The organism is Streptococcus sp. LPB0220 (assembly GCF_008727815.1).
Taxonomy (GTDB): Bacteria; Bacillota; Bacilli; order Lactobacillales; family Streptococcaceae; genus Streptococcus.
Genome location: NZ_CP044230.1, coordinates 1,724,627 through 1,839,969, shown reverse-complemented (window position 1 = coordinate 1,839,969; position 115,343 = coordinate 1,724,627). Strand labels below are relative to the sequence as shown.

General features: G+C 43.4%; 93 protein-coding genes, 3 pseudogenes and 1 riboswitch (2 of these 97 running past the window's edge). Of the genes and pseudogenes, 60 read left to right on the top strand and 36 right to left on the bottom strand.

The window, feature by feature from the left end; translation table 11 throughout:
• Nucleotides 1-569, top strand: the 3' portion of a protein-coding gene (locus LPB220_RS09390; RefSeq protein ID WP_150906564.1) for a PrsW family glutamic-type intramembrane protease. Its footprint begins 259 nt before the window's first position; the window shows 569 of its 828 coding nt (coding positions 260-828); its start codon lies off the left edge, out of view; it ends in the stop codon at nucleotides 567-569.
• Nucleotides 570-1,053: 484 nt separating this feature from the next.
• On the opposite strand, the gene LPB220_RS09385 is transcribed toward LPB220_RS09390, so the two are convergent.
• From LPB220_RS09385 to pflB, 6 genes are all read right to left on the bottom strand, one after another.
• Nucleotides 1,054-2,316: a hydroxymethylglutaryl-CoA reductase, degradative gene (locus tag LPB220_RS09385; RefSeq protein WP_150906562.1), complete on the bottom strand. Its 1,263-nt coding sequence runs from the start codon at nucleotides 2,314-2,316 to the stop codon at nucleotides 1,054-1,056.
• Nucleotides 2,316-3,488 (bottom strand): hydroxymethylglutaryl-CoA synthase, encoded by a 1,173-nt coding sequence (locus LPB220_RS09380; protein ID WP_150906560.1) that lies wholly within the window; start codon nucleotides 3,486-3,488, stop codon nucleotides 2,316-2,318. Before LPB220_RS09380 ends, LPB220_RS09385 begins: the two co-directional genes overlap by 1 nt.
• Nucleotides 3,489-3,675: 187 nt before the next feature.
• Nucleotides 3,676-3,906 carry a hypothetical protein gene (locus tag LPB220_RS09375; RefSeq protein WP_118227821.1) on the bottom strand — a complete coding sequence of 77 codons (231 nt, stop codon included), beginning with the start codon at nucleotides 3,904-3,906 and terminating at the stop codon, nucleotides 3,676-3,678.
• 106 nt (nucleotides 3,907-4,012) lie between these two features.
• On the bottom strand, nucleotides 4,013-4,480 hold the full coding sequence (locus LPB220_RS09370; protein ID WP_003008808.1) for a threonine/serine exporter family protein: 468 nt from the start codon (nucleotides 4,478-4,480) through the stop codon (nucleotides 4,013-4,015).
• A 4-nt stretch (nucleotides 4,481-4,484) separates the two neighbouring features.
• Nucleotides 4,485-5,243 (bottom strand): threonine/serine exporter family protein, encoded by a 759-nt coding sequence (locus LPB220_RS09365; protein WP_150906558.1) that lies wholly within the window; start codon nucleotides 5,241-5,243, stop codon nucleotides 4,485-4,487.
• A 418-nt stretch (nucleotides 5,244-5,661) separates the two neighbouring features.
• Entirely contained in the window at nucleotides 5,662-7,977 is a 2,316-nt protein-coding gene (pflB, locus tag LPB220_RS09360) for a formate C-acetyltransferase (protein ID WP_003005386.1), read from the bottom strand.
• 260 nt (nucleotides 7,978-8,237) lie between these two features.
• Between pflB and dinB the strand changes: the two genes are divergently transcribed.
• Nucleotides 8,238-9,344 carry a DNA polymerase IV gene (gene dinB, locus LPB220_RS09355; protein WP_150906556.1) on the top strand — a complete coding sequence of 369 codons (1,107 nt, stop codon included), beginning with the start codon at nucleotides 8,238-8,240 and terminating at the stop codon, nucleotides 9,342-9,344.
• Nucleotides 9,345-9,352: 8 nt separating this feature from the next.
• Here the strand turns inward: dinB and LPB220_RS09350 are convergent, their stop codons facing one another.
• The 3 genes from LPB220_RS09350 to rnhC form a co-directional block, all read right to left on the bottom strand.
• Nucleotides 9,353-11,785 carry an ATP-dependent RecD-like DNA helicase gene (locus tag LPB220_RS09350; RefSeq protein WP_150906849.1) on the bottom strand — a complete coding sequence of 811 codons (2,433 nt, stop codon included), beginning with the start codon at nucleotides 11,783-11,785 and terminating at the stop codon, nucleotides 9,353-9,355.
• 67 nt (nucleotides 11,786-11,852) lie between these two features.
• Nucleotides 11,853-12,503, bottom strand: a complete 651-nt coding sequence (gene lepB, locus LPB220_RS09345) for a signal peptidase I (protein ID WP_003008799.1) — start codon at nucleotides 12,501-12,503, stop codon at nucleotides 11,853-11,855.
• A gap of 3 nt (nucleotides 12,504-12,506) precedes the next feature.
• Nucleotides 12,507-13,406 (bottom strand): ribonuclease HIII, encoded by a 900-nt coding sequence (rnhC, locus tag LPB220_RS09340; protein WP_118227825.1) that lies wholly within the window; start codon nucleotides 13,404-13,406, stop codon nucleotides 12,507-12,509.
• 136 nt (nucleotides 13,407-13,542) lie between these two features.
• Here rnhC and LPB220_RS09335 point away from each other — a divergent pair, with 136 nt between their 5' ends.
• The 5 genes from LPB220_RS09335 (at nucleotide 13,543) to LPB220_RS09315 (ending at nucleotide 19,221) form a co-directional block, all read left to right on the top strand.
• Nucleotides 13,543-13,833 (top strand): hypothetical protein, encoded by a 291-nt coding sequence (locus LPB220_RS09335; protein WP_003005477.1) that lies wholly within the window; start codon nucleotides 13,543-13,545, stop codon nucleotides 13,831-13,833.
• 10 nt (nucleotides 13,834-13,843) lie between these two features.
• On the top strand, nucleotides 13,844-14,398 hold the full coding sequence (locus LPB220_RS09330; protein ID WP_021153876.1) for a CvpA family protein: 555 nt from the start codon (nucleotides 13,844-13,846) through the stop codon (nucleotides 14,396-14,398).
• Nucleotides 14,399-14,471: 73 nt separating this feature from the next.
• Complete coding sequence (locus LPB220_RS09325) at nucleotides 14,472-16,811, top strand: endonuclease MutS2 (RefSeq protein ID WP_118396449.1); 2,340 nt, start codon at nucleotides 14,472-14,474, stop codon at nucleotides 16,809-16,811.
• A 441-nt stretch (nucleotides 16,812-17,252) separates the two neighbouring features.
• Nucleotides 17,253-18,671: a C69 family dipeptidase gene (locus LPB220_RS09320; RefSeq protein WP_118396451.1), complete on the top strand. Its 1,419-nt coding sequence runs from the start codon at nucleotides 17,253-17,255 to the stop codon at nucleotides 18,669-18,671.
• Between the two features lie 129 nt (nucleotides 18,672-18,800).
• Nucleotides 18,801-18,895: riboswitch (glycine riboswitch) on the top strand.
• A 113-nt stretch (nucleotides 18,896-19,008) separates the two neighbouring features.
• Nucleotides 19,009-19,221, top strand: a complete 213-nt coding sequence (locus tag LPB220_RS09315) for an alanine:cation symporter family protein (protein WP_263641347.1) — start codon at nucleotides 19,009-19,011, stop codon at nucleotides 19,219-19,221.
• Nucleotides 19,222-19,274: 53 nt separating this feature from the next.
• Here LPB220_RS09315 and sstT read toward each other — a convergent pair whose 3' ends face one another.
• Entirely contained in the window at nucleotides 19,275-20,492 is a 1,218-nt protein-coding gene (gene sstT, locus LPB220_RS09310; protein WP_024056292.1) for a serine/threonine transporter SstT, read from the bottom strand.
• A 137-nt stretch (nucleotides 20,493-20,629) separates the two neighbouring features.
• Between sstT and LPB220_RS09305 the strand changes: the two genes are divergently transcribed.
• Entirely contained in the window at nucleotides 20,630-21,478 is an 849-nt protein-coding gene (locus tag LPB220_RS09305) for a mechanosensitive ion channel family protein (protein ID WP_049471895.1), read from the top strand.
• 41 nt (nucleotides 21,479-21,519) lie between these two features.
• Here the strand turns inward: LPB220_RS09305 and LPB220_RS09300 are convergent, their stop codons facing one another.
• Nucleotides 21,520-21,840, bottom strand: a complete 321-nt coding sequence (locus tag LPB220_RS09300) for a hypothetical protein (protein WP_118396457.1) — start codon at nucleotides 21,838-21,840, stop codon at nucleotides 21,520-21,522.
• Nucleotides 21,841-22,121: 281 nt separating this feature from the next.
• Nucleotides 22,122-23,468 (bottom strand): NADP-specific glutamate dehydrogenase, encoded by a 1,347-nt coding sequence (gene gdhA / locus LPB220_RS09295; RefSeq protein WP_118396459.1) that lies wholly within the window; start codon nucleotides 23,466-23,468, stop codon nucleotides 22,122-22,124.
• A gap of 299 nt (nucleotides 23,469-23,767) precedes the next feature.
• Here gdhA and LPB220_RS09290 point away from each other — a divergent pair, with 299 nt between their 5' ends.
• From LPB220_RS09290 to LPB220_RS09180, 22 genes and pseudogenes are all read left to right on the top strand, one after another.
• On the top strand, nucleotides 23,768-24,703 hold the full coding sequence (locus LPB220_RS09290) for a dihydroorotate oxidase (protein ID WP_118396460.1): 936 nt from the start codon (nucleotides 23,768-23,770) through the stop codon (nucleotides 24,701-24,703).
• Between the two features lie 304 nt (nucleotides 24,704-25,007).
• Entirely contained in the window at nucleotides 25,008-25,337 is a 330-nt protein-coding gene (locus LPB220_RS09280) for a helicase BlpT (RefSeq protein ID WP_118396462.1), read from the top strand.
• A gap of 273 nt (nucleotides 25,338-25,610) precedes the next feature.
• On the top strand, nucleotides 25,611-26,546 hold the full coding sequence (gene msrB / locus LPB220_RS09275; RefSeq protein ID WP_118396464.1) for a peptide-methionine (R)-S-oxide reductase MsrB: 936 nt from the start codon (nucleotides 25,611-25,613) through the stop codon (nucleotides 26,544-26,546).
• A 34-nt stretch (nucleotides 26,547-26,580) separates the two neighbouring features.
• Entirely contained in the window at nucleotides 26,581-26,784 is a 204-nt protein-coding gene (locus LPB220_RS09270; RefSeq protein WP_118396466.1) for a hypothetical protein, read from the top strand.
• A gap of 193 nt (nucleotides 26,785-26,977) precedes the next feature.
• Entirely contained in the window at nucleotides 26,978-28,321 is a 1,344-nt protein-coding gene (locus LPB220_RS09265; RefSeq protein WP_150906554.1) for a CapA family protein, read from the top strand.
• Nucleotides 28,322-28,324: 3 nt separating this feature from the next.
• Nucleotides 28,325-29,989, top strand: coding sequence for a MutS-related protein (locus LPB220_RS09260; RefSeq protein WP_150906552.1), 1,665 nt, complete (start codon nucleotides 28,325-28,327; stop codon nucleotides 29,987-29,989).
• A gap of 23 nt (nucleotides 29,990-30,012) precedes the next feature.
• Nucleotides 30,013-30,728, top strand: a pseudogene (locus tag LPB220_RS09255) (DUF554 domain-containing protein).
• Nucleotides 30,729-31,106: 378 nt separating this feature from the next.
• Entirely contained in the window at nucleotides 31,107-31,883 is a 777-nt protein-coding gene (locus LPB220_RS09250) for a class I SAM-dependent methyltransferase (RefSeq protein WP_150906550.1), read from the top strand.
• A 5-nt stretch (nucleotides 31,884-31,888) separates the two neighbouring features.
• Nucleotides 31,889-32,614: a class I SAM-dependent methyltransferase gene (locus LPB220_RS09245; protein ID WP_150906548.1), complete on the top strand. Its 726-nt coding sequence runs from the start codon at nucleotides 31,889-31,891 to the stop codon at nucleotides 32,612-32,614.
• 13 nt (nucleotides 32,615-32,627) lie between these two features.
• Nucleotides 32,628-33,563 carry an ABC transporter permease gene (locus tag LPB220_RS09240; RefSeq protein ID WP_061604287.1) on the top strand — a complete coding sequence of 312 codons (936 nt, stop codon included), beginning with the start codon at nucleotides 32,628-32,630 and terminating at the stop codon, nucleotides 33,561-33,563.
• Nucleotides 33,560-34,348: an ABC transporter permease gene (locus tag LPB220_RS09235; RefSeq protein ID WP_021153854.1), complete on the top strand. Its 789-nt coding sequence runs from the start codon at nucleotides 33,560-33,562 to the stop codon at nucleotides 34,346-34,348. The genes LPB220_RS09240 and LPB220_RS09235 overlap by 4 nt, the downstream gene beginning before the upstream one ends.
• Nucleotides 34,345-35,859 carry an ABC transporter substrate-binding protein gene (locus LPB220_RS09230; protein ID WP_049498616.1) on the top strand — a complete coding sequence of 505 codons (1,515 nt, stop codon included), beginning with the start codon at nucleotides 34,345-34,347 and terminating at the stop codon, nucleotides 35,857-35,859. Before LPB220_RS09235 ends, LPB220_RS09230 begins: the two co-directional genes overlap by 4 nt.
• Nucleotides 35,859-37,268 (top strand): ABC transporter ATP-binding protein, encoded by a 1,410-nt coding sequence (locus LPB220_RS09225; RefSeq protein ID WP_150906546.1) that lies wholly within the window; start codon nucleotides 35,859-35,861, stop codon nucleotides 37,266-37,268. Before LPB220_RS09230 ends, LPB220_RS09225 begins: the two co-directional genes overlap by 1 nt.
• 259 nt (nucleotides 37,269-37,527) lie before the next feature.
• Nucleotides 37,528-38,106, top strand: coding sequence for an HD domain-containing protein (locus tag LPB220_RS09220; protein ID WP_150906847.1), 579 nt, complete (start codon nucleotides 37,528-37,530; stop codon nucleotides 38,104-38,106).
• Between the two features lie 136 nt (nucleotides 38,107-38,242).
• Nucleotides 38,243-39,091 (top strand): HAD family hydrolase, encoded by an 849-nt coding sequence (locus tag LPB220_RS09215; protein WP_150906544.1) that lies wholly within the window; start codon nucleotides 38,243-38,245, stop codon nucleotides 39,089-39,091.
• Entirely contained in the window at nucleotides 39,092-39,724 is a 633-nt protein-coding gene (locus LPB220_RS09210) for an SGNH/GDSL hydrolase family protein (RefSeq protein WP_150906542.1), read from the top strand.
• A 419-nt stretch (nucleotides 39,725-40,143) separates the two neighbouring features.
• Nucleotides 40,144-40,539 (top strand): CopY/TcrY family copper transport repressor, encoded by a 396-nt coding sequence (locus LPB220_RS09205; protein ID WP_049506522.1) that lies wholly within the window; start codon nucleotides 40,144-40,146, stop codon nucleotides 40,537-40,539.
• 18 nt (nucleotides 40,540-40,557) lie between these two features.
• Entirely contained in the window at nucleotides 40,558-40,929 is a 372-nt protein-coding gene (locus LPB220_RS09200; protein ID WP_118227837.1) for a cupredoxin domain-containing protein, read from the top strand.
• A gap of 10 nt (nucleotides 40,930-40,939) precedes the next feature.
• Nucleotides 40,940-43,162: a heavy metal translocating P-type ATPase gene (locus LPB220_RS09195; protein WP_150906540.1), complete on the top strand. Its 2,223-nt coding sequence runs from the start codon at nucleotides 40,940-40,942 to the stop codon at nucleotides 43,160-43,162.
• A gap of 632 nt (nucleotides 43,163-43,794) precedes the next feature.
• Nucleotides 43,795-45,570, top strand: a complete 1,776-nt coding sequence (gene spxB / locus LPB220_RS09190) for a pyruvate oxidase (RefSeq protein WP_150906538.1) — start codon at nucleotides 43,795-43,797, stop codon at nucleotides 45,568-45,570.
• A 109-nt stretch (nucleotides 45,571-45,679) separates the two neighbouring features.
• Nucleotides 45,680-46,027 (top strand): VOC family protein, encoded by a 348-nt coding sequence (locus tag LPB220_RS09185; protein ID WP_150906536.1) that lies wholly within the window; start codon nucleotides 45,680-45,682, stop codon nucleotides 46,025-46,027.
• 208 nt (nucleotides 46,028-46,235) lie between these two features.
• Nucleotides 46,236-47,675, top strand: coding sequence for a 6-phospho-beta-glucosidase (locus LPB220_RS09180; RefSeq protein WP_150906534.1), 1,440 nt, complete (start codon nucleotides 46,236-46,238; stop codon nucleotides 47,673-47,675).
• A gap of 114 nt (nucleotides 47,676-47,789) precedes the next feature.
• Here LPB220_RS09180 and LPB220_RS09175 read toward each other — a convergent pair whose 3' ends face one another.
• The gene (locus tag LPB220_RS09175; protein ID WP_150906533.1) at nucleotides 47,790-48,323 is read right to left on the bottom strand and encodes a hypothetical protein; all 534 of its coding nucleotides are present in this window, start codon (nucleotides 48,321-48,323) and stop codon (nucleotides 47,790-47,792) included.
• 203 nt (nucleotides 48,324-48,526) lie between these two features.
• On the opposite strand from LPB220_RS09175, the gene LPB220_RS09170 reads away from it, so the two are divergent.
• Together LPB220_RS09170 and LPB220_RS09165 are read left to right on the top strand one after the other, a co-directional pair.
• Complete coding sequence (locus LPB220_RS09170; protein ID WP_191904606.1) at nucleotides 48,527-49,216, top strand: response regulator transcription factor; 690 nt, start codon at nucleotides 48,527-48,529, stop codon at nucleotides 49,214-49,216.
• A complete protein-coding gene (locus LPB220_RS09165) occupies nucleotides 49,216-50,103 on the top strand; it encodes a sensor histidine kinase (RefSeq protein ID WP_150906529.1) in 888 nt (295 codons plus the stop codon). The genes LPB220_RS09170 and LPB220_RS09165 overlap by 1 nt, the downstream gene beginning before the upstream one ends.
• Before the next feature lie 20 nt (nucleotides 50,104-50,123).
• On the opposite strand, the gene LPB220_RS09160 is transcribed toward LPB220_RS09165, so the two are convergent.
• From LPB220_RS09160 to pabB, 4 genes are all read right to left on the bottom strand, one after another.
• Complete coding sequence (locus LPB220_RS09160; protein ID WP_006595651.1) at nucleotides 50,124-50,876, bottom strand: ABC transporter permease; 753 nt, start codon at nucleotides 50,874-50,876, stop codon at nucleotides 50,124-50,126.
• Nucleotides 50,877-50,933: 57 nt separating this feature from the next.
• Nucleotides 50,934-51,842, bottom strand: coding sequence for an ABC transporter ATP-binding protein (locus tag LPB220_RS09155; RefSeq protein WP_070505273.1), 909 nt, complete (start codon nucleotides 51,840-51,842; stop codon nucleotides 50,934-50,936).
• A gap of 285 nt (nucleotides 51,843-52,127) precedes the next feature.
• Nucleotides 52,128-52,742 carry an alpha/beta fold hydrolase gene (locus LPB220_RS09145; protein WP_150906527.1) on the bottom strand — a complete coding sequence of 205 codons (615 nt, stop codon included), beginning with the start codon at nucleotides 52,740-52,742 and terminating at the stop codon, nucleotides 52,128-52,130.
• Nucleotides 52,742-54,469 carry an aminodeoxychorismate synthase component I gene (gene pabB / locus LPB220_RS09140; RefSeq protein WP_150906526.1) on the bottom strand — a complete coding sequence of 576 codons (1,728 nt, stop codon included), beginning with the start codon at nucleotides 54,467-54,469 and terminating at the stop codon, nucleotides 52,742-52,744. The genes LPB220_RS09145 and pabB overlap by 1 nt, the downstream gene beginning before the upstream one ends.
• Nucleotides 54,470-54,587: 118 nt before the next feature.
• Here pabB and LPB220_RS09135 point away from each other — a divergent pair, with 118 nt between their 5' ends.
• The 8 genes and pseudogenes from LPB220_RS09135 to LPB220_RS09100 all read left to right on the top strand — a co-directional run bounded on the left by LPB220_RS09135 (nucleotide 54,588) and on the right by LPB220_RS09100 (nucleotide 66,272).
• A complete protein-coding gene (locus LPB220_RS09135; RefSeq protein WP_023919081.1) occupies nucleotides 54,588-55,643 on the top strand; it encodes an acyltransferase family protein in 1,056 nt (351 codons plus the stop codon).
• Between the two features lie 302 nt (nucleotides 55,644-55,945).
• Nucleotides 55,946-61,345, top strand: a complete 5,400-nt coding sequence (locus LPB220_RS09130) for a Cna B-type domain-containing protein (protein WP_150906524.1) — start codon at nucleotides 55,946-55,948, stop codon at nucleotides 61,343-61,345.
• A gap of 333 nt (nucleotides 61,346-61,678) precedes the next feature.
• On the top strand, nucleotides 61,679-62,281 hold the full coding sequence (locus LPB220_RS09125) for a hypothetical protein (RefSeq protein ID WP_021153833.1): 603 nt from the start codon (nucleotides 61,679-61,681) through the stop codon (nucleotides 62,279-62,281).
• Nucleotides 62,281-63,072, top strand: a complete 792-nt coding sequence (locus LPB220_RS09120; RefSeq protein ID WP_171963570.1) for an energy-coupling factor transporter transmembrane component T — start codon at nucleotides 62,281-62,283, stop codon at nucleotides 63,070-63,072. The genes LPB220_RS09125 and LPB220_RS09120 overlap by 1 nt, the downstream gene beginning before the upstream one ends.
• Nucleotides 63,048-63,884: an ABC transporter ATP-binding protein gene (locus tag LPB220_RS09115; protein WP_150906523.1), complete on the top strand. Its 837-nt coding sequence runs from the start codon at nucleotides 63,048-63,050 to the stop codon at nucleotides 63,882-63,884. Before LPB220_RS09120 ends, LPB220_RS09115 begins: the two co-directional genes overlap by 25 nt.
• The gene (locus LPB220_RS09110) at nucleotides 63,871-64,671 is read left to right on the top strand and encodes an energy-coupling factor ABC transporter ATP-binding protein (RefSeq protein ID WP_002891034.1); all 801 of its coding nucleotides are present in this window, start codon (nucleotides 63,871-63,873) and stop codon (nucleotides 64,669-64,671) included. Before LPB220_RS09115 ends, LPB220_RS09110 begins: the two co-directional genes overlap by 14 nt.
• A 167-nt stretch (nucleotides 64,672-64,838) precedes the next feature.
• Nucleotides 64,839-65,204: pseudogene (gene pnuC, locus LPB220_RS09105) on the top strand (nicotinamide riboside transporter PnuC); the annotation flags it as partial.
• A 129-nt stretch (nucleotides 65,205-65,333) separates the two neighbouring features.
• Nucleotides 65,334-66,272: an AEC family transporter gene (locus LPB220_RS09100; RefSeq protein WP_150906521.1), complete on the top strand. Its 939-nt coding sequence runs from the start codon at nucleotides 65,334-65,336 to the stop codon at nucleotides 66,270-66,272.
• Nucleotides 66,273-66,321: 49 nt separating this feature from the next.
• On the opposite strand, the gene LPB220_RS09095 is transcribed toward LPB220_RS09100, so the two are convergent.
• Genes LPB220_RS09095 through LPB220_RS09085 form a run of 3 tightly spaced genes read right to left on the bottom strand, consistent with a single transcriptional unit; the run spans nucleotide 66,322 to nucleotide 67,714 of the window.
• The gene (locus LPB220_RS09095) at nucleotides 66,322-66,654 is read right to left on the bottom strand and encodes a glucuronide permease (protein WP_150906519.1); all 333 of its coding nucleotides are present in this window, start codon (nucleotides 66,652-66,654) and stop codon (nucleotides 66,322-66,324) included.
• 34 nt (nucleotides 66,655-66,688) lie between these two features.
• Complete coding sequence (locus LPB220_RS09090) at nucleotides 66,689-67,159, bottom strand: HXXEE domain-containing protein (RefSeq protein WP_150906517.1); 471 nt, start codon at nucleotides 67,157-67,159, stop codon at nucleotides 66,689-66,691.
• A 15-nt stretch (nucleotides 67,160-67,174) separates the two neighbouring features.
• Nucleotides 67,175-67,714 carry a TetR/AcrR family transcriptional regulator gene (locus LPB220_RS09085; RefSeq protein ID WP_225305911.1) on the bottom strand — a complete coding sequence of 180 codons (540 nt, stop codon included), beginning with the start codon at nucleotides 67,712-67,714 and terminating at the stop codon, nucleotides 67,175-67,177.
• Nucleotides 67,715-67,846: 132 nt separating this feature from the next.
• On the opposite strand from LPB220_RS09085, the gene LPB220_RS09080 reads away from it, so the two are divergent.
• Nucleotides 67,847-68,749 (top strand): cation diffusion facilitator family transporter, encoded by a 903-nt coding sequence (locus LPB220_RS09080; RefSeq protein ID WP_150906514.1) that lies wholly within the window; start codon nucleotides 67,847-67,849, stop codon nucleotides 68,747-68,749.
• 78 nt (nucleotides 68,750-68,827) lie between these two features.
• Nucleotides 68,828-69,865 carry a zinc-binding dehydrogenase gene (locus LPB220_RS09075; RefSeq protein WP_150906512.1) on the top strand — a complete coding sequence of 346 codons (1,038 nt, stop codon included), beginning with the start codon at nucleotides 68,828-68,830 and terminating at the stop codon, nucleotides 69,863-69,865.
• Between the two features lie 55 nt (nucleotides 69,866-69,920).
• On the opposite strand, the gene LPB220_RS09070 is transcribed toward LPB220_RS09075, so the two are convergent.
• The 4 genes from LPB220_RS09070 to LPB220_RS09055 all read right to left on the bottom strand — a co-directional run bounded on the left by LPB220_RS09070 (nucleotide 69,921) and on the right by LPB220_RS09055 (nucleotide 76,052).
• Entirely contained in the window at nucleotides 69,921-72,635 is a 2,715-nt protein-coding gene (locus tag LPB220_RS09070; protein ID WP_150906510.1) for a DEAD/DEAH box helicase family protein, read from the bottom strand.
• A 150-nt stretch (nucleotides 72,636-72,785) separates the two neighbouring features.
• Nucleotides 72,786-74,216 carry a VWA domain-containing protein gene (locus LPB220_RS09065; RefSeq protein WP_150906508.1) on the bottom strand — a complete coding sequence of 477 codons (1,431 nt, stop codon included), beginning with the start codon at nucleotides 74,214-74,216 and terminating at the stop codon, nucleotides 72,786-72,788.
• A gap of 270 nt (nucleotides 74,217-74,486) precedes the next feature.
• On the bottom strand, nucleotides 74,487-75,296 hold the full coding sequence (locus LPB220_RS09060) for a Cof-type HAD-IIB family hydrolase (protein WP_150906506.1): 810 nt from the start codon (nucleotides 75,294-75,296) through the stop codon (nucleotides 74,487-74,489).
• A 12-nt stretch (nucleotides 75,297-75,308) separates the two neighbouring features.
• Complete coding sequence (locus tag LPB220_RS09055) at nucleotides 75,309-76,052, bottom strand: DeoR/GlpR family DNA-binding transcription regulator (RefSeq protein WP_150906504.1); 744 nt, start codon at nucleotides 76,050-76,052, stop codon at nucleotides 75,309-75,311.
• A gap of 176 nt (nucleotides 76,053-76,228) precedes the next feature.
• Here LPB220_RS09055 and LPB220_RS09050 point away from each other — a divergent pair, with 176 nt between their 5' ends.
• The 10 genes and pseudogenes from LPB220_RS09050 to LPB220_RS09005 all read left to right on the top strand — a co-directional run bounded on the left by LPB220_RS09050 (nucleotide 76,229) and on the right by LPB220_RS09005 (nucleotide 90,773).
• Nucleotides 76,229-76,798: a sugar O-acetyltransferase gene (locus tag LPB220_RS09050; protein ID WP_150906502.1), complete on the top strand. Its 570-nt coding sequence runs from the start codon at nucleotides 76,229-76,231 to the stop codon at nucleotides 76,796-76,798.
• Nucleotides 76,795-77,559: a nucleoside phosphorylase gene (locus LPB220_RS09045; protein WP_150906500.1), complete on the top strand. Its 765-nt coding sequence runs from the start codon at nucleotides 76,795-76,797 to the stop codon at nucleotides 77,557-77,559. The genes LPB220_RS09050 and LPB220_RS09045 overlap by 4 nt, the downstream gene beginning before the upstream one ends.
• Before the next feature lie 31 nt (nucleotides 77,560-77,590).
• Nucleotides 77,591-78,973: a TrkH family potassium uptake protein gene (locus tag LPB220_RS09040; RefSeq protein ID WP_150906498.1), complete on the top strand. Its 1,383-nt coding sequence runs from the start codon at nucleotides 77,591-77,593 to the stop codon at nucleotides 78,971-78,973.
• 9 nt (nucleotides 78,974-78,982) lie between these two features.
• On the top strand, nucleotides 78,983-79,648 hold the full coding sequence (locus LPB220_RS09035; RefSeq protein WP_150906496.1) for a potassium channel family protein: 666 nt from the start codon (nucleotides 78,983-78,985) through the stop codon (nucleotides 79,646-79,648).
• Between the two features lie 353 nt (nucleotides 79,649-80,001).
• Nucleotides 80,002-80,094 (top strand): annotated as a pseudogene (locus LPB220_RS10865) (CPBP family intramembrane glutamate endopeptidase); the annotation flags it as partial.
• Nucleotides 80,095-80,241: 147 nt separating this feature from the next.
• Nucleotides 80,242-82,473 carry a glycoside hydrolase family 31 protein gene (locus LPB220_RS09025; RefSeq protein WP_150906494.1) on the top strand — a complete coding sequence of 744 codons (2,232 nt, stop codon included), beginning with the start codon at nucleotides 80,242-80,244 and terminating at the stop codon, nucleotides 82,471-82,473.
• A 69-nt stretch (nucleotides 82,474-82,542) separates the two neighbouring features.
• Nucleotides 82,543-84,150, top strand: coding sequence for an alpha-glucosidase (locus LPB220_RS09020; RefSeq protein ID WP_150906492.1), 1,608 nt, complete (start codon nucleotides 82,543-82,545; stop codon nucleotides 84,148-84,150).
• A 315-nt stretch (nucleotides 84,151-84,465) separates the two neighbouring features.
• A complete protein-coding gene (metE, locus tag LPB220_RS09015) occupies nucleotides 84,466-86,715 on the top strand; it encodes a 5-methyltetrahydropteroyltriglutamate--homocysteine S-methyltransferase (RefSeq protein WP_191904605.1) in 2,250 nt (749 codons plus the stop codon).
• Nucleotides 86,716-86,828: 113 nt separating this feature from the next.
• Entirely contained in the window at nucleotides 86,829-87,704 is an 876-nt protein-coding gene (metF, locus tag LPB220_RS09010; protein ID WP_003008657.1) for a methylenetetrahydrofolate reductase [NAD(P)H], read from the top strand.
• A 132-nt stretch (nucleotides 87,705-87,836) separates the two neighbouring features.
• Complete coding sequence (locus tag LPB220_RS09005) at nucleotides 87,837-90,773, top strand: AAA family ATPase (RefSeq protein ID WP_150906488.1); 2,937 nt, start codon at nucleotides 87,837-87,839, stop codon at nucleotides 90,771-90,773.
• 143 nt (nucleotides 90,774-90,916) lie between these two features.
• Here the strand turns inward: LPB220_RS09005 and hutG are convergent, their stop codons facing one another.
• The 8 genes from hutG to LPB220_RS08965 form a co-directional block, all read right to left on the bottom strand.
• A complete protein-coding gene (hutG, locus tag LPB220_RS09000) occupies nucleotides 90,917-91,909 on the bottom strand; it encodes a formimidoylglutamase (RefSeq protein ID WP_024054987.1) in 993 nt (330 codons plus the stop codon).
• Nucleotides 91,910-91,991: 82 nt separating this feature from the next.
• Entirely contained in the window at nucleotides 91,992-93,533 is a 1,542-nt protein-coding gene (gene hutH, locus LPB220_RS08995) for a histidine ammonia-lyase (protein ID WP_031576511.1), read from the bottom strand.
• 216 nt (nucleotides 93,534-93,749) lie between these two features.
• The gene (locus tag LPB220_RS08990; protein WP_049471849.1) at nucleotides 93,750-95,093 is read right to left on the bottom strand and encodes an APC family permease; all 1,344 of its coding nucleotides are present in this window, start codon (nucleotides 95,091-95,093) and stop codon (nucleotides 93,750-93,752) included.
• 21 nt (nucleotides 95,094-95,114) lie between these two features.
• Complete coding sequence (locus tag LPB220_RS08985; RefSeq protein WP_003008647.1) at nucleotides 95,115-95,693, bottom strand: HutD family protein; 579 nt, start codon at nucleotides 95,691-95,693, stop codon at nucleotides 95,115-95,117.
• 15 nt (nucleotides 95,694-95,708) lie between these two features.
• Entirely contained in the window at nucleotides 95,709-97,382 is a 1,674-nt protein-coding gene (locus LPB220_RS08980) for a formate--tetrahydrofolate ligase (protein ID WP_031576517.1), read from the bottom strand.
• A 35-nt stretch (nucleotides 97,383-97,417) separates the two neighbouring features.
• The gene (locus LPB220_RS08975; RefSeq protein WP_150906486.1) at nucleotides 97,418-98,047 is read right to left on the bottom strand and encodes a cyclodeaminase/cyclohydrolase family protein; all 630 of its coding nucleotides are present in this window, start codon (nucleotides 98,045-98,047) and stop codon (nucleotides 97,418-97,420) included.
• 12 nt (nucleotides 98,048-98,059) lie between these two features.
• On the bottom strand, nucleotides 98,060-98,959 hold the full coding sequence (gene ftcD, locus LPB220_RS08970) for a glutamate formimidoyltransferase (RefSeq protein WP_003008641.1): 900 nt from the start codon (nucleotides 98,957-98,959) through the stop codon (nucleotides 98,060-98,062).
• Nucleotides 98,960-99,042: 83 nt separating this feature from the next.
• Complete coding sequence (locus tag LPB220_RS08965; protein WP_031576521.1) at nucleotides 99,043-101,073, bottom strand: urocanate hydratase; 2,031 nt, start codon at nucleotides 101,071-101,073, stop codon at nucleotides 99,043-99,045.
• Between the two features lie 198 nt (nucleotides 101,074-101,271).
• On the opposite strand from LPB220_RS08965, the gene hutI reads away from it, so the two are divergent.
• From hutI to LPB220_RS08950, 3 genes are all read left to right on the top strand, one after another.
• On the top strand, nucleotides 101,272-102,519 hold the full coding sequence (hutI, locus tag LPB220_RS08960) for an imidazolonepropionase (RefSeq protein WP_024054845.1): 1,248 nt from the start codon (nucleotides 101,272-101,274) through the stop codon (nucleotides 102,517-102,519).
• 291 nt (nucleotides 102,520-102,810) lie between these two features.
• Nucleotides 102,811-105,195 (top strand): phosphoketolase, encoded by a 2,385-nt coding sequence (locus LPB220_RS08955; RefSeq protein ID WP_031576523.1) that lies wholly within the window; start codon nucleotides 102,811-102,813, stop codon nucleotides 105,193-105,195.
• A 389-nt stretch (nucleotides 105,196-105,584) separates the two neighbouring features.
• Nucleotides 105,585-107,681, top strand: coding sequence for a surface-anchored 5'-nucleotidase (locus LPB220_RS08950; RefSeq protein ID WP_031576923.1), 2,097 nt, complete (start codon nucleotides 105,585-105,587; stop codon nucleotides 107,679-107,681).
• Between the two features lie 66 nt (nucleotides 107,682-107,747).
• Here LPB220_RS08950 and LPB220_RS08945 read toward each other — a convergent pair whose 3' ends face one another.
• The 3 genes from LPB220_RS08945 to LPB220_RS08935 are packed head-to-tail and all read right to left on the bottom strand — an operon-like array spanning nucleotide 107,748 to nucleotide 110,077.
• Nucleotides 107,748-108,155, bottom strand: a complete 408-nt coding sequence (locus LPB220_RS08945; RefSeq protein ID WP_037585728.1) for a hypothetical protein — start codon at nucleotides 108,153-108,155, stop codon at nucleotides 107,748-107,750.
• On the bottom strand, nucleotides 108,136-109,038 hold the full coding sequence (locus LPB220_RS08940) for a phosphodiester glycosidase family protein (RefSeq protein WP_031576920.1): 903 nt from the start codon (nucleotides 109,036-109,038) through the stop codon (nucleotides 108,136-108,138). The genes LPB220_RS08945 and LPB220_RS08940 overlap by 20 nt, the downstream gene beginning before the upstream one ends.
• Nucleotides 109,025-110,077, bottom strand: a complete 1,053-nt coding sequence (locus LPB220_RS08935) for a bifunctional glycosyltransferase family 2/GtrA family protein (protein WP_031576918.1) — start codon at nucleotides 110,075-110,077, stop codon at nucleotides 109,025-109,027. Before LPB220_RS08935 ends, LPB220_RS08940 begins: the two co-directional genes overlap by 14 nt.
• Nucleotides 110,078-110,381: 304 nt before the next feature.
• On the opposite strand from LPB220_RS08935, the gene rpsF reads away from it, so the two are divergent.
• The 5 genes from rpsF (at nucleotide 110,382) to LPB220_RS08910 (ending at nucleotide 114,441) form a co-directional block, all read left to right on the top strand.
• Nucleotides 110,382-110,672: a 30S ribosomal protein S6 gene (gene rpsF / locus LPB220_RS08930; RefSeq protein WP_003005040.1), complete on the top strand. Its 291-nt coding sequence runs from the start codon at nucleotides 110,382-110,384 to the stop codon at nucleotides 110,670-110,672.
• A gap of 20 nt (nucleotides 110,673-110,692) precedes the next feature.
• Nucleotides 110,693-111,190, top strand: coding sequence for a single-stranded DNA-binding protein (locus LPB220_RS08925; protein WP_003008622.1), 498 nt, complete (start codon nucleotides 110,693-110,695; stop codon nucleotides 111,188-111,190).
• A 41-nt stretch (nucleotides 111,191-111,231) separates the two neighbouring features.
• Nucleotides 111,232-111,471, top strand: coding sequence for a 30S ribosomal protein S18 (gene rpsR, locus LPB220_RS08920; RefSeq protein ID WP_000068664.1), 240 nt, complete (start codon nucleotides 111,232-111,234; stop codon nucleotides 111,469-111,471).
• A 108-nt stretch (nucleotides 111,472-111,579) separates the two neighbouring features.
• Nucleotides 111,580-112,101 carry a GNAT family N-acetyltransferase gene (locus LPB220_RS08915; protein WP_031576887.1) on the top strand — a complete coding sequence of 174 codons (522 nt, stop codon included), beginning with the start codon at nucleotides 111,580-111,582 and terminating at the stop codon, nucleotides 112,099-112,101.
• A 264-nt stretch (nucleotides 112,102-112,365) separates the two neighbouring features.
• A complete protein-coding gene (locus LPB220_RS08910) occupies nucleotides 112,366-114,441 on the top strand; it encodes an ATP-binding cassette domain-containing protein (protein WP_031576886.1) in 2,076 nt (691 codons plus the stop codon).
• Nucleotides 114,442-114,931: 490 nt separating this feature from the next.
• Here the strand turns inward: LPB220_RS08910 and LPB220_RS08905 are convergent, their stop codons facing one another.
• On the bottom strand, nucleotides 114,932-115,343 hold the 3' portion of the coding sequence (locus tag LPB220_RS08905; protein ID WP_031576885.1) for a DUF1129 domain-containing protein. 266 nt of this gene lie beyond the right edge of the window; 412 of the gene's 678 nt are visible here — the last part of the coding sequence; its start codon lies off the right edge, out of view; the stop codon is at nucleotides 114,932-114,934.

Below are 115,343 nucleotides of genomic sequence, written 5' to 3'. Positions count from 1 at the left end.
GCTTTTCAGGCAATAGCTTGATTGATATTATGAATAGCCATGTGATCAAGGATGCCACTGTCTTTAACAAGTGGACCGATGCCTTGACGGCCCCATTTTCAGAGGAATTCTTTAAGGCCCTAGTTGCCTTTTGGGTTGTCTTGATGGTTGGCAAGAAAGATCTAAAAGCGATTCTAATTGCAGGCTTGGGCTCTGGCTTTGGTTTTCAAATCATTGAGGATTTAGGGTACGTTGCCCGCCAAACCAAAACCAGTCAATTAGCTGCGGTTACTGAGGCCATCAACCGGATCTCTGGTGGATTAGCTTCACATGCCCTCTATACAGCTGTTGTATCCGTTGGTATCTTCCTCTTGTTGTCTCAAGTAACCCAGCAAAAGGAAAAACTCTTTGGGCTTTGGTGTGTTCTCTCGACAGTAGCCAATCACTTCTTATGGAACTCTCCGTTTTATGAAACAGACCATCGGATTAATCTTCTCGTCGGACTACTCTTTGCCGTCCAAGTAGGGACCTTTATCGAGGTGGTGCTCTATACCAAGAAACATCCCGAGTTGCCATTTTTAAAACAATAAGAAAAATTTTTCAAACACAAAAGAGAGTGGGACAGAAATCGGTAATTCGTTAGAATTCGATTTCGTCGTCCCACCTCCGCACAGTTGAGTAGGGCTGTAAAAGCTGATGAAATCAGCGTAGTAGAGCCCACTCAACCACTGCGTCTTGCTCGACAATCCAAAAATAATTGAGAGGCTAGGACTTTTGTCCCAGCCTCTTTTAGAATGTAAACAAACTGTTTTTTACATAAAACAAGCTAAGTGATGCAGAATAATTAAAACTGATACATACCAATAGGCTCATTCAAACATACACTGAAACTTTCCGCCGTGAGAAAAGTGCTAGAAATAGGATTGTTTCTAGCACTCGGGAGTTTTGAAACTTTAGGTTCAAAACTAAGTCATGGAACTTCTTCGAAGTTCTCTGACGTCCGTACTCACCTAAGGAAAGTTTCAAAAATGACTTTGTCTTCAATCTGAAAACGAAAACCTTATCTTAGTTCTTTTATTTTCTCAATTCTTGTAAGAGTGTTTGTGCCTTCTCTAAGTTAAAGGGTTTGTTTTCAAGGAGTTGGCTGACCAATCGGGGAACTTCCTCTTCCTTAGCACCTGCTAGAAGGGCTAGGGAGCGTGCTTGGAGTTTCATATGTCCTGCTTGGATTCCTGTGGTGACAAGGGCTTTGAGGGCTGCGAAATTCTGCGCCAAACCGAGCGAAGCGATGATACCTGCTAATTCAATAGCAGAAGGTTCTCCTAGCAAACGGTGGCTGACTTGAACCGTTGGGTTGAGGCCGATAGAGCCCCCTTTTGTCGCAACTGGCATTGGCAGGGTGATCTCCCCATAGAGTTTTTTCTCTTCTGGCTGACTTGTCCAGTGGCTCAAGCCCTTGTATGAACCACTTTGTGCAGCATAGGCATGGGCTCCTGCTTCGATGGCCCGCCAGTCATTACCTGTCGCAAGGACCAGGGCATCGATCCCGTTAAAAATTCCCTTGTTATGTGTGGCTGCACGGTAAGGATCCGCTTGAGCCAGTTGGCTAGCTAGCTCCATCCGGTGGGCAATCTCAATGGCTTCCTCAGGATTTCGACTCAGTGCTTTAAAATCGATCGCACACCGTGCACTCACCAAAGAGCGAGTGGCCAAGTTGGATAAAATTGCCATCAAGGCCTGACCACCAGAGAGTTCCTGGATGCGATCGGTCAGAGCTTCTAACATGGTATTGAGCATATTGGCCCCCATGGCTTCTTTGGGATCGACAGCCAAGTAGACAATAAGAAAGTCCCCCTTGTTTTCGACCCAAAGATCTCTCGCTCCACCTCTACGCTTAACGATAGAAGGATAGGCTTCATTAGCCAGCTGAAGAAGGGTTTCCCTGTCATCTAGGATGCGTTTGCTCGCAATTTCCCAATCCTTAACATCCGTCAGAGCAATCTCACCGATCATTTGGCGCTGGTGCACCTGGGTGGTGAAACCGCCCGAACGTTGGATGAGCTTGGCTGCAAAGCTGGCAGCCGCGACCACGGATGGTTCTTCTGTGACCATGGGAAGGACATAGTCACGACCATTGATCAGGAAATAAGGAGCGAGGCTAAAAGGCAAGTCAAAAGTCGACAAGACATTTTCCGTCAGTTGATCTGCAATAGAAAGGGGGAATCCCTTTTGTTCTTTTAAGATCTGTGCTTCATCCCAAGTTAAGAGGCCTTCCTTCAGTAAGGCCTCTATGCGTTCTGTGGGAGAAAGTTTTGCAAAACCTGGTAATCGTGCCATTATTTTTCTACTTTCTGGTAAGTGCGTTGGTGTTCCTTGATCTCTGTCAAAGCAAAAGTTTGATGAGTAGCAGGCTCAAACACTTGATTGCCACTAGGATCTAGATCTACTTCCTCATAAAAGAGTCGTTCGTAGTCAGCAACACTAAGAACCGTACGTTGGTCCAGTTTTTCCATGCGTTTGTGATCTAAGAGTTGCTCAAAACCAGGAACGAGATTGGCACTAAAGATCTCAGAAACCGCTCCACTTCCATAGCTAAAGAGGGCGATTCGGTCTCCAGCTTTGAGTTGGGGGTCATTTTCCAGTAGTGACAGCAAGCCTAGGAAAAGAGATCCAGTGTAGATATTTCCCACGCGTTGGCTGTATAGAATCGATTGATCAAAGTTGTATTGTAATTGATCTTTTTTCTCTTCTGACACTGACTTATACAGGATTTTTTTCAAGCCCTTGAGAGCTAATTTCGGATAAGGCAAGTGGAAGCAGACGGCCGCAAAGTCTGTCAAGGCAAGGCCAGTCCGTTTCTGGTATTCCGCCCAGGTTGTTTTCAGAGAATCTAGATATTGTTGCGTTGAATAAATCCCATTCACGAAGGGAGTTGTCGCGTAATTTGGACGCCAAAAATCCATGACATCGCGTGTTTGGGCAACATTATCATCGTTAAAAGATAGAATACGAGGATTTTGGCTGATTAGCATGGCAACCGCTCCAGCCCCCTGTGTTGGTTCACCAGGAGTCCCAATTCCGTATTTAGCAATGTCACTGGCAATGACCAAAACCTTACTCTGTGGGAATTTTTCAACATGGAGTTTAGCATAATCCAAAGCAGCAGTTGCAGCATAGCAAGCTTCTTTCATCTCAAAAGAGCGAGCGAAAGGCTGGATGTCTAGTAAGCCATGGACAAACACAGCAGCGGCCTTACTCTGGTCGATTCCAGATTCTGTCGCAAGAATCACCATGTCGATCGCTTCTTTATCTTCGTCTGTTAAAATATCATCTGCTGCAGTAGCAGCCAATGTGACGATGTCTTCTGTGATCGGTGCAACACTTTGTTCTTTTAAGAGAAGACCCTTGCTCAGTTTTTCGGGATCAGTATTACGAGCAGCAGCCAAATCTTCTAAACGCAAGACATAAGGGCTCGTCGCAAAACCAATCTTATCAATCCCAATTGTCATTCTTAACCTCTTTTTTATTTGATATCTACTAGTATATTTCGTTACTATTTTACCATATTTAAGGGTAAAACTCCCTTGAAAAAGCTAGATCAGCAAGGAAATCATTCTCGGGACCGATTTTGCAATGTTTCAAATAAAAAATAGAAAATCTATAAGAAAAAGCCATCCTCAGATGGCTTTTCAACTCTTATCCTTGCTTATCTTTTTTAGGATTGCTCATGATTCGTATGAAGAGTTCTTTGCATTTGTCTCTTAGAACATTTTCGTAGAAGACGATTAAAGCGATGTACACAATCAGAAAGTTCAAGGTCAGATAGAACAAGTCAAATGAATTACGGGCATAGATAGTTGCTGATTGATAGGAGGGGAGGGCTCCTAGGATCATCCAAGGAAGATACTTGATATACTTGTTTAGCATCATACATCACCTCGCATACTTTAAAGGATTTGTTTTTTCACTTTTATTGTATTCTTTTATGTGGAAAATGCAAGCGATGACACTCATAAAAATTGAACAACCAATGCTAGTTGGCATTGGTCGTTTTTCTTTTTTGATGGCGTTGGTAGGAATGGTAGAGTTTCAAGACGACAGATCCACTAGCCATCCCGATGGAGATGACCAAGGCCAGAATCACAACTAGGGTCACGCTGGTCACTGCTTGGCGATATTGGCCACTGACAAAGAAGGAAGTGGTGCGATAGGAAATATATCCAGGAACCAAGGGTGCGAGAATGGACAACATAAAGACCACGACAGGCGTCTTGAGAATGATACTTAAAATCTGACTGATACAGGAGCCGACAATGGCTGCGATAAAGGTTGCAACGATGACATTGGTAGGCCCTTTCAGGATATAGTAAAGTAGCCAGATGCCCATACCGAGGATTCCTCCAGGAATCAACATGGAGCGCTGCACATTTAGGACAATTAAAAAGGTGATGATGGCAATCAAACTGGCCACCGCTTGGATTAAAAATTCAGTTAGGTTCATGATTTTATTTCATAAGGACGAGGGCAACGGTTGTACCGGCACCAAGTGCAAGAGTAATGAGGAGAGTCTCAAAGAGTTTGCTCATCCCAGAGTTGAGGTGGTAATTCATCAGATCGCGGACGGCATTGGTCATAGCGATTCCAGGAACGAAGGGCATGACACAGCCTGCGATAATGAGATCGGTATTGGAAGGAAAACCACTATAGCGCGTCCAGATATGGGCCAAAAAACCAAAGACAAAGGCGGCCGCAAAGGCAGTGACAAAAGGAATGCGAACGTATTTCTCAACGACAAGAGAAAAAGCAAAGGCAAAGACAGTCGCAATACCCGCTCCAATCGCATCATAGAAATTTCCTCCAAACATGATGGAGAAGAAAGGCGCACTAAGAGTTGCCGCAATGGTCAACTGGAGATTGGTATAAGGAACGCGCTTCATTTTCAACTCGCTCAGGGCTTTGTAGGCTTGCTCGAGATCTATCTCTCCAGAGACGAGTTGACGGGAGATCTGATTGACGTCACAGACCTTTTCGATATTGTAATTGGTCCGCAAGATCCGTTTCATGCGCGTGACATTGGCATTCTCGATTGAAAAGAAAATAGCGACTGGCATCGCTAAAACATTGCAATCGACGATTCCTTGTGAATGGGCGATCCGGATCATGGTATCTTCGACCCGGTGAATCTCAGAACCGCTCTCGATCAGGAGGGTTCCAGCTAACATCAGGACGTCGATCACTTGGTTGATCTGTTTTGACTCTTCCATAATTTCCTTCTTACTAAATAATCTGTTTCTATTATAGCAAAAAAGGACGAGAGACAGAACTAAAATCTGACAATTCTAGTTTGTTTCTTATCCTTTCTGAATTCGTTTAGAATAGCTATTGTTTAGGCTTATCATTCGTTAACTCGGGTGGTGGTGCTGCACGGTGCTATCCTGGACGAGAAGGGTTGCTAAAAAGATCAGTGCAATCAGGATAAAGAGCCAAATAATAGCGAAAATAAATGTTAAAAACATAGGATCACCCCTTCTATATTATTTACAGCTCTACTATAACACTTGGAGAAAGCGCTGTCAAACTCTATATAGTAGGCTCTTAAACTCTTTCAAAATTCAGAATACTCTTGCGATGGGGATGAAAAAACCAGCCGTTTCCGACTGGTTTTTAAGACCTATTTGAATCTTAGTTCAAGGCATCATCCATTGAAAGAACTTCGTGGAAGACACGTTGTGTCAATTCAGTTTTTTGTTCTGGAGTGAGGTATTTAGTGTTTACACAGTATCCAGAGATACGAACGATAACGTCTTCACCTGACATGATCTTTTCGTAAACATCGTTCAAGTCCATAACGTTCAAGTTACAGTGTTGTCCACCGTTTTCGAAGTATCCATCAAGGATGGTTACCAAGTTATCAACTTGTTCGTCACGAGTTTTACCAAGAGCACGTGGTGATACTTGAGTAGTGAGTGAGATACCATCAGCTGCGTAACCAAAGTCAAGGCTAGCAAGTGAGTTCAAGTTTTGCAACCATCCACCTTTAGCTTTGTTAGATGGGTTAGCACCTGGTGAGAAGAATTCCAATTTAGACAAGTTCACAGAACCATCTTCGTTGAGGTATACCCCTTTGTGGACTGGTGAGTTACCAGTTTGTTTAGAGTAAGCAACGTTAGAAGTGATGGTAAGAAGTGAAACAGTTGCTTCAGCGTTCTTGTAAAGTTTGTGGCTGCGAAGACGAGTAGTGTAAGCTTCGATCAACCATTCTGCCAATTCGTTAGAACGTGGGTCATCTTCACCCCAACGTGGGTATTCACCGATTGTTTCGTAATCGTAGATGTAGCCATCTTCGTCACGGATTGGTTTAACAGTAGCGTATTTGATTGCTGACAACGTATCAACAGTGTTGGCAAATCCACAGATACCGAATCCCATGTTAGCGCGTTGGTGAGTTGGCAAGAAGGCCATTTGAACAGCTTCGTAGTTGTACTTATCAGTCATGTAGTGGATGATGTTCAAAGCATCTACGTAAGTGTCTGTCAACCAGTCAAGAGATTTTTCGAAGTTTGCTTTAACAGATTCGAATTCAAGAACTTCGTCACGGATTGGATCGATGTCAAATACTTTATAGTCTTTATGAACATCGTCGTAACCACCGTTCAAACCAGTAAGAAGAGCTTTAAGAACGTTAACACGAGCACCGAAGTATTGGATGTTGTGGCGTTGTTCTTCGTTTTCTGGGTCAAGTGGAGATACACAACATGAGATACAGCTCATTTCACCGTATCCGTCTTTCGCCATTGTTGTTACACCTTCGTATTGGATAGAAGAGTGTTTATGGCTCATATGCATACAGTAGCGACGGAAGTTGTATGGCAATTTGTCAGTCCAAAGAACTGTCAAGTTTGGTTCTGGAGAGTTACCGATGTTGTCCAAAGTGTTCAAGAAACGGTAGTCCATCTTAGTAACACGGTGACGTCCGTCGTTACCCATACCAGCCATAGAAGTTGTGATGAAGGTTGGGTCACCTGAGTACAATTCGTCGTAAGCTTTTGTACGAGCAAATTTAACAGTACGCAATTTCATAACGAAATCATCAACGAATTCTTGGATTTCTGATTCAGTGTAAGTACCACGAGCCAAGTCACGTTCAGCGTAGATATCCAAAACGATTGGCACACGTCCAAGAGAAGTAGCAGCACCGTTGATCACACGGCAGACAGCCATGAAGGCGATGTTTGTCCATTGGATCGCTTCTTTTGTATCGAAGGCAGGACGACGTACGTCTACACCATAAAGGTCACCCAATTTAACAACTTCTTGAAGTGCTTGGTATTGAAGGTTTACTTCTTCACGAAGACGGATTGATTCTTCATCGATTTCAGTAATAGAGTTCCAGTCGTTTGCTTTTTCAGCCATCAAGTAGTCAGCACCGTAAAGAGCCAAACGAGCATAAACCCCGATGATACGTCCACGAGAGTAAGCGTCTGGAAGACCAGTTACAGTGTGAGCGTGACGAGCACGACGGATGTTAGAAGTGTAAGCGCGGAAGATACCGTCGTTTACAGTTGTAACGTATTTTGTGAAGATTTCATGAACTGCAGGATCTGGTTCGTATCCATTTTCTTTCAAAGTAGTTTCCGCCATACGGATACCACCACGAGGCATGAAGTTCAATTTGAACAATTCATCATTTTGGATACCGAAGATGACTTCGTTTTCTTTGTCGATATATCCAGCTGCGATATCAGCGATAGATGTTGGACGGTTATCGTATGGGAAACGAGTTTCTTCGTAATGAGCTTTTGTTTCTTCAACAATCTTCTTGATGTGAAGAGAACGTTCAGTTGGACCAGCTAGGAAGCTTTCATCTCCATCATAAGGTGTGTAGTTAGCTTGAACGAAGCGAGAAACGCTTGCTTTTTCTTTCCAATCTTCACCTTTGAAGCCTTCCCAGGCTTTGTCAAAAATATCTTGTGCTTCAACGACTGTTTTAACAACCATTTTTATTTTCCTCTATTGTCTTTCTAGCAACTATATCTGTTGCACTTACAATAGTAGTATACCATACAGAAACCGGTTACACAAAGACAAATTGCGAAAAACAGCAGATTCTTTTGTAATACAGTTTCAAATCCTCTGCGATACTGTACTATATTTTTGAAAACAAACACAGTTTTTCAACAATTTTCATGTTTTCTGGAGAGCCGATTTTTGCAATTCTGAAATTTTCTTCCTATAATAGAAAGAAAGGAGGGTGAAAAATGCTGATATTTCCATTAGTGAATGATACCAGTCGCAAGATTATTCATATTGATATGGATGCATTTTTTGCTGCCGTCGAAGAAAGAGACAACCCTAGTTTAAAGGGTAAGCCTGTCGTGATTGGCCAGGACCCTCGTCAGTCAGGAGGGAGAGGTGTTGTCTCGACTTGTAACTATGAAGCAAGGAAATATGGCATTCATTCAGCTATGAGCTCTAAAGAAGCGCTGGACCTTTGTCCTCAAGCCATTTTTATCTCTGGAAATTATGAGAAATACCGAGAAGTAGGTGAGCAGGTCCGTGAGATTTTCAAGCGTTATACAGATCTCATCGAGCCCATGAGTATTGATGAAGCCTATCTAGATGTGACGGAAAATAAAATCCAGAGCAAATCAGCTGTCAAAATCGCCCGCTTGATTCAGCATGCTATCTGGGAAGAGTTGCATCTCACAGCTTCAGCGGGTGTTTCTTATAATAAGTTTTTGGCCAAGATGGCGAGTGACTACCAAAAGCCTCGTGGCCTAACGGTGGTCTTACCGGAGGACGCTGAGGATTTCCTGAGCCAAATGGACATTGCCAAATTTCATGGAGTAGGAAAGAAGACAGTAGAGAGACTACATGAGATGGGTGTCTATACTGGCGCGGATCTTTTAGTCATCCCGGAGATGACTTTGATTGATCGGTTTGGGCGATTTGGCTATGATCTCTTTCGCAAGGCACGAGGGATTCATAATAGCCCTGTCAAAAGTCACCGCATCCGCAAGTCGATCGGAAAAGAGCGGACCTACCGCAAGCTCCTTTATGCTGAGGATGATATTTTAGAAGAAATTGCCAATCTGTCCAGTAAGGTGGCCCAATCGCTGGAAAAACATGGCAAGCAAGGAAAGACCTTGGTCTTAAAAGTGCGCTATGGAGACTTTACCACCTTGACTAAGCGTATCACCTTGACGGAGCCAACGCGAGATGCTGAGCGCATCAATCGTTCAGCGCGTCACATTTTTCAAGAAATCGAATCGATAAATACAGGAATCCGCCTCTTGGGTGTCACCATGACCAATTTCGTCGATCATACTGAACTGCCTCTGGTAGAGGAAGAAAAAGACAACTAGTCTGTTCACTAGTCGTCTTTTTTGATATCAAAGAAGGCTGCAATCTCTTCTTCTGTTAGTCCAATCATAGGCGAGATGGTGTGGAGATTGTCTTCTGTTAGTCGATAGACAGTAGGTTTAGACGTCTCTGCTTTCGTTTCAACAGTTTCTTCCTTGCTTCGTGCAGATTCGACTGTAGCAGAAGCCGTTGCAAGGGATGAAGAATAGTCTGTGGTTGCTTCGCCTCCGTCCAGTTCCTTGAAGCGTTCAACCAAATAGGTCTTGCGCGCTGTACCTGTATTTTTAGTAGCGAAATCAAAGGCGCTGTATTCTCCTAAGAGAATCAGCTTGCTCTTTGAGCGCGTGATGGCGGTATAGATCAAATTACGCTGCAACATCCGGTGGCTTTGATTGGTAATGGGTAAAATCACCACAGGAAATTCGCTTCCTTGCGATTTGTGAATACTCATCGCATAGGCTAAGCGAATCTTGTACCATTCATTGCGCGGGTAGACGATTTCATTGCCATCAAATTGGATAGTCAATTCATCTTGCTTGGATTCTGTATATTTTCCTGGGAGAAGATCGGTAATGTAGCCGATATCTCCGTTAAAGACATTGCTTTCTGCATCATTGACCAGATGGATGACCTTGTCTCCATCGCGGTATTGGCAGTCTGGCGTGTCAAAGACGACCTGATCTTTGACAGCTGGATTGAGAAGGTCTTGCATGAGCGTATTGATATTGTCAATGCCGGCCTGGCCCTTGTACATGGGTGCCAAGACTTGGATATCTCGAGCAGGGATTTGACTACGAAGGGCAGCAGAAGTGATTTGTTCGATCATCTTAGGGATGTGTTCGCTTCCGGCTTCGAAATAAGAGCGGTCGGCTTTTCGTTCTGTGAAATCTTGAGGAAGCTTGCCCTGGCGAATATCTCCTGCTAGTGAGACAATGGTCGAGTCCTCACTCTGTCGGAAAATATGTTCCAGTTTGGTCTGAGGGATGCTCGGAATCTGCAAGAGATCAGCCAAGACCTGACCAGGGCTGACGGAAGGTAATTGGTCGGCATCTCCCACAATCAAGAGTTTCGTATCCGTTGCAATGTTGCTAAGTAATTGATTAGCCAGCCAGGTATCAACCATGGAAAATTCGTCCACAATGATAAAGTCTGCATCCAGATAGTCCTCTAAGTGGCTGGTGTCATCATCTCCTGTCATCCCCAAATGGCGGTGGATGGTGGCGCTCGGAAGTCCTGTCAGCTCATTCATGCGCCTAGCTGCCCGTCCCGTTGGAGCAGCCAAGAGGATCGGCAGGTCTTGTTTCTTGCGAAGATCCAGTTGGTGGAGTTGGGCATAGACACTGATCATCCCATTAATAACGGTAGTCTTTCCTGTCCCAGGACCCCCAGTGAGGATAAAGACCTTGTTTTGGATAGCCTGGTGAATGGCCTCTTTTTGAATGGCATCGTAGCGAATCCCCAGATCTTTTTCAACCGCCTCGATAGCCCGGTTGATTTTCTCGGCTTCAAATGAAGCTTGCTTTCCTTTTTCCAACAATCGACCAATATGGCTGCGAATGCCTTCCTCCGCAAAGAAGAGGCTGTTGTCAAAGATCTTGGTGTCCACATTTTGAACCTTGTCTTCCTCAATGAGGCGTCCTAATTCTTGGGCGACAGTGGAAGGATCCAATTCTATTGGCCGAGCTGATTCTAACAGGTCAATGGTATAGCGCAGGAGATCCTTGGCTTCGATATAGGTATTTCCAGTCTCGATAGAGTAGCTAAAGAGGCTGTGGATCAGACCCGCGCGGAAACGCTCAGGAGCGTCACTAGCAATGCCCAATTCTTCTGCCAATTGGTCCGCGATTTTAAAGCCCATGCCTTGGATATCTTCCACCAATTGGTAGGGCTGTTGCTCCACGATCTGGAGGGTTTCTTCTTTATAAAAGTCTTGGATCTGAAAGGCCAATTTATTGGGAATGCCATAGTTGGCTAGTTGGGCGAGAATGCGCTCTGTCCCGTAATTCTGACGGAGTTTTTCTACAAAAGCCAGGCGGTTTTTCTTGGAGAGGCCTGTGATTTCTTCTAATTTTTCAGGGGCCTCCAAAATTTTGTCAATGGTATCGTCCCCATAGAGGTCCACGATTTTTTGGGCTGTTTTGAGACCAATTCCTTTAAAGTGATCACTAGAAAAATATTTCACTAAGCCCTTGCTAGAGGGTTTGGCACGTTCATAGCGACTGATTTTGAGCTGCTCTCCGTATTTAGGATGATGGACCAGCTCCCCCCAGAAGGTGTAGTCTTCGCCTTCCATGATATCTGCCATGGTGCCCGTCACAATAATCTCAAAATCATTAAAGTTTTCGGCATCGGTATCGCTGATATCGAGCAAGAGGATTCGAAAAAAACTGCTAGGATTTTCAAAAATAATGCGCTCAATAGTACCAGAAAAATAATATTCCATCATTTCTTTCCTTTTTATAAAGCAAGGCTGGGACATACTTGTCTCAGCCTCAGTCTGTTAATCTATACTAATAAGTTTTGAAAGGGTAGATCGGCCATAGTCTAAAGACGGCTTGCCCTTTGATTTGTTCTTTCTTGAAAGCTCCGACCTGACGGCTATCTTTTGAAACGATCCGGTCATCTCCAAGTAGGAGGTATTCATCGTCGAGCAACTTCAAGGTAAATTTAGGATTGCCATCCTTGTCTACTGTAAAAGCTTGGGCTGTATTGGCCAATTGGCGGAAGAGTTCTCCGTTTTCTTCGAACCCTTTTCCAGTGTAGGTCGATTGCAATTTATCTTTTTTGAAACGAGCAATGTAGTCTTTCAAATAGGGCTCATTGGTCTTTTTCCCATTGATGTAGAGGGTATCGTTATCGTATTGGATGGTATCTCCAGGAAGACCGATGACCCGCTTGACAATGTCCTTGGTTTTGCCGTCGTCGTCTTTTTCATTGGCAACGACAATGTCGAAACGATCAATTGAGAGGTGGTTGACCACAAGGAGATACTCGCTATCTGCTAGGGTTGGATCCATCGAATGGCCGTCCACCTTGACCGGAGCCCAGAGGTAGATGCGAGAGGCGATAATGAGACCAACAATAATACTGAAGAGGCCCCATTCTTTAAGGAATCTCACCACTGGTGAGCTAGATGACTGTTTTGAACTTCTTTTTGACATAACTTATCTTTCTAGTAATTTCTTTGCTTTTTCTGTGTTTTTAAAATGGAGTTTGGCACAATAACCCAGAGCCTTCATCCCGTAGGTCTGAAGCAATTTAGCAGCGACTTGGTCTGACTTCGCCCCTGCTCCACTAGGGAGATTAAAGCCCAGTTCCTTGCCCAGATCTTCTAGATTTTGAAGGAAGAGATTGCGGGCGATGATGGAACTAACTGCAACCGCTAAATATTTGCTTTCTGCTTTTTCTTCCAACTCAATGGCTTGGGTGACCTGATTTTTTTCAGCTTTCACGTATTTTTGGTAGTTTTTAGCCGTCGTAAAGGCATCGATCACAATTCGTTCTGCTTGGATTCCTTTATTCAATAGAAGATAGATAGCCTGATTGTGCAGGGCCACTTTGACCGAAACAGCATTGTAGCCAGAAGCAATGACTTCATTGTACTTCTTTGGAGACAATAAGAGTGCTTGGTGCTGGATGTTTTCCTCAAGGAGAGGAGCCAATTGCTGAATTTTTCGATCATCCAAGGTCTTTGAATCCCCAACACCGAGCTTTTTTAGCCAGTCGTGCTGGTCAGGTGTGACAAAGGATGCAACGACGGTGAGTCCACCAAAATAAGAGCCGTTTCCAACCTCGTCGGTTCCGATCATGGCTAAATCTTGTCCTGCAGATGAAGTAGTAGAACCTTTAGGGTTCTCAGCATCTTGCCCGAAAAAGGCCAGGTAAGGAGTCAGGTCATTGCCCTGAAGCAAGACTTTTCCAGACTTGTAGATCGAAACGGTCGCTCCCTCTAGTCGAAAGAAATAATCCATATGAGGATTCTTGCTTTGAGAGAGAGAACGGCGATAGGTATGGACAAAATCAAGGATTTGCTCCTGTGTTGGAGTGAGTGTCATACTTTCCATAACCACTATTGTACCACAAATTCAGGGAGAGAGGGAGCAAAAAGAAAGAAAGAATCCACTGGAAAATCCCTGTGAAGAGGGGCTTTGCTACTGACAAAGCTAGCCATTTTTGATATAATACCGTGAGGTGATTTTTATGGCGAGCTTAAATAGATATAAATTTACATTTGGAAACAAAGCGCTCACTTTAACAACCAACCATGATAATTTGTTTATGGAAGAAGTCGAACGTGTTGCGAAAGAAAAATACCAAGCAATTAAGGAACAAATGCCAGAGGCAGATGATGAAACCATCGCGATCCTATTGGCAGTAAATAGTTTGTCCATGCAACTAAATCGCGAGATCGAGTTTGACGACAAAGAAAAAGAATTAGATGATTTTCGTCGCAAGGCTTTAGACGACTTAAAGGATAAATCATCCAAATAAGAGGAGATACATGTTAACTTTCTTAATCTTATTGATTTTGGCATGGAGCTTTTATATTGGCTATGCAAGAGGGATTATCCTCCAGTCCTATTATTTTCTAGTGACCTTAGTGGCCCTCTTGATTGCAGGTGGCAGCTACAAGGGACTGGCCAAGGTGTTGTCTCTATGGGTTCCTTTTTCGAGTCCCACCCAGCAATCGGTGAATTATTTTTATGCCAACCGCTACCTATTTCAATTAGATGACATCTTTTATGCAGGTTTAGCTTATGTGTTGATTTTTGCGATGATCTACCTGATTGGTCGTGTGATCGGGATCTTTATGCACTTGGTACCCCAGCCAGAAAAACTGGAGGATCGCAAGTATCAAATTGGAGCGGGGGTGATCGCCGTCGTGATAACTCTTTTGGTCATTCAAATGGGCTTGACTGTCCTCTCAACGGTTCCCATGGCTTCCATCCAAAATAGACTCAATGCAAGTGGATTGATCCGCTTTATCATCCTTCATACCCCGATCAGTTCCAGTCTGTTCCACAACTTGTGGGTGACTGCGATTATCGGAGCTTAAGGAGCAAAAATGAAGAAAGGAGTGAGACAAGTCCGATTTAAAGAAGGACGCTCACTTTTTTTGTAGGAGAAATATGAACAAAAAAATCTTAGATATTCTGGAGTTTGACAAGGTCAAGCAACTCTTTGAACCCTATCTACAGACAGAACAAGGGGAGATGGAGCTAGCAGCCCTTACTCCAACTGATAAAAAAGAAAGCATCGAAACGGCCTTTATGGAGCTAGAAGATATGGAACAGATCCTCTTGGAAGAGCCTCGCTTTGCCGTGTCGACCATTCAAGATGTCCGTCCAGTGGCCAAGCGTTTGGAGATGGAGGCATCCCTCAATATCGATGAATTACTAGCGCTAAAAGCTGTTCTTCGGGTGACACATGAGCTTAAGGATTTCTACGACAACTTGGAAAATGTCCGTCTGGAAAGGCTCAATCGCCTCTTTGACAACTTGGTGGATTTACCACGCCTACAAGGTGGGCTTCAAGCTATCAACGAAGGAGGTTTTGTCGAGTCTTTTGCCAGCGAAAAATTGGCCAAAATTCGTCGTCGAATCCAGGAAAATGAACACCAGGTCAGAGAGATTCTACAAGATCTGCTGAAAAGCAAGGCCGATATGTTGGCGGATGCTGTGATTGCTAGTCGGAATGGCCGCAATGTTCTACCCGTAAAAAATACCTATCGCAACCGGATTGCAGGGGTGGTCCACGATATCTCAGCCAGCGGGAATACTGTTTATATCGAGCCTCGAGCAGTCGTCAATCTTAATGAAGAAATTGCCAACCATCGAGCAGATGAACGGTATGAAATCATTCAGATTCTGGAGGAATTGTCTGACACCCTGCGCCCTCACGCAGCAGAGATTGCTAACAACGCTTGGATTATCGGTCATTTGGACTTGATCAAGGCCAAGTATCGCTTTATGCGCGATTATAAGGCAGTGGTACCAGAGGTTAGCAGCAATCGCTCTATTCAGCTCTTGCAACTACGTCATCCCTTGATTGAAAATGCCGTCGCGAATGACCTGCATTTTACTGAGGACTTGACAGAAATTGTGATTACCGGTCCCAATACAGGTGGTAAAACCATCATGCTAAAAACGCTGGGACTAGCGCAAATTATGGCCCAGTCTGGTCTTCCCATCCTAGCGGATCAAGGTAGTCGTGTGGGCATCTTCTCACAGGTCTTTGCAGATATTGGAGATGAACAATCGATCGAGCAGAGCTTGTCGACCTTCTCCAGTCATATGACCAATATCGTATCTATCTTGAATCAAGTGGATACCGCCTCCTTGATCCTTCTGGATGAGTTGGGGGCTGGAACCGATCCTCAAGAGGGGGCGGGCCTTGCGATTGCTATCCTAGAAGACCTGCGTTTACGCGGGATTAAGACCATGGCGACAACCCACTATCCAGAGCTCAAGGCCTACGGAATTGAGACTGCAGGAGTGCAAAATGCCAGTATGGAATTTGACACAGCGAGTCTGCGTCCAACCTATCGCTTCATGCAAGGAGTTCCTGGTCGCTCCAATGCCTTTGAAATTGCCCGCCGTTTGGGCTTGTCTGAGACCATTATCCAGGATGCCATGAAGATGACCAATACGGATAATGATGTCAATCAGATTATTGAAAAATTAGAGGCGCAGACCTTAGAAAGTCGCAAGCGCTTGGATACCATTCAAGAGGTCGAACAAGAAAATCTCAAATTCAATCGCGCTCTTCGAAAACTCTATAACGAACTGACCCGAGAGAGAGAAACAGAGCTCAATAAGGCGAGAGAAGAGGCCAAGGAAATTGTGGACATGGCCCTCTCAGAGAGTGACCGTATCCTTCAAGGGCTTCACGCTAAATCCCAGTTAAAACCACATGAGATCATTGAGGCCAAGGCTCAGTTGAAAAAACTAGCGCCTGAAACCGTCGACCTTTCTAAAAACAAGGTCTTGAAAAAAGCCAAAAAGGCGCGTGCTCCTAAGGTAGGAGATGAAATCTTGGTTATCAGCTATGGCCAACGCGGAACCCTGGTCAAGCAACTCAAAGATGGTCGCTGGGAGGCGCAAGTCGGCTTGATCAAGATGACCTTGGAAGAAAAAGAATTCAACCTCATCAAGGCTGAAAAAGAAGCGGCTCAACCTAAGAAACGCCAGGTGAATGTCGTCAAACGTTCGAACACGAGTGGGCCGAGAGCGCGTCTGGACCTCCGTGGAAAACGCTATGAAGAGGCCATGCAAGAGCTAGATGGCTTTATCGATCAGGCTCTGCTCAACAACATGGCCCAAGTCGATATCATCCACGGGATCGGGACGGGAGTCATCCGTGAAGGGGTGACAAAATACCTCCGCCGCAACAAGCATGTCAAGAGTTTTGAATATGCCCCACAAAATGCAGGTGGAAGCGGCGCAACCATTGTCACGTTTAAAGGCTAAGTTAAGCCCTAGTTGTTCATCAGCTAGATCCAGATTGAAGAAAAAGTTATCTTAGAAACTTTCCTTAGGTGAGTACGGACGTCAGCGAACTTCGAAGAAGTTCCATGACTTAGTTTTGAACCTAAGGTTTCAAAACTCCCGAGTGCATGAAACAATTATGTTTCAGGCACTTTTCTCACGGCGGAAAGTTTCAGTATTTGTCTGAATGAGCCTATTAGTATGTATCAATTTTAATTATTCTATATCAGTTAAGTTGTTTTAAGTAAAAATTTTATCTACATTCTAAATCCTAGCTGTTTATCAGCTAGGGTTTTTAAAACTTTATAAAATGAAAATGATTGAAAAATATTGAAAGCGATCCGTTTTCAAATCTGATTTTCAGTAGGTTCTCCCTTTTAAAAGTGCTATAATAGAGGCAATGAATGATTTGGGAGGATACGCATGCGTAAACGTGAAAGTGCAGATTCGTGTACAACGATTCTAGTCGGAAAAAATGCTAGCTATGATGGTTCGACCATTGTAGCACGAACAGAGGATTCTCAAAATGGCGTTTTTACGCCTAAGAAATTAATCGTGGTCAAACCAGAAGATCAACCGCGTCATTACAAGTCTATTTTATCATCTTTTGAAATCGACTTGCCAGATAATCCAGTTCGCTATACGGCGGTTCCAGATGCCATTCCTAAAGACGGGATCTGGGGAGAAGCTGGGATCAATATCTATAATGTCGCCATGAGTGAGACAGAGACCATTACGACCAATAGCCGTGTGCTAGGGGCCGATCCTCTTGTAGAGAGTGGCATCGGTGAGGAAGACATGCTGACCTTGGTCTTGCCTTATGTCAAGACTGCCCGCGAAGGGGTTTTGCGTCTCGGAAAGATTTTAGAAGAGTACGGAACCTATGAATCTAACGGGATTGCGATTTCAGATGTGAATGAAATCTGGTGGTTGGAAACCATCGGAGGTCACCACTGGATGGCGCGCCGTGTTCCAGATGATGCCTATGTGACCAACCCGAACCAACTGGGAAGTGATTATTTTGAATTTGGAAATCCAGGCGAGTTTCTCTGTGACCCAGATCTTGAAAATTTTGTCACAGAGCACCATTTGATTCTGGATCAAGAAGGAAAAGGTTTTAATCCACGCTATGCCTTTGGTAGCCAAAAAGACAAGGACCGTCACTACAATACACCGCGGGCTTGGGCCATCCAGCGTTTCCTTAATCCTGAAATTGAGCAGGATCCACGGAGCTTTGAGATTCCTTGGTGTCAAAAACCCTATCGCAAGGTGACGATTGAGGATGTGAAATATGTCTTGAGCAATCACTACCAAGATACCATCTACGATCCTTATGGACCGGAAGGAGATCACGTGAGTCAGAGGACTTTCCGAACAATTGGGATCAACCGGACCAGCCAGACAGCGATTCTGCAATTGCGTCCCAATAAACCACAAGAAACGACAGGCATCCAATGGATTTCTTATGGTTCGATGCCTTACAATACAGCCGTTCCTTTCTTTACCCAAGTGGATACAACGCCAGATTACTTTGCCAATACTACGGCTAAGGTGACAACGGATTCCTTCTACTGGGCTAACCGGATTATTGCAGGACTAGCAGATCCTCACTATGCCCACCATGTTGGGGATCTAGATGATTACCAAGAATCGACAATGGCCTGGGGACATGCACGTATCAATAAAGTTGATCGTGCCCTTGCAGCAGGTGAAACCGTCGATTTTGAGGCTGAAAACCAAGCCATGAGTGATCAGATTCAAGAAGCGACGGATCAACTCTTGGACAAGATTTTGCTCGATGCTAGCAACCTCATGACCAATCACTTCTCTTTGAGTGATTAAAAACCGTACATTTGCAGAAACCTTGCAAGATATTTTCATGAATCGTTGACAAAGCATTGAAAATCGATTAAAATAGAGAAAATTACATACGACCGAATGAAGTTTGCAGGAGCGTGAGTGACTGTGAATGGACGGAACTCTGGAGAGACCAGAAATGGCACCGAAGGGGCAAGGTAGAGGATGCATCTACTCAAACTCTCAGGTAAAAGGACAGAGCGAAAAATAGGGGAAGTCCCCTATTTTAAGCAGGACCAGAGTACATGTTTGACATGTACTCTTTCTTTTTCTCATTTCTGTCGAGCGGTCGATAAAAAGGAGACAGAAAATGGATCATGTATTGCAGTTTTTTCAGCAACTCGATAATTTAGTATGGAATGCCCCGCTTTTGCTGCTCTTGGTTATGGTTGGACTAGGTGGTTTCCTTAAGCTGTATCTGGTCTGGGTCATTGCGGATATCGTCAATGGGCTCATGGCTCTACCCAACCTGATTGCGCTCTTGGCCCTCTCCCCAGTCATTATCAAAGAAAGTAAACGCTACTTTAAGAAATAAGAAAACCCAGATCGTGAGGTCTGGGTTTTCTTGTCTATTTGAGATAGGATCCTTTAATAGCGTTTTTCTTTTGGCCAGCTGCTCATTTCAGCGATGGCAGTGAAGAGCACATCTGTCGAAGAGTTGAGGGCTGTTTCGCAAGAGTCTTGAATGACCCCGATGATAAAGCCGACACTGACGACTTGCATGGCCAAATCATTGGTGATGCCAAAGAGGCTACAAGCAACAGGGATGAGAAGGAGAGATCCTCCCGCAACTCCAGATGCCCCGCAGGCTGAGATGGCTGCCACAACACTGAGGATAAGCGCTGTTCCAAAGTCAACCTGAATCCCTAAAGTATTGGCTGCTGCAAGGGTTAAGGTATTGATAGTTACCGCTGCACCTGCCATGTTAATGGTCGATCCAAGAGGGATAGAAACAGAGTAGGTATCTGGATTCAGCCCCAATTCTTCACAGAGACGCATGTTGACAGGGATGTTGGCTGCAGAACTTCTGGTGAAGAAGGCGGTCACCCCACTGACGCGAAGGCATTTAAAAACAAGGGGATAGGGATTTTTGCGGATCATGAAAAAGACGATCAATGGATTGATGACCAGAGCGACAAAAGCCATCGTTCCCACCAATACTACCAAGAGAATCCCGTAGTTACTAAGGGCACTGAGTCCTTGGCCAGCGATGGTCGTGAAGACCAAACCTAAGATCCCAAATGGAGCTAGGTTGATAATCCACTCGACAATTTTTGAAGTGATGTCTGCTAGGGTTTGTAGGAGGTCTTTACTATGTTCACTCGCCTCTCTCATGGCAATTCCAAACACAGTGGCCCAAGAAAGGATCCCAATGTAGTTGGCTTGCTGCAAGGCGTTGACCGGGTTGTCGACGATCTTGAGCAAGAGGTTACTAATCACTTCGCCAATCCCGTTTGGAGAGGATCCTTCAGCGGCCTTTCCAGTCAGGGTAATGGTGATGGGGAAGATGTAATTGACCAAAACAGCGACGAAGGCGGCTGCAAAGGTTCCTAGGAGATAGAGGACGATGACCTTTTTCATATTGGTCTCTGTCCCTTTTTGGTGTTGGGAGAGAGCATTTGCGACGAGCGCAAAGACCAGAAGGGGTGCGATGGCACGGAGCCCTCCAACGAAGAACTCTCCCAGGAGTCCAATCCCAGTTGCTTTCGGAAATACAAGTGCTAGAACGACACCAAGTACAATCCCGATTGCGATCCTTTTCATAAGGTTGGTTTTATTCCAAGTGGTAATCAGTCGATGAATCATGTAAGGCCTCCTTAAAAAATAATTAAGGAATATTATACGATAGTTAGGGGGGGAAAGCAATGAAATTTTTTAAAAATAGCCTTATTTCCGAATATTTGATATAATCATACTATTCTTTGTTAGAAAGGCCCGAATAAATGAGTCAAGCTTTCCAACGTTATTTCAGTAAAATAGACTGGACAAAGATTTTTGATGACCTAATTTCAAAATGCATCTCCCTGATTTTTGTCTTTCTCTTATTTTTTATCGCTAAAAAGGTCATCCATAGCCTGGTCAAGCGGATATTAACCCCTTCTTTTAAGTATACGGTGCAGGATGAAGCCCGTAAAAAAACCATTCTCCGTTTAGTAGAGAGTCTCTTGAACTACTGCTTGTATTTTATCTTGATCTACTGGATCTTGTCGATCCTGGGTCTTCCAGTCTCTAGTCTATTGGCTGGTGCTGGGATTGCTGGGGTGGCGATCGGTATGGGAGCCCAGGGCTTCCTTTCCGATTTGGTCAATGGTTTCTTTATCCTTTTAGAACGCCAGCTGGATGTGGGGGACAATGTCCGACTTACCAATGGTTCTATTAATATTGCCGGCATCGTTAGCAGTGTGGGAATTCGGACAACTCAAGTACGTGATTTTGACGGGACTCTCCACTTTGTCCCAAACCGCAATATCACTGTCGTCAGCAACCTCTCGCGTGGAGATATGCGCGTGCTGGTGGATATTCCACTAGATGCGAATACTGATCTTGACAAGATCTACCAGGTCATCGCTCAGGTCAACCAGTCTCAACAAGACAAACACCCAGAAGTGTTGACAGGTCCTACCATTTTAGGCCCACAGATTGAAAAAAATGGTCGCTACTCCTTCCGTATTGCGATGACCGCTCAAAATGGAACCCAGGTTACTGTTTACCATACTTACTATAAACTCTATCATGATGCCTTGATGGAAGCAGGAATCAACCTTCCAACAGGAAATAACGGAATCATGTAAAAAAAGCTCAGAAATATTTTTCTGAGCTTTTTTAATCGATGTTACGATCTTAAGTGGCAGTATTTGTCATCCAAATATTTAATCTGATCCCAAATCTTTCGAGCCTCAGGTGGCAAGATCAATAATTGCTTGCGCAATAGGGCGGTGATTTCGAGATCCAATGATTCGATCGGGAGGGCTATGGCTACGGAACTTTTTGCCCTTTGGATCTTGTTAATGCAGTGTTGGATGTGCTGGCAAGCAGTACAAGTCTGTGCTTGACGGCTTGCTGCAATCTCCTGACGCATATCAGAAAGCAGTTGCATCAATTCAGACTTAAGGAATTCAATGGTAGTTGACTTGTCTTGAGCAAAATAAAACATAAGCGCACCTCCTTTTGCTATAGTTTAATACTAATTTATTAAAAATGCAAGGGGGTAAAGTAAAAAAAATAAAATTTTTTTAGAAAAAGATACAGAAATAGAGATGGCTCAAATTTCTCACCACTAATGACGGTTAAGATTCCCTTCTTTAAAAATGATTTTCCTCCCTTGGAACCAATTGTCCTTAAAGAGATCAGTAGCTACAAAAAACTCCTGAAACACATTGGTTTCAGGAGTTGAGAGGCTTTGACCCGAAGGTCTCAAAGAAAAATATCGATTGATTATACAAGACCTTGTGCAATCATCGCGTTTGCGACATTTTCAAAGGCAGCGATGTTGGCACCTGCAAGGTAATCTTTACCAAGTCCGTAAATTTCTGCAGTTGTTTTAGCAGTGTTGAAGATGTTGGTCATGATGTCTTTCAAACGTCCGTCCACTTCTTCGCGTGTCCATGAAAGACGTTGGCTGTTTTGGCTCATTTCAAGAGCAGATACAGCAACTCCACCAGCATTGGCAGCTTTAGCAGGTCCGTAAAGGATACCATTTTCTTTGTATACGTTGATGGCATCGATGTTACTTGGCATGTTTGCTCCTTCAGAGACAACTTTCACACCTTGAGCGACCAAACGTTTAGCAGCATCGCCATCGATTTCATTTTGAGTTGCACATGGAAGAGCGATGTCATAGTTACCAGCGTAAGTCCATACAGAACCTTCGTAGTATGTAGCAGTTGGTTTTTCAGCAGCGTATTCAGTCAAACGTGCACGACGTTTTTCTTTCACGTCTGTAAGAAGGTCGAAGTCAATACCGTTCTCGTCGATCACGTAACCGTTTGAGTCAGATACAGAGATAACAGTTGCACCAAGTTCAGTTGCTTTTTGAAGAGCGTATTGGGCAACGTTACCAGAACCTGAGATCACGACTTTCTTACCAGCAAAGCTGTCACCGTTGGCTTTGAGCATTTCTTCAGTATAGTAAACCAAACCATAACCAGTTGCTTCTGGACGGATCAAGCTACCACCAAAACCAAGAGGTTTACCAGTCAAGACACCAGCATCGAATTGGCGAAGGCGTTTGTATTGACCGTAAAGGTATCCGATTTCACGTCCACCAACCCCGATATCACCAGCTGGGACATCAAGAGAAGGACCGATGTGCTTTTGCAATTCAGTCATGAAGCTTTGGCAGAATCGCATCACTTCAGCGTCTGTTTTTCCTTTAGGATCAAAGTCAGATCCACCTTTACCACCGCCGATAGGAAGGCCAGTCAAAACGTTTTTGAAGATTTGTTCAAATCCGAGGAATTTCAAGATCCCTTGGTTAACAGTTGGATGGAAACGAAGACCACCTTTGTAAGGACCTACAGCAGAGTTGAATTGAACACGGTATCCACGGTTTACTTGGATGTTTCCTTCACGGTCAACCCAAGGAACACGGAAGGAAATCACGCGTTCAGGTTCTGTAATACGAGCTAAAATGTTTTCTTCGATGTATTCAGGGTGTTTTTCAAAAACAGGTTCCAAAGTGCTGAGGAACTCTTCAACAGCTTGAAGGAATTCAGCTTCATGGCCGTTACGAGCTTTTACAGTTTCGAAAGTGCTTTGGATATATTCTTTTGCAGTTGTCATGTTAATTCTCCTTTGTGAATGTAACGAAAACCAGCAAACCCGCTAGGGGAGTGGTTTTGAGACAGTTGACAAACAATGTCACGTTTTATTACATGGATCATTATAGCAGACTTTTTTTGGCTTGTAAAGAAAAAAGTTGAATTTTCTGAAAATTTTATCGCGACTAGGAAAGTCCGAATGTTTGCAAGAATTTTTAGCTTTGTTTGTCCGGAAGCTTCCAAGTGATGGTATAATGAAAGAAGAAAATAGAGAGCATCCCGAACGATTCTGTTGATGGGTGTTTCAAAAAGGAGTACAAGATGGTATCGACAAAAACGCAAATTGCTGGTTTTGAATTTGACAATTGCCTGATGAATGCGGCAGGAGTGGCCTGTATGACCAAGGAAGAGTTGGAAGAAGTGAAGAATTCGGCTGCTGGGACTTTTGTGACCAAGACAGCGACCTTAGAATTCCGTGCTGGAAATCCCGAACCACGCTATCATGATGTGCCACTTGGCTCGATCAATTCGATGGGCCTTCCCAACCAAGGCTTGGATTATTATTTGGATTACCTATTAGAGTTGCAAAAAACAGATCCTGACCGGACCTTCTTCTTATCTCTTGTCGGCATGTCTCCTGAAGAGACCCATACCATCTTGAAAAAGGTGCAAGACAGCGACTTTAAAGGCTTGACAGAACTGAACCTTTCTTGCCCTAATGTCCCTGGAAAACCTCAGATTGCTTATGACTTTGATACGACCGATCGGATCTTGTCCGAGGTCTTTGCCTATTTCACAAAACCGCTTGGTATTAAATTGCCACCTTACTTTGATATTGTTCACTTCGATCAAGCAGCAGCAATCTTTAACAAATACCCGCTTAAGTTTGTCAATTGTGTCAATTCCGTAGGGAATGGTCTCTACATTGAAGATGAATCCGTAGTAATTCGTCCGAAGAACGGCTTTGGTGGGATTGGTGGAGAGTATGTCAAACCAACTGCCCTTGCTAATGTCCATGCCTTTTATCAACGCCTGAATCCAGAAATTCAGATTGTGGGGACAGGTGGTGTCTTGACCGGTCGTGATGCCTTTGAACATATTCTATGTGGGGCTAGTATGGTGCAAATCGGAACCACGCTTCATAAAGAAGGAGTAGGAGCTTTTGAACGCATCACTGCGGAGCTCAAAGCCATCATGGAAGAAAAAGGCTACCAAAGCCTGGAAGACTTCCGTGGGAAATTACACTACATTGACTAATTTTTCGAAAAGAACTTCCTCAAGTGGAAACTTGGGGGAGTTTTTTATGAGAGTGGGACAGAAATCGGTAATTCGTTAGAATTCGATTTCGTCGTCCCACCTCCGCACAGTTGAGTAGGGCTGTAAAAGCTGATGAAATCAGCGTAGTAGACCCACTCAACCACTGCGTCTTGCTCGACAATTTAGAAACAATTGAGAGGCTAGGACTTTTGTCCCAGCCTCATTCTGTTCCTAGTTTTAGGAATTTTCCATTTTTATAGAGAGAAAAAGGTGTACAATGGAGGTGAAAAGGAAGGTTATTTAAATGGAAGAAAGGGATGTGATTCAAGAGGCAAGGACGACGATCACCCTTCTTCAAACAGCCTTTTTGAAAGGATGCACCCCCAGTCCAGATGCCCTTCGATTTCGAGAAAATCTAGATCAGATGTTGAAAGGTTTACGAAAGGCTAGGCGGGTAGACAATCGTCTGTTGATTGAGTTAGAAAAGTTTTATCAGACCGCCAGTCTATTGATTGGTCTGGGTGGGCTAGCTTTGAACGAAGAGGCCTTTCAAGCTTGGCGAGCTTATGATCACTGGCATTATGAGGTAGTGAAGTCTCAGTTACAGATCTACGGACCGACGGTGGTTTTGTAGTTGATGTGCCTGGTGCTTGTCCACAGATATTCAGAGGAGGTGTTGGTCATGGTAGTCCTTCATGATTTTCTACATCAGTTAACCCTATCGTTTTGGAATTTCTACTACTCACTCTTTTTCTTATTTGAAAAATAAGAAGGACTGAATCCCTTTTACATATAGTAGAAGGGATTTTTGATGCAGAATCCTTGACAATCTGAGGCTCTTGGATTATGATGGAGCTAATAGATAAGAAGTGTTCCTTTTAGGGAATGCGGAAAGCGAGGAAGAAAGATGGCAGAGATTTATCTAGCAGGTGGCTGTTTTTGGGGTTTAGAGGAATATTTTTCACGGATCCCCGGTGTAGAACAGACGACGGTGGGCTATGCCAATGGCCAGGTAGAAACGACCAATTACCAACTGATCAAGGAAACGGATCATGCAGAGACTGTACAAGTTATCTACGATCCAGATAAAATCACCCTACGAGCAATTCTGCTCTACTATTTCCGGGTGATCGATCCCTTGTCCGTTAACAAACAGGGAAATGATCGAGGCCGCCAATATCGGACGGGTGTCTATTATACAGACGAGGCAGATCGTGAAGTGATCGCCCAAGTGTTTGCGGAAGAAGAGAAGCAACTGGGACGCAAAATAGCGGTTGAGTTGGAACCCTTGCGCCACTACATCCCAGCTGAGGACTACCACCAAGACTACCTTAAGAAGAATCCTGGAGGCTATTGCCATATCGATGTGACAGATGCTGAGCAGCCCTTGATTGATCCGGCAGCTTATCAGAAGCCAGACCAAGAAATCCTAAAGGCGAAACTGACAGCAGAGCAGTACCAAGTCACTCAAGAAAGCGCGACGGAACGTCCTTTCCACAATGCCTATGATCAGACCTTTGAAGAGGGGATTTATGTGGATATTACGACGGGGGAACCTCTCTTTTTTGCTAAGGATAAGTTTGCGTCTGGCTGTGGATGGCCAAGTTTCTCCCGTCCCATTGCCAAAGATGTTGTCCACTATTACCAGGATCATAGCCACGGAATGGAGCGGATTGAAGTTCGTTCCCGCTCAGGCAATGCTCATCTAGGCCATGTCTTCACCGATGGTCCAAAAGACCAGGGTGGTCTTCGATACTGTATCAATTCGGCCTCTCTGCGCTTTATTCCAAAAGAAGAGATGGAGCAAGAAGGCTATGGTTATTTGTTAAAAGCTTTGAAATAAGTGGGTCTTTCTCGCAGATCAAAAAACGGAGTTTATGATGAAAAATAGAAATTTATGGCGAACGATTTTTGCGCTTTCGGCTTTGGTGACTCTGATTGGATTAGGATTTACTGCCTATAATCATTTTGTATTTCATCAACCTTTTATGAATCGGACGACAAAAGGGTTGCTTTCGGCCTTTTTCCTAAGTCTTGTCATGATTGCGATCAGCTTGTCCAAATCAAACGATAAGAAGTGATTTGCGACCATTTATATGAATCAATCAACTGTGCAAGAGCAGGACGATGAAGCGTTTCTAAACAATGGCGTTTCTGTCCTGCTCTCTTTTTTCTCTTCTTAAAAATTGTGATACAATGAAGAGAAAGTATTTCAATGACAGCTCAATCTGTTGGCGGATCATTGGAGAAACTGGATATGAAGAAGAGGTAGAAATGATAGAGAAATGGGAGAATGTGAAAAGAACTATCAAAACGATTGGAAAAGAACTATCGGCGGCCTTTGATTGGACTTTTGATCGTCTTTTTTCAAGGATTGAGCTGACGAATGAACAGTTTGTCTATGTGCTCTTGTCAGTCGTTTTTATCGTGGCCAATGCTATCTTGTGGGTGCAAAAGTTCCAAGGCTTTCCGATCACCGCAACCGAACGGGCAGAGGTTGTGTACAAGGCCAAGACACCGGCTGATCAGATTCCTCATACAGCTCGGATCATGGCCAATGGAGATCAGCTCTATCACGATCTGGTCTATATGAGTGCGCAAAAAGAAGATGGGACTTATGATTTTCATGAAAATTATGAGTATGTCAAACCCTGGCTACAAAAAGCAGATCTAGCCTTGGGTGATTTTGAGGGAACCATCAACCCAAATTACTATTTGTCAGGTTATCCTCTCTTTAATGCGCCGAGTGAAGTCGTACCAGCCATCAAGGATGCTGGTTATGATGTCATGGATTTGGGACACAACCATATCCTGGATTCAGGTCTAGAAGGGGTCTATTCGACAGCTAAGGCCTTTGAAGATGCAGGCATCACACCTGTCGGTGTCTACACGCATGAAAAGAGAGGGCAGGCCCCCTTGGTGATCAAGGAAGTGAATGGCATCAAGATTGCTATTCTAGCCTATGCTTACGGCTTTAATGGGATGGAAACGACCCTTACTCCAGAGGAGCAAGCAGATGTCTTGTCTGATCTGGATGAAGAGCGGATGAAGGCGGAGATCCAAAAGGCGGAGCAAGAGGCCGATATTACCATTGTCATGCCCCAAATGGGAATTGAGTACCAATTGGAGCCGACAGAAGAGCAAAAAGAGCTCTATCATAAGATGGTTTCTTGGGGAGCTGATATTGTCTTTGGCGGACATCCCCATGTTGTAGAGCCTGCTGAAGTGGTCAATAAAGATGGTCAAAACAAGCTCATCATCTACTCGATGGGGAATTTCCTTTCTAATCAGCGTCTGGAAACCATGGGGGACGTGGAGACTGCCCAGTGGACAGAGCGAGGAGTCTTGATGGATGTAACCATCGAAAAGGTCGGCCGCAAGACAAAGATTAAGACAGCTACTGCTCATCCAACCTGGGTTAGTCGAACTCCGAAGGGGACCTATTCTCCTGAAGGCTATGAGTTGTACAAGTACCAGACCTATATTTTGGAAGATTTTATCCAGGGTGGCAAATACCGCGATAAGCTGGATGAGGAGACCAAGGAGAGAGTGGACACGGCTTACCGAGAAATGAAGGAACATGTTCACTTGGACTGGCCTCAGAGTGGAAAGGAATAGAGCATGGAAGGAAATGTGAACTGGATCCCGCTTGGGATCCTAGGATTGATGGTGGTGATTTGGGCAACCAAATTTCTGACGGCCATCCGCCTCGCGCAAAAGCTGAAAAAAGCTTGGGATGGAGCGCCTTTCTTTCGTAAAAAAGACACGGAAGAAAGTTTGATTGACAGTCTGGCTTATCCAGCTAAGGGAAGGACGATCGATAGCCAAGTGGATGATCAGACTTGGCATGATTTGGCTTTGGATGCGGTCTTTGATCAGCTCAATTACACCCAATCGAGCCTTGGGGCAGAAGCTCTCTATCAAAAAATGCGCCTGCTGGAATTCCAGCCTCAGGACCAACTTCATGACTTAGAAGCCTTCTTTGAAGAGCATCCGGATTTGCGGCTCAAGGTCCAGGTCATTTTCAACCAACTGGGCAAGAAGAACCACAACATGGCGCGTAGCATTGTCGCAAAGCCTGGCAAGCATTATGCAGGTTTGCCCCTCTACATAGCCTTGGCCTGTCTTCCAATCCTCTGTCTCTTTGTCATCCCCTTTGAGCCAGTTGGGGCGATTACCCTCTTGGTGATCAGTGTGGTCTTTAATATCGTCTTTTCAAGTTTGCGCAATTGGTCTAATAAAATCCGTCTGGACAATGTTAGCTACTTGGTCCGCATCTTTGCTTCGGCAGAACGCTTGAGCCATCTAGCCCTACCACAACGAGAAGAACTCAAGCAAGCGGTCAAACCCTTTAAGAAAGCTCGGATCCTTGCCAGTGTCTTGCAGAGTCCAACGGGGACTTCTGAGATGGAAATTATTTTGCTCTACCTTAACGTCCTCTTTTTACTCCCGCAGATCGCTCAGGTTTATATTTACAATCAGGTGAAAGCTCATCAAAAAGAAGCCCAGAAGCTTCTGGATCTGCTAGGGGAGATGGAAGTCGCTATTAGTCTCTTGCGCCATAAGCGGGATCTAGAAGTGGTCTGTCAGCCGGTCTTTACAGAGACGGGTGGGATTGAAGGCGAGACGCTCTATCATCCCTTGCTGTCCAATCCGATTGCAAATGATGTGCATTTTCAAAAAAATATGGTCATCAGTGGGGACAATGCGTCTGGGAAATCAACCTATTTGAAGACCGTCGCTATCAATGCTATTCTGGCTCAAGGGCTGGGCTTTGCCTATGGAGAAACCTTGGCCCTGCCTTACGGTCATGTCCTAACGGCTATGGATGTAAGCGATGATATTGAAGTTGGAGATAGCTACTTTATCACCGAAAGTAAAGCTATTTTGCGTATGATTCAGCACCTCAAAGAGCCAGGTTTTCACTATTTCTTTATTGACGAGCTCTTTAAGGGGACTAATACCATCGAGCGGATCGGATCAGGCCTTGGAATTGTCCGCTGGTTGGCTGCCCAAAACTGCCTCTACATGATTTCCAGTCATGATATTGAGCTGGTCGCGGCCTCTGGTGAAGTGAATGACAATTACCATTTTGATAGCCGCTATGTGGATGGCAAGATCGTCTTTGACTACCAGATCAAGCCAGGGTCAGCTGTGACTAAAAATGCGGTAAATACCCTAGAAAGCCTGCATTATCCAGAGGAGATTACGCAAACAGCCAAGGACTTGATTGACCAGTATGAAGAGACGGGGTACTGGTCTTTGAAAGAAATTGAAAAAGAATGAAAAATGAACGAAGGAGTTTGTAAATGATCGGTTTAGGGACCTTTTATAATGCCTTAGGAGTTGTATTTGGTGGGCTTTTAGGACTGCTCATCGGTCAACGTTTATCAGAAGATTTTCATGAGACCCTTCTGAAAGTGACAGGAGTTGCTGTTTTTGTCTTGGGCATTGCAGGGACCTTGGAAAAGATGCTGGTGGTGCATGGAAGTCATGTGGAAAGTCACGGCAGTATGATGTTGATTCTGAGTCTAGTAATCGGGACCATTATCGGGGAACTCTTGAAGATTGAGGGGGTTTTGAGCGCCTGGGAAGCTGGCTGAAGGAAAAGACGGGCAACCAAGGTGATACCAGCTTTGTCGATGCCTTTATGACGACGGCCTTGACCATTTGTATCGGGGCTATGGCGGTAGTCGGAGCTGTCCAGGATGGCTTGACAGGCGACACTTCGACCTTGTTGGCCAAGGCTATTCTGGATATGGTCATCGTTCTGGTCTTGACCGTTTCAAAAGGAAAGGGTGCCATCTTTGCGGTGGTTCCACTTGTGATCTTTCAGGGGGCGATTACGCTTTTGGCCCATTTGATCGCACCAATCATGACCCCACAAGCCCTTTCGAATCTGTCACTAGTTGGCTCCAGCCTCATTCTCTGTGTAGGGATCAACCTCATCTGGGGCAAACGAATCAAGGTCGCTAATCTCCTGCCTGCAGTGCTGATTGCCATTATTTGGGCTTTTGTTGGTTAAAAAATAGAAGCTAAGCGGTAAGGATCGGTTAGCTTTTTTAATTGCCCTTGTAGTCTTGTTAGAAAAATGGAAGTATTCCAAAAAGGAGGGGATTTCCCTTAAATAGGATAAAATAAAAGAAAGGATGAAAGATTGGATTCATTTCTAAGGTGAAGGGTGAAAGGTTATAATCCAACTAATTGCAACAGATTCTTAAATTGCATCAAGCTATGAATTTTGGGGGAAGAATTTCGGATGTCATCTGGAATTCTTTTTGTTAACATATGTTTCCTTAAAAAAATCATTTTCGATGTGATGATTTGTTAACATTAATTCAAGCATTCTTTGGTAAACTTGTAACAGAAATTAAATAAGCGAGTTGAAAAGGGAGTAACAAATGTGAACCTGTTAGAAGAAATACAAAACTATTGGAATCATCGGTACACAGGCTATTCTAAAGTGAATGAAAAAGAATTAGAAGGAACTCAAAGAGAAAGTTGGAAACAACAATTGCAACGATTGTTACCAGCTAACCAAAATATTAAAGTGTTAGATATAGGAACAGGCCCTGGGTTTTTCACAATTATTTTAGAAGAATTAGGTTATACAACTATAACTGGTATTGATGTTTCCAATAACATGCTAGAAGTTGCCAAAGAGAATATTCAAAAATATGGCAAAGGCCATTCAAGCATCCAACTCATGAAAATGGATGCCCAAAATTTAGATTTTAAACCAGAAAGTTTTGATATCATTGTTAGTCGAAATTTAACTTGGAATCTAGAAAAACCACAACAAGCTTATTCAGAGTGGTTAAAAGTCTTGAAACCAAATGGAACCTTATTGATTTTTGACGCAAACTGGTATGCGTTTCTTCAAAATGAATCATTAGAAAAAGAATTTGAAAAAAAACGCCAAAAAGCTGTTGAAGAGAAGTTAGAAGATTATTGGCAAGGTGAAGGGATTGATGAGGAAAAAATGGATTGGATTGTTCAGCAATTACCTTTGACCTATCAACAAAGACCGCAATGGGATATAGACTATTTTTCTTCACTGGAAGGGATTTCAGTAGAAACGGAAGAAAATTTTGGGGATTTAGTGTGGGATTATGAAGAACAATTAAATTACGGAGCAACACCAATGTTTTGTATCAAAATCGTAAAGGGGGATAAGTGAAGGCTATGGAACAAACCATGCATGAACGAGTTGAACATTATTGGACAAATCGAAGTTCTTCTTTTTTAGAACAACGAACAAGAGAGTTTCATAGTCCCTTAAAAGATAGATGGATTACAGAATTTGAAAAATATTTACCACAAAAGAAACTGTTAAAAATTTTAGATATTGGTTGTGGAACAGGATTCTTTACAGGAATTTTAAGTCAGATGGGACATGAAGTAATCGGAATTGATTTAACAAAGGAAATGATCCATTTAGCTACTGTTTTTGCTAAACAGGAAAAGTTCGATGCACAGTTTTTAACTATGGATGCTCAAAATCTAGCATTTGCGGATGCAAGCTTTGATATAGTGATTGCAAGAAATGTTACTTGGACATTACCAGATGTTCCGAAAGCTTATCGTGAATGGCTTCGAGTATTAAAAAAAGGTGGGTTACTTATTAATATTGATGGAAATTATGGTGCTTCTAGTATGACGGATACGAGTCATTTACCACAGCATCATGCTCATCATCATTTAAGTCAAGATACTTTAACAGAGTGCGAACGGATTCAAAGAAGTTTATCCATTTCTAGTGAAGTACGACCTCAATGGGATGTACAATATTTATTAAATCAAGAAGTTGACTCTCTGCAAATTGATCGATCTATTAGCCAAAGGATTTATCTAGAAAAAGATGAGTTTTATAATCCAACACCTTTATTCTTACTATGTGCTAAAAAGTAAGGAGTGGAAGTAATTGTTTAAAGTAATGAAAAGAATTTTAACCATATTTATACTTTTTGTTGCCATTTCATTTTTTGTATTTTTACTCATTCATATAGCTCCTAGTGATCCTGCTTCTGTCAAAATGTCAGTTGGAACGGGTCGTGTCTCTACAGAAGCTCTTGCACTCATGCGTGAGGAAATGGGGCTGAATCAACCCTTACTTGTACAATATGGAAATTGGCTCCTTAAATTTCTTCAAGGAGATTTTGGAAAGAGCTTAATATCAGATATCCCGACTAAGAATTTAATGATTCCAGCCGTTATGAATACGGTTCAATTGGCAGTGATAACATTAATGGTTTCACTAGGAATTTCCATCCCCTTGTCTATATTTTTTGTACGATGTCACAATCGGATTGTAAAGTCACTCTTTCAATTGATTCTATTTTTCAACATGTCATTACCGTCTTTCGTGATTGGTTATTTCTTAATGTATGTATTTAGCGTTCAATTAAGATGGGTTCCTTTACTAGCTAAACAAGGGGGGAGTGGTTTAATATTACCGGTTATGACGCTTGTTATTCCAATGAGTGCAAAATTTATTCAACAATTTTCGGTCTTGTTAGAACAAGAATTACAACAGGAATATGTTAAAGTGCTTTATTACCGTGGAATAGAAGAGTCAAAAATCTTTCAACGACATTTATTGAAAAATATATTGCCTACGATGGTGACCATTATCTTATTATCGTTTGGTTCTTTAATGGCGGGTGTCGTTGTAGTAGAAACCATTTTTTATTGGCCAGGAATTGGGAAGTTATTAATGGATAGTATTCGTTCGAGAGACTATCCACTCGTACAAATGATTGTAGTTTCTATTAGCTTTTTATATTTAGTGCTCACTCAAATTTCTGACGGAATACAAAATAGGACAGATACCCGTATTAAAGGCGGTGACTTGTCATGACAAATAAGAGAAAATGGAAAATTGGCATGATTGTTTTAGTATTTGTATTACTATTATGGAGTACATTATTTTTAAACTATGAGACGATGAATGCCAATGCTGTGTTAAGTCCACCAAATGCTAGTCATTGGTTTGGTACGGATGATTTTGGTCGAGATATTTTTATTCGAGTGATTGTAGGAGCTAGATATTCGATTGGAGCTTCTCTCTTCATTGTTGGTTTATCTTATTTAGGAGGAATTCTTTTAGGAGGATTAGCAGGGATATTTGGTGAGCGGATTGATAGAATCATAACGAGTATCATTGATATTTTGTTAGCCATTCCTAGTTTACTCATAGCTATTACGGTAGCTGGAGTATTAGGTGGAGGGTTAAGAAATGGGATCATTGCTCTTGTCATTAGTTATTTACCTTATTATGCCAAATTAACAAGAGGAGAAATTCGTAAAATTAAAGTTCGAGAATATGTCACAGTGATGTATATGCAAGGAGCTCCATTGTGGTATCGGCTGATGACGATTTTAAAAAATATTCAACGACCATTAGTGACGTATATGATCGTCAATATTTCAAGTACGATCTTAAGTTTAGCAACCTTATCTTTTTTAGGAATAGGAGTGAAAGTCCCTCAACCAGAATGGGGAGCTATGTTAAATGAGGGAAGATTATCGTTTGAACAAGCGCCATGGTTAATGATTGCTCCAGGACTTGCGATTACGCTAACGATTATTATGTTTAACGGAATTCATCATTGGATTCAACAGACGAAAGAGAGGAAAATATGAAATTAAAAAATTTGTTATGCATCATTGCAGCAGCAGTATTAGTTGGATGCGCACCTGTACATCCAACATCTCAACAACAAAAAGGTAGCCAAAATTCAATTTTGAAAATTGGGGATCCTCAATTTACAGCAGGGATTGATCCAGCAAAAGATTGGGAAGGCTGGTTTACCATTCGTTTTGGGATTGGCGAAACCTTATTTCGTTTAACAAATGACTTTCATGTAGAACCTTGGTTAGCATCCTCTTATAAGAAGATTGATGATCAAACATGGGAAATTCATTTAAAAGAAAATGTAAAATTTTCAAATGGAAATCCTGTTAATAGTGATGCAGTCATTGCTAGCCTGAAAAGAGTAGGAGAAAATCATAAGGAAGGTGAAATTTTTAAAACAGCTACTTATACAGCGAATAATTCACAAACTTTTACAGTTCATACTGAAAAACCAAGTCCTCAATTTATTCATGAATTAGTGGATTCAAAAACGGCCATTGTAGATGTAACAAGCAAGGATAAAATTGTAGGAACAGGCCCTTATGAGGTGAAAGAATTTAAACCAAATGATTCCATTTCATTAACGGCTTCGACTCATTATTGGGGTGGCAATGCTTCCATTAAGGAAGTTCATTATCAATTAATTCCGGATCAAAAAACATTGGAATTAGCGATTAAATCAAAAGAAGTAGATGGTGGAGTAGATTTAAATGATGATGTAGCGGATTCATTAAAGAAAGATTCTTCCGTACAAGTGTATAATCAATCAAGTACAAGAACCTATCATTTAGAATTGAATAAAGCAAGATTGCAAGATAAAAAAGTTCGTCAAGCTATTTTATATGCGATTGATAAAAAAGAATTGACACAAGATTTCTTAAAAGGTCATGTAACTCCTGCAGATGGTGCCTTTTTAGATTCAAGTATTTATTCAAGTGGTACTTTTGCTAATAAACAATACCAACCAGAAATGACGAAAAAATTATTAGAAGAAGCCGGCTATAAAACGAAAAATGCAGATGGTATTCTAGTTAATGCACAAAATGAACCATTACAAATTGTTCTAAAAACATATAAGAGATTAGCCAATGAAAAAATTGCTACAGCTTTGCAACAACAATTGAAAAAAGTAGGGATTGATTTGAAAATTGATATTCAAGAAACTGTCGATGGATTTAATCAATTAGATTATGACATTGCATTAGCTTCCTCATTAACATTGGCAACGGGAGATCCTTATTACTTCCTAAATGCAGCTTTATCGAGTGATGGGGCATTGAATTATGTGAAAAATTCAGATCAATGGTTAGATGAAAAAATTTCTGCCTTAGCTCATGAAGAAGATGCGGATAAACTACCTAGTGAAGTAGCAAAAATTCAAGACTATGCGAAAGACGAAGCAGTTGTTTATTACATTGGATTTGTCAACTTACATGCAGCAATGAACAATTCTATTCATCATTTTGAACTATCTCCGTCTGATATCTATCAAGTTACGAATAAATTGGTAAAAGACTAATGGAAAAGACTATTTTTGAAGTCAAACAATTAAACGCCTCATACGGACAGGAAGTAATTCTCAAAAATTTAGACTTTTCTATTAAAGAAGGAGAAGTCATCGGGATAATTGGCGAGTCCGGTATTGGAAAATCGACTTTTTTAGAATGTTTACTTGGGAATATTCATCAAAAGGTCATGATGAATGCGAGTGAAATGAAGTTTTTAGAAGAAAACTGGTTGACCTTATCTAGTAAAAAGAGAAGAGAATATTTACGACAAGATATTGGCATCATTTTTCAAAATGGACAACATAGCATAGATCCCTTATTTACAATTGGACAACAGTTGGAAGAAATAATGCTAGAAGCCAATCCTCAAAAAATAATTGAAGCACTGAAAATGGTTCAATTAGAAGAAAAAGTATTACAATTATATCCTCATGAATTATCTGGAGGAATGTTGCAAAGAGTAATGATTGCAATGGCGTTTATCAATCATCCGAAATTAATCATTGCGGATGAACCCTTTAGTGCTTTAGACGTTCCATTGCAAATGGAAATGATGCAATTAATTGTTCATCTTGCAAAGCAATATCGTACAGCAACGATTATGGTGACTCATCAACGAGAGTTAGCGTATAATTTTTGTACAAAAGTGTTGACTTTAGAAGAGGGGGAATTAGTCGCACAGAAGGAAGATTCTCATAAGAAATTCAATTTTAATCGATTATCGAATGAGAAAAAAGAAACATTTTTCCAATTGAAACATGTAACAAGCCATTATAAAGATGAGAATGTGATTCTTAAAAATCTTACAGTTGATATTCCAAAATATGAAGTAACAGGAATCATCGGACATTCAGGAGCTGGGAAAACAACTCTTGCAAGGATTTTATCTGGCTTTATTCCATATGAAGGCCATATTCTGATTGAAGGAAAAGAATTAAGAGAAGTATTGGCTCAAGAAAAACAAAGCTATTATCGAAGAGTTCAATATTTATTCCAAAATAGTTTATTATCTTTTAATCCGAATCAAACGATATTGAAAAGCTTAGAAGAACCATTAAGATTTATTCGAAAAATAAAGGATCGTTCAGAACGGATTCGAATGATACAGGAATTATTTACAAATCTCGAGTTAGAATTGGATTGGTTAGAAAAATATCCTCATCAATTATCCGGAGGGCAATGTCAAAGGTGTGCCATTGCAAGGGCAATATTCGCACAACCAGAGTGCTTGATTTGTGATGAAATAACGAGTTCGCTAGATGATGCGAATCAGGAAAAAGTGATACAAGTTTTGCAAAAAGTTCAAGAGGAAACAAATATGACGATAGTCTTTATTAGTCATAATCAGTCGTTAATTGAAGCGATTTGTTCAACCGTCGTTGCTTTAAAAGAGGGTCAATTGATAGAGACTTTAATTTGAAGAACGAGCAGTGAATAATCCTAAACTGGTTTGTGTTGCCAAAAACGATTCCTATTTTAGTAAGCTCCACTGTCAAAATGGAGCTTCCTTCTGAGCTAACCGGTCAGGATCGGTTAGCTTTTTTCTTGCTCTTGTTAGAAAAAAGGAAGAACTTGGAAAAGGAGGGACATTTTCTTTTTGCAAATACGGGAATTCATTTATGGAAAACCTGATTTTTGGTATGATAGTCGTAATTTCGAATAGGGAGGTTGGAGTCGCCATGAGTGATTTGAATCAGACAGTTGATTTTATTAAAGAAATCGAGAAATTAAAGTCAGTAACAAGGTTTAATAGAACCCTTGATGGACGGTTTGAAAATAGTGCCGAGCATTCTTGGCAGGGTGCGATCGCTGCGATGGTTCTGCAAGATTATTATCCTGAAAAATTGAATATGGAAAAGGTCATGTTTCTGTTACTGATTCATGATTTAGGTGAGATTTATGCCGGAGATACTTGGGTGTTTGATGATGAAAAAAAGCTTCATGCTCATGATAGAGAGTTAGCATCTATAGAAAAAACAATGAGCCTCCTTCCAGAAGCAACATATGTGAATATGAAAAATTCGTGGTTGGAGTTTGAAAAAGGCCAGAGTCCTGAGGCAAGATATGCAAGAGTGATTGACGCATTGGTACCACTGATCAATCACTTGGAAGTATCAGAAGTCAATTATAATCCTGATCATATCCGTTCAGAGATGGTATTAGAAAAGAAAAAATTTATAAAAAGTGAATCGGAAGAATTATGGAAACTGACGGAAGAGTTGGTTCAGGAAAGTGTAGAAAAGGGCTTATATTCATAAGTTCCCTTGGCCATCAGTAGCAACCTTCAGCCTAAGAGGAAGGCACCTGTTTTCATGGGTGGTTTTGACTGGCTTGATCTGTGGTATAATGGAACCAGATAATTTACACCCTTTGAAAGGGAAAAGGTTAGATTGTATGATTAAGTTGATAGCAACAGATATGGATGGGACCTTATTAGATGAGCGAGGAGAGGTGGATCTCCCGCGTCTGGAAAGGCTGTTGAACCACTTGGATCAAAAAGGGATACGCTTTGTCATTGCGACGGGAAATGAAATCCATCGCATGCGCCAGCTCTTGGGTCCTTTGGTCAAGCGGGTGACCCTGGTCGTGGCCAACGGAGCTCGGATTTTTGAGGATGACCAGATGATTCTAGGAAAATTCTGGGATCGAGAACTAGTAGAGGCGGTTCTTGCTTATTTTAAGGGGCGGGAAATTTCAGACCAGCTGGTTGTGTCAGCTGTCAATGGTGGCTTTGTCAAGGAAGGAACGGTCTTTACAGAAGTTGAGAAATTCATGCAGCCGGAAGTGATTGAAGCCTTGTACAAGCGGATGAAGTTTGTTCCGGAATTGACAGCAGATCTATTTGATCAGGTGCTTAAAATGAGCTTGGTGGTTGGCTTGGATCGTCTCGATCAAGTGCGCCAAGAAGTCCAGCAGGCTTTTGGAGATCAGCTCATGGCGGTTTCGAGCGGTTTTGGAAGCATGGATCTCTTACAAGCAGGCATTCACAAGGCCTGGGGACTGGCTCAATTAATGGAGAAATGGCAGCTTGATGCCAGCCAGGTCATGGCTTTTGGGGATAGTGGAAACGACATCGAAATGCTTGAGATGGCTGGTCACTCCTATGCTGTGGCCAATGCAGAAAGAGCTGTCAAGGCTGTTGCCAAACACCTAGCGCCGAGTCATCAAGAAGACGGTGTCTACCAGGTGATCGAAGAGTATCTAGGATTGACCTCCTGGGAACAAGTGAAAGGAAAGAAATAGATGGCAGTACAGCTGTTAGAAGACTGGCTCTTAAAGGAGCAGGAGAAAATCGTAACAACCTATCGGGAGCTCAATCAAGCCCCTCTGAAGGAGCCTGGTTTGATCTTTATTGGAGACTCTATCGTGGAGTATTTCCCCATTCATGAACTATTACAAAGTCCCAAACACATGGTCAATCGAGGAGTACGAGGCTATAAGACGGATCTCCTTCGTGAGTATCTAGACGCCCATGTCTTTGGAACGGTGGTGGATCAGATCTTTCTCTTGATCGGGACCAATGATATCGGAAAAGAAATTCCTCAAAAGGAAACCTTGGACAATGTAGAAGCGGTCATACAAGCAATTATGAGAGATTTTCCGCTGACCCACATCAACCTGATCTCGGTTCTACCGGTGAGTCAAGAAGAGCGATACAAACAAAAGGTCTATGTGCGGACCAATGAAAAAATTCAAGCCCTCAATCAAGCCTATCAAGAATTGGCCCAGGCCTACCACCAGGTCAGCTATATTGATGTGTATTCGTCTTTATTGGATGAAAAGAGGCAGTTAGCAGAAGCCTATACGACAGATGGTCTCCATTTAAGTGTGGCTGGTTACCGAGTTCTAGCCCAAGCTCTGCAGGAGACATTATAGAGACAAAATAGGGAGCGAAAAAGCCCAACTAGACAAATCTTCAAAGAAAAATTTCAGATTGAAGATAAAGTCTTCTTAAAAACTTTCCTTAGGTGAGTACGGACGTCAGAGAACTTCTTTGAAGTTCCATGACTTAGTTTTGGACCTAAGGTTCCAAAACTCCCGAGTGCTAGAAACAATAGTGTTTCTAGCACTTTTCTCACGGCGGAAAGTTTCAGGAAATATTTGAATGGTTCTTATAATTGAAATCAATTCTATTTCTTTTTAGATTTCTTTAGATGATTTTTTGTAAAAACAGATTGTCTACCTTCCTCTATTTCCAAGAGGAAATTTTTTTGTCTTTTTGGTTGACAAATGTAAATCTTAGGAGTAGAATGGCATCATAAGATTTACAAATGTAGATTTAGAAAGGAGAAGCCATGCAAATTTCCAATGCGGAATGGCGCATCATGAAAATTATCTGGATGGAAGGCAAGCAGACCAGCAGGGATTTGATCGCCGTCTTGTCCGAGCGCTTTGACTGGTCGAAGTCGACCATCAAGACCCTCTTGACGCGCTTGGTTGAAAAGGGCTGTCTGACCAGAGAAAAATCTGGCAAAGCCTTTGTCTACTCGGCTTTGTTGAAGCAGGACCAGAGTTTAGACTTGGTGGTTGAGGAGGTGAAAGACAAGGTTTGCTCAAAAAGAATTGTCCAGGTGCTTGAAAACTTGATTCAGGAGAGTGACTTTACGCTTGCAGATCTTAATCAGCTGCAGCAGGTCCTGGAAGAAAAGAAAGCAGAGGCTGTCGAAACAGTCCCTTGCAATTGTATGTAATAGAAAGAAGGAATTTCAATGTTTGGATTGTTAATTAGTATTGTTTGTTTACTTGGGGTTGCTTTTATTGCTTGGTGGTTCTTTGCAGAGCATGAAAAGGTAAGCGACCACGCTCGTCAGAAATCAGGTTATCAAGAAATTGAAGTCGAAGTCATGGGGGGCTATTCGCCTGAAACCATCGTTCTGAAAAAGAATGTTCCAGCCCGGATCATCTTTAATCGCAAGGATCCATCTTCATGTCTGGCTCAAGTGATCTTTCCGGATTTTGGCGTTCATGAAGATTTGCCTTTGGGTGAAAAACATGTCATTGAAATTACGCCAGAAAAAGCGGGCGAATATGGGTATTCATGTGGAATGAACATGATGCATGGTCACATGATTGTGGAATAAAGGAGTAGGTATGGTAGAAAAACAAAAAGCAGTTGTGGAAAACGGAGTGCAAAAGATCCGTATTACAGCAGAAAAGGGCTATAGTCCCAAAGAATTTCAACTTCAAAAAGGGATCCCTGCTGAAATCACCTTCCATCGGGTCAATCCTTCCGGCTGTTACAAGGAAATTTTGTTTGAAGATCAGGGGATTTTAGAGCCTTTGGAAGTCGGTGTGGATAAAGTGATATCCTTTACCCCGACAGAAACAGGGGACTTCGAGTTTTCATGTGGAATGAAGATGCAAAAGGGTTCCTACACGGTTGTGGAAAAACGCCGTCGTGTCTTAAGTTTACGGGATCGCTTTTGGATTACTAGTATCTTTACCCTTCCTTTATTGATCTTGATGATCGGGATGTGGGCAGGACTTGTCTCCCATCCAGTCAGTCGCTGGGGGACTTTTCTAGCGACAACGCCGATCATGTTGGTAGCAGGAGTACCTTTTATCAAGAGTGCCTGGGCCTCATTTAAGAAGCACCATTCCAATATGGATACCTTGGTAGCTCTTGGAACCCTGGTAGCCTATGTCTATAGTGTATTTGCTCTTTTTACTGGTCAGCCAGTATACTTTGAGGCTGCGGGTTTTATCATCTTCTTTATCCTCTTAGGGCAAATCTTTGAAGAACGGATGCGTAACAATGCCTCCGAGGCTGTGGAAAAGTTGTTGGATTTGCAGGCAAAAACGGCTCAAGTTCTCCGTGATGGGAACTATGTCGAGGTGGCGGCGGAAGATATCCACATTGGTGATTTGATTCGGGTCCGTCCTGGGGAAAAGATCGCGGTTGATGGGACGATTGTAGAAGGAAGTACGACCATTGATGAGTCGATGGTGACAGGTGAAAGTTTGCCTGTGGAAAAATCAGTTGGTGATGCAGTCATTGGCTCCACTATCAACAGCAATGGGACCATTCTCTTTAAGGCTGAAAAAGTCGGTAGTGAGACCCTCTTATCTCAAATTGTGGACTTTGTCAAAATGGCCCAATCCAGTCGTGCTCCTATTCAAGATTTGACGGATAAGATTTCAGGTATCTTTGTTCCAGTGGTGACGATTTTGGCCATTGCGACTTTCTGGGTTTGGTCCGTGCTTCTGGGCGCGTCGCTCCAAGAGGCCATGCTCTATGCAGTCTCTGTCCTCATTATTGCCTGTCCTTGTGCCCTTGGTTTGGCGACGCCAACAGCCCTTATGGTCGGAACTGGTCGTAGTGCCAAGATGGGGGTTCTGATTAAAAATGGAACAGTTCTTCAAGAAGTGCAAAAGATTCAAACCGTTGTGTTTGATAAGACAGGGACCATCACCATTGGCCAACCGCTCGTAACCGATGTGGTAGGAGATGAAGCGCGTGTCTTGACACTGGCTGCTAGTCTTGAAACTTTTTCAGAACATCCACTAGCCCAAGCGGTGTTATCCCAAGCAGAAGAAAAAGGTTTGGTGCTATCCCCTGTGGAAAACTTCCAAGCGATTGAAGGAAAAGGGGTCCAAGGTCAGATCGACCAGCAGTTGGTGACCTTGGGAAATGGCAAACTTCATGACGGGACAGCGATGGATCCGGAGCTTGAAAAACGGATGGTAGACTTGCAAGAGCAGGCCAAAACAGTGATCAGTTTGTCTGTGGATGGGCAAGTGATTGGCTTGATTGCCATTCAAGATGCTCCGAAGGCCAGCTCAAAAGAAGCGATCAAAAAGCTCAAAGAACGGGGCTTGAAAACGGTCATGTTAACAGGGGATAATGAACGGGTGGCCCAAGCTATTGCTAAGCAAGTGGGAATTGACACCGTCATTGCTGATGTCCTTCCTCAAGAAAAAGCTAGCGCCATCCAAAAACTGCAAGAAAGTAGTAAGGTAGCCTTTGTTGGAGATGGGATCAATGATGCTCCAGCTCTCTCGATTGCAGATGTTGGAATTGCCATGGGATCTGGAACGGATATTGCGATCGAGTCCGGTGGCATCGTGCTCACGCAAAATGATTTGCTTGGCGTTGTGCGCGCCTTTGACATGAGTCAAAAGACCTTCCGTCGCATCTTACTCAATCTCTTCTGGGCCTCTATCTACAATATCCTTGGGATTCCAATTGCTGCTGGAGTCTTTGTAGGACTGGGATTGACCCTCAATCCAGAACTAGCAGGTCTTGCCATGGCCCTTAGTTCTTTGTCTGTTTTGACCAGCTCGCTGCTCCTCAATGTCGCAAAGATTGATTAATGAAAATAAGAAGTGATACAGTATGCAGTAGCGATTAGAACGTAGTCAAACTTTTTTAAGTAATATAAGTTAAGTGATTCAACGAATAAAGTAAAATAAGTTCCAATTTTTAGATTGAATCAAGAAAATACAGAAAACTTTCCGCCGTGAGAAAAGTGCTTGAAACATTATCATTTCAAGCACTCGGTAGTTTTGAGACCTTAGGCTCAAAACTAAGTCATGGAACTTCGAAGAAGTTCGCTGACGTCCGTACTCACCTAAGGAAAGTTTTTTTAAAAATACTTTGCCATCAATTTGAGTACTACAGCATGCTGTAGTACTTTTTTATCATTCCTTACAGCTCTAAGGGAAAATAGAGGGTAAGAAAATATAGTATAATACCCTATTGTAGGATAGTTTGTGAAAATTTCTCAAAAAGAGCATCTGTTATGGAATAGGGATTGAGCATCTCTGAGCAGATCCTTATACATGTGAATCTCTTTGTGATAAATTAATACTGTAATCGTTTTGTAAATCGTTTTCATGAGAAAAGTCAGAAAAAACTCATTTTCAAGGCGAGATGATCGCAAAGATGAAGTAGAAGCGCTATGCTGCATTTTAAGGGATCAAAATAGAATTAAAGGAGAGTTAGAATGACTCAAGGGAAAATTACTGCATCTGCAGCAATGCTTAATGTATTGAAAACATGGGGCGTAGATACGATCTACGGTATCCCATCTGGAACACTTAGCTCACTTATGGACGCTTTGGCTGAAGACAAAGATATCCGTTTCTTGCAAGTTCGTCACGAAGAAACTGGTGCTCTTGCAGCGGTTATGCAAGCTAAATTTGGTGGCTCTATCGGGGTTGCAGTTGGTTCAGGTGGACCTGGTGCGACTCACTTGATCAACGGTGTTTACGATGCAGCTATGGATAACACTCCATTCCTTGCCATTCTTGGATCACGTCCAAACAACGAGCTGAACATGGATGCCTTCCAAGAATTGAACCAAAACCCAATGTACAACGGTATCGCTGTTTACAACAAACGTGTAGCTTACGCAGAACAATTGCCAAAAGTAATCGATGAAGCTTGCCGTGCTGCCGTTTCTAAAAAAGGTCCAGCCGTTGTTGAAATCCCCGTAAACTTTGGATTCCAAGAAATCGACGAAAACTCTTACTATGGATCAGGTTCTTATGAACGTCGCTTTATCGCTCCTGCCTTGAACGAAGTGGAAATCGATAAAGCTGTTGAAATCTTGAACAATGCGGAACGTCCAGTGATCTACGCTGGTTTCGGTGGTGTTGGTGCTGGTGATGTGATCACTGAATTGTCTCGTAAGATCAAAGCACCAATTATTACAACTGGTAAAAACTTTGAAGCCTTCGAATGGGACTACGAAGGGTTGACAGGTTCTGCTTACCGTGTTGGTTGGAAGCCAGCCAACGAAGTTGTCTTTGAAGCAGACACAGTTCTTTTCCTTGGTTCAAACTTCCCATTTGCTGAAGTTTACGAAGCATTCAAGAACACTGAAAAATTCATCCAAGTGGATATTGACCCTTACAAACTTGGTAAACGCCATGCTCTTGACGCTTCCATCCTTGGTGATGCAGGTCAAGCAGCGAAAGCAATCCTTGATAAAGTGAATCCAGTTGAGTCTACTCCATGGTGGCGTGCAAACGTGAAGAACAACCAAAACTGGCGTGATTACATGAACAAACTCGAAGGTAAAACTGAGGGTGAATTGCAATTGTATCAAGTTTACAATGCAATCAACAAACATGCTGATCAAGACGCTATCTACTCAATCGACGTCGGTGACACTACTCAAACATCTACTCGTCACCTTCACATGACACCTAAGAACATGTGGCGTACATCTCCACTCTTTGCGACAATGGGTATTGCCCTTCCTGGTGGTATCGCTGCTAAGAAAGACAATCCAGATCGCCAAGTATGGAACATCATGGGTGACGGTGCATTCAACATGTGCTACCCAGACGTTATCACAAACGTTCAATACGACCTTCCAGTTATCAATGTTGTCTTCTCAAATGGTAAATATGCCTTCATCAAGGACAAATACGAAGACACAAACAAACACTTGTTTGGTTGTGACTTCCCTAATGCTGACTATGCGAAAATCGCTGAAGCGCAAGGTGCTGTAGGATTCACTGTAAACCGTATCGAAGCCATCGACGCAGTCGTTGCTGAAGCTGTTAAATTGAACAAAGAAGGTAAAACTGTTGTTATCGATGCTCGCATCACTCAAGACCGTCCACTTCCAGTAGAAGTACTTGAGTTGGATCCAAAACAACACTCAGAAGAAGCCATCAAAGCCTTCAAGGAAAAATACGAAGCAGAAGAACTCGTACCATTCCGCCTCTTCTTGGAAGAAGAAGGATTGCAATCACGCGCAATCAAATAATTCCTCTCGTGGAAAATCAAATGTAAACATTGTAGATTTTATGCTTTGATTTTCATAGAGAGAAACTTAAAAGACCGGGGGAATCCGGTCTTTTTGTGGAGGATAGTAAATGAATTTAAATCAATTAGATATCATCGTTTCAAATATTCCCCAGGTCTGTGCTGACTTGGAGCATATTTTGGATAAAAAAGCCGATTATGTTGACGACAGTTTTGCTCAGTTCACGATTGGCAGTCACTGTCTCATGTTGTCTCAAAATCATTTGGTTCCTTTGGAAAACTTTCAGTCAGGAATCATTCTTCATATCGAGGTTGAGGATGTAGACCAGAACTACAAACGGTTGAAAGAGCTTGGTATCCAAGTTTTAAACGGTTCAGTTGTAACCGATTGGGGAACCGAAAGCCTGCTAGTTGAAGGCCCAGCTGGTTTAGTGATTGATTTTTATCGTATGAAATAGGAGGCGTGGTCATTTAACGTCAACCTTAGCTATTCTTAAAACAGAATGTGAGAAAATGAACTATTGAAAGATCGGAGCAATCCAGTCTTTTTTATGTTCCAAAGTGTATGAGTTACCTTAGAATAGGTTTAGTTTTCCATAAGATCTTGTAGGATTTTTTGGAAAGAGAAGGGTATAATAGAACTATCAAATCAAGTGAGGTAGAGAGATGACCGATAAACTTCAATTTCCAGATGGTTTCCTTTGGGGTGGGGCGACGGCTGCTAACCAGTGTGAGGGAGCGTATAATGAAGACGGCCGTGGCTTGGCCAATGTGGATGTGGTACCGATTGGTCCTGATCGTCATGCCATTATTACGGGTCAGAAAAAGATGTTCGACTTTGAAGAGGGCTATTTTTATCCGGCTAAAGATGGCATTGATATGTACCATCGCTACAAGGAAGACATTGCGCTCTTTGGGGAAATGGGCTTTAAAACCTATCGCTTGTCCATTGCCTGGTCTCGGATCTTCCCTAAAGGAGATGAACTAGAGCCAAATGAAGCAGGTCTACAGTTCTATGAAGACCTCTTTAATGAGTGCCACAAGTATGGCATTGAGCCCTTGGTGACCATTACCCATTTTGACTGTCCCATGCATTTGATTACCGAGTATGGAGGTTGGCGCAGTCGCAAGATGTTGGAATGTTATGAACGTCTCTGCCGGACCCTCTTCACTCGCTACAAGGGCTTGGTCAAATACTGGCTAACCTTTAATGAGATCAATATGATCCTTCATGCGCCTTTTATGGGAGCAGGTCTCTGCTTTGAAGAAGGGGAGAATGAGGAGCAGGTCAAATACCAGGCGGCTCACCATGAGTTGGTCGCTTCAGCCATTGCTACCAAGCTAGCCCATGAGATTGATCCGAACAATAAGGTGGGCTGTATGTTGGCAGCTGGGCAAAACTATCCGCATACCTGTGCTCCGCGAGATGTCTGGGCTGGTCTAGAAGAAGACCGCAAGAACTATTTCTTTATCGATGTGCAGGCGCGTGGGGAATACCCTAACTATGCCAAGAAAGAGTGGGAGCGTCAGGGGATCACGGTCGAGATGACGGAACAGGACCTTCAATTGTTGAAAGACCATACAGTTGACTTTATTTCCTTCTCCTACTATGCCAGTCGGGTCGCTTCAGGGGATCCAGCTGAAAGGGAAAAAACAGCGGGCAATATCTTTGCCTCTCTGAAGAATCCCTACCTAGAAAGCTCAGAATGGGGTTGGCAGATTGACCCTCTTGGTCTCCGCATTACGCTGAACACCATCTGGGATCGTTATCAAAAACCTCTCTTTATCGTAGAAAATGGACTAGGTGCCGTTGATACCCCAAATGAAGCCGGGGAGATTGAGGATGACTACCGGATTGATTACCTGGCTGCCCACATCAAGGCCATGCGGGAGGCCATCCATGAAGATGGTGTTGTCCTCTGGGGCTATACGACTTGGGGCTGTATTGACCTCGTCTCTGCCGGGACAGGAGAAATGAAGAAGCGCTACGGTTTTATCTATGTCGACCGGGACAACGAAGGCAAGGGAAGCTTGGAGCGCTCCCGTAAGAAATCCTTCTATTGGTACAAAGAAGTCATTGCGACCAATGGGGCTTCTGTTGAATAAAAGTTTTCGGTACTTGCTGGCCGACTTTCTCCTCTCAACGAAAAAGCTTAGAATCCCAACCACAAGCTGGGGTCCTAAGCTTTTTGTATGTAGTTTAGCCAAGTCATTACGGATTTACTGGTCGTAATCTAAGACATTGTTCTCGATGACAAACTTAGATTCAGCGGAAATGTTGGCTGCTCCTAGTTGCAACTGAGAACTTCCGTCTGGCTTCATGATGTGCCACTGACCGTCCTTGTGGGCAAAGATAGCCTGAAATGTGACGTTATCACTCTTGTCTCGAATAGGTAGAACAAATGCTTGATCAGTATTCTCTAAGAGAATCTCTTCTTTTTTTTCAAAGTTATAGATATAAAATTGCCCAGTTCTTTGTCCCAAACCATGGAGTTCATCGACTTTTTGCCAATTCTCAAACTTATTCCGAACAAGGGATTCATTATAAATCTTGTTGAAGGTTTCGTTGCGTTTCTTCGTTTCTTCCTCGTCTAGTGTTTTCTGAAACTCTGCAACCTTTTTAGTCGTTTGAATGGTTTGTCTGTTTTGCTCCCTGATTTGCTGGCGGTGGATGACTCGCATCATTCTTGCAGCAACGCCCAGGATGACAAGGATGGATACAAGACTGATTTTAGTTTTAGCATGATTTTTCATAGATGAGTCTCCCTATTGTGTCATTGGTCCTATTATACCCTTTGAAAGAAAAGATCGTCAAGTTCATCTTGTGATGATCTAACATGCAGATCTAGCTGGGTACAATAGAATTTTATCAGATTTTCATTGACGAAGGTCCCTTTATTTGATAGGCTAGGGGAATAGAACTGATTTCGCAAGAAAAGAAAAAAGGAGCGAGGCAAGTGACACGGATTTTATTAATCGAGGATAATAATGATATCCAAGAAATTTTATACAGTCTCTTAAGTGAAGATCATGAGGTCCTTCAGGCTTTTTCAGGTACAGAAGGGCTGCGGCTCTTCCAGCAAGAAGCCGTTGATTTGGTCCTTCTGGATATCATGCTTCCAGGGAAAAATGGGGATCAGGTCCTTGAGGAGATCCGTTTGCAGAGTCAGACACCGGTTATCATGATGACCGCTCTGGGAGACAAACACCTCATTAGCCAGTATCTCCTTGCAGGTGCCAATGATTATATTGTCAAGCCCTTTAATCTGGACGAAGTGGCGGCTCGGGTGACGGTGCAGTTGAGAAATCAACCGACGGTAGCACAGGAATCTCAAGCGTCGCAAAAGCGATCCTTTAAGAATTTGGTCTTAAATCCAGAAACCTTTGAACTGGAGTCCGGCGAACAGACGCTTCGATTGGGCAAAAAAGAATTTCAAATTTTTGAGACCTTGCTGGCGCATCCAAAGAAGATTTTCACCAAAGAAGAATTGTATGAAGCTGTCTGGGAAGAAGTCTATCTGCCTGGAGACAATACCCTCAATGCCCAATTAAGCAATCTTCGAAAGAAAATTGCCCAGCTTGACCCAAATGAGGACTATATTGAAACGGTCTGGGGCTTGGGTGTTCGCTTGAAAGGAGACAAGTAATGTGGGTTTTAGTTCTAATTCTTGTCGTCCTTGTCCTTCTCTTGGGACTGGGCTACCTTCGCCTACTCTCTGCTCTCAAAGATTTGCAGGAGCAGATTCAACAGAAGCTCCAAAATGGGAGTGGAGTACGGTTAACGTCACGTGTTTCAAAAAAAGAATTGGTTGCCTTGACCAAGCAGGTCAGTGATCTCTTTGATCAGATCGAGCGGACCAATCGGATTGCCTTTCAAGAGAAAAAGACCTTGGATATGGCCATTAGTAATATTGCCCACGATATCCGGACGCCTTTGACCATTGCATCGGGCTATACCCAACAAATCATCAAGGGTGGGACGCAGGAAGAGGAAAAGCTGAAGAAAATTGCTTCCAATCTTCAAGTCGTCTCAAAACGCCTGGAATCTCTCTTGGAATACAGACGCTTGATGGAGGGAGCCATTCAGCCTCGGATTTCAGACGTCGATCTCAGCCAAGTCCTGACTCAGCAGTTGTTCCAGTATTATGACAGCCTGTCTGAGGCGGGGATTGCCTTAGAGGTAGAGCTAGAAGAGCATCTTCATTATGCTACGGATCCAGAGCTCTGGGAGCGCCTCTTGCAAAATATGCTCAGCAATGTCCTCAAGCATGGAAAGGAGCAGGCCCGTTTGACCTTGACCTCAGACGCGGACACGATTCGGGTCGAGCTGCGCAATATTGTGCAACAACCGATCCAGCACTTAGACCAATTGGCTAGTCGATTCTACTCTGAAAATCTCTCGGATACAGAGGAGTCTTCTGGCTTGGGTCTCTACATTATTCAAAATTTTGTAGAGATCTTAGGGGGAGACTTGCAACTGGCAACGGAGGCAGACTGGTTTATCTTGACCATTACACTAAGAAAAAAGGCTTGAGCACTGCTCAAGTCTTTTTGTTATAAATCTTTGTGTTTAAAAGTAGCCAGTCCTAGGAAGCCGAAAACAAGGATGAATCCAAGGGCGATCGAGAGGGTGTTGGTTGTTGCTGTTGTGCTCTGTACCATGGAATATTGGAATTCCAAGTTTAGATAGTGGAGAATATCAATATCTTTAAGGAAGAGCGCAGGAAGGCTTAAGAGGATATTTCCAATGAAGTAGCCAACGAAGGCCAAGGTGATGGATTGGCTGGCATAAAGAAGGAAGGAAATGATGCTGACCCAAGCCAAGGTGGAAAGGAACTGAATCAGCACGGTCAGTCCAAAATGAGCCAAGAAGTGCTCTGGCATGGTGCCAAGTCCATTGTAGAGCGTCGCGATCAAGAAGACGAGACCATAAGAAACAAGAAATTGGAAGAGAGCAATGGTCAGAACAACGGCGCTTTTGGCAAAGTAGTAACTGGTGCGAGAAACGCCATAGGCCAGACTATTCTTGTATAAGTTTTGCGTTAAGTCTGTTCCCAGGACCAAGGTGATGACAATAATGGTAAAGAGGATGGTCACACTGATGCTGGAAGAGTAGTTGGTCAAAGCTTTAAAGCCTGTCCAAACTTCGGTCGCTTGGGGCAATTTGGATTCCGTATTGACGCCGACGTGGCCAGTAGCTCCAAAGATGACTCCAGACAGGATGTTGAGAACGAGAATGGCTTCTGTAATCCAAAAACCTTTGGAGCGAAAAAGTCTGTAAAAATCTGCTTGAATGGTATGCAACATGATAAATCTCCTAAATGAAATATGTGGGATAGGTAATAGAGGAAGACGGTGATTGGACTAGTCTACCAAGTCCGTAAAGAATTTTTCCAGATCTTGGCGGGCATAGTAGATTTCGTCCACGTCAATATCGGCTTGAACGAGGGCTTTGACAATGACTTTAATATCGTGAGTCTGTCCGAAGATATGGATTTCTCCATCCTTATCGATGACCTTGATGCGGTGATGGAGTTGATCCTGAATCAGTTGACTCGCAAGGGCTAGCTGGCTAGTCTTGAGGATGATGTAGTCTTCTCCTTGTTCTTCGAATTCAGCCTTGCTAATTTCTTTGATCAGGCGTCCTTGGTCGACAATACCAAAGCGATTGGCAACCAGATAGAGTTCGGAGAGGATGTGACTGGAAATGAGGATGGTCATGCCGAGTTCATCATTGAGGCGTTTGATCATCTGACGGAATTCCTTGATTCCGACTGGATCAAGGCCATTGATGGGTTCGTCCAGAATAAGGAAATCTGGCTTAGCAATGAGAGCAATCGCAATTCCCAACCGTTGTTTCATTCCTAGTGAGAAGTCACGGAATTTCTTCTTACCCGTATTATTCAGGCCAACATAGTTCAGGGTTTCTTTGATGACCTGGTCGGGATTGGGGATATGGCGAGCCTTGCAATAGTAGACCAGGTTTTGATAAGCGGTCATATGCTTATGGGCCACGGGACTCTCAATGACGGATCCAACCCGTTTAAGCGCTTGGGTCCACTGGGAGCGATTTGTAGAAGCAAAGAGAGAGACGCTTCCATCAGTTTCTTGAATCAGCTGGGTGATGACCTTGATGAGGGTGGTTTTCCCTGCACCATTTTTGCCGATCAGGCCGTAGACGTCGCCTTTGCGAATGGTGAGATTCACATCATTTAAGGCGTATTGATGACCAAATTTTTTACTCAAATGGGAAATTTCTAATACTTTTTCCATGGTTTTCTCCTTCGTCCAAATGACTAGTTGTTTTCTTTACACTCTTAGTATACAGCTTGCTTTTCAAATAACTATCAAGCAATTCTCAAATATTTCTAAAAAAAGAGAGTGGGACAGAAATCGGTAATTCGTTAGAACTCGATTTCGTCGTCCCACCTCCGCACAGTTGAGTAGGGCTGTAAAAGCTGATGAAATCAGCGTAGTAGAGCCCACTCAACCACTGCGTCTTGCTCGACAATCCAAAAATAATTGAGAGGCTAGGACTTTTGTCCCAGCCTCTTCATTTTAAAATCCAGCGACAAACTCTTTGATGGCTTGCGCGAGTTCATAGGGTTTCTCGGTATTGAGTAGATGGCCTCCGTCTGCGATTTCTTGATAGCGGCCTTTTGGCAGGAGCTTGGCCAATTTTTTAGAAGAAGATTGATTGGCCCAATCTCTGCTACCACAAATCACCAAGCTAGGAAGAGGGCAAGCTTTAACGGTATCGGTTAAATTGAGCCCTTTTAATTCGGTCAAGATTTGAAGCATCTGTTGTTTATTGGCATCTTGCTTTTCAAAGACATGCTTGGGAAGTAGACGAAAGAGAAGGATCTGGAGCCGATAGAGGGGATTGGTGTTGAGTTTGTATTGAGTTCCCGCAAGGACCAAGCCCTTGAGTTGCGGGAAGTCTTGTCTGGAGAGATCAAGAGCGAGCACGCCACCTAGTGAGAGTCCTACCAGAATAAAGGGTTCGCTTTCTTGCTGGAGGCGCTCCGTCAACCTTTCTTTGACTTCCTGATAGCTTTCTTTTGGATGGGAGAAAATATCAAAAGTTTTGGAGTGCAAGGGTGAAAGTGCAAATTGGACTCCTTGCCAAGAGAGGACATCCTGTCCTAGTCCATGTAAAAAAATCAGTTTCATCAGGAATCCTTTCTTTGAAAATCTAGTTCGTAGAGACCACGAAGAGCATTGCAGGCATAAATACGATCGGCGTCTATTAAATCGTTCAGAGTTAAGAGTTTTTCTTCAACCTGCTGGGTCTCAAGAAGATGGCGCCGATAAATGCCATCGAGTAAGGGGAGGTGAGCTGGTGGGGTATAGAGTTGTCCCTCTATCTCCAGCACCAGATTGCCAATCGTCGTCTCTAGCAAGCTTCCGTCTGGCAGATGAAAAATTTGCTCGTGATCTGACTGGCCTAGATGGTCTCTCTGACTCGTTTTGAAATAAGTAAATGGCGTCGCTAAATCAAGCTTCTGCTCGGTCAGTTGGGCCTGTAGATAGCTAGCTGGCAAGTCGGTCAGCTCCGTGATCTCTAGGTGGAAGGTCCCGTTTTTTTGCAAGGCAATCCGACAACGATAGTCAAGGTTGAGATCTAAATGAGCGAGTTCTTCTTGAAGTTCTTTCAGGAGCTTCGACTCATCATAAGGATATGCAAAGTAGCGACTAGCTTCTCTCAAGCGTGTTACATGTTGGTCGAGGAAAGTCAACTCTCCTTGGTGGATGCAGCCAGTCGTCAGGAGCTCAAAGCGAGGTTCTTGCCGGTAGAGGACAGCCGATTTTTGCTTGGTTTCCTGGTATTCACCTTCCCATTTGCTGTCCCAAGTGATGCCTCCTCCCACGCCATAGATGGCTTGATTCCCCTGCATTTGAAGGGTCCGGATGGCTACATTAAAAATCCGTTTCCCTTTTGGAAGAAGGATGCCGATCGTTCCACAGTAGACACCTCGAGGAGACTTCTCCGTCTTTTGGATGATTTCCATAGTGGAGATCTTCGGTGCTCCTGTAATCGAGCCACAAGGAAAGAGAGCTCGGAAGGTTTGGATCAGGTCGATTTCAGCTCGTAAGCGACTTTCAATGGTCGAGGTCATCTGCCAAACAGTGGAGTATTGCTCGACTTGGCAGAGATGGGTCACCTGCTCACTTCCAATCTCCGAAATCCGGTTCATGTCATTGCGGAGGAGGTCGACGATCATCATGTTTTCTGCTCGATTTTTCGGGTCGGCTTCTAGCCAAGCAGCCTCTTGAAGATCCTCTTGGTTGGTGAGACCACGGTGCGTCGTTCCTTTCATGGGGCGCGTGGTCAGTAGCCGGTCGTCTTGCTCAAAAAAGAGCTCAGGACTGATGGAGAGGATAGAGACATCATCGTGCTGGATGAAGGCATTGTAATGGGCCTTTTGCTCTACCACTAAGCGATTGTAGATGGCCAAAGGATCTGCTTTTAGCTCTTGAGAAAGCTGGACAGTGTAGTTGACCTGGTAGGTATCTCCCTGGCGAATATGGTGATGGATGGTCTCGATGGCTTCTTGATAAGCAGGCGCCTCTACCTCTTCCTTCCAATTGGCTGGAAGATCCACAGCTTCATAGTCCTCTGGAAAAGGAAGGGTTTCGACCTTCTCGTGGATAGTAAAATAGAGGAGATACTCTCCCATAAGAGGGGCTGGATGGACAGCAAACTTCTTCTCAAAAGCAGGAGCAGCCTCATAGCTGACATAGCCAACAGCATAAAAGCCTTGCTCCTGGTAGGCTTCGACTTCTCTAAGAAGATCCTCTACTTGGTCGAGGTCTCTGGTTTTTAATTCTTTGATGGGCTTGGTGAAAAGGTGGCGCAATCCAAGCTCTTTAAAATCAATAATGGTTTGTTTATGCATGCTTTGAGTATATCAAAAATAGAGGAAAAAAGGTAGATAAGGATGTAAGATTCCTTGCTTGGCCTTCCCTTTCATGCTAAAATAACCATAGAAACTGCTTTGGGCAAGGAGTAGGAATATGCAAAAGAATCCCCTCTATAACACCTCTAGTATCAGCTTTTTTCAATATCTCTTTGCGATTGCAGTGATTTTGGTGCATAGTGGTCGTTTAACCTCTTATGAGCCACTGCATTTTGGTCTCAAGAGTATGCTTGGCCGGCTAGCAGTGCCATTTTTTATCGTCTGTGCCAGCTTTTTCCTCAAGCAATCACTAGGGAATTCTAAGAAAATGAAGACCTATCTGGCCAAAATCGTAAAAACCTATTTGTTTTGGAGTTTTGTTTACCTTCCTTATGCCTGGCTCTTTTTCTCTAGTCTCCATCTTCCTATCTATCTTTTTCCAGCAGGTGTTCTCATTGCACTGATCTATCTGGGGATGTGCTACCAACTCTGGTATATCCCAGCCTTTTTGCTGGGTTTGTTTTTGGTCAATCAATTGGTCAAACACCTAGGTATGGTTTGGACGGGGGTGATCACCTTTCTTCTTTACTGCTGGGGCTTGATCGAGACCTATTCGGCTTATCTGGACACCACAAGTCTTCTCAAAGGTTACCAGCTCTACAGCAATTTATTTTTTACAGCGCGAAATGGTCTCTTTTACACGCCCATTTTTATTTATATGGGTTATTATCTGTATGACCATTTTCATGCACAAACTTTTAGAATTCACCGTTGGCAAAAGCTAGCTCTTGCCTTTGGATTGCTCTGTCTAGAAGGGATCATTATTTTTCAACACCAAGGAATTGATAAGAACTTTTTCTTTCTTCTTCCTTTTGTGACCGTTTATTTTGTCAATGCCTGCCTGCGATCGTCCTTTTTGAAAAGCTATAATTTACAGTATTTAAAGCAAATGAGTATAGCTCTTTACTTTTCGCATCCGATCTTTATCGAGTGGGCTCGCTATGGCTTTAGCAGCCTCCCTCTCTCTTATCCAGACAGGGGCAAGCTGATTTTTGTGACTGCCTTGTTTGGTAGTCACCTTTTTGGACTAGCTATGCTGTGGGTACGAGAGAGAAGGGAAAAACAAAAGATTCCTTCAAATGGTGAAGAGTTAGATAAAATAATCAACCAATAGTAGGGTGTACAAAACTCAAGCAGATGTGTTTGAGTTTTTTTGTATGAAGAAAATCAAGGAAGAATAAGAATTGGCAGACTGCTCCTCCTTGTTTATAAATGTTTTATTTTCTTGCCCTTGGATAGAAGAAAGGGGAAATCAGTACCAGATAGTGATTTATAATATAGACATCATTGCAAATAATGTCTATATTATTGAATAGTGATGATTTAATTTGAAAAGCAAAGGATATTTTAAAAAATAAGTGATAAAATTAAAGGGAGGGCCTTTTGGAAGGCTAACAAAAGTAAAGGAGATAAGACATGAAAAAGCTTCGTTCATTATGGAAAGACTTTTTGAAAAAAGGTTTTGCCATTTTAACAATTTTCATGATGCTAGGCCAGCTTGGTCAAGGGGCGATCACAGCCTTTGCCAATGAGCTAGCAGTCGGGGATAATGGGGCCTTGGATGTTACCCTTATGTATGGGGATAAACAGAACCATCCAGATGGGATGTCCTATTACACAGGGGATACCATGTCTGGTTATATCCAGATCACCCCTAAGAATTTGACAACGGATATTAATGAAGTAACGGTGACCTTGAAGGTTCCTGGAAAGTACTTACGAGAAGTTAGTTTCCCTGACTTCAATAGTGCTTCAGAGCATGACAAACCAACGGTTACAAAAGTTGGAGATGATTATCAAGTCACACTTCACTTTAACAATTACCAAAAGTCAGAGGTCCTGACTTTACCATTTATTGGAAAATTTAAAGTCGGTTATGCACCGACCAATTATTCATTGGATATTACGGGTACCTTGAATATCAATGGTCAAGAAGCAAAACTCAATGATATCATTTGGAAACCCAAGTACAATGACTATCGCTTAACCAAGTATATCAACCAAAACTTGAACGAAGCCATGTCCAAGGACTATGCGGAAGCCATGCCTGGTGTTGTCAAAGGGGCTGACGGAAAAAATTATATTGAAACCCCATCATCTGTTCCATTTGCATTTCAATTGGAGGGAATGCAAGGACAGTATGGGGGACAATATCGTCAATTAGAATCAGTAACGCTTACCGATAAGTTGCCAACCTATACAGATAAAAATGGCAATACCCGGACAGCAGTTTTAGATACAGCTAAGTCTGAAGGTTGGGTAGATAATGGAGATGGCACCGTTTCTAAGACGTTTACAGCAGATGCAAACGGTAATCCAGCAGCTTATCACCAAGAATTCATGGCAAAAATCAAGAATACAAGTTACCTTTACTTGAAGTTTCCTGATTTAGTTTTGGAAAAGGACCAGACTCTCAAAGACGTCCTTAGTAAGGATTTGACAAACTCAGGAAGTATTGTGGGAATTCCTGCCAATCGTGGAGAGGGAGAACCGGATATTACAGCTGAAGATTCTCTTATTTTCCGCTTGACCTCTCGTGACCTGGAAGGGGCTGGAAGTTTTGCCAAAAAAGCAGATGGTGATGTCTATGATTCAACTGAATACAAGGCAGCAAACTATAAATGGATCATCGCTTTTGATAATAAAACTCCTTCGACACAAAAGAATTTTGTTTTCTATGATGAGACAGTGGACTCTCGGTTAAAATTCACCAAGATTGATTACGCTCGTCTTATGCAAGGAAATTACGGTATTGGTGAGTATATTAGCAAATATGTGAAACGCATCATCCTTACTTTAGAAGATGGTAGTCAAAAAGAAGTTCAGCCAGAAACCGATAAAGACGGCAATGGTTTTATCGACTTAACCAAGTATGGAACCGTTGTCGGTTGGCGGATGGAAATGAAGGATGATTTTGTCCTAAAATCTGGTCAAGGAATTCGCTTCAATACCTATACAAGCTTCAAAGATCCAGAGAAGACTCGTTACGATGAAAATGATGCGACCAAGAATGAATTCAAGAATACAGGTCGTGTCACTTATCAAACACAATCAAACCTTGCTAAAGACCAAACATCAGATTGGACCTTTAAGCTGATTCCTTTGAAGGAAAGCTTTGAGATTTCAAAAACGACAGATTACAATGATGTTCGTTATACTGATGGAGAAAATATTCGTTTTGGTTTGATGGCAACCAAAGTGGTCTTGGATCCTGATAAGGATTATGGAGACCTGCGAATCATTGATCTGTATGATCCAAATACCCTTAAAGTCGACTATAAAGATTTTGAAAGAAACCTTGCCTCTAATGAAAAAGGTATGAAATTCTTAAAGAGCTACGATGTCATTGAAAACTACCACAATTCTGGACGGACAGCTCTCATCATGCATTTGGATCAAAAAGAGTTTATTAAGGCTTCTCTTCAAGATCTTAATCGCGTGCGTCTACCATTTATCGTGGCCGATCTGAAAGGGAAAGACGATGGTGGGACCTTCACCAATAAGGTTTATGTCGCTGGAAATGGGATCCACGATCTTGAAAATGCCAACCCTGATCGGGTCACGGAAGATGTGTATGATCTGAACGGAAATGGTTCAACAACGGATAAAATTCCATATGCTCAATCAAACTATACGATTGTTGCTGCTGAAGGAATCTATGCACGCAAATATATCGCTAAAAATGATGACCTGTCAGACGCTTCGATTGTGACACGTACCTTCAAACCAGGTGAAACCTTTAACTACAAACTCACCATTAAAAATAATACGGATAAGGCAGTAGAAGACGGAGTCGTCTATGATGTCCTGCCAAAAGTAAAAGACGTTAACACACTAGACGGATCTGGTCGGATGACAGAATACACGGTCAGCCTTCGTGGACCAGTGACAGCTCCAGAAGGATGGACGGTCTACTATACAACTGATACAGGCGTTACGACAGATACCATGGCGCAAGCTGCTGACAAAGATATCTGGACGACAGCTGTGGCTGATTACAGTCAAGTAACAGGAATCAAGTTAGTTGCAAATGCTGGTACTACGATTCCTGCGCGTGGAGAAGCAAGCTTTGGTGTCCCAGTTGTAAATCCAAGTGAATTGACTGATGAAGTCAAGGCTTTGATGCAAAAACGCACCAAAGATAATGAAGATAACGGCGGTCGTTCTGGTCTTGTTCAAGCCCATAACCAGTTTGGTTACAAGGCGAAAGGTCATGAAGGAAATCGTGAGTCTAATACCGTAACTGCACAAATCTTCTCGGCTGCTTTCCACGTCAAGAAGGTGGACAAGGATGATCCTAAGAAAGTTCTTGAAGGTGCTGAATTTACCTTAACTGATGCAAATGGCGCGGTTGTTGCGACGGCAACTTCTGATAAAAAAGGGGAACTTTCCTTTAACACCTTAACAGAAGGAATCTATACGCTCAAAGAAACCAAAGCACCTGAAAACTACAAGTTGGATGAAACAGAACATGCCGTGGTTGTTACCTATGATGCGGACAAACAAATCTACCACGTCACGGTGGATGGAAAATCAGTCGGATCAAAAGCAGTCCCAGTTGAGATCGCTAATGAAGCAGATATCAAGTATCTCGATCTTGAAGCTTCAAAAGTTTGGGATGACCAAGACAACCAAGAAGGACTTCGCCCGGCAAGTGTGGAATTCCAACTCTATAAGAATGGCAAAGCTCAAGGAAAACCAGTCACGGTTTCAGCCGCAACAGACTGGAAAGCTCACTTTACGAATCTTCCAGATAAAGACAGTGACGGCAAGCTCAATACCTACACTGTTAAAGAAGTGAAAGTTCCGACTCATTATACGGTCGATACAGAAGAAGCCAGCTTCACAGATGGAAAAGCCACCATCACCAACAAGCGCACTCCTGAGACCACGACGGTAACAGTCAAGAAAGTCTGGGATGATGCTCAAAACCAAGATGGTCTTCGCCCATCTACCATCAAAGTTCACCTCTTGGCAAATGGAACAGAGGTGCAAGCACTTGACCTGACTGGTGAAGGAGATGAATGGACTCATACCTTCACAGACCTGCCAGTCTATAAAGATGGTCAAAAAGTTGTCTACACAGTGACAGAAGACAAAGTGGACAATTACACCACTAAGATTGATGGAACTACGATTACCAATACTTACAAACCAGGTAAGACAAGCCTTACTGTTACGAAAAACTGGAAGGATGCCAATAACCAAGATGGCCTTCGTCCAAAAACAATCAAGGTTCAATTGTATGCTGGTGATCAAAAGGTTGGTAAGGCGGTTGAATTGTCAGCAGATAACAAATGGACCCATACCTTCTCAAACTTAGACGAGAAGAAAGCTGGCCAAGTTATCAACTATACAGTCAAAGAAATTGATGTTCCAGAAGGCTACACACAAGCTGTCGAAGCAACTAACCCAGGTCAAGTAGTCGTGACCAACACGCACGAACCAGAAAAGACCAAAGTAGAAGTGAGCAAGAAGTGGGAAGATGGAGACGACCAAGATGGTCTCCGTCCAGCCAGCATTCAAGTTCAATTATACAAAGATGGCTTTGCGACGGATCAAGTGGTAGAACTTTCAGCCGCGAATGACTGGAAAGGTGCATTTGAAAACCTTGATGCCAAGGCAGCTGGAAAAGCAATCACTTATACGGTGAAAGAAGTCGCTGTCCCAGATGGTTACAAGGTGACGGTAAATGATAAGGACAAGGCCAATGTTGTCTTGACCAATACGCATGAACCAGCTTTGACAGAGATGAAAGTTACGAAGAAATGGGAAGATGCCAATGACCAAGATGGTCTTCGTCCAAAATCCATTAAGGTTCAACTCTATGCTGGTGATGAAAAAGTAGGAGATCCAGTGGAGTTGTCAGCGGACAATCAATGGACTCATACCTTTACCAAATTAGCTGAAAAGAAAGCTGGTCAAGCTATCAGCTACCGTGTGGAAGAAGTAGCTGTTCCTGAAGGCTACCAAGTATCTGCTGATACTTCTGACGTTGCTCACACGATCTTGACCAATACCCATACGCCAGCGGTGATCGATATTCCAGTGACCAAGATCTGGAATGACCAAGACAATCAAGATGGTCTTCGTCCAGCAAGTATTGTGGTGAATCTTCTTGCCAATGGTGAAAAAGTTGCTCAAAAAGAACTCACGAATGCGACAGATTGGAAAGAAAGCTTCACAGGTCTACCAAAATTCAAGGATGGAAAAGAAATCGTCTATACTCTTCAAGAAGAGAAGGTAGCTGAATATACGACTACAATTGATCAGGCTGCTTATACCATTACCAATACCCATGCACCTGGTAAGACAAGCGTCACGGTCACTAAGAAGTGGGATGATGAGAATGACAAGGATGGAATTCGTCCGAAGAGTATTCGCGTTCAACTCTATGCCAATGATCAAAAAGTCGGTCAAGAAGTAGAATTGTCAGCTGAAAACAAGTGGACCCATACCTTTGCAGATTTAGATGAAAAAGCAAATGGAAACACCATCACTTATACAGTGAGAGAAGTCAGTGTTCCAAAGGGCTATGAAGCTCGTAACGACGAGGATGGTAAAGGAAATGTTGTGATTACTAACAAGCATGTTCCAAAAGAAACTCCAAAACAACCAACTCCTCCAAGTTCATCTGAACCAAAGAAACCGGGTCAACCTGAACCTAAAAAACCAAGCCAACCAGAGCCGAAGAAACCAGGCAAAATCTTAGGATTCTTACCAAATACAGGTACGACCATCTCTATTATTAGCTTAGTTTTAGCCTTTGTCTTGGCAAGCATTGCAGCTTATATTTTGAAGAAAAAGAAAAAATAAGCTAGTGCTTCCTTTATAAAATGAAACAAACACCAGAAATGGTGTTTGTTTTTTTATAGTGGCCTATTATAATTGTCTAGCGATCATTCTCATGGGCGCTTGCTCTATTTTTCAATTCCCGAACGTTTTCAAAAAAAATTCAGAAAATTCTTGACTTCTATGAAAATAGGCGTATGATTAGTTGTGAACTGTTGAACAATCCTTTTCAAGAGAAACCCTGATGTCGACTAAGGGATCTGTGAAAGGTGAAGCGGTTCAACTATAAAAATCTATAGAGCGTTGCGTCCGAAAGTCTAAACAGACACGGCTCTTTAAAAACAAAAGGAGAAGATTATGAAAACAGAACCGATTCATCGTACCAGTATGTGGAAATTTAAGTTAAGTGCTGCCACCATGACTTTGATTCCCGCTGCCGTGGGGATTAACTATGTTGCCAAAGCCTTGGCGGAGGGGTTAAAGTTGCCCGTTTGGCTGGGGTCTTTGGGAACCTTTCTTGCCAGCATGTTGGCTGGGCCGGTTGCCGGTGCCATCAGTGGTTTCATCAACAACGTGATCTATGGGCTGACCTTATCGCCAATTTCAACCGTGTATGCGATTACCAGCATCGGAATTGGGATTGCTGTCGGAGTTTTGCACGCCAATGGGTGGTTCTCGTCAGCGCGACGAGTATTTGTTTCTGCTATTATTATTGCCATCGTTTCAGCTGTCATTTCAACGCCACTCAACGTCATCTTTTGGGGTGGTCAGACCGGTATCGCTTGGGGTGACTCATTGTTTGCGGTAATGGTCGCCAATCATGCACCAGTGTGGCTGGCCTCATTTACCGATGAGTTTGTCTTGGATATTTTGGATAAAGTCTGCGTGGCCTACCTGGCATTCTTCATCTATCGTCAGCTGCCGAAGCGGATGGTGCACTTCTTTAGCGGTGATAAATGATGACTGATCAAACATTGATTTCTGGAGCGCCACGGGTCAAGCTCAAGTGGTACCAGGTGATCGATCCGATTACTAAGCTCTTGTTCATCTTGGACATGACGTTGTTGAGCTTTGCCAGTATGAATTTATTGCTTCAGGCCGGATTAATTCTTGTCGCAACACTGCTATTGTTATTTTCCAAATTGAGTTCTACCATCTTTAAGGCGCTGGGATTCAGCTTGTTTCTGATTTGCACCATGCTGATCATCCAAGGATTATTTTACAGTCGGAATCAAACTGTGCTGTTTTCTGTGCTTGGGGTGTCGTTCTACAAAGAAGGCCTGATTTACGCCACCACTCTGGGTTGTCGAGTATTGGTGATTATTTTGACCAGTGGCTTTTTTATGGTGACCACGAGTATTTCAGAAAACGCGGCCTATTTGGAACTGTCCGGATTGTCTTATAAAACCGTCTACGTTCTGATGTCGGTGTGTTATATTTTGCCGGAAATGATGCGCAATATGCGGAAAATCCAGCAGGCACAAAAAGTTCGCGGAACCAATCCGCAAAAAACGTTGATTCAGAAATTAAAGTCAGTCCTGCCGGTTCTAATTCCATTGGTGATTAAGACCTTGGATCAATCGATGGCGCGGTCGATTTCTCTCCAACTGAGAGGTTTTGATAATCCCAACCGGACTGTCAGAACCTCCCAGCGCGTGTATCGCCTGTCGCGGACGCTGCACATTGGTCTGACTGGATTGGCAATTTTATTGATTGGGTGGAAGATATGGACGAAGATAAACGGATTGTAATTGAAAATTTGACCACCCGTTATCCGGGTACTGAGCAACCACAACTGCGTCAGATTAACGCGGAGGTTCATACCGGCCAGGTGGTTGGGATTATCGGGAATAGCCACTCCGGCAAATCGACTTTGTGCCGTGTGCTGGCAGGGGTCATTCCCAAAATGGTGTCTGCTGAGATTGAGGGCGACTGGCACATGTTTGGCCAGCGAGTGTCCGACAATTGGCCCGTTTATAATGCCATGAATGGAGTTGTACTGCAAAATCCAGCTGGCCAACTAAGCGGGTTGGCAGACACGGTTGCCGATGAAATCGCCTTTGACTTGATTAATCAGGGAATGGCTGAAGGACTGATTCAAAAACGGGTTGAAGAAGTTGCCACGCAAATGGGGCTGATTGAACAGCTGAATTTGCGTCCCGAGAGCCTTTCCGGTGGTCAGATCCAGCGGTTGGCAATTGCCACGGCGATTGTGGCTAACCCGGCTGTTTTGATTATGGATGATCCGACCAGTCAGATGGATCCCCTTGGCCGCCGACAATTTTTCCAATGGCTGGCCCAAGTCAAAGAGACGACTGTCTTCATTGTCACCAGTGAAATTGACGATTTGTGCGAAGTCGCCGACGTTGTGTGGGTGCTGCACGAGGGTCAAATGGTAGCCCAGGGCAGGCCGGGTGAGGTGTTTAATCATTTGGCAGCTGACTGGCAGATTCCAGCCCCGACAATCCAGCAACTTGCTCAAAAAATGGATTGGCACTTGGCTGATGGCCGGTATCCGGTGAATGACGCTGAACTGAAGGAGGTTCGTTATGTCCACAATTGAACTGAACCACCTGACGTTCACTTATCCGGAACGGTCCTTTAGCTTGGATGTTGAAGACAAACACTTCGCCGATCCGATGGTGGCGATTGTCGGCCAAAATGGTGCCGGCAAATCAACGCTCTTCAAATTGTTGACGGGCTTGCTGACACCACAAACCGGTGTGATTAAGATCGATGGAGAAAATTTTAATGATCTTAAACCAGTCGAAAAGTTACTGAAGGTTGGGATTACTTTTCAGAATCCTGACGATCAGCTTTTCAACCCGACCGTTCAACGAGAGGTGGAGTGGAGTGTCGCGCAGGTCATGGATGACCACGACACGATTACGAGGCGGGCTTTAGCGGCTCTAAAAAGAGTTGGCTTGGATGATAAAGCAGCTGAAAGTCCATATGACCTGTCATTGTCGGAACGCAAGCTGTTGAGCGTTGCCACAGTTTTGGCAGTGGATCCGGCGATTTATTTATTTGATGAGCCGATGATGTCGCTTGATTGGGAAAGCCGGCGCAAGTTGACCGCAATTTTCCATCAGTTGGCTGATTCGGGTCACCAAGTTGTGACCATCACCCATGACATGGATTGGGTCGCCGCCGAGTTTGAGTCGGTGTATGTTATGGAACACGGGAAGTTTGGCTTCGCCGGCAGTCCACGGGAATTGTTCAGCGATCACGAACTTGTCCAGCGAGTGGGATTACTACCACCGCGGATTATGGACATAGCGGAGTCGCTGGGTGATTCACAGACATATTTATCGGTTAATGATTATTGCCAGAAAAATCGAGATGTATAGAAAAAGTCACCTCTGCGGGTTTTCCAGGTTGAAGGATTAACTTCAGCTTCTGGCAAGAACTCACGGTTCTTTTCTACCATTTGTCAAGTCTATCAAGGCTTTAAGTAAAAAAAAGAGATAAGACAGTATCTATTCTGAGGTTACTGTCTTATTTTTAACACTTTTTGATCTATCAAGCCCAGTTCAAAAAAGAACAGCAGGAATTTGTTGCCCGTAAATTGGATGCGGTGGGATGGACCAAGTACCTCTCAATTAGTGTACTTTGGTGGCTAGCTTTTGGTCTTATTTACCAGTCAATTGGAGCTAATCGTACTTATCGTGATTCTATTACTGATGCGACAAACGGTGTTGGTCAGCTCTTGATGACAGCTGTATATCGTGAGCAATGGATTTTCTGGGCAGCCACTAATATTTTCTCTATCTACCTTTGGTAGGGAGAAAGCCTTCAAATTCAAGGGAAATACTTCATTTATCTTATCAACAGTCTTGTTGGTTGGTACCAATGGACGAAGGCGGCCAAGAAAGGCTACTAGTAACAATCAATAAAATACAAGAGGTTGAGCATTTTGATCCACCTCTTTTTGTGATATACTAGAGTAGTTTTTGGGACTTGAAAATAATGGGTTTTCTAGTTCAAATTTATAAAAAGAAAAGGAGAGAACATGGATATCTTTCTTAAGAGCATATCGGGGATCCTGGTCATTCTGGGGATGATATTAGTGGGCTTTGTCATAGGTGAAAAAGGCTGGTTTGATGACAAGTCACGTGGCTTGATCGCAAAATTAGTCACTCAAGTTGCTCTTCCCTGCTATATGCTTTACACCATCACGCAGCGCTTCACAGCAGCGGATCTACTTATAATGTTGCCAGCCTTGCGGTTTCCTGCCCTGTCTATGGTCATTTTACTTGGCATCGCGACAGCAGTAGCAAGGATCTTTGCAGTGAGGCAGGACCGCCGTGGCCTCTTTATTTCCATGTTTTTTAATTCCAATACGATTTTTGTGGGGCTCCCCATCAACCAGGCCCTTTTCGGGGATGCCAGCATTCCCTATGTTTTGATCTATTACATGTGCAATACGACCTTTTTCTGGACCTTGGGGACCTATCTGATTCAGCGAGATGGTGAGGGAGAAGCGCAGTTTGATCTCAAAACGAGTCTGAAGAAAGTCTTTTCTCCGCCCCTGATGGGCTTTCTCTTGGGGCTAGTCATGGTGATGCTGCAGATCAAGTTGCCAGCCTTTCTAGCCAGTGATTTGCAGTATCTGGGTAATTTAACAACCCCTTTATCCATGATATTTATCGGTTTGTCAGTGTCTCATGTAGGTGTGAAGCAGTTGGTTCTGGGAAAAGATCAGCTATTGATTCTACTAGGTCGCTTCCTGGTTGCCCCTCTTTTGATGGCTTCCATCGTCTACTGGTTGCCTCTTCCAAGCCTGATGAAGCAAGTCTTTATCATCCAGTCTGCCATGCCTGTGATGACCAATGCGCCAGTTGTTGCCAGACTCTACGGAGCTGATAGTGATTATGCAGCAGTCATGGTGACAGAGACGACCCTTGCAACCATGGTGGTGATTCCTTTTCTCATGCTGTTGATGGCTTAACAAATAGAAAAAACAAAAGCTCAAGTTTTTCTGCAAACTTGAGCTTTTCTTATAACAAGGCTAACAAGATGGTAAGGACCAGAACGATGCCCATCCGAATCAGGTGGTGGGCTGGATGGAGGTTTCCTTTGTGTTTCCCATTCCAATAGGCCCCGTAGCAAATCAACCCACAGCCGATCAGCCAAAGGACTAGTGCGACAATCGGCAAAAAGAAGTAGAGAATGAGAGAGAAGGCCGCAAGGCTACTTCCTAGAAAAAGTAGGTAAATTCCAAGGGTCTTCTTGCCCTTTTTTAATTCGGAAAGGCTGACTAATAAATGAAGAAGAGCAAAAGCAAGGGCTAAGAAGACTGTAAAAAAGCCAAGAAGAATGGGGAAGAACATAGGGTTTCCTTTCTAAAATATGATTGTCTGAGTGCTATTTTTTGTGACTGATTTTATGAAGAATCATAAATGATACTACAAGATTTAAAATGATAACCAATAAAGTAAAAAGAGAGTAACCATAGAGTTTAATTGGAATTTCATCTTTGATATTACATAGAGAAAACAAACTCGTTAGAATTCCCGTCAACAATCCAGGCACATATTTTCGAATAACGATTGTCTGAATCAGATGTCCGAAAACATGGTAGATATATGCGATTATGATGCTTGCGTAAATGCTATAGTTATTAAACTGGTAACTAAGATATAGCGACGTCATTAGGATGAGAAATTGTTCCAAGACAATAAAGTTGAAAGCAAAAGGAGTGTAATAAGTTAGGATTCGATTGTTTGGATACTGGATTGATATTTTTTTGACAAAGGATGGCATCCAAACGATTTCTTCGAGTTCGTGAAGCATGAAGAGTGATGGAAATAGAAAGTAAAATTGCACGCTGGTCATTGAAAATACTCCCTTCTAGTTCGAGCCCACTTTTAGAATCTCCAAATAAAATTGGATCACTTCTTGTTCGGTGTAGGACTTGCCTTTTTTCAACCACCAGCTGAGGGTTTCGATGAAATGGCTGACGACTAGATGTTTGAGATAGGAGTGAGGGAGAGTTGGATGGGCCTTGATGAGTTCGGCGGCTACCATTGGGTAGACGTCATGCTCCAGTTCTTTTCGCAGTTGCCGGATGAAATAATCGTTTTTAGAGAGCAAGAGACTGGTCACATGATCTTGATTTTTCTTGAAATGCTGAAAGATATGAGCTAGATAGTCTTGTGGTGAGAGGTGTTCAGCACGCTCAAAGAGATGGTGAAAGAGCTTTTGACAGAGTTCATCTAGCAATAATTCCTTACTCTCGTAATGGCTGTAAAAGGTCGAGCGCCCCACATCAGCAAGGTCTATGATTTCCTGAACCGTGATGGCTTCGTAGTCTTTTTGGTTGAGTAAGTGTAAGAAAGCCTGATAGATAGCTTTTCGAGTTTTGGTGATGCGACGATCCTGTGCTGTCATATGGACACTTCGAACAAACTGTTCAGTAACGTACACCCTAAACGGTTTGCCCCTATCCTTTCTGTTGTGAATGTTAGATAATGATAATGAACATGATGTTCATGAATCTATTATAACAAAGGAAATAGGATTATGAAGACAAAACATGCGGTCTGGATCGCTTTTTTCTTGAATTTGAGTTATGCCATTGTTGAGTTTATTGCAGGAGGGATTTTTGGATCCAGTGCGGTCCTTGCGGATTCGGTCCATGACTTGGGGGATGCGATCGCTATTGGGATCTCTGCCTTTTTGGAAAGTATCTCCAATCGCGAAGAAGACAGCCGCTATACCTTGGGCTACAAGCGCTTTAGCCTTTTAGGGGCCATGGTAACGGCAGTGATTCTCATGACAGGGTCCGTTCTGGTTATTTTGGAAAATATAACGAAAATCTTTCATCCACAACCTGTCAACGATGAGGGCATCCTTTGGCTAGGAATCATAGCCGTCAGCATCAATGTGCTAGCGAGTCTCGTCATTCGCAAAGGACAAACCAAGAACGAATCCATTCTCAGCCTGCATTTTCTGGAAGATACCTTGGGTTGGGTGGCTGTTATCCTAATGGCCATTGTTCTACGATTTACCGACTGGTATATTCTGGATCCGCTCTTATCTCTTGCCATTTCCATCTTTATTCTGTCAAAAGCAATTCCACGTTTTTGGAGCACGCTCAAGATTTTTCTCGATGTTGTGCCAGAAGGAGTAGATATCCAGCAAGTCAAGAGTGATTTGGAGCGGTTGGACCATGTCGCTAGTATCAATCAGCTCAATCTTTGGACCATGGATGGTTTGGAAAAAAACGCCATTGTCCATGTTTGTCTAGAGCATGTCAACCACATGGAGGTCTGTAAAGAGTCTATCCGAGACTTGCTCAAAGACTGTGGCTTTCAAAACGTCACCATTGAGGTTGATGAAGACTTAGCAACCCACCGCGCCCACAAGAGAAATATCGAAGAGCTGGAAGTAAGTCAAAGTCATGAACATGATCATCACCATTAATGACGACTTGGTATGAGCAGAAGCTCGATAAAAAGTGTATACTGTAGATAAGTAAGCAATAGAAAGTAGGTTGTTCCTATGAAGAAAACAGTCTATACAAAAGCTGGGCAAGTGGGTCTAGTAGAAGTAGAACGTCCACGCATCGAAGCGCCAGATGATGTCATTCTCCGCATCGTTCGCACCTGTGTCTGTGGCTCCGATCTATGGAGTTACCGCAATCCAGATATTGAAGCAGGTCATCAAAATAGTGGCCACGAAGCTATTGGGATCGTGGAAGAAATCGGTGAGGCCATTACAACGGTTAAGCCAGGAGACTTTGTCATTGCGCCTTTCACCCATGGTTGTGGGGAGTGTGATGCCTGTCGTGCTGGCTATGATGGGACTTGTGACCGCCATATTGGCACCAACTGGTCTGACGGGGTGCAAGCAGAGTACATCCGTTTCCACTTTGCTAATTGGGCCCTTGTCAAGATTCCAGGTCAACCATCTGATTATACAGAAGCTATGCTCAAATCCTTCTTGACGCTGGCTGATGTCATGCCGACGGGCTACCATGCAGCGCGTGTAGCAGACGTGAAGCCTGGTGACAAAGTAGTGGTCATCGGGGACGGTGCCGTTGGTCAATGTGCAGTGATCGCAGCCAAAATGCGGGGAGCATCACAAATCGTCCTTATGAGCCGTCACCAAGACCGTCAACAGATGGCCTTGGAGTCAGGCGCGACAGCAGTTGTCGCTGAGCGTGGTGAAGAAGGCATTGCCAAGGTTCGTGAAATCCTCGGAGGTGGAGCAGATGCGGTCCTTGAATGTGTCGGTACCGCAGCAGCTGTCGATCAAGCCCTTGGGGTTCTTCACAATGGAGGACGTTTAGGTTTTGTCGGCGTGCCTCATTACAATAATCGTGCCCTTGGTTCGACCTTTGCTCAAAATATCTCAGTGGCAGGTGGAGCAGCCTCAGTTACTACTTATGACAAACAAGTTTTGTTAAAAGCGGTCCTTGATGGTGATATCAATCCGGGTCGTGTCTTTACCTCAAGCTATAAACTGGAAGATATCGACCAAGCTTATAAGCACATGGATGAACGTAAGACTATTAAGGCTATGATTGTACTTGACTAACAAAAAAATTCTAGTAGAGGCTGTCTACTAGAATTTTTTGTAGTGAAATAAAATCTTATTTCAAATCCGACATCACTTGTTTCTTGGTGAAGGTGCGCTCTTGTTTGTTGGCTAGGGCCTTGATGCGCGCATCAAGGAGAATGGCACGGCCTTCGGCACTTCGGGTATAGACGAGGTCATACTTGCCCAGACTCTTTCGGATTTGTTCCACAAAGGCTTGGGCATCCTCTTTCCGTTTGTCAAAGAGGCTTGGTACTGCGAAATATTCTGTCTGATCGGACACTTTTTCCTGTGCTTTCAGGATATAGCGCTGATTTTCAATTGGAGCGAAAAACTCGATCATGGTTTGCGAGAAGAGTTCCTTCTCCCGCATGGTTCCGCCTTTCATATAGATTAGCGTGTTGATGGCATCCTTTCTGTCTCGTACGACTTGGATACGGGTCTCTTGAGTCTGAATATGCCCAAAGAGGAGCAGAGCTTGGTGGATAGCCTGTCCAAAGACTTCTAGCCGTTTATAAGGGCTCTTATAAAGATAGTAGCGGAGCCAGGCAAGGAGTGCGAGAACAGCTAGGAAGAATAGAAGAATAAGAGACCCTTTATTCCATCCTCCTCTATATGAATAGTAAATAAAGTTGGCGAAAGCATCGGTCAAAGTGGCGGCCGTTAGCCAACGAGCTAGCTTCCTGGCGTCAAAAAATAGGGCCAGGGGCAGGAAGTGTTTATCCACTTGGACCTCGTTTGCAATCTCCATATTCTCCAGAATAGGCAGGGCTTTTTTCCAGCCGTCTCGGAGTTCTTGACGATGGGTGGAGCGCTCTAAGGTTTCTTCATTGAGTTTTTGCAACTGTTTTTTGGTATAGCGGATATTGTCAAAGGCTAGACGCTCAATACCGGATTCGATGAAGGGCTCCTTGTAATGGAGACCTAAAAATTGCTTCATCCGTCTTTCTAAGAGCTCCAGATCAGGACTGTATTCTTTCAACTGATCAGTGATGGCTTCGATTTCTTCCTTTTCAAGATCGGACTTTTCATACCATTTCTTTAGGGAAAGGTTGATAGAGACTAGATGCCAGATATTACTGGTCTTGTCTGGATCCTCAGGCCACACTCGGATGGCACGACCTCGCATTTGGTTGCTGAGCATAAAGCTGCCGACAAAGCTCGCTAGGATCAGGGAATTGACACAAGGAGCATCCCAGCCTTCTCCTAGAAGAGACTTGGTTCCAATAACAACCTGGATGAGGCCCTCTTGAAAGAGCTGGGTCACAGCTGTCACCAAATCATGTTGAGAACCGACCAAACGAACCTTGAGAAAGTCATCAGGAGATAATTGGCCAACACTTTGATAAGTCAGTCTATTCCCTCCTAACAGCTCCTCTAGTCTTGGCTTAGCAACCGTCGGGATGATGACGATGCTACCGGTTAAGACAGCGATGGCAGGAGGAGTTGCTTGCTCTAAGCTTTCCCTGCGAATAGATTCGAAATAAGAGAGCACTCCCAATTGAGTAAATTGGGCGTCCTTATCTCCTAGATGAACTTCAAAATCTTGACGAATATAGTCTGTTAAGACCAGTTGTCGTAGTTGGCTTCCAAGAGCCTGGTATTCGGCCTTGAAAATCTCTCGGACGGCATTAAGTTTTCCGAGGGATTGGTTGAGTAGAACTTCTTGTTTTTTGTTGCGGACCAGTTTGACTTGTTTTCGATCGATCAAGCTGGCTGCTTTTAATTCATGGAGGACTTGCTTCTCGTATTCCTCAGGTAGATTGTACCAGTGAGGCACCTGAAAGAGCAGACCTTGCAGGAGAATTTCAAGCCAGTCCAGGGTGAAAGCAGGTAGTTTCTTGGCTCCTAAAAGGTCCTGGAAACGTTTGGGAAAGTCAATTCCCTTGCTTCGAAGAAAGATCAGGGTAGCAGAGAGATACTTGGGCTCATTGAGCAATTCATCATCGCTAATCTGACCAGATAAGGCCTGGCAGGTTTGGAGGTATTGGCAAAAGAGGGGATCGGAAGTCAGTTGTTGCAAGAGAGCATTCTTTTGTTGGCTAAAAGCGTCCAACTGCTCTTGCTCTTCCTTGGTTGGAAAGGCAAAGTAGACATAGTCTTGGTGGGGACAAAGGGTATCTTCCTTGACCAATTCGGGAACCGTAATTTCCTCATCGATCTCACCACACATGCGGATATAGCGATCCCAAAGGGCAGGATCCCCTTCATAGGGCGGGGTGGCGGTAAGGGAGATCATCTTTAAGTCTGGGAAGGCCTGACGAAAGGCTTCCAAACTCTTCCACCATTCATTGCGCAGGTGATGACACTCATCTAAACAAAGGGTCCCGAGTGAGATGGATTTGAAAGTAGTAAAGATATCAAAGCCTTTGAAATCAAATGTTTCAATCTCTGCCTGGTCATCGGTATCCTCAGCTTGTGATTGACCGACGACTTGGTTCACGGCGCTGTGTAGGGCCTGATAGGTAGCCACTGTAATCAGCTTAGGATGTTTGAGGTCCTGAGAGATCAATTGCTCCGCTTGGCTTTCATCACTCAAGAATGCTTGGATAATCCGGTCCACCCATTGCTGACGAATGGTGACCGTAGGAGCCAAGATCAGGGTTGGCTGGCCAAAGCGTCTGATAAATTCGATTCCCAGGGTTGTTTTTCCAGAGCCAGGAGCTGCTACCAAATGCAGGTGGCCATCCGCCATAAAAGCGTCACTCTTATCGAGAACGCGTTTTTGATAGTGTCTCCATTGGCCTGTAAAGGCTAGTTCTTGTAACATTGGTTTCCTCCCTTGTACTGTCCCCATTATATCATAGCGGGGGACAAGAATCTCTTGGTAGAAGTTGAAGATTTCCGCTTTCTAATGAAAATAGCAAAGGGGAAATTTTGAGTGATAAAAAGCCCAATCAACGGATTAGGCTTTTCCATGTTAGTCTTTCTTTGTTTTACGAGAGAGACCAAAGGCAGCACCCATGCTAAGAAGACCAAGGCCAATAGTCGTCAAGGCAGTTGAGGTCTTGCTTCCTGTATTTGGAAGGCTGGCTTCTTTTTGAGGAAGAGCTGCTGGTGCAATGTAGACTGCAGTTTTGGCAGGCTCGTTTTTAGCCGGTGTGAAGACTGTCGGTTTCGCAGGTGTTACAACAGCCGGTTTTTGAGGAGTAGGAGTCGGTGTTGCAGGCGTTTGGATGCTAGGTGTTTGTGGTTTTGCTTTCGCCACGCGATGAGTTTTTGAAATCAACTCATACTTGTCTGTTTGGACCTTGAAGACACGACCTTTTTGTACAGTTTCAACGACTTTATTGGCAAATTGAACGTTCAACAAGTCACCAAAATTTTTGCGGATATCCAAGTAAAGACCATTTGTTTCTTTGACAAATGGATCAAAGTCAGACTGGTCTACTGTGCGACCAACAACCGTTAAGGAAATATTCGCAGCCTTCAATGCTTGAAGAGTTGCTTCTTTTGATGGGAGCGTAATGGTACGTGGCGCAAACATGTCGATTGGTTCATCCGTAATCAAGAAAGCAAAGCGATGGTTATTTGCCTCAGTCCCCCAGTTGTAATCTGCTGAAGTAGCAATATGGTGTAATGGAACAGTTGCATTTTCATAGTAGCCATCAGTTTTGATGGTCTTCAAAGCGGAAATAAAACTTTCTGGATCACTTGTGAACTTAGATCCATTGAAATCATGGTATTTAACTTCACTAGCTCTTTCGTATTCAGCTAATCCTAAACGAGCTTGGATTTTCTTAGCAGATAGATTGCGAACAAAGCTCTCGATATTCTTCATTGTATCATTGATGTGAGAATCCATCGAAGTTGATTTATCAATGACAAAGACGATGTCGGATGTTCCTTGGACATCTTTTTTGTTGACGACATCTGCTTCTTTTGTCACTTCGACTAGAGTTGTTTTATTAACTGTTTCAGTTGTTGTCTCAGTGTAGTCAGCTGTTTCCTTAGTTGATGTAGCTGTCTTAGTTGAAGAGACTGGTTTTGAAGTGCCAACAGGTGTGTCTTGATCTGCTAAGCTAGTGGTTTTGATGGTTGCTGTTGAAGTAGTGGTTGTGTCTGCGCCGTCTGTTTTAGCAGATGGGCCCGTTTTTTTGACGTCCACAGCGATGATATCTCCAGTTTTTGCTTTATCAGCAGGAACAACTGGTGTATTAGCTTTGGAATTGATTTCTTCTGTTGCAGCCGTAATAGGTGATTTTGCTGCTGTAGTAGCTGCAGGAGTAGCTTGAGTTGTGCTAGGAGCAACCTCATCAGCTGAAGCAATGGTAGTCCCTGTGAAGACTGTTCCTAAAACAACAGAAGCTAAGGTTAAAGTTTGTTTACGTGAAATAGTATATTTTTTCAAAATACGTCCCCTTTTTAATAAACTTTTTTCTATGATACCGGTTTTTCAAAAGCTTGTCAACGGTATAATAATCAAGGGTTTTAAGCCTTCTTATATCCCTAGTTATTGATAAACGGCCGCTTGATAAAAATATACACAAAATAAGTTAAATATACAAATGGTGTAATAGAAAAAGTATTCCTACTAATTCGCAGGAATCCTTACTTTATCGCTATTTCTACTCTATTTTTTATTCGTAAACAATACTAGCTAGTCACTTTATTTATGTTTCTAAATCAACACATAGGTTTCAACTGCTTGTCCAGCCCCGTTTTCATTATTGGTCTTTGTCACGACAGTCGCTCCTTCTTTCACTTCTTGAGGAGCATTGCCCATAGCGACCCCGATGCCGGCTTTTTTGAGCATAGGGAGGTCGTTGAAGTTGTCCCCCAGGGTGAGGACTTCTTCTAAGCTCAAGTGGTAGTGGTTGGCGAGTTCAACCAGAGCATCCTCTTTAGAGACGTGCTTAGCCGTGACTTCTAGGTAGTTGGCTTTGGAGAGATAAAAGGCGGTAGAAGGGAAGTCGTCGGCAGAAAGAGTGCGATAGAGAGCTTGGATCTCTTCTGGCTCTCCAATTAAAAGCAATTTGTGGAGGGGCTTTGTCGCATCCAGTAAAGGATCCAATAGGGGGAGGATGAGAGGTTTTTCTCCTGTAATCCGGGCCTCCTCTTGGCTCCATTGGTCGAGATGATCGGTCATCCAGTCTTTTCCACTATAGAGGTTGATCGAAACTTGAGGGAAGTGTTGGTTGACCCAGTTGATAAAGTTCCGGGCTTCCGTCTTGTCCAAAGGATGCTCGAAAAGAACCTGCTCTCCCTTTTGGATCAACGCCCCATTGTAGCAGGCCATGGGGCAGTCTTCTATGCCGAGTTCTCTTGCGATGGGAGCCATCCCTTTTGGAGAGCGAGCAGAGGCCAGTACGAAAGGAATGGTTTTGCGTTTTAAATCCGGGATCAATGCTACCAACTGTGGATCGATCTGATGGTGGTCATTTAAGATGGTACCATCGATGTCGCTGATGATGAGACGAATGTGAGACATAAAGCTTACCTCCTAATAGAGAATGGTGGTCTCGCTCCCAACCAGTTTAAGGATGTCAGGGCTTGGTTTTTGATCAGTCATCCAATAGTCAAATTGATTGAGCAAAGCGAGATAGTAGTTGGCATGTTGGTGGAACTTGGCGGTTTCTGCTACCAGCACTTTGGTTCGAGTTCGCTCAAAAACGAGAGCCTTGACCGCGACGTCTTCAGCATCTTGGAAAGTTACTTCACCATTGGCTAAGCTACTTGCTCCAAAAAAAGCGAGATCAAAGCGAAGATTGTCCAGTATGTGTGCTTGGTTGACATCGTAGTAGAAGCGGTTTTTAGGGTAGAACTTTCCTCCTAGGAGATGAAAGTCAACTTGGCTATGGCTACTGAGCTGGATGGCATTGTCAAGCGAGTGCGAATAAACGGTGACGGCTCTATCAAGCAGACTAGCAAGCAGGGTCATCGAGGTGGAAACATCGAGAAAGAGGACTTGCTCATCTTGGATCAATTGCAGGGCCTTTTGGGCCATAGCTGTCTTTTCCTTGTTAGCGATTTGACTGCGGTCTAGATAAGAAGGGCCAGGTTCTTTGTTCAAGGGAAGGAGCCCACCATGGGTCCGGCGGACCAGCTGGCGTTGGCTAAGGAGGGTAAAGTCTCTGCGGATGGTATCTTTGGAGACCTTAAAGTAGTCCACCATTTCTTTGGCAGATAATTGCTTTTTCTCCTCTAAGAGTTTTAGGATTTTTTCGAGTCGTTGTTCCTGGTACATGAGTTGGCTCCTTCTTTCTCTTCTTATCTCTATTGTACTCGCTTTCATAAGCGGATACAAGTGTTTTTGCGTAATTTTAAGTTTTTTTGCTGTTTTTCTTATAAAACCTTCTTTCTGACGTTTGTTTAAAAGGGGGAATTCTGCTATAATGTGTCAAAAACAAGTGGAGGTTTCCTATGGCCAGTGAATATGAAAAAATGATTGCAGGTGACTTTTATAGACCTGGAGACCCTGAATTACGGGCTTTGGCAAAAGCCTCTCGGGAGAAACAAGAGACCTTTAACCAAGAGGTGGACCCTAAAAAAGGGGCAAGCATTATCAAAGAGTGGTTTGGATCAACCGGTGAAAACCTCTATCTCAATCGTCAAGTTCTTGTGGATTATGGGGTCAACATCCATCTGGGAGAAAATTTCTATGCCAATTACAATTTGACTATGTTAGACGTATGTCCCATTACCATTGGAAAGAATGCCATGATCGGTCCCAATTGTCAGTTTTTAACGCCCTTGCACCCGCTGGATCCAGATGAGCGCAATTCTGGTCTGGAGTATGGCGCGCCGATTAGGATAGGGGACAATTTCTGGGCAGGAGGAGGCGTCATCATTCTTCCTGGTGTGACGCTGGGCGACAATGTGGTAGCTGGAGCTGGGGCAGTCGTGACCAAGTCCTTTGGGGACAATGTGGTCCTTGGAGGAAACCCAGCCCGTGTCATCAAAGAAATACCCGTCAAAAAGGAGAAACAATGATCCATAAGCATGACATTCCGATTTTAGAGTTCGACGACAACCCACAGGCAGTCATTATGCCGACTCATGAGAGGCTCGATGTGCACTTGCCTGAAAAATGCGTTTATGCTTTCTTGGAGGATGAGATTGATCGCTTTGCGAAAGCTGCTGGTGCCAAACAAGTAGCTAGCTTTGTTTCAGCTACTAAGACCTATCCGGTTTATGTCCTGGAGCATCAAGGAGAGAAAATCTGCTTGGCCCAAGCGCCAGTTGGATCAGCCCCTGCTGCTCAATTCATGGATTGGTTGATTGGTTATGGGGTGAAGAAGATTATTTCTGCAGGTAGCTGTGGCGTCTTGGTAGACATGGAGGAAAATGCCTTTTTAATCCCGACCAAGGCCTTGCGAGATGAGGGAGCTAGTTACCATTATGTGGCGCCTTCTCGGTATATAGAAGTGGATCGTCGAGCACTGACTGCCATTGAAACGGTTCTAAAACAAGCGGCCATTCCCTATCAAGAAGTTATGACTTGGTCGACGGACGGCTTTTATAGAGAAACGCCCGACAAGGTGGCCTATCGTATTGAAGAAGGGTGTCGTGTTGTGGAGATGGAGTGCGCCTCACTTGCAGCAGTGGCCCAGCTTCGTGATGCGGTTTGGGGCTTGCTCCTCTTTACCGCAGATTCTCTTGCAGATCTGGAAAATTATGACCAGCGTGACTGGGGATCTGAAGCATTCGAGAAAGCCTTAGAATTGTGCCTCGAAATGGTTCATCACTTGTAGGTCTATTCACTTTTTGTGATATAATGAAGCTATGTTAGTCAAATTATTTTTTAAACAATGGAAGTCCAAGATGAAAAGCCTGTCTCCGGCAAGACGGATTTTTCTTAGCTTTGCCTTGGTAATCTTGATGGGCTCCCTCTTATTGAGTCTGCCTTTTGTCCAGCAAGCAAGCTCAACAGCAGGCTATGTCGACCACCTGTTTACCGCAGTCTCCATGGTCTGTGTAACGGGGCTCTTTACCCAGTCGGTAGCCTCGACCTATAATGGATGGGGGCAGTTGATCTGTATGCTCTTGATTCAGATTGGTGGTCTAGGGATCTTGACCTTTATCGGTCTCTTCTTTATGGAAAGTCGTCAAAAGCTCAGCTACAAGGACCGGCAGATCATCCGGGATAGCTTTAGCTTTAGCAATAACCAGAGCTTGGCCCGTTTTGTCCGTTCTATTTTCATTACCACCTTTACCATCGAAGGTATCGGAGCCTTACTCCTCATGATTCGCTTCATTCCTCGCTTTGGCTGGGGTCATGGGATCTTTAACTCCATCTTTGTCGCGGTTTCCGCTTTTTGTAATGCGGGCTTTGATAATTTTGGGGGCGATAGTATGATGAGTTTCCAGACCGACTGGCTGGTGAACCTGACCTTGTCTGCCCTTATTATTACGGGGGGATTAGGTTTTATGGTTTGGTTTGACCTGGCCACCAAGGCCCGTAACCAATCGGGTCGGCGAACTCTTCGCTTCCATACCAAGGTGGTTCTCTGGTTGACGGCCGCGATCCTTCTCTTTGGGACAGTGACCAGTCTTTTGACAGAGTTTAATAATCCAGCAACCATTGGGTCCCTTTCTTTCGGAGACAAGGTCTTGGTCAGCTTCTTCCAAACCGTCAGCATGCGGACAGCTGGTTTTTCCTCCTTAGATTATACAACAGTCCGGCCAGTGACGCTCTTTATCTATCTCTTGCAGATGTTTCTAGGTGGAGCACCAGGCGGGACAGCAGGGGGCATGAAGATCACTACCTTCCTAGTCTTGATCCTTTTGGCTCGCAAGGAATTGCTGGGACTACCCCATACCAACCTAGGCAAACGAACCGTCGAACCAGACTTGGTCCAACGTTCTTTTGGGACGGCGGTGATTTTCCAGTTGACCTTCTTAGTGGGGCTATTAGGAATCTGTTTGGTGACGCCGGATGGCCAACGCTTTATTTATTTGGTCTTTGAGGTAGTATCGGCTCTAGCGACAGTAGGTGTGACAGCCAATGTGACCTCGACCTTAAATGGAGCAGGGCTGGGGATCATCATGGTGCTTATGTTTATCGGTCGGATCGGCCCTTTGACCCTCATGGTTAGCTTGAACAATTACCAAGCCAAGAAAGCAGATACCTTGCAGTATGCCAAGGCAGACATCATTATCGGATAGGAGAAACTCATGGCGAATCGAACCATTGGAATTTTAGGATTAGGAATTTTTGGACAGAGTGTCCTGAAAACCCTGCAAGACCAGGATGTGGATATTATTGCGATTGATGATCACGCAGATGTGATCAACCAATATGAATCCATGATTACAACTGGAATTGTCGGGGATATTACGGACTTGGACCTCTTGGATGCAGTAGATATTGGGAACTGTGACACAGTCGTCATCGCGACGGGTGAAAACCTTGAGTCCAGTGTGCTGGCTGTCATGCACTGTAAGTCACTTGGTGTTGAGCACGTCATTGCCAAGGTCAAAAATGAAGTAACCAAGGAAGTCCTTGAGAAAATTGGGGCTGACTTGGTCATCCTACCAGAGGTAGAAGCGGGAATATCCCTAGCTAAGATGATCCTCTTCCAACATGGGATTGAAGTCTTCCAGTTGGACGAAGAAGTGGTAGTGGTTGAGTTTACGGTTCCAGCTAGCTGGGTAGGAAAAAGCCTTCAAGACTTGGCTGTCAGAGAGGAGTACCATCTCAATATTATTGGTTACCGAAATGCGGAAGACCAGCCACTTCAGATTCAGATCAGTCCCGACTTCATCTGGCCAGAAGGGGTGCGCGTGATGGCCGTGACGGATAATCAGTATCTGGATAGGATCCAAGACTTGTTAGACTAATAGTGTAGAGAAAACGACCGAAAGGTCGCTTCAAAATGTTGATGAGAGTGGGACAGAAATCGGTCATTCGTTAGAATTCGATTTCGTCGTCCCACCTCCGCACAGTTGAGTAGGGCTGTAAAAACTGATGAATTCAGCCTAGTAGAGCCCACTCAACCACTGCGTCTTGCTCGACAATCCAAAGACAATTGAGAGGCTAGGACTTTTGTCCCAGCCTCTAAGTGATTCTGCAGAAAAATGATTTTTAATTTATACTCCGCAGACGCCCTTTGTATCTTGATTTAGTCATGGAACTTCCTGGATTGCTGAAATCATCCACTGGATAATTTCACCTAACGTCCGTCCTCAAGGTCGTCAAAAATCTCTTGCCATTTTTCCTCATACGTGCCTTAGCAGATATGTTTGGATCGAGTCTCATGTATCTCTTGATCAATTGGGGAAGTTGATCTTATAAAATTTTAGGAAAGGCTCTGTCAAGTGTTGACAGGCCTTTTCTTTAGTGTTATAGTAAATCGTAAACGCTTACACAGTGGAACAAAGCAGATGAAAAGAGGGGAAAGTTAGATGCCTTATAAAAAGAGGAGGAAAAACAAATGGCAGGACCAGTGATAGTTGGAGAGCACTACCGAATCTCCGTGTTAACGGAATCTTTGGTGCGCTTGGAATATTCAGAGAATGGTGTTTTTGAGGATGGACAGACGCAAGTTGTGCAAGATCGAGACTTTGGAGCAGTTTCTTGTGAGATTACAGAGACCGAAGAGGTCCTCGATCTGCATACGGAGCATCTCCACCTTCATTTTGAAAAGGGACCTTTTGCACCGGATCGGCTTTTTATCGAACTCAAGGGCCAGTATGCAGTCTATGGTAGCCGATGGCACTATGGGGATCGGCCTGAGACCTTAAAGGGGACCAGTCGGACGCTCGATGAGGTCGATGGAGCTATGGAGTTGGAAGATGGGATCTTAAGCAAAGCAGGCTATGCTCTTTTAGACGATTCTGCTTCTTATTTGTATGATGTCGAAAGCGGATATAGAGCACGGCCATGTCCAGAAGTGGATTTGTATTTCTTCGGTTATGGGCGCGATTATCTAGGCGCCTTGAAAGATTTTTACCATCTGACAGGACAGCCACCCCTCTTGCCACGTTATGCTCTGGGCAACTGGTGGAGTCGCTATTGGCCTTATACCAGTCAGGAGTATACAGATTTGATGGATCGTTTCAAAGCAGAAGGGGTGCCTCTAGCAGTCAGTGTGATCGATATGGACTGGCACAAGACGGCGATTCCTGCTCGCTTTGGAAGTGGTTGGACGGGTTATAGTTGGAACCGGGATTTGATTCCTGATCCAGCTGCCTTCTTAAATGGCCTGCATGAGCGTGGTTTAAAGGTGACCTTAAATGTCCATCCGGCAGATGGAATTCGCGCCTTCGAAGATGCTTATCCCATGGTCGCAAAACGCTTGGGACTGGATGCGGAAAAAGAAGAAGCTGCTAGCTTTGATTTTTATAGTCCAGCCTTTCGTGAAGCCTATTTTGAAGATGTCCACCATCCCTTAGAAGATCAAGGAGTGGACTTTTGGTGGATTGATTGGCAACAGGGAAGTCATGGCAAGATGGATCCACTTTGGTTGTTAAATCACTATCATTATCTAGACAATTGTCGAACAGGTCAAGCTGGTCTCATCTTATCACGTTATGGGGGACCTGGAAGCCACCGGTATCCAATCGGTTTTTCAGGGGATACCATTGTGACTTGGGAATCCCTAGCCTTTCAACCCTATTTTACCAGCACAGCTTCAAATATCGGCTACACGTGGTGGAGTCACGATATTGGTGGTCATATGCGGGGTTACTATGATGAGGACTTGGCTCTTCGCTGGTTGCAGTTTGGGGTCTTCAGCCCGATCAATCGTCTCCATAGTTCTTGTAATGCCTTTAACAGCAAGGAACCGTGGTTTTACTCGCCTGAGACCTGTCGCTCGATGAAGCGGTATTTGCGCCTGCGCCACAGCTTACTACCTTATCTTTACACCATGAATGTGGCGACGCATGAACAAGGACTGCCTTTGGTTCAACCCCTTTATTACCATTATCCAAACCAAGAAGAGGCTTATGAGGCTAAAAATCAATATTTCTTTGGCAGTGAACTCATGGTGGCGCCAATTACAGAGAATCTGGATCCTGTCTATCATAGTGCTTCTGTGAGTGTTTGGTTTCCAGACGGAGTATGGTATGATTTCTTCCATGATTGGAAGTACGAAGGAAAAGGCAAACTCACAGTTTTTAGAGCTAGCCAGGATATTCCGGTCTTTGCGCGTGCAGGAGCCATCATCCCTATGGATGCACAACCGCAGACAGGGGTAGAGCTTCCAGAAATGCTGGACTGGCATCTCTTCCCAGGTGACAATCGTTCCTTCGTGCTCCTTGAAGGAGAAGGAGATAACAGGGTTGAAACCCGCCTAACTGTCAATTGGGATGAAAGAAAGATTAGGCTGGATGTAACAGGTGATCGAACGCTGCTTCCTGAAAAGAGACAGCACCGGTTCTTCCTCCATACCTTTGAGACAGCCCCTATCTTAGTGGACAATCACAGTCAGGAGATTGCGATGGGAGAGCTGCAATCGCGTCCTACCGCAAAAGAAGATCGGATGTTTGAGCTCTTGAAATCTGCCAACCTGGCCTACGATAGAAAGAATGAATTATTTGCGGCTTGTTCAACAGCCAAGGATTGGAAACAGTTGATGAAGATCATTACGCCTTTAGAGGAAGGTTTGCGTCAACGTCTCTTTGAAGTGATTTATTCCAGTGAAGAGAATGAAGACTTGTAAATTCTTGCAATTTCACCCCTATTATTGTAAGATGAAAGTGATTTCACAATCATAAAGGAGAAGAAAAAAATGGAACAAAAATGGTGGCATAATGCCGTAATTTACCAAGTTTATCCAAAAAGTTTCAAGGATAGTAATGGCGATGGCATCGGGGATCTCAAGGGGATCACGAGCAAGCTAGACTATCTGGAAAAGCTAGGGATTACAGCCATCTGGCTCTCACCAGTCTACAAGAGTCCCATGGATGATAACGGCTATGACATCTCGGATTACGAGGATATTGCCTCCATCTTTGGTACCATGGAAGATATGGAAGAATTGATCGCAGAAGGTCAGAAACGCAAGATCAAAATCATTATGGACTTGGTGGTCAACCATACCTCTGATGAGCATGCTTGGTTTATCGAGGCGCGTGAAAACCCAGACAGTCCAAAGCGGGATTTCTATATTTGGCGCGATGAGCCCAATGGCATTATTTCTGCTTTTAGTGGCTCTGCTTGGGAGTTCGATGAAGCTTCAGGTCAATACTACCTGCATAACTTTAGTAAGAAGCAACCAGACCTTAACTGGGAAAATGAGGAGCTTCGTCATCAGATCTATGACATGATGAATTTCTGGATTGATAAGGGAATTGGTGGCTTCCGTATGGATGTGATCGATATGATCGGTAAGATCCCAGATCAGGAAATCATCAGCAATGGTCCCATGCTCCATCCTTACTTGAAGGAAATGAATCAAGCGACCTTTGGCGATAAAGATCTGCTCACGGTGGGAGAAACTTGGGGGGCGACTCCAGAGATTGCCAAGCAATACTCCAATCCAAAAAATCAAGAATTGTCCATGGTCTTCCAATTTGAACACATCGGCCTTCAATACCAACCGGGTCAACCAAAGTGGTACTACGCCAAGGAATTGGATGTGCCTAAATTGAAGGAAATTTTCACCAAGTGGCAGACGGAATTAGGAGAAGAGGAAGGCTGGAATTCCCTCTTTTGGAACAACCACGATTTGCCACGGATTGTGTCCACTTGGGGGGATGATGGCGACTACCGTGTCAAATCTGCCAAGGCTTTAGCGATTCTGCTTCACTTGATGAAGGGAACTCCTTATATCTATCAAGGGGAAGAAATCGGGATGACCAATTTTCCATTTAAGAGCCTTGAGGACGTAGAAGATATTGAGTCGATCAACTATGCTCATGAAGCCTTAGAAAAAGGGGTTCCGCTCGAAGTGATCATGGATCAAATCCGCCATATTGGTCGGGACAATGCCCGGACACCGATGCAGTGGAATGATGAAGCAGAAGCTGGCTTTACGACAGGTCGTCCATGGCTTGCGGTCAACCCAAACTACAAAGAGATCAATGTGGAGGCTGCCCTAGCAGATCCAGACTCTATTTTCTATACCTACCAAGCCCTCATTGCTTTGAGAAAAGAGCACCCTTGGCTTGTGACAGCTGATTATGAATTGGTGGACGCAGCAGACAAGGTTTTTGCCTACAAGCGGGTAGAAGGAGAGCAAGCCTATTTGGTGGTTGTCAATCTCTCCAGTCAAGAGCAAGAGTTGCCACTCGTCAATGGGGTCGAAGAGGTTCTCATTGCCAATACCAAGGTAGAGCAAGTCCTCGAATCAGGCAAGTTGGCCCCTTGGGATGCCTTTTGTGTCAAACTAGCCTAATAAAAGTAAGAAAAATAGAGGAAATTACTTCCTCGTAGAAGCAGGTCTTTCTCAGCAGAGAAGGCCTGCTTTATTTTTAGGGGCTGTTCTTCTAGCAGAATCCGCTCAAAATTCGCTCAAAAATGGTTTTGGGGATGCTTGGGTTATAGGAAATATTTATAAGAAGTCCTAGTTTTTGATTTTGATTTCTGCTCTCAAGGCCCATTAAATCTGTGTTATAGTTTTTGGCTATATCAAAATTCGTGTAAAAGCAATTATACAAGACGGCTATCTTCTGATATGATAGTGTCAATTAGAATTTTTGGAGGACACAACATGTCAACTACAATTATCGGTTTCCCACGTTTGGGTGAATTCCGTGAATTAAAATTTACAACTGAAAAATACTTTAGAAAAGAAATCTCAGCAGACGAGCTCTTGGCAGCTGCCAAAGACTTGCGTGCGAAACACTGGAACATTGTCAAAGAGCAAGGCATCTCAGAGATTCCTTCAAATGACTTCTCACACTACGACAATTTCCTTGATGCAGCCTTCCTTTTCAACGTTGTGCCTGCATCTGTTCAAAACTTGGATTTGACAGATCTTGAACAATACTTTGCTTTGGCGCGTGGTTACCAAGGTGAAAAAGGGGATGTGCGTGCCCTTCCAATGAAAAAATGGTTCAACACGAACTACCATTACATCGTTCCTAAATTTGAAAAAACAACAGAAGTGAAATTGGCTGGTCACAAGATTTTTGATGAGTACCAAGAAGCTAAAGAATTGGGAATCAACACTCGTCCAGTAGTCGTTGGACCATTCACATTCCTTCAATTATCTGACTTTGAAGATGGTGTGAAAGCGGAAGACTTCGTCGACAGCCTGGTTGCTGCTTATCAAGAAGTCTTTGCCAAATTGGCTGAGCTTGGTGCGACTCGTATTCAACTCGATGAGCCAGCTCTTGTCAAAGATTTGTCAGCTGAAGAAAAAGCTCTCTTCTTGAACCTCTACAACAAACTCTTGGCTGACAAGAAAGGCCTTGAAGTCTTGATCCAAACTTACTTTGGTGATGTTCGTGATGTCTACAATGACCTTGTAAACTTACCAGTAGATGGTATCGGTCTTGACTTTGTTGAAGGGAAGAAAACTCTTGAACTCGTTAAAGGTGGCTTCCCAGCTGATAAGACCCTTTATGCTGGTATTGTGAATGGGAAAAACATCTGGCGCAACAACTATGAAAAGAGCTTGGAAATCTTGGATCAAGTTCCAGCTGAAAAGGTTGTTTTGACAACTTCTTGCTCCCTTCTTCATGTGCCATTTACAACGGCTAACGAAGATTTTGAACCAGCTATTTTGAACCACTTCGCCTTTGCAGTTGAAAAATTGGGTGAATTGCGTGACTTGGATGCCATCCGCAATGGTCAAGGGGCAGAAGCTCTTGCTGCTAACAAAGAACTCTTTGCAACAGAACGCGTTGGAGCAAATGCTGAACTTCATGCTCGTATCGCAGCTTTGACAGAAGCAGACTACACTCGTTTGCCAGCCTTCGCAGAACGTGAAGAAATCCAAAAAGAAGCCTTCAAGCTTCCAGCACTTCCAACAACTACCATCGGTTCATTCCCTCAAACTAAGGAAGTTCGTGCCAAACGTTTGGCCTTCCGTAAGGGTGAATTGACACAAGAAGAATACGATGCCTTCCTTGCTGAAACGATTGACGAATGGATCAAATGGCAAGAAGAAGTTGGATTTGACGTACTTGTACACGGTGAATTCGAGCGGAACGACATGGTTGAGTACTTCGGTCAAAACTTGTCTGGTTACCTCTTCTCTAAAAACGGTTGGGTACAATCATACGGTATGCGTGGAGTGAAACCACCAATCATCTGGGGTGATGTCACTCGTCTCAATCCAATCACTGTGAAATGGTCTAGCTACGCACAAAGCCGTACGGGCAAACCTGTTAAAGGGATGTTGACTGGACCTGTTACCATCCTTAACTGGTCATTCCCACGTGAAGACATCTCTATCAAGGATTCTACTCTTCAAATCGCTCTTGCCATCAAGGATGAAGTTCTTGACCTTGAAGCTGCAGGTGTGAAAATCATCCAAATCGACGAAGCTGCTCTTCGTGAAAAATTGCCACTTCGTCGTAGCGACTGGTACGAAGATTACCTTGACTGGGCGATTCCAGCCTTCCGTTTGGTACACTCAACTGTAGCGCCAGATACCCAAATCCACACTCACATGTGTTACTCAGAATTTACAGATATCATCCCAGCGATCGATAACTTGGATGCGGACGTTATCTCATTTGAAGCTAGCCGTTCAAACCTTGAAATCTTGGATGAGTTGAAAGCCAAAAACTTCCAAACAGAAGTTGGACCTGGGGTTTACGATATCCACTCACCACGTGTCCCACAAGACGGTGAAATTGATCACACCATCGAAGCAATCTTGGCTAAAGTACCAAGTGGCAAAGTTTGGATCAACCCTGACTGTGGTTTGAAGACTCGTGGAATTAAAGAAACAAAAGAAAGCTTGATCAAACTCGTTAATGCCGCTAAAGAAGCGCGTGAACACTTGTAAGAACTGTTTCGAGGACCTTCTATCATCGTGTAGAGGGTTTTCGAATCGTTCCCTTATCCTAGAAATAGTGGCTCAGAGTTCTTGATCAAAGAAACAAAAGAAAAGGATAGAATATGTCACAACACACACCGTCTCTGTCATTTGAAGTTTTTCCTCCAAATCCTGAAGTAGGCAATGCCAAACTCTTACGTGCCTTGGCAAATATGCAGGAGCTAGCTCCTCACTTTATTAGTGTGACCGCTAGCAATAATAAATACAATATCAAAGAGACGACGGTTGCTTTAGCCAATTACATTCAAAATGAATTGTCTATTCCGACAATTGCTCACTTGCCAGCCGTTTATTTGAGCAAGGAAAAAGTGGCCGATACTCTTCATGAGTTAGATGAAGTAGGGGTTCATCGGATTTTGGCTCTGCGTGGGGATATTATCCCTGGTGTGGAACCTTTAAAAGACTTTCGTTATGCAACGGATCTGATTGAATTTATCAAAACAGAAGCGCCCCATTTTGAGGTAATTGGTGCCTGCTATCCTGAGGGACATCCGGATTCGCCCAACCAAATTTCAGATATTCAAAATCTTAAAAAGAAGGTAGATGCAGGGTGCTCTAGCTTGGTCACTCAACTTTTCTTTGACAATGAGCGTTTCTATGATTTTCAAGATAAGTGTACCTTGGCTGGGATCAATGTTCCTATTCATGCAGGAGTGATGCCGATTCTCAATCGCAATCAGGCCCTTCGTCTCCTTAAGACTTGTGAAAATGTTCATATCCCACGGAAGTTTAAAGCGATTTTAGACAAGTATGAGCATGATCCAAAGTCACTCAGAGCAGCAGGACTTGCCTATGCAGTCGATCAAATCGTTGATTTGGTCACTCAAGATGTGGCAGGTGTCCATCTTTACACCATGAACAATGAAGATGTCGCTTACCACGTCTACCAAGCAACAAAGGCTTTATTTGCTCATCAACCGAATTTTGAAGTGAATTAATCAACACTTTTAGTAGGAAGTGTAGAGATTGAGAAAGAATCGTTCTCAGTCTCTTTTTATTTGGATAAATTACTTGCTAAAAGCCAACTTTTTTTTTATAGTATTAATATGAAGTTTTTGGAGGCGCTTGCAATGAAGAAAGATCTCACGTTAAAGTTATTTGGACCCCCTAAGGTTGTTTTCAATCAGAAAACTATTCGGTTTTCTTTTTCGAAGATGGAGGCCTTGCTTTATTATTTAGCGGTCATGGGCCAAGTTAACCGTGATGAAATAGCCAGTATCCTTTGGGGAGATAAGGAAAACCAAGTAGCTCGCAAAAACTTACGGAATACGGTTTACCAAGCCAATAAAATCTTTGAAGGAGATATCATTGTCTCACCAAGCAGAAGTAGTTTGGCTCTTAATCCTGAGTTGAGTCTTTCTTTGGATGTTCAGCTCTTTGAAAGAAATCCACTAAGTGCCTTGGATCTCTATCAGGGAGACTTTCTAGAGGGCTTCTATGTCAAGGATGATGAAGACTTTGATCAGTGGGCTTCTCGCAAACGAGATGCTTATAGGAAGCTCTATGTCGAAAGTTGCTATCAAAAAATTGAGCAGGTCGGTTTTGCAGATCCTAGTATAGAACTCTTGCTCCATCATTTGGTAGAGCTGGATGAATTTGAAGAGAAAAACTACCAGCTCTTGATGGAGTATTATAGCTTCCATCATCAGCTAGGAAAATTTTTTGAGACCTATTATAAGCTAGTTGATTTATTGGATCGCGAGCTCAGTGTGCGTCCCAGTCGAGCGATTGAGGAACTTTATCACTCCGTTTTGGAAGCCAAACGAACTCATAAACTGACCAATTGCTTGAATATCCGTGAACTTTCCTTCTTTGGTCGGAAACAAGAACTCTCGCAACTCGAGGAATACCTTTCCTTAGTCGAGACAGGTGAAGCGGTAGGTCCTTTTCTCGTGATGGGGCAATCTGGAACAGGTAAGAAACGTCTGTTGCGACAGTTGGTCTTGATGTCCAATCGCAGTTTTAACTTTATCAAGGTGGAAGGAAAAGCTACTAGTCAACGATACGAAGGAAGCAGCTGGAATGATCTCAGACAAGCGCTAGAGAAACTGGGGGATGAGATGGGGATTTCCCTTCTGGAAGAGGAGGATGATCTCATTTCTGTATGGAATCAGCTTCAAGGCCTTAGCAAAGAAAAACCGCTCCTGATCCTGCTTGAAAACGCCCAGTGGTTCGATGCAGTGTCTCTAGAAAAAGTGAAACAACTAGAGGAGAGAAGAAGTCAGGAGAAATGGCAACTAATTTTCACAGCGGAAGATCCCCTACCAGATTTCTTCGTCAACTTCTTGGGGGGCTTGAAGGTAGAGAAACGCTTGTCCCAACTAGAGTTGACCAATTTTTCCCCAAGTGAAAGTCGTGCTCTCTTGAAAGGGGAACTGGGGGCAATAGAGCCGGCAGTGATGGAGCAGATGGTTGAATGGAGTGAAGGCAGTCCGTTCTTGCTGTCCAGCTATATCGAAGAGTGGAAAGAAAATGAAAATTTAGAACCCTTGCCTGATATCATTCAAGCCTATCTTTCTCAGGAACTTGGGGATATGAGCAGTGAGGAAGAGGCTCTTCTACACTACCTATCTTGTTTTCATAAGCCAATTTCTCTGTCTATCTTGGCAGAATTGACGGCTACAGAGCTTCCTGTTTTGACAGAATTAATCGAGCCTTTATCTGAAAGAGCGATCGTCTCAATAGTAGAAGAAGGAGAGGCTCTCATGGTTCAATTTTGCAAGCAATTGGTAGCCATGTACTGTTACCATCTTCTTTCGCCAGCTAGACGGCGGCTCTTCCACCAACAAATTGCGCAAAAATTGGAAGAAACCTTAGAAGATGCGACGGACCTTCTTCTTTATAAGGAAATTGCCTACCAATACAAGCAATCCCAAAATCTCTTGCGCTCCTTATCGTTTGAGTTGACCTACTTAGAAGAAATTCTTCAGCTGGAGCATGAACTGTTTCCGATTTATTCCAAGGCAGATGAGGGGTTCCTATCAGATGGTACAAATAGCCATTTGGACATTTTTGGAGAGCTATCCCGCATTCGCCAAGAATTAGATAACCTCTTTTCAAGGCACCAAAGAGATAGAGAATACAAGCATTTGCAACTGCGTTACTTGTACCTAGAAGGTCGCTATTTTATTCGGAGTGGGGAGTATCAAAAGGGGATTCATGATATCCAAAAAGTCATCTCCTATGCGCGGGAACTCAAGCAATCCGACTTCCTCTTAGAGGGTTATCGGCAAATTATTTATTATTGCATTCAAACGGAGAATATCTCTGAGATGGCCTATTATACAGATTTGGCTCTGGAAGATGCTATCCAAGCCAATAATCATGAGGTCATCGCGATCCAGTTGCGTTTGAAAGGCTTGTATCACCTGATGGTTGGGGATGAGGAGCAGGCGACCCGGCATCTGTATCGCTCCATTGATTGCTTTAGTTTAACCAATAGCATGCAGGCCAAGTATGCCATTCAAATTGCAGCTTCTTTGGCCTACCTCGCTGAAATCGAGCAAGTGAGAGGACATTTCCAAGTAGCGGTCACCCACTTAGAAGAGGTTCTGCGTTTAGTGGGAGATCAAGCTGTTGATTCCGTCCGTGTCGTCTTTGATATTGATCTTGGGATCGCCTATTATTGGAAGGGAGATTTGATCCAAGCTCGCCTCTGTTTTGACAGAGCTCAGAAGATTTTGTCCAGTGTTCGCTTCCCTTGGAAGGAAGAATTGCTCGAATTTTACCAATCCTTGATTGCTTGTCAGCAAGGGGATCAGGAGAAGGTTGCGGATTATCTGGCTCGAAAAGAAAGGACGATGAAACCATCTGCTAATTCACGGGATAAGGGGATGGTTCATTATCTATTAGCTTTCTTATCTGATCAAAAGGAGAAAGGAGAAGAGCTCGCTCCTGCCCTGAGCACCTTCTTGAAAGAAGATAAGAATTACTACAAGAAGGTGGCAGAGCAACACTTGAATCCCTACAGAGATCGTCATTTTCTTAAAAAATTAAAAGACCTGTAGTGGCTCTTGCCTAAATCATAAGAGAGGGCTAAGTGGCCTGTTCTCCTTTCAGGCAAAGATCATTGTGCCTGAAAACGAAGAAAAAGCATAGAAATACCCTAGTAATGGGTGTTTCTATGCTTTTTATGTGTGTAGAAATCTTCTTAGTTCAGTTTTTGTTGCGCCAATATTTGGGTCAAGTAAAAGATAAAGGTCGCAGCAAGGTTTGAAGTATGGTTGTCAATATCATGAGGAGGAGAAACTTCCACGACATCAAATCCGATTAGCTTACCACTAGCAGCAATGTGTTGGAGAAGCAGGAGGGCTAGTTTAGGATCGACACCAAGCGATTGGATGGCGCTAACACCAGGAGCAGAGCCGACCGCAAAGCAATCCATATCAATAGACAGATAGATCGCGGTTTGGTTTTCTAAAAATTGATCGATTCGATCCAGAATGGCTTGGTGGCTCATCTGGAAGAGATCTTGGCCAGTTAAAAAATCAATGCTTGGTGTTTTAGCAACGTAATTAAAGAGGAAGAGGTTATTATTGTGCTCTTGGATCCCCAGGATGAGGTAAGGGAAGTCCTGACCTTTTTCTTTCGCATGATCAGCCATTTGACGAAAACCTGTTCCAGAATTGGGACCGGTTTGGTCGTAAGGTCGCAAATCAAAGTGGGCATCCAGATTGATCACAGCCAGTTGTTCATCTTTTTCTAAACTGGATTGAATCCCTAGATAGTGGCCGTAAGCAGTTCCGTGACCGCCTCCTAGGACAATGGGTTGGATCCCTAGTTGGTACATGCGCTGGATCGCTTGTGAGAGACTTTCTTGGAGTTCTTCTAGTGAATGGTTAGGCCCGTCAATATTTCCCACATCATACACTGTCACATTGGTTCCCCAGTGCCATGGAAGTTTAGCGATTTGAGAACGGATGGCTGTAGGACCCTCGACTGCTCCTACACGCCCATTATTGATATAGACTCCTTTGTCGCTCTTAAAGCCGATGATCCCAAAGGTCATACCCTCAAATGGAGTGAGGGTCTCGTCGTTTAGGTCTAAAAATTTGGTGACCATTCCCCATTTGGCCGTGTAGGGATTGTCCTCGATGCTACCTTGGTAGTAGCTGTAGGTCATTGGATAGTAGTTTGTGAGCAAGCTTGTCGCCTCCCTTATTTTTCTGAAAGCAGGCAGAGGCTGAGAAGATCGCCAGCCTCTGTTTTGCTTTATTCTTACTGTATCAGTATTGAATGCTTAAGTCAACTGCTTTTTCGATGGTTGCTAAGAATTCTTCGCTTTCGACAACAGCAGATGCTTTATTAAGTTCTTCAAAGATTTCGATATCTTTGTCAAATTCAATGAAGTTCAGTTTTTGACGAATCAGCTCATAAGCTGGTTTTGTCCCTTTACCAAGTTCATGATTTTCTGGCTTGAGATCCAAGGCTTGGCAAGCTGCCATGATTTCAGTAGCAACGATGCGACGTGAGTTTTTAAGAATTTCTGCTGCTTTACGAGCGGCAGTCGTTCCCATGCTGACGAAATCTTCTTGGTTTTCACAAGATGGAATAGAATCGACACTAGCAGGGTGAGCCAAAATTTTATTTTCCGATGCAAGGGATGCACAAGCATACTGGGTAATCATGAAGCCTGAGTTGAGTCCAGGGTGTTTGACTAAGAAGGATGGTAATTTACTGAGTTGGCTGTTGACCAAGCGTTCCACCCGACGTTCAGATACGTTCCCAATTTCAGAAAGGGCAATGCCTAAGAAGTCAAATGGTTGCGCCATTGGTTCACCGTGGAAGTTACCTCCTGAGATGACGTGTCCTTCTTTGGTAATGATTGGGTTATCTGTGACAGAGTTGATTTCGATTTCAACTTTTTCTTTTACGTAAGCAATAGAATCCTTGCTGGCTCCATGTATTTGAGGGATACAGCGAAGTGTATAAGGATCTTGTACCCGTTGTTGAGTCGCAACAGTGGTATTCTTACTTCCTTCAAGAAGGTTACGGATGTTGCGAGCAGTTGCCAATTGTCCACTTTGTGGGCGGATGGAATGAAGGTCTTCTTCGAATGGACTGGTAATTCCATTGTGAACTTCCATTGAGAGAGCACCAGCGATATCAGAGAGTTTGAGCAATTGGATACCATCATAAGTCGCAAGAGCACCGATACCGGTTAGGACAGTCGTACCATTGATCAAGGCAAGCCCTTCTTTGGCAGCTAATTGGATCTTTTCAATTCCAGCACGATCTAAGGCTTCTTGACCACTGAGAAGTTCTCCTTTGTAGTAGGCACGTCCAAGGCCCAACATTGGTAAAACCATATGAGAAAGAGGAGCAAGGTCTCCAGAAGCTCCGAGAGAGCCTTTTTCAGGGATATAAGGAGTGACTCCTTTGTTGAGCAATTCTAACAGTTTTTCAACGGTTGACAGACGAATGCCAGAATAACCTTTCAAGAGTGAGTTGATACGGATCAGCATGATGGCACGAACAGCATCTTCAGGAAGTGGATCACCGAAGCCAGATGAGTGAGTTCGGATCAGGTTTTCTTGCAGTTGAACAGTATCTTCTGGAGAGATGCTGACATTACAGAGGGAACCAAAGCCAGTGGTTACACCATAGACGACTCGTTTTTCCCGGACAATGTCATCAACGATTTTACGGGATGCGATAACGGCTTCTTTGGCTTGTTCATCAAGCTCACATTGGGCACCGTGCCGAGCGACAGCGATGACTTCTTCGAGTGTTAAGCTATTACCATCTAAATGAATCAATTGAGTCATATAAAACCTCCGATTATGAATAGTTGTTCTGTGGAAGTAGTGTTGTTTACTTCGGTTTGAATACCAAACATGGGCCCATTGTCTATTGATCTAAAAAAATTGAAAGGAGTCATAGAGAAAAGGGCTCAGGTTTGACATTCGTGGAGTCCTAGATGGGTTAGGGAGCAAAACCGAGCTTCACTCCCGTCTCTGTTCCCATCTAGTGTGTAAAGAAAATTAGTGAGGAAGGGTTTTCGATTTATGTAGTTTATCGCCGTGGAAAACAAAGTAGAGTCCACTTGCGATCACGAGACCGATGGCACCCCAAACAAAGTTCATTAGGTTGTCCCCTGCAATCATCAAGATACTGATCACAACAGCTAGAACTGGGATAACAGGACCAAATGGTACTCGGAAGGTAACCTTTTTGTCTGGGTACATTTTTCTGAGTTTGATGGCTGCCAAAGCAGTTGGAATGTATTGGAAGAAACGGAAGACAACACTGAAGGTTGCTAATGTTTCGAAAGAGCCAGATAACAAGAGTAAGAAGGCGAAGATACCAGAAATGATAATGGCAATGACAGGGGCATTCTTAGAGTTTGTTTTTCCAAGCCCTTCTGGCAAGAGTTTTTCAGTTGCTAATGCGGCACCAAAACGAGGGACCATGATGGATTCACCGATGTTTAGACCGGCGATTGAAATGAGGGCTCCGTAAGAAACGAGTGGAGCTCCGATAGGGCCAATCATTTCGACAAATGCGTCTTGTACTGGTGCACCAGTTTGCATAATGCGACCACCAAGCATGGCGATTGTTCCTGCGATGATCAACATGTAGAGAACAGATACAATACTGATAGAACCTAGAATAGCGCGGGGAACGTTCTTTTCAGGGTTGCGCATTTCCCCTGCAACGATAGACATGGTTTCAAATCCGATGAAACCGTAGAAGATGTAGACGGCTGTACTAGAAATAGAACTGAAGAGGTTTGTTCCACTTTCCAATTGAAGGAAAGGTGTGAAGTTGCCCTTGCTCACGCCACCGGGAATGAAGAAGATGGCAAAGAGTGAGAAGAGGACAATTGGAATTAATTTTGCAACAGTAGCTGTCAGAGTAAACATCTTAGAGGTTTTCAGACCGGCAATGTTCATCAGACTCAAGAGAATCAGCATACCGATACTGATCGGAAGGTTGTAGCCTTCAAATGCTGGGAAGGTGATGATGAAGATCTTAGCAAATCCGGCTAACATGGCAGCCCAAGCGATAACAGTAACGGCCCAACCGAGAATCCCAACGTTAAAGCCAACGAAGTCTCCGAAAGCGGCTTTTGAGTATTGCATGGCTCCACCGTTTTTGTCGAAGTAGCCAGCTGTTTCAGCCAGACAGGCTGATAGTAGCATGACGAGAATGGCAACCCCGAACATGACAGCTAGAGAAGCTGGTCCGAGGCCAGAATAAATTTTTTGAGGAAGGAGGAAGATACCAGATCCGATTACGGCGTTGATACCGTAAAGAGTGGCACCGCTAAAGCTGAATTTCGCTTTTTCTTGTTCCTCAATCGACTGTTTATGTGCTCCGTTCATAATGTTTCTCCTTTGTGAACATTATTGTAGTCCAGTCCAGATAGCAATCGGTTGCTCCCCAGACTGATGGGGTAAAAACGTGATTGTCATCTCTTGAAGAGGAGATGCTTGTTCGATCACCAGGAGCTCGTGAGTTTGGAGAGTTTGAGAATGATTGTTTCCCCATTCGAGTGTTAGTGGACAGAGAGCGTAGATCAATTGATAGCGACTCTGACTTTTGACACTCTCTTTTGGGGATATAGCACTCATATGCCCCTGATAAGAAGGTTTGTAAATCAAATTAAAGTCTTGACAAGTCCCTTGGCTAGATACAGGATCTCCCCCATCAAAGAAGTAGCTTTGAAAGGGGTTCAAAACCACTTCTTTATGGTGATGGGTGAGCCTAATGGAGGCATTCAAGGGCATCAAGATTCGGTGGTAGCCCGTGAGATCGGTAAAGTTACTTTTTTCAACCTCTACCGTTGCAGTAGAGAGGCGGAAGTCAAAGGTCCGATCTGGATAGCTTCCTCCCTCTGGGGAGAGAAAGAGTTGGGTGGTTTGGCCACCGGACCAGGTAGAAATTTGATAATCTGCGGGGGTAAGATGAAGGAGAGTCACCATAGGACGCCTTCTTTCTTAAAAGAGACCAGTGATATTGCCGTGGGCATCGATATCAATCTTTTCACTGGCAGGAACTTTAGGTAGGCCAGGCATGGTCATAATGGTACCAGTGAGAGCTACGATGAAGCCAGCTCCGGCAGCCACCTTAAGGTTACTGATTTTAACTGTGAAATCTTTTGGTGCTCCCATCTTCTTCGCATCGTCTGAGAAGGAATATTGGGTTTTGGCCATACAGATTGGGTAGTTTGAGAAGCCAAGAGCTTCCAATTCTTTGAGTTCGCGTTTGGCCGCTGGTGTTAAGCTGATGCCTTTACCACCATAGACTTTTGTGACGATCTTGGTCAATTTTGTTTCAATGCTGTCTTCTTCGTCATAGACATAAGAGAAGTGGTTTTCTTCTTGAGCCAGTTGAATGACTTTTTCAGCCAAGTCACGACCACCAGCTCCACCATGTGCCCAGACATCTGAAATGACCACATCTACATGGCGTTTCTTACAAGATTCATAGACAGCTTCTAGCTCTGCTTCTGTATCCAGTGGGAATTTGTTAATGGCAACGACCACTGGTAGACCATAGACTTCTTGAATGTTGGCCAAGTGTTTGTCTAGGTTTGGTAGTCCATCGATAACGGCTTGGACATTTTCGGTAGCCAAGTCTGCTTTGGCAACTCCACCATGCATCTTGAGAGCACGGATGGTTGCGACGAGGACAACGGCAGCAGGTTTGAGCCCGGCCATGCGGCACTTAATATCGATGAATTTTTCAGCACCGAGGTCTGCTCCAAAACCAGCTTCTGTCACGACATAGTCTGCATATTTGAGGGCTAGTTTAGTAGCCAGCACACTGTTACAGCCATGGGCGATATTGGCAAATGGTCCACCGTGGATGATGGCAGGAGTATGTTCCAAGGTTTGCACCAAATTTGGATGGATGGCATCTTTGAGGACAGCTGCCATGGCACCTCCAGCCTTGAGATCTTTGGCTGTGACCGGTTGTCCTTGGTAGTTGTACCCAATAATGATGCGATCAAGACGTTCTTTGAGATCAAGGATATTTTCAGAGAGACAGAGAATGGCCATGATTTCAGAAGCCACGGTGATGTCAAAGCCATCTTCACGAGGAACTCCGTTTGTTTTTCCTTGAAGGCCATCGACAATATGACGGAGTTGACGGTCGTTCATATCGACCACCCGTTTCCAGGTGATGCGACGAGAATCGATGCCCAACTCATTGCCGTGATGGATATGGTTGTCAATCAAGGCTGCAAGGAGGTTGTTGGCAATCCCAATGGCATGGAAGTCTCCGGTAAAGTGAAGGTTGATATCTTCCATTGGAACCACTTGGGCGTACCCGCCACCGGCAGCTCCACCCTTGATCCCAAAGACAGGGCCAAGAGACGGTTCGCGGAGAGCAATGACGGCTTTTTCACCAATAGCTGAAAGAGCATCGACCAAGCCAACAGAGGTGGTTGTCTTTCCTTCTCCAGCAGGTGTCGGAGAGATGGCTGTCACGAGGATCAGCTTTCCATCTTCTTTATCCTTGAGTTGTTCCAGTTGGTTGCTATCGATTTTTGCCTTGTATTTTCCGTAGAGCGAAATGTCGTCTTCAGTCAATCCAAGTTCAGCAGCGATTTCCGTGATGGGCTTCATTTGGACAGAATTGGCAATTTCAATATCCGATAAAACCATAGAATCCCTTCTTTCTTTATTTTTATTTGCTAGGTTTAAGATAGACTTTCTAAAATGGTTTGGTAAATGTTATCTGCAAGATCAGAACCGGTTTGGAGGAGTTCGAGTCCCTTGCTATGGTATTCTTGGACGAAGTCTTGGTCCTTGATTCCTGAAATGTTGATCAGGACATTGAGCCAAGCCCCCTGAAGTCCAGCCTTGAGATTGAGAGCAGCCACTCCTAAGTCACTCGCCGCATTGGTGTTGGACTTACCAACAGCTTCTTTGGTGGTTTCAAGAGCTTCAACGATGAGCTCTATCATAGAGAAAGGAGATACTGTCGCATGTTTCAAAGCTTTTTGCATGGCTTCACGACGAGCAGCTTTCTCTTCTTCCGTTTCTTTTGGAAGATCAAAGACAGCTGATACGACGTTGAAGGCTTCTGTATCCTTGTCGATGGCTTCTAGTAATTGGTCTTGGAGTTGAGCGCTTTTTTCATGAACCCCTTTGATGTGGTCTTCAAATTCTGCGTATTTTTTCTTTCCAATGGTCAGTTCACAGACCATTTTTGTAAGGGAAATCCCATTCGCAGCAGATAGAGCAGCAGCAGAACCACCACCTGGAGCTGGAGCATCCGAACCAAGGAACTTGGCAAACTCCGTAATACTTAAGTCAACTAGTTTCATAGAACTCCCTTTCTAACCCAACAAGTGATTTTCCAAGACTTGTTTGCTGTAGTCAAAGTCTTCTAATTGCAAGTAGTATTCAGCAGAGTCGATCAAAGCCTTAGCAGGAGCCAGTCCGATAAGTTCTGTTCCGATGATGCGAACACCGTAGCGTTGTGCTTCGAAACGAACGGTTTCCACAACACGATACAATGGGAATTGTTCCAAGTTGACCATGTTGATGGAGACTTGGGCGATGTTGCGATCTTCTAGCATGACACCGATCGCTTTACAGTATTTGTATCCACCGCTTGATCCACGAATGATTTTAGAAATCTTATTGGCAATCTCTAGGTCGTCTGTGTCAAGGTTGATATTGAAAGCAACGAGTGGCATACGGACACCGACAGCTGTAACCCCTGCAGTTGGGTGAATCTTGCGTTCACCGTAGTCTGGCTTCCAGTCTTCTTCCAACAATTTTTCTGGCATTCCTTCAAATTGTCCTTTACGCACTTTGGCCAAGTTTTTCCGTTCTGGACGAGTTGCAGCATCTTCATAAAGGAAGATTGGAATACCTAATTCACGATTGATGCGTTCAGCCACTTTATTAGCGATCTCAACGCATTCAGCAGTAGTGATATCTTTAACGGGAACGAATGGACAAACGTCTGTTGCCCCCATACGAGGGTGTTCGCCTTCGTGCTTGGTCATATCAATGTTTTCAGAAGCGTATTTCACCAATTGGAAAGCCACTTCTTGAATGCTTTCTTCATCCCCAACGAGTGTAAAGACGCTACGGTTGTGGCTGGCATCGGACGAGTAGTCTAGTAAAGTGACACCTGGAATACTTTTTGCTGTAGCTGCTAATCCGTCGATCACAGCCTGATTGCGTCCTTCAGAGAAGTTTGGAATACACTCAACAATTTTTGCCATATGATTACCTCTTTTTATAGGAGAAGTTGGGGAGGAGGAGTCTTTGTATTTTCCTCCCCTTTCTCAGTTTTTATTTTTTGATGTTAAAACAATTTTTGAACGGCTTCTTTGACCAAATCTTCATCTGCCAGATAAGGAATGGTGATGTGGTCTGTTCCTGCATGGAGACGGTTGTACTCGATCGCTGTTTCGATAGCATGATCGTTCCGTGCCCAGTTCCGACGAGCAACCCCTCCCATGGTATCCCATGAAATAGCAGATTTGATAATTTCGTCGATTCGGTGGCTACCGTCTAGGACGAGACCAAATCCACCATTGATGGCTTTACCGATACCAGTACCACCACCATTGTGGAGAGCGACAAGACTCATACCGCGAGCAGCGTTACCAGCGTAACATTGAACCGCCATATCACAAGTAACGTTTGATCCATCTTTGATGTTTGATGTTTCACGGAATGGAGCATCTGTACCGGATACGTCATGGTGGTCACGTCCGATCATGACCGGTCCAATCTTGCCTTGGCGAATGAGTTCATTGAATTTCAAAGCAATGTTGACACGGCCCATACAATCTTGGTAGAGGATACGAGCTTGGGTACCAACCACCAATTGGTTCTTTTCAGCATCGCGAATCCAGTTGTAGTTGTCGCGGTCTTGGTAGCGACGAGTTGGATCGATGGCTTCCATAGCTGCATGGTCAGTTGCAATCAAGTCTTCGTGTTTACCGCTGAGGCAGACCCAACGGAATGGACCATAACCATAGTCAAAGAGCATAGGTCCCATGATATCTTCCACATAAGATGGCCAAATGAAGCCGTCCTTGTCATCGAGACCATTCTTAGAAATTTCCTTGATGCCTGAGTCGTACACGGATTTCATGAAGGCATTACCGTAGTCGAAGAAGTAAGTACCTTTAGCCGTCAAGGCTTTGATCACTGCAAAGTGACGAGCCAAGGTTTCATCAACCAAACGGCGGAAGGTTTCTTTGTCTTCTGCCAGCAAACGTGTACGCTCTTCAAAACTGATGCCAACTGGGCAATAGCCACCATCATAGACGTTGTGGCAAGAGGTTTGGTCAGACAAGAGATGAACGTGAACTTGGTGTTCATTGACATATTCGAGCAAATCTACGATATTACCATGGTAGGCAATCGAAGTGGATTCACCAGCTTCAAGGGCTGCTTGAGCCAATTTCACAGCTTCTTCGGCACTATCTGTCACTTGGCTAATCCAGCCTTGAGAGTGACGGGTTTCGATCCGAGAGCGGTCCACTTCTGCAACGATGGCAACCGCTTTTGCGATTTCAGCTGCTTTCCCTTGAGCTCCGCTCATTCCACCGAGACCAGATGAAATAAAGAGTTTACCGGTCAAGTCGCCGTCATCAGGCACACCGAGTTTAAGACGACCAGCATTGAGAAGGGTGTTGAAAGTACCGTGAACGATCCCTTGAGGACCGATGTACATCCAGCCACCAGCCGTCATCTGACCGTAGTTGGTTACTCCCATTTCTTCAGCAATTTCCCAGTCGCGCATATTGTCATATTCACCAATCAAGAGACCGTTAGTAATGACGACACGAGGAGCTTCTGGTTTCGATTTGAAGAGGCCAAGAGGGTGACCCGATTCAACCACCAAGGTTTGGTCTTCTGTCATGACTTCCAAGTATTTCTTGATCAAGTTGTATTGCATCCAGTTGGCACAGACAGATCCTGTTTCCCCATAAGTGACCAATTCATATGGATAAAGAGCAATTTCAAAGCTCAAGTTGTTGTCGATCATGACCTGCATAGCCTTAGCAGCTGTGCATTTTCCTTTGTACTCATCGATTGGTTTTCCGTAGATACGATCTTTTGGACGGAAGCGATAGCCATAGATCCGACCACGAGTTTTTAGTTCTTCCAGAAATTCTGGGATCAACTCTTGGTGGAATTTTTTAGGAATGTAACGCAAAGCGTTTTTAAGGGCAATTTCAGTCTGAGCTTGCGTTAAGCGGAAGCCTCTATCAGGTGCACGACGGATGCCTTCTTGAAAAGTCGCCTTTTCGGGTAGGACATCAAAGTCAAGTTTGACAGACATAGCAGCTGCAATTTCTTTCTCGTCTATAAATGACATAGCAGAACCCTCCTTATAGTTGGACTGTGAATTTATATTTTCTTTATTGTATCCAAGAAACGTCAATAGAGAGTCAAAAAAAAATATAATTTTTAATAAAGCAAAAAAAAATGAGGGAAAAACTTTTTGACTTTTTTTGACGCTTTTCCTGTAGAATTGTAAAATGAATAACAATGGAAATAGAAAGGAATGTTTCATATGTCTGCTGATATCCTATTAACCCACTTTAACCAATTGTTTTGTCCGAATGATCTGGGTCATCCTCTCTATGGCAAGGAGATGGCAGAGGCAAAAATTCTTTCCGATGCTTATATCGCCATTAAAGATGGAAAGATTCTTGCAGTTGGGACAGGTCAACCAGACCCTGAACTGATCGATGACCATACGGAAGTGAAATCCTGTGAAGGAAAAGTTGCGACTCCTGGCCTGATTGACTGCCACACCCACTTGGTCTATGGAGGTAGTCGGGAACATGAATTTGCGAAAAAATTAGCGGGTGTTTCTTACTTAGACATCCTCGCCCAAGGCGGTGGAATTCTGAGCACGGTTCGGGCGACACGGGAAGCTTCTTTTGAAAATCTCTATGACAAGTCCAAACGACTGTTGGATTACATGTTGCGTCATGGGGTGACTACTGTCGAAGCCAAGAGTGGCTATGGTTTGGATTGGGAAACTGAAAAACGCCAGTTGGATGTTGTGGCTGCACTGGACCGTGATCATCAAATAGACTTGGTATCAACCTTTATGGCAGCCCATGCGATTCCCATAGAATACAAGGGCCGTTCCCAAGAATATTTAGATCTCATTGTGGAGCAAATGCTTCCCAAAGTGAAGGAAGAAAAACTAGCTGAGTTCTGTGATATCTTCTGTGAAAAAGGTGTCTTTACAGCAGATGAATCTCGCTATCTTCTTTCAAAAGCTAAGGAGATGGGCTTCAAGCTACGGATCCATGCCGATGAGATCGAATCCATTGGTGGTGTTGATGTGGCGGCTGAATTGAAATCTACCAGCGCAGAACACTTGATGGTGATTACCGATGAAGGTATTCAAAAACTAGCTGCAGCAAAAGTGATTGGCAATCTATTACCAGCCACAACCTTTAGCTTGATGGAAGATACTTATGCACCGGCTCGTAAGATGTTGGACGCTGGGATGGCCATTACCCTAACAACGGACAGCAACCCAGGGTCTTGTCCAACAGCCAATCTCCAGTTTGCCATGCATCTAGGTTGCTTCATGATGCGCCTAACTCCAGTAGAAATTCTCAATGCAGTGACCATCAATGCGGCCTATTCAGTTGATCGTGCTAAAACAATCGGCTCTTTCGATGTTGGCAAACAGGCCGACATTACCATCTTTGATGCACCAAATCTAGATTATCTCTTCTATTTCTTTGCGACAAATCTCGTGACAGATGTCTACAAGAAAGGTCAAAAAGTCATTTAACTGACTCCATTTCATTTGGGACTTTGCTGGTTTGCAAAAATCAGCAAAGTCTTTTTTTAAAACCTATCCCTGTAGGGAATGGAACCACTTTAGTAGGAAATTAAAATTTGACGTTCAAAGAATATTTTTCTTACTTTCTGATGTACAAAAAGGGAAATTCTTGATAGAATAGAAGTAATATTGAATATTTTCTTCAATATCATCTGTTTGACTGGAAAACAGATTGTTTAAACTATTGATCAAACGAACAGGTTGTTCAACAGACCTGTCTAGAAATTGTGAGGAGACAAGATGACTGTCGATTATAACAGCAAAGCTTACTTGGATAAAGTAGACGCTTGGTGGCGTGCAGCCAACTACATTTCAGCTGCTCAAATGTACTTGAAAGATAACCCATTGTTGAAGCGCGAAGTCGTTGAAAATGACTTGAAGGCTCACCCAATCGGACACTGGGGAACTGTACCAGGGCAAAACTTTATCTATGCTCACTTGAACCGTGCCATCAACAAATACGACTTGGATATGTTCTACATTGAAGGACCAGGTCACGGTGGACAAGTAATGGTATCGAACTCTTACTTAGATGGTTCTTATACTGAATTGAATCCAAACATCCCACAAAATGAAGAAGGTTTCAAACACTTGTGTAAGATCTTCTCATTCCCAGGAGGAATCGCTTCTCACGCGGCGCCTGAAACACCAGGATCTATCCACGAAGGTGGAGAACTTGGTTATGCCCTTTCTCACGCTGCAGGTGCTGTATTGGATAATCCAGATGTGATTGCTGCCACAGTTATCGGTGACGGTGAAGGAGAAACAGGTCCATTGATGGCTGGTTGGTTGTCAAATACCTTCTTGAACCCAGTCAACGATGGGGCTATCCTTCCAATCTTCTACCTCAACGGTGGGAAGATCCACAACCCAACCATCTTCGAACGCAAAACAGATGAAGAATTGGCCCTCTTCTTTGAAGGTCTTGGTTGGAAACCAATCTTTGCAAACGTAACCGCTATTTCTGATGACCACGAAGCTGCTCACGCTTTGTTTGCAGAGAAATTGGACGAAGCGATTGAAGAAATCAAGAAAGTCCAAGCAGAAGCTCGTAAAGGTTCTGCAGAAGAAGCAACTCAACCAGTATACCCTGTCTTGATTGCTCGTATTCCTAAAGGTTGGACTGGACCAAAAGCTTGGGAAGGAACACCAATTGAGGGTGGCTTCCGTGCTCACCAAGTTCCAATCCCAGTAGATGCTCACCACATGGAGCATGTGGATGCCCTTCTTTCATGGTTGGAATCTTACCGTCCAGCTGAGTTGTTTGACGAAACTGGTAAATTACTTCCTGAAATTGCTGAAATCGCACCAAAAGGTGACCGTCGCATGGCGATGAACCCAATCACAAATGCTGGTGTGATCAAACCAATGAACACAGCTGATTGGAAGAAACATGCCTTCAAGATCGAAACACCAGGTGCTATCATGGCGCAAGATATGATCGAATTTGGTAAGTATGCAGCAGATCTTGTGGATGCGAACCCACACAACTTCCGTATCTTTGGACCGGATGAAACCAAATCAAACCGTCTTCAAGAAGTCTTTACTCGTACAAGCCGTCAATGGTTAGGACGTATGAAACCAGACTACGATGAAGCGTTGAGCCCTGCTGGTCGTGTCATTGACTCTCAATTGTCAGAGCACCAAGCAGAAGGAATGCTTGAAGGATATGTCTTGACAGGTCGTCATGGCTTCTTCGCTTCTTACGAATCATTCCTTCGTGTTGTGGATTCTATGATCACTCAACACTTCAAATGGTTGCGTAAGTCTAAGACCCATACAACATGGCGTAAAAACTACCCAGCCTTGAACTTGATTGCAACTTCAACTGTCTTCCAACAAGACCACAATGGTTACACTCACCAAGATCCAGGTATCTTGACTCACTTGGCTGAGAAAACTCCTGAATATATCCGTGAGTACTTGCCAGCAGATACCAATAGCTTGCTTGCAGTGATGGATGAAGCCTTCAAGGGAGAAGATGTGATCAACTTGATCGTTTCTTCTAAACACCCACGTCCTCAATTCTATTCAGCAGCTGAAGCAGAAGAATTGGTTCGTGAAGGATACAAGGTGATCGATTGGGCATCAACTGTTTCAGCAGATGAAGAGCCAGATCTTGTTATTGCAGCCGCAGGTACTGAGCCAAACTTAGAAGCTCTTGCAGCCATCACAATCTTGCACAAGGCCTTCCCAGAATTGAAGATCCGCTTTGTCAACGTTGTGGATATCTTGAAATTGCGTCACCCATCCGTTGATGCGCGTGGACTTTCAGATGAAGAGTTCGACAAAGTCTTCACAACTGATAAACCAGTCATCTTTGCTTTCCATGGTTACGAAGGCATGATCCGTGATATCTTCTTCAACCGTCACAACCATAACCTTCGTGTACATGGTTACCGTGAAAACGGGGATATCACCACACCATTTGATATGCGTGTGATGTCTGAGTTGGATCGCTTCCACTTGGCACAAGATGCAGCTAATGCAGCTCTTGGAGATGCAGCAAGCGCATTTGCAGCGAAGATGGATGAAACAATCGCCTTCCACCATGACTACATCCGTGAAAACGGAGACGACATTCCAGAAGTTCAAAACTGGAAATGGGAAAACGTGAATAAATAAGAAAAGAGAGTGGGACAGAAATCGGTAATTCGTTAGAATTCGATTTCGTCGTCCCACCTCCGCACAGTTGAGTAGGGCTGTAAAAGCTGATGAAATCAGCGTAGTAGAGCCCACTCAACCACTGCGTCTTGCTCGACAATCCAAAAATAATTGAGAGGCTAGGACTTTTGTCCCAGCCTCTTTTGTGATGAACAGCAAGTAACAAAAGTAAGAGGATGAGAATAGATGTTCGGAAATCAAGCGTTTTCAAATAAAATTGCAAGAGTTTCCAGGAAAATATTGAAGTAAAACCGAAAAAATAGTAAAATGGAAGAGCTGATTGCAGCAATTCAACTGTTCTGCGTTCTCCTTTTTGGAGAAGTGTTCTACATTAGAAAATGGAGTATTCTATGAAGAAAAAAATTATCTTGAAAAGCAGTATCCTAGCGGTCGCTGCAGGTCTTAGTGTTTTTGCGATCAATAGCGTTTTTGCAGACGAATTGCCTGTGCAGTTCATGGGCGTCAATGACTTCCACGGTGCCTTGGAACAAACAGGGACAGCTCGTTTAGAAGGCGAAACTGTGAAAAATGCAGGAACAGCCCCACTTTTGGCAACCTATTTGAACGATTCGCAAAAAGACTTTGAAACGGAGAATGCCGGAACGCCAAATGCCAGCATCCGTGTGCAAGCGGGAGATATGGTCGGCGCTAGTCCAGCCAACTCTGCCCTCCTTCAAGATGAACCAACTGTAAAAGTCTTCAATGAAATGAACTTTGAATATGGCACTCTTGGAAATCACGAGTTTGACGAAGGACTTGGTGAATTCAACCGGATCATGAAGGGAGAAGCCCCAACACCTGGTCAATTCAATAAGATCGTCGATGAGTATCCTCATGAAGCTTCTAAACAAGAAGTTGTAATTGCCAACTTGGTTGACAAAGATACTAACAAAATCCCATTTGACTGGAAACCTTATACCATCAAAGAAATCCCAGTCAATGACAAGACCGTTAAGGTCGGATTTATCGGGGTTGTTACGACAGAATTCCCAAATCTTGTTTTGCGTAAAAATCATGAACAATACCGTGTTTTGGATGAAGCAGAATCCATTGCCAAATATGCGCGTGAACTGAATGACCAAGGCGTTCATGCTATCGCTGTCTTGGCCCACGTTGCTGCAACAAGTAAAAATGGGGTAGCAGAAGGTCCTGCTGCAGACATGATCAAAAAATTAAACCAAATCTATCCTGAAAACTCAGTGGATATCGTCTTTGCAGGTCATAACCACCAATATACAAACGGGATGGTTGGAAATACCTTGATTGTTCAAGGTACGTCTCAAGGGAAAGCTTACTCGGATGTCCGTGGGGTCCTAGATACGGATACAGCTGACTTTGTCAAAGCTCCAACTGCTAAGATTATTGCGGTAGATCCATCGAAAGGCAAAGCAAAAGATGCCAAGGTTCAAGCGATCATCGATGATGCCAATGCGACGGTTAAAAAAGTAACAGAAGCAAAAATCGGTACAGCAGACAAAGCTGAAAATATTACCCGTGAATTGAATGCGCAAAAAGAAAGTGCTGTTGGAGATTTGGTCACAGCAGCGCAACTAGATATTGCCAAAAAATCAGGTTATCCAGATGTTGACTTTGCCTTCACCAATAATGGAGGAATTCGTGCAGACCTCGTGGTGAAACCAGACGGAACAGTCACTTGGGGTGCAGCTCAAGCAGTGCAACCATTTGGAAATATCCTCCAAGTAGTAGAAATCACTGGGGACCAAATCTACAAAGCTTTGGATCAACAATATGATGAGAAAGAGCTTTACTTCTTGCAAATGGCAGGGATCAAGTACACCTATACGAAACCAGCCGATGCAACGGAAGAAAATCCTTATAAGGTCGTGAAAGCTTACAAGGCAGACGGAACTGAAATTGATCGCAACAAGACCTACAAGGCGATTATCAACGACTTCTTGTATGGTGGTGGTGATGGCTTCTCAGTCTTCCGCGATACAAAATTGATCGGTGCTATTAATCCAGATACAGAAGTCTTTATCCAATACATCGAAGATGTGAATAAGGCAGGGAAGAAGTTATCTGCTTCAATCTTGGGTAACAAGACATTTGTGGAAAAAGTGGAAGAAGAAAAACCAACTCCAGAACCTCAACCACAACAGGAACCACAGCCATCGCCAGTTGATCCAGTAAGTCCTGTAAATCCAGTCCATCCTGTAGCTCCAGTGACTCCTACTACCCCAACATCTCAACCTGAAAACCCAGTAACTCCAGCTCAACCAGCTGCAAGCGAAACAAAAGAAGTGGCAAGTGTCAAACCAGTCGCTGTCACTTATCATACGGGTGGCCAAGCAGAAGTAGCTGCTACACCAGCAACGGGTCTTCCAAAAACAGGTCAAGAAGAATTGGCTTCCACAGTCCTTAGCCTCTTTGGCATGACCTCACTAGCTTTAGCAGGCTTTGTAGTCAGCAAAAAACGTGAAGGTTAAGTTCTTCATCCGTTAACTTACCCTAAAAAACGTCCGTTTTTTTAAGAAACGGACGTTTTTCATGTCTTAGGCTGTTTTTTCCACCCAGACACTGCGGACAAAGAAGAGGCTGATCAGAGCTAGTGCTAGAAAGGCAACTCCAAGGTAATAATAGGGTTGATCCATTGTAGTAGATCGACCAGAGAGGTTAACAATCCCTCGGTAGAGGGCTCCGGCTGTGAGCGTAGCCACTCCAGAATTCCAAAGATTGAGACTCAGGCGAGAGAAGCCTTTCACCATCAACTGTAGAAGCACTAGTAGGGTGCCACCGATCAAAGGAATAAAGAAGAGGTAGTGCATGAAGGCAGAGGTTTCGCCAAAACTAAAGTGTTCATAGATGCGACTTCCAACGAAGAAGAAAGCTGAAATAAGAGGATACCAGAGAATCGTTTTTTTCAATCGTTGTTTGATAGGATTAGTAACCGATGTAGACAATGTCGCTCACCGCCCTTTCTGAAATAGTACCATTTGTAGTTGGTTTGTTAATAACTTGGCCATTGAAATAAAGGGTAGAAGATCCACCACCATCCAAGTTGTAGGCTGTTTTAACGCCATAAGACTTCATCACTTCCGCTAATTGGTAGAGAGACAGTCCTTCACTTTCTGAAGTCCGTCCATCTGACACGACGATAATGTAGTGGTTTTCATCGATGATCCCAATCGCTGTACGTGGGTTGGATGCCATGGATTGTCCAACTTCTGAGTTGGTATCGACGGTAATTTCTCCATTTTCAACTAAGGAAGGACCGAAAGCGAGGAGATTGACGACCCCGTCCTTGACCAATTGATCTGCAGAGATCTCATCTTCGTAGATAATTTTGAAGGATCCATCCTTGTAAATGGCTAGGTCACCATTGCTTGAATCTTCCCGAACGGTATCGCGGTAGACCACTCCATTTCGGATGACGTATCCTGTACTGTTAGCCCCGTAATAGTCACCATTCACTGCCAGAATGGCACTGTTGTTGGCAGCTGTGACAGAGGTCTTAGCTGTCACGTTGGTTCCGTATGTGTTTTGTGCAAAGGCTGTTTTGAGGTAGTCAGATGAGCTGACTGTGATATCTGCAATGTAAACCTGGGTATTTTCAACCGTTTTTTCTGTTAAAGTCACCTGGATATTGTCATCTGAATAGCTGGTATCGGTCGTTGTTGCCGATGCAGCTGCTTTTTTTGCTGCTTTAGTATCCGTAGTCGTAGCTTTTACGGTTTGGATGGCATCGGATAAGACAAAGGTCTTGAGCATCGAGTAGCTAAAACTGCTGGTCAAAAGAAGGCCAAAGCAGGCAGCATAGGTGTAGGATTTTTTAAAGAATTTCATGGTGGGGAGCAGTCCTTTCTTTGAAGATCACTTTTTTCTGGATCACCCATGAGACCAGAAAGAGGAGGAAGCCAACGACAATCTTACTGATCAGGAGATTGAGCCCGAAAGCAGTATAGAAGAGTCGAATCAAGAGCGTATCGAGAATAAAGAGGCCGAGGGCTAGGCCAAAGTAGCCACTTCCAGTTTTAGCGACGCTGTCTTTGTTCTTAAAGACTAGGTGCTTATTGGTCGAGTAGTTAAAGATGGAACTCGTTACACGAGCGATCCCATTGGCTAGGAGAATACGTAGACTAATGGGCACGGCCATCATCACGAAAAGGAAGAAGGCGTAGACCAGATAGTCAACGATAAAACTACTCAGAGAGGAGAGGGCAAATTTGAACATGTCCTTGTAGATCATGAGGCCATCTCGAATAGGTCGGAAATGGGAGCCTTCGTTGTCATTGATGTAGGCCGTCTCGATGGGAACTTCCACGATGGGGAAGGATTTGCTTGCTGCGAGGAGTACATTCATTTCATATTCATAGCGCTGTCCGTCAACCTCAAGCATGAAAGGCAAGAGATTCGTAGTGAAAGCCCGTAGGCCCGTTTGGGTATCGCTGACCGCCACTCCGGTTTGTTGCTTAAATAAGAAGCGGGTCAATTTATTTCCGAAGGCGGAACGCAAAGGAACTTTTCCAGAGAAGGCGCGGGCTCCTAGAATAAGTGTTCCAGGATGCTCTTGAGATTGGTTAACAACCCTGAAAATATCCCAAATTTTGTGCTGACCGTCTGCATCAGCTGTAACAATGCTTCCATAGGTGCCTCTTTCTAGGATGTATGCATAAGCAGTCTTGAGAGCTTGCCCTTTTCCTTGGTTGTGCTCATGGGTCAGAACTGTCGCAAGACCCTCTAATTTGTCAAAAATCACTTTTTTGTCAGCATCACTCCCATCGTCGACCACGATGATGTGGAGATCGCTCTTGGCGTGGACCAAGCGAACCAGTTTGACAAGATTCAGATCCGGTTGATAGGCGGGGATGATAAGATAATTCATAATCGTTCCTCGTTTCTTGAGATTTGTTGTAGCTAGTATAAAGACTCAAGCTTAAAGCTAACTGATATCAGTTTTCTTTAAGGAAAGGAGAGGAAGAGTGGGAATAGTTTCTTCTATAAAATATCATTTTTTAGGACATTTCTTTCTTTTTTCTCGAAGGGGACGTCCAGAAATCATTTTTTAAATCCTAAAGATAATTCTTGCCTTTGTTCGAAAAGTCTGGTATAATAGTTTCTTGTGAGTAAACCTCACTTACCCCTTGCAAAGACAGGGGGTCATTAGTCCAAAAGGAGGAACATTATCAATGGCTAAATACGAAATTCTTTATATTATTCGTCCAAACATTGAAGAAGAAGCTAAAAACGCTTTGGTAGCACGTTTCGATTCTATCTTGACTGACAACGGTGCAACTGTTGTTGAATCAAAAGATTGGGAAAAACGTCGTCTTGCATACGAAATCCAAGATTTCCGTGAAGGACTTTACCACATCGTAAACGTTGAAGCGAACGACGCTGTAGCTCTTAACGAGTTCGACCGTCTTTCAAAAATCAACGGTGACATTCTTCGTCACATGATCGTAAAAGTTGACGCGTAAGAAATCATCAGAGGTGACTTATGATTAACAATGTTGTACTTGTCGGTCGTATGACCCGTGATGCTGAACTTCGCTACACTCCAAGCAATCAAGCAGTTGCTACTTTCAGCCTAGCTGTCAACCGCAACTTCAAGAGTCAAAATGGAGAGCGCGAAGCCGATTTCATCAACTGTGTGATCTGGCGTCAGCAAGCAGAAAACTTAGCCAACTGGGCTAAGAAAGGTGCTTTGATTGGGATTACCGGTCGCATTCAAACACGTAATTACGAAAACCAGCAAGGTCAACGTGTTTATGTCACTGAAGTCGTAGCAGACAGCTTCCAACTATTGGAAAGCCGTGCAGCACGCGAAGGGCATGCAGGTGGTGGCTATTCATCAGGCAACGGTGGTTTTGCTGGAAATGCAACCCCAAGCTTTGGTGGATCTGAACCAAGCAATGCAGCGCCAAACTTTGGTCGTGAAGAAAATCCATTTGGAGCGAATCCAATGGATATCTCAGACGACGATCTTCCATTCTAAGAATGGGTTTAACGAATTAAAACTATAAAGGAGAATTAAACATGGCTCAACAACGTCGTGGCGGATTCAAACGCCGTAAAAAAGTTGATTACATCGCAGCAAACAAAATCGAATATGTCGATTACAAAGATACTGAGCTTCTTAGCCGTTTCGTTTCAGAACGTGGGAAAATCCTTCCTCGTCGTGTAACTGGAACTTCAGCGAAGAACCAACGTAAAGTAACAACAGCTATCAAACGCGCTCGCGTAATGGCTTTGATGCCTTTCGTAAACGAAGATTAAAAAAAAGACCCGGGTGGGTCTTTTTTTCAGGTCCGGGTGGGCCTCTTTGACCTTTCCCTAGCTCTAATCATGTTATAATGTGGGAAGAAATGTATCAAGGAGGGAACTATGAAGGAAGGTGTAATCATCAGGAGGATGATAAAGACAGATATTGAGCACATCTCTCAAGCCTTTATCCACCAAGGGTGGCCGGGTAGAAAGGATATCTTGACCAGCTATTTTCAGGATCAGGAGAATGGGGAAAGGGACGTATTAGTAGCTGAGTCGGATGGATTTGTGGCAGGCTATATCACTATATTACCTGCTGCCAAGCACGGCCCTTTCGTGGGAGTCTATCCTGAACTAACTGATTTTAATGTTTTTGAGCCATTTAGAAGTCGAGGAATTGGGAATCAACTCTTAGAAGAGGCGGAAAAAAGAGTCCGGCTACTATCAGAGATTGTTACTTTAGGGGTTGGTTTACACTCGGGTTATGGCCCAGCTCAAAGACTGTATGTTAAACGAGGCTATATCCCAGATGGATCTGGAATTTGGTTTAGGGATCGCCCCTTGGCCCCTTACAGTTCTTGTGAAAACAATGATGACTTAGTCCTCTATTTTTCAAAAAGATTGAACAATGATATGCAGTAAAATAATGCTCCATAATTATTGCAGTGCTTTTACCAACCACAGAAATTATAGAACAAGATTAATTTGTCAGACCTGCCTCTGGGCAGTTTTTTGTTTGCACTTAGATTAAATTTGATATGAAAGTCAATTGTCTAGTTGCAGATATAAACGGGAGGTGAAATTTTATTTGTTATAAAAGTATTTTACTCATTTAAATTGATATAGTTTGAAAAAAGAGCTATAATACCCTTGAAGGTAAGCGTTCTCATAAGGAGGTGGCCGTTAATGTTTGAAATTCATAACTTGTCTATTAAGTATGGCGAGAAAACACTGTTGCTACCAACATCTCTAAAGTTCAAAGAGGGAAAATTATATACAATTTATGGAAAATCTGGAGTTGGAAAAACTTCGTTACTGAATAAAATTGGTCTGATTTCAGAGTATGACCCTAAAGTAACTTATATTTATGATGGCTCCAAAATTGATACGAGTAACAAGAAGATTGTTTCATCCTTTATTGCGCAAAATCTAGCTTTTATATTTCAAAATCATAATCTAATAAATGATTTGACTGTGTATGATAATTTGAAAATTTCGCTAGATTTTTTCAATTTATCAGCAAAAGAAGTAGAAAAGAAAATAGATGATATTCTAAGTGAATTAGAGATTCTAGAATTGAAGGATGTATATCCAGAGGATTTATCAGGAGGAGAAGAACAACGTGTTGCTATTGCTAGAGGGATGGTAACAGATAAGAATATTATTTTAGCAGATGAACCTACAAATTCTTTGGATTCTGAAAATAGAGAGCTTGTCTCATCTTTACTGTTAAAACTAGCAAATAAATATAATAAAATCGTTATTGTAGTTTCTCACGATGAATATGTCATTAACAAAGGAGATATAAAGCTACATTTCGAAGACAAAAAATTAATTGGAATGAAAGAAGACATAGAGTGTAATTTTCAAAAAGAGTGGCATGCTAGTAAATTAAAGAAACATATTAGATTAAAGATCCAAAAGAAAAGGAAGGTACCTCCTTTACCTGTACTTTTATTAATACTAATTTCCTTCACAGTTTCGCTTGCAGTTGGTTCTATGAATATTCAATCATTATTTTCTTCTAAGTATCAAAGAATAATCAGTGATTCATTAGAAAATGGTTTCTTGGTTATTAATGATTCAATAGGACTTGGGACGAACAAGGTGATCGATGATTTCCAATCGCTATCGAATAAGGAAATACATCAAATTTCTGATAGTAGGAATGTATACAAATTAGAACCATATATTGAATTTCCTAGTATGGGAATGACTTTTGAAAATGCTGAAAACTATTTAAAAATTAGTCGAGATTTTTCACCGAATCTATCTATTAATGGAAAGAATATTCATTTATCCAAGAATTACAGTGTGCAACCGCTTTTCAATACGAATACGACTCAGAGACAGATAAAATACTTTGACAGGACTACAAATAGGGGGATATTTGTTTCGGAATCATTTATCAAAGAACAAAAACTAGAAGATATTGTAGCTGGGTCGGAGATGACACTTACATATTATGTCCCAATTAATATTTATGAATCTCATATAGATAAAGAAGGAAGTTATTCTAAATCTGACGGAGACCTATATGTGAAAGAGGAACAAACGTTTAAAATACTAGGGATCGTAAAAGAAGAATTTCCGTTTAACTATTCTGTAAATGATAACACCTTATTCATGGCGAGTGATGAAATGCTGAAAATACAGAGCAAATATATAGGTGCGGAGAGCAAACGGAGAGAAACCATTGATGATCTCCCTGTAAAAGAATGGGCACCAAGTGCAGTACATGTTACTGTAAAGGATAGCAAAGATGTCCCTCAGGAAATTAACCGTATTAAAAATATTTCGGATAAATTTTCGATTGTTTCGTCTTTCGAGAATTATAAAGAATTTAATAAAGGTTTAAAATACATAAAAAACTTTTTGCTAATTATTTCGTTTGTCATGCTTTTGCTTGTAGTTGCAATCTTATCTTTTGTCTTCTTTTTAATAAATCGAACGAGAAAATACGAAGTTGGCGTATTAAAGGCTATGGGATACAGTACAAAACATGTTTTTAGATTATTTATTCTCGAGTTATTAAATTATGGAAAGAAAATAATTACTTTATCAAGTGTTCTGCTTTTAATACTAACTCTATTAGCTATTCAAATGCTTCAATTAGAAGTAGTTGATATCATTCATTTCTATCTAGCTTCTATAGCGTCATTAATTATCCTTACGTTTGTTGTATTAATGACTAGTGGGCTTATTCCTATCTATCTGACAGGGAAGCAGCCTATTGTTGATGCCATTCGTAAGAATAGATAAATTGATTGGTCATAGTGGTCAAATACAATAAGCAATCGCTCAACATGGAAGTCACATATTCCCTATGGTCAACGAGCCAACGGATCTGTCTTAATCGGTGTAGGAGTAAACTCTCCATGGGGAGCTGTTAACCTATGGGGAGGTCAGCATTATTATTCTCTAGATTTTTAGAATTTCTTATGGTTAGATAGGATGAATGGCTCACTGCTGGATAAACAGTGGTGAGTTTTTTTATCCCCCATAATCAGGAGAATAGTGATGTTTCTTTTTTTGAAAATCTTTATTCCATAATGATCAATCCATTTAATCATGTGGTTCAGAGTAGAAAGTTTATTCAAAATTTTTTTGAGAGTTATTTTACATATTTTGGTTTGATAGGTTCATAGATCTGAACCTTATCCTCATATGTTAATTTAATAATAAAAACCCCCAAAAGTTAGATTTTTTCTGTCTAACTTTTAGGGTGCAGTTTAACTTCATCCGTTTCTTTTTAACGTCGAGTTGCGGGTGCTGTGCTCGAACTTTTAATATTAAAGCGTTTCTTGAGGTAGAAGCGAAGGACAAGCGCTAGAGCTCCTAAAACGATGGCAAAAACATCTGGAATAGTTGGGTTGAGGACTTGTGGAAGTAATGATGTAAAGGACAAGACGATGACCCAAAGGAACATGACTCCGACAAGAATCGGCATGGATTTCCAAAGAGAGGGACGCTCACTGCGATCTTTTGTGCCATCCATATACTGATAGAAGAAGTAGTACATGAGATACAAGAGCAGAGCCCCTGTCAAACTTCCAAGGATCAAGGTTATCAACCCATAGCCTGTACGACGCGGTGCGACCAAGTTCATAAAGGCGCTAATCGCAGCAAAGACACCAAAGATAAAGAGGAAGGAATCCAAAATC

What these genes read in the sequence shown, in the direction of transcription:
- LPB220_RS09095 (WP_150906519.1), bottom strand. Translation starts at nt 66,654, where the DNA reads ATGTTCTTCCCCATTCTTCTTGGCTTTTTTACAGTCTTCTTAGCCCTT.
- LPB220_RS09265 (WP_150906554.1), top strand. Translation starts at nt 26,978, where the DNA reads ATGATAGAGAAATGGGAGAATGTGAAAAGAACTATCAAAACGATTGGA.
- LPB220_RS09160 (WP_006595651.1), bottom strand. Translation starts at nt 50,876, where the DNA reads ATGTTGCATACCATTCAAGCAGATTTTTACAGACTTTTTCGCTCCAAA.
- LPB220_RS09060 (WP_150906506.1), bottom strand. Translation starts at nt 75,296, where the DNA reads ATGTCTCACATTCGTCTCATCATCAGCGACATCGATGGTACCATCTTA.
- LPB220_RS09035 (WP_150906496.1), top strand. Translation starts at nt 78,983, where the DNA reads ATGGCGAATCGAACCATTGGAATTTTAGGATTAGGAATTTTTGGACAG.
- LPB220_RS09175 (WP_150906533.1), bottom strand. Translation starts at nt 48,323, where the DNA reads ATGAAAAATCATGCTAAAACTAAAATCAGTCTTGTATCCATCCTTGTC.
- spxB (WP_150906538.1), top strand. Translation starts at nt 43,795, where the DNA reads ATGACTCAAGGGAAAATTACTGCATCTGCAGCAATGCTTAATGTATTG.
- LPB220_RS08925 (WP_003008622.1), top strand. Translation starts at nt 110,693, where the DNA reads ATGATTAACAATGTTGTACTTGTCGGTCGTATGACCCGTGATGCTGAA.
- rnhC (WP_118227825.1), bottom strand. Translation starts at nt 13,406, where the DNA reads ATGGAAAGTATGACACTCACTCCAACACAGGAGCAAATCCTTGATTTT.
- LPB220_RS08965 (WP_031576521.1), bottom strand. Translation starts at nt 101,073, where the DNA reads ATGTCATTTATAGACGAGAAAGAAATTGCAGCTGCTATGTCTGTCAAA.
- LPB220_RS09290 (WP_118396460.1), top strand. Translation starts at nt 23,768, where the DNA reads ATGGTATCGACAAAAACGCAAATTGCTGGTTTTGAATTTGACAATTGC.
- LPB220_RS08975 (WP_150906486.1), bottom strand. Translation starts at nt 98,047, where the DNA reads ATGAAACTAGTTGACTTAAGTATTACGGAGTTTGCCAAGTTCCTTGGT.
- hutH (WP_031576511.1), bottom strand. Translation starts at nt 93,533, where the DNA reads ATGACTCAATTGATTCATTTAGATGGTAATAGCTTAACACTCGAAGAA.
- LPB220_RS09320 (WP_118396451.1), top strand. Translation starts at nt 17,253, where the DNA reads ATGCGTAAACGTGAAAGTGCAGATTCGTGTACAACGATTCTAGTCGGA.
- LPB220_RS09235 (WP_021153854.1), top strand. Translation starts at nt 33,560, where the DNA reads ATGACAAATAAGAGAAAATGGAAAATTGGCATGATTGTTTTAGTATTT.
- LPB220_RS09110 (WP_002891034.1), top strand. Translation starts at nt 63,871, where the DNA reads ATGTCCACAATTGAACTGAACCACCTGACGTTCACTTATCCGGAACGG.
- LPB220_RS09080 (WP_150906514.1), top strand. Translation starts at nt 67,847, where the DNA reads ATGAAGACAAAACATGCGGTCTGGATCGCTTTTTTCTTGAATTTGAGT.
- LPB220_RS09335 (WP_003005477.1), top strand. Translation starts at nt 13,543, where the DNA reads ATGGCGAGCTTAAATAGATATAAATTTACATTTGGAAACAAAGCGCTC.
- LPB220_RS09280 (WP_118396462.1), top strand. Translation starts at nt 25,008, where the DNA reads ATGGAAGAAAGGGATGTGATTCAAGAGGCAAGGACGACGATCACCCTT.
- LPB220_RS08915 (WP_031576887.1), top strand. Translation starts at nt 111,580, where the DNA reads ATGAAGGAAGGTGTAATCATCAGGAGGATGATAAAGACAGATATTGAG.
- LPB220_RS08910 (WP_031576886.1), top strand. Translation starts at nt 112,366, where the DNA reads ATGTTTGAAATTCATAACTTGTCTATTAAGTATGGCGAGAAAACACTG.
- LPB220_RS09155 (WP_070505273.1), bottom strand. Translation starts at nt 51,842, where the DNA reads ATGGAAAAAGTATTAGAAATTTCCCATTTGAGTAAAAAATTTGGTCAT.
- gdhA (WP_118396459.1), bottom strand. Translation starts at nt 23,468, where the DNA reads ATGACAACTGCAAAAGAATATATCCAAAGCACTTTCGAAACTGTAAAA.
- LPB220_RS09115 (WP_150906523.1), top strand. Translation starts at nt 63,048, where the DNA reads ATGGACGAAGATAAACGGATTGTAATTGAAAATTTGACCACCCGTTAT.
- LPB220_RS09245 (WP_150906548.1), top strand. Translation starts at nt 31,889, where the DNA reads ATGGAACAAACCATGCATGAACGAGTTGAACATTATTGGACAAATCGA.
- metE (WP_191904605.1), top strand. Translation starts at nt 84,466, where the DNA reads ATGTCAACTACAATTATCGGTTTCCCACGTTTGGGTGAATTCCGTGAA.
- LPB220_RS09300 (WP_118396457.1), bottom strand. Translation starts at nt 21,840, where the DNA reads ATGTTTTATTTTGCTCAAGACAAGTCAACTACCATTGAATTCCTTAAG.
- LPB220_RS08985 (WP_003008647.1), bottom strand. Translation starts at nt 95,693, where the DNA reads ATGGTGACTCTCCTTCATCTTACCCCCGCAGATTATCAAATTTCTACC.
- LPB220_RS09260 (WP_150906552.1), top strand. Translation starts at nt 28,325, where the DNA reads ATGGAAGGAAATGTGAACTGGATCCCGCTTGGGATCCTAGGATTGATG.
- LPB220_RS09195 (WP_150906540.1), top strand. Translation starts at nt 40,940, where the DNA reads ATGGTAGAAAAACAAAAAGCAGTTGTGGAAAACGGAGTGCAAAAGATC.
- LPB220_RS09370 (WP_003008808.1), bottom strand. Translation starts at nt 4,480, where the DNA reads ATGAACCTAACTGAATTTTTAATCCAAGCGGTGGCCAGTTTGATTGCC.
- LPB220_RS09085 (WP_225305911.1), bottom strand. Translation starts at nt 67,714, where the DNA reads ATGACAGCACAGGATCGTCGCATCACCAAAACTCGAAAAGCTATCTAT.
- LPB220_RS09385 (WP_150906562.1), bottom strand. Translation starts at nt 2,316, where the DNA reads ATGGCACGATTACCAGGTTTTGCAAAACTTTCTCCCACAGAACGCATA.
- rpsR (WP_000068664.1), top strand. Translation starts at nt 111,232, where the DNA reads ATGGCTCAACAACGTCGTGGCGGATTCAAACGCCGTAAAAAAGTTGAT.
- LPB220_RS09380 (WP_150906560.1), bottom strand. Translation starts at nt 3,488, where the DNA reads ATGACAATTGGGATTGATAAGATTGGTTTTGCGACGAGCCCTTATGTC.
- LPB220_RS09020 (WP_150906492.1), top strand. Translation starts at nt 82,543, where the DNA reads ATGGAACAAAAATGGTGGCATAATGCCGTAATTTACCAAGTTTATCCA.
- LPB220_RS09005 (WP_150906488.1), top strand. Translation starts at nt 87,837, where the DNA reads ATGAAGAAAGATCTCACGTTAAAGTTATTTGGACCCCCTAAGGTTGTT.
- LPB220_RS09305 (WP_049471895.1), top strand. Translation starts at nt 20,630, where the DNA reads ATGAGTCAAGCTTTCCAACGTTATTTCAGTAAAATAGACTGGACAAAG.
- sstT (WP_024056292.1), bottom strand. Translation starts at nt 20,492, where the DNA reads ATGATTCATCGACTGATTACCACTTGGAATAAAACCAACCTTATGAAA.
- LPB220_RS09210 (WP_150906542.1), top strand. Translation starts at nt 39,092, where the DNA reads ATGGCAGTACAGCTGTTAGAAGACTGGCTCTTAAAGGAGCAGGAGAAA.
- metF (WP_003008657.1), top strand. Translation starts at nt 86,829, where the DNA reads ATGTCACAACACACACCGTCTCTGTCATTTGAAGTTTTTCCTCCAAAT.
- LPB220_RS09025 (WP_150906494.1), top strand. Translation starts at nt 80,242, where the DNA reads ATGGCAGGACCAGTGATAGTTGGAGAGCACTACCGAATCTCCGTGTTA.
- LPB220_RS09055 (WP_150906504.1), bottom strand. Translation starts at nt 76,052, where the DNA reads ATGTACCAGGAACAACGACTCGAAAAAATCCTAAAACTCTTAGAGGAG.
- LPB220_RS09205 (WP_049506522.1), top strand. Translation starts at nt 40,144, where the DNA reads ATGCAAATTTCCAATGCGGAATGGCGCATCATGAAAATTATCTGGATG.
- LPB220_RS09230 (WP_049498616.1), top strand. Translation starts at nt 34,345, where the DNA reads ATGAAATTAAAAAATTTGTTATGCATCATTGCAGCAGCAGTATTAGTT.
- LPB220_RS09325 (WP_118396449.1), top strand. Translation starts at nt 14,472, where the DNA reads ATGAACAAAAAAATCTTAGATATTCTGGAGTTTGACAAGGTCAAGCAA.
- LPB220_RS09135 (WP_023919081.1), top strand. Translation starts at nt 54,588, where the DNA reads ATGCAAAAGAATCCCCTCTATAACACCTCTAGTATCAGCTTTTTTCAA.
- LPB220_RS09070 (WP_150906510.1), bottom strand. Translation starts at nt 72,635, where the DNA reads ATGTTACAAGAACTAGCCTTTACAGGCCAATGGAGACACTATCAAAAA.
- pflB (WP_003005386.1), bottom strand. Translation starts at nt 7,977, where the DNA reads ATGGTTGTTAAAACAGTCGTTGAAGCACAAGATATTTTTGACAAAGCC.
- LPB220_RS09215 (WP_150906544.1), top strand. Translation starts at nt 38,243, where the DNA reads ATGATTAAGTTGATAGCAACAGATATGGATGGGACCTTATTAGATGAG.
- LPB220_RS09375 (WP_118227821.1), bottom strand. Translation starts at nt 3,906, where the DNA reads ATGCTAAACAAGTATATCAAGTATCTTCCTTGGATGATCCTAGGAGCC.
- LPB220_RS09050 (WP_150906502.1), top strand. Translation starts at nt 76,229, where the DNA reads ATGGCCAGTGAATATGAAAAAATGATTGCAGGTGACTTTTATAGACCT.
- LPB220_RS09100 (WP_150906521.1), top strand. Translation starts at nt 65,334, where the DNA reads ATGGATATCTTTCTTAAGAGCATATCGGGGATCCTGGTCATTCTGGGG.
- LPB220_RS08980 (WP_031576517.1), bottom strand. Translation starts at nt 97,382, where the DNA reads ATGGTTTTATCGGATATTGAAATTGCCAATTCTGTCCAAATGAAGCCC.
- LPB220_RS09120 (WP_171963570.1), top strand. Translation starts at nt 62,281, where the DNA reads ATGACTGATCAAACATTGATTTCTGGAGCGCCACGGGTCAAGCTCAAG.
- LPB220_RS09350 (WP_150906849.1), bottom strand. Translation starts at nt 11,785, where the DNA reads ATGGAATATTATTTTTCTGGTACTATTGAGCGCATTATTTTTGAAAAT.
- LPB220_RS08955 (WP_031576523.1), top strand. Translation starts at nt 102,811, where the DNA reads ATGACTGTCGATTATAACAGCAAAGCTTACTTGGATAAAGTAGACGCT.
- LPB220_RS09270 (WP_118396466.1), top strand. Translation starts at nt 26,581, where the DNA reads ATGATGAAAAATAGAAATTTATGGCGAACGATTTTTGCGCTTTCGGCT.
- LPB220_RS09145 (WP_150906527.1), bottom strand. Translation starts at nt 52,742, where the DNA reads ATGAAACTGATTTTTTTACATGGACTAGGACAGGATGTCCTCTCTTGG.
- LPB220_RS09185 (WP_150906536.1), top strand. Translation starts at nt 45,680, where the DNA reads ATGAATTTAAATCAATTAGATATCATCGTTTCAAATATTCCCCAGGTC.
- LPB220_RS09090 (WP_150906517.1), bottom strand. Translation starts at nt 67,159, where the DNA reads ATGACCAGCGTGCAATTTTACTTTCTATTTCCATCACTCTTCATGCTT.
- pabB (WP_150906526.1), bottom strand. Translation starts at nt 54,469, where the DNA reads ATGCATAAACAAACCATTATTGATTTTAAAGAGCTTGGATTGCGCCAC.
- rpsF (WP_003005040.1), top strand. Translation starts at nt 110,382, where the DNA reads ATGGCTAAATACGAAATTCTTTATATTATTCGTCCAAACATTGAAGAA.
- LPB220_RS09225 (WP_150906546.1), top strand. Translation starts at nt 35,859, where the DNA reads ATGGAAAAGACTATTTTTGAAGTCAAACAATTAAACGCCTCATACGGA.
- dinB (WP_150906556.1), top strand. Translation starts at nt 8,238, where the DNA reads ATGCTGATATTTCCATTAGTGAATGATACCAGTCGCAAGATTATTCAT.
- LPB220_RS09165 (WP_150906529.1), top strand. Translation starts at nt 49,216, where the DNA reads ATGTGGGTTTTAGTTCTAATTCTTGTCGTCCTTGTCCTTCTCTTGGGA.
- hutI (WP_024054845.1), top strand. Translation starts at nt 101,272, where the DNA reads ATGTCTGCTGATATCCTATTAACCCACTTTAACCAATTGTTTTGTCCG.
- LPB220_RS08935 (WP_031576918.1), bottom strand. Translation starts at nt 110,077, where the DNA reads ATGAATTATCTTATCATCCCCGCCTATCAACCGGATCTGAATCTTGTC.
- LPB220_RS09125 (WP_021153833.1), top strand. Translation starts at nt 61,679, where the DNA reads ATGAAAACAGAACCGATTCATCGTACCAGTATGTGGAAATTTAAGTTA.
- lepB (WP_003008799.1), bottom strand. Translation starts at nt 12,503, where the DNA reads ATGTCAAAAAGAAGTTCAAAACAGTCATCTAGCTCACCAGTGGTGAGA.
- LPB220_RS09180 (WP_150906534.1), top strand. Translation starts at nt 46,236, where the DNA reads ATGACCGATAAACTTCAATTTCCAGATGGTTTCCTTTGGGGTGGGGCG.
- LPB220_RS09200 (WP_118227837.1), top strand. Translation starts at nt 40,558, where the DNA reads ATGTTTGGATTGTTAATTAGTATTGTTTGTTTACTTGGGGTTGCTTTT.
- LPB220_RS08950 (WP_031576923.1), top strand. Translation starts at nt 105,585, where the DNA reads ATGAAGAAAAAAATTATCTTGAAAAGCAGTATCCTAGCGGTCGCTGCA.
- LPB220_RS09330 (WP_021153876.1), top strand. Translation starts at nt 13,844, where the DNA reads ATGTTAACTTTCTTAATCTTATTGATTTTGGCATGGAGCTTTTATATT.
- LPB220_RS09365 (WP_150906558.1), bottom strand. Translation starts at nt 5,243, where the DNA reads ATGGAAGAGTCAAAACAGATCAACCAAGTGATCGACGTCCTGATGTTA.
- LPB220_RS09045 (WP_150906500.1), top strand. Translation starts at nt 76,795, where the DNA reads ATGATCCATAAGCATGACATTCCGATTTTAGAGTTCGACGACAACCCA.
- LPB220_RS09130 (WP_150906524.1), top strand. Translation starts at nt 55,946, where the DNA reads ATGAAAAAGCTTCGTTCATTATGGAAAGACTTTTTGAAAAAAGGTTTT.
- LPB220_RS09075 (WP_150906512.1), top strand. Translation starts at nt 68,828, where the DNA reads ATGAAGAAAACAGTCTATACAAAAGCTGGGCAAGTGGGTCTAGTAGAA.
- LPB220_RS09040 (WP_150906498.1), top strand. Translation starts at nt 77,591, where the DNA reads ATGTTAGTCAAATTATTTTTTAAACAATGGAAGTCCAAGATGAAAAGC.
- msrB (WP_118396464.1), top strand. Translation starts at nt 25,611, where the DNA reads ATGGCAGAGATTTATCTAGCAGGTGGCTGTTTTTGGGGTTTAGAGGAA.
- LPB220_RS09220 (WP_150906847.1), top strand. Translation starts at nt 37,528, where the DNA reads ATGAGTGATTTGAATCAGACAGTTGATTTTATTAAAGAAATCGAGAAA.
- LPB220_RS08940 (WP_031576920.1), bottom strand. Translation starts at nt 109,038, where the DNA reads ATGAAATTCTTTAAAAAATCCTACACCTATGCTGCCTGCTTTGGCCTT.
- LPB220_RS08990 (WP_049471849.1), bottom strand. Translation starts at nt 95,093, where the DNA reads ATGAACGGAGCACATAAACAGTCGATTGAGGAACAAGAAAAAGCGAAA.
- ftcD (WP_003008641.1), bottom strand. Translation starts at nt 98,959, where the DNA reads ATGGCAAAAATTGTTGAGTGTATTCCAAACTTCTCTGAAGGACGCAAT.